This is a genomic window from Ectorhizobium quercum (assembly GCF_026552795.1).
Classification (GTDB): Bacteria; Pseudomonadota; Alphaproteobacteria; order Rhizobiales; family Rhizobiaceae; genus Ectorhizobium; species Ectorhizobium quercum.
This window is the reverse complement of record NZ_JANFPI010000006.1, coordinates 223,390-335,103: the sequence shown is the minus strand read 5'-3', so window position 1 is coordinate 335,103 and position 111,714 is coordinate 223,390. Positions and strand designations below refer to the sequence as shown.

Annotated in this window: 111 protein-coding genes, 1 tRNA gene and 5 pseudogenes (2 of these 117 cut by a window edge); 65 read left to right on the top strand and 52 right to left on the bottom strand. The window is 62.6% G+C overall.

Annotated features, from left to right (window positions below):
* The 3 genes from NOF55_RS18850 to NOF55_RS18840 form a co-directional block, all read right to left on the bottom strand.
* Positions 1–223: the 5' portion of a pyridoxal phosphate-dependent aminotransferase gene (locus NOF55_RS18850; RefSeq protein ID WP_306412655.1), read on the bottom strand. 887 nt of this gene lie to the left of the window's left edge; the window shows 223 of its 1,110 coding nt (coding positions 1–223); its start codon is at positions 221–223; its stop codon lies beyond the left edge, outside the window.
* 111 nt (positions 224–334) lie between these two features.
* On the bottom strand, positions 335–682 hold the full coding sequence (locus tag NOF55_RS18845) for a hypothetical protein (protein ID WP_306412654.1): 348 nt from the start codon (positions 680–682) through the stop codon (positions 335–337).
* Positions 683–865: 183 nt separating this feature from the next.
* Positions 866–1,360 (bottom strand): SRPBCC domain-containing protein, encoded by a 495-nt coding sequence (locus tag NOF55_RS18840; RefSeq protein WP_306412653.1) that lies wholly within the window; start codon positions 1,358–1,360, stop codon positions 866–868.
* Positions 1,361–1,486: 126 nt separating this feature from the next.
* On the opposite strand from NOF55_RS18840, the gene NOF55_RS18835 reads away from it, so the two are divergent.
* The 5 genes from NOF55_RS18835 to NOF55_RS18815 all read left to right on the top strand — a co-directional run bounded on the left by NOF55_RS18835 (position 1,487) and on the right by NOF55_RS18815 (position 6,186).
* Complete coding sequence (locus tag NOF55_RS18835; RefSeq protein WP_306412652.1) at positions 1,487–2,752, top strand: NAD(P)/FAD-dependent oxidoreductase; 1,266 nt, start codon at positions 1,487–1,489, stop codon at positions 2,750–2,752.
* Positions 2,753–2,926: 174 nt separating this feature from the next.
* Positions 2,927–3,017: transfer RNA gene (locus NOF55_RS18830), tRNA-Ser, on the top strand.
* Positions 3,018–3,391: 374 nt separating this feature from the next.
* Positions 3,392–4,159, top strand: coding sequence for a DUF5131 family protein (locus NOF55_RS18825; RefSeq protein ID WP_306412651.1), 768 nt, complete (start codon positions 3,392–3,394; stop codon positions 4,157–4,159).
* On the top strand, positions 4,159–5,343 hold the full coding sequence (gene tcmP / locus NOF55_RS18820; protein WP_306412650.1) for a three-Cys-motif partner protein TcmP: 1,185 nt from the start codon (positions 4,159–4,161) through the stop codon (positions 5,341–5,343). The genes NOF55_RS18825 and tcmP overlap by 1 nt, the downstream gene beginning before the upstream one ends.
* 9 nt (positions 5,344–5,352) lie before the next feature.
* Complete coding sequence (locus NOF55_RS18815; protein ID WP_306412649.1) at positions 5,353–6,186, top strand: protein NO VEIN domain-containing protein; 834 nt, start codon at positions 5,353–5,355, stop codon at positions 6,184–6,186.
* 3 nt (positions 6,187–6,189) lie between these two features.
* On the opposite strand, the gene NOF55_RS18810 is transcribed toward NOF55_RS18815, so the two are convergent.
* From NOF55_RS18810 to NOF55_RS18790, 5 genes are all read right to left on the bottom strand, one after another.
* A complete protein-coding gene (locus NOF55_RS18810; protein ID WP_306412648.1) occupies positions 6,190–6,573 on the bottom strand; it encodes a ParB/RepB/Spo0J family partition protein in 384 nt (127 codons plus the stop codon).
* Positions 6,573–7,898: a recombinase family protein gene (locus tag NOF55_RS18805; protein ID WP_306412647.1), complete on the bottom strand. Its 1,326-nt coding sequence runs from the start codon at positions 7,896–7,898 to the stop codon at positions 6,573–6,575. The genes NOF55_RS18810 and NOF55_RS18805 overlap by 1 nt, the downstream gene beginning before the upstream one ends.
* Entirely contained in the window at positions 7,898–8,431 is a 534-nt protein-coding gene (locus NOF55_RS18800) for a DUF2924 domain-containing protein (protein ID WP_306412646.1), read from the bottom strand. The genes NOF55_RS18805 and NOF55_RS18800 overlap by 1 nt, the downstream gene beginning before the upstream one ends.
* A gap of 367 nt (positions 8,432–8,798) precedes the next feature.
* Positions 8,799–9,716, bottom strand: a complete 918-nt coding sequence (locus NOF55_RS18795) for an ImmA/IrrE family metallo-endopeptidase (protein ID WP_306412645.1) — start codon at positions 9,714–9,716, stop codon at positions 8,799–8,801.
* Positions 9,713–10,033 (bottom strand): helix-turn-helix domain-containing protein, encoded by a 321-nt coding sequence (locus NOF55_RS18790; RefSeq protein ID WP_306412644.1) that lies wholly within the window; start codon positions 10,031–10,033, stop codon positions 9,713–9,715. The genes NOF55_RS18795 and NOF55_RS18790 overlap by 4 nt, the downstream gene beginning before the upstream one ends.
* 161 nt (positions 10,034–10,194) lie before the next feature.
* On the opposite strand from NOF55_RS18790, the gene NOF55_RS18785 reads away from it, so the two are divergent.
* The 14 genes from NOF55_RS18785 (at position 10,195) to NOF55_RS18720 (ending at position 21,322) form a co-directional block, all read left to right on the top strand.
* On the top strand, positions 10,195–11,427 hold the full coding sequence (locus NOF55_RS18785) for a hypothetical protein (protein ID WP_306412643.1): 1,233 nt from the start codon (positions 10,195–10,197) through the stop codon (positions 11,425–11,427).
* Complete coding sequence (locus tag NOF55_RS18780; RefSeq protein ID WP_306412642.1) at positions 11,405–12,349, top strand: hypothetical protein; 945 nt, start codon at positions 11,405–11,407, stop codon at positions 12,347–12,349. Before NOF55_RS18785 ends, NOF55_RS18780 begins: the two co-directional genes overlap by 23 nt.
* A gap of 162 nt (positions 12,350–12,511) precedes the next feature.
* The gene (locus NOF55_RS18775; RefSeq protein WP_306412641.1) at positions 12,512–12,721 is read left to right on the top strand and encodes a helix-turn-helix transcriptional regulator; all 210 of its coding nucleotides are present in this window, start codon (positions 12,512–12,514) and stop codon (positions 12,719–12,721) included.
* Positions 12,722–12,735: 14 nt separating this feature from the next.
* Positions 12,736–13,221, top strand: coding sequence for a hypothetical protein (locus tag NOF55_RS18770; RefSeq protein WP_306412640.1), 486 nt, complete (start codon positions 12,736–12,738; stop codon positions 13,219–13,221).
* Positions 13,218–13,514, top strand: a complete 297-nt coding sequence (locus NOF55_RS18765) for a hypothetical protein (RefSeq protein WP_306412639.1) — start codon at positions 13,218–13,220, stop codon at positions 13,512–13,514. The genes NOF55_RS18770 and NOF55_RS18765 overlap by 4 nt, the downstream gene beginning before the upstream one ends.
* Positions 13,514–14,197 (top strand): ATP-binding protein, encoded by a 684-nt coding sequence (locus NOF55_RS18760; protein ID WP_306412638.1) that lies wholly within the window; start codon positions 13,514–13,516, stop codon positions 14,195–14,197. Before NOF55_RS18765 ends, NOF55_RS18760 begins: the two co-directional genes overlap by 1 nt.
* Positions 14,198–14,210: 13 nt before the next feature.
* Positions 14,211–14,834 (top strand): hypothetical protein, encoded by a 624-nt coding sequence (locus NOF55_RS18755; RefSeq protein ID WP_306412637.1) that lies wholly within the window; start codon positions 14,211–14,213, stop codon positions 14,832–14,834.
* Positions 14,835–14,846: 12 nt separating this feature from the next.
* Positions 14,847–16,214, top strand: coding sequence for a terminase gpA endonuclease subunit (locus tag NOF55_RS18750; RefSeq protein ID WP_306412636.1), 1,368 nt, complete (start codon positions 14,847–14,849; stop codon positions 16,212–16,214).
* Positions 16,215–16,216: 2 nt separating this feature from the next.
* Entirely contained in the window at positions 16,217–16,426 is a 210-nt protein-coding gene (locus NOF55_RS18745; RefSeq protein WP_036706675.1) for a phage head-tail joining protein, read from the top strand.
* Positions 16,426–17,910, top strand: coding sequence for a phage portal protein (locus NOF55_RS18740; RefSeq protein WP_306412635.1), 1,485 nt, complete (start codon positions 16,426–16,428; stop codon positions 17,908–17,910). Before NOF55_RS18745 ends, NOF55_RS18740 begins: the two co-directional genes overlap by 1 nt.
* Before the next feature lie 10 nt (positions 17,911–17,920).
* Positions 17,921–19,975 (top strand): prohead protease/major capsid protein fusion protein, encoded by a 2,055-nt coding sequence (locus NOF55_RS18735; RefSeq protein ID WP_306412634.1) that lies wholly within the window; start codon positions 17,921–17,923, stop codon positions 19,973–19,975.
* A gap of 77 nt (positions 19,976–20,052) precedes the next feature.
* Positions 20,053–20,388, top strand: coding sequence for a DUF2190 family protein (locus tag NOF55_RS18730; protein ID WP_306412633.1), 336 nt, complete (start codon positions 20,053–20,055; stop codon positions 20,386–20,388).
* Positions 20,388–20,699: a head-tail joining protein gene (locus NOF55_RS18725; RefSeq protein WP_306412632.1), complete on the top strand. Its 312-nt coding sequence runs from the start codon at positions 20,388–20,390 to the stop codon at positions 20,697–20,699. The genes NOF55_RS18730 and NOF55_RS18725 overlap by 1 nt, the downstream gene beginning before the upstream one ends.
* The gene (locus tag NOF55_RS18720; protein WP_306412631.1) at positions 20,696–21,322 is read left to right on the top strand and encodes a DUF6441 family protein; all 627 of its coding nucleotides are present in this window, start codon (positions 20,696–20,698) and stop codon (positions 21,320–21,322) included. The genes NOF55_RS18725 and NOF55_RS18720 overlap by 4 nt, the downstream gene beginning before the upstream one ends.
* Positions 21,323–21,325: 3 nt before the next feature.
* Here NOF55_RS18720 and NOF55_RS18715 read toward each other — a convergent pair whose 3' ends face one another.
* Entirely contained in the window at positions 21,326–21,697 is a 372-nt protein-coding gene (locus NOF55_RS18715) for a helix-turn-helix domain-containing protein (RefSeq protein WP_306412630.1), read from the bottom strand.
* Positions 21,698–21,702: 5 nt separating this feature from the next.
* Entirely contained in the window at positions 21,703–22,056 is a 354-nt protein-coding gene (locus tag NOF55_RS18710) for a type II toxin-antitoxin system RelE/ParE family toxin (RefSeq protein WP_306412629.1), read from the bottom strand.
* A gap of 73 nt (positions 22,057–22,129) precedes the next feature.
* Here NOF55_RS18710 and NOF55_RS18705 point away from each other — a divergent pair, with 73 nt between their 5' ends.
* The 4 genes from NOF55_RS18705 to NOF55_RS18690 all read left to right on the top strand — a co-directional run bounded on the left by NOF55_RS18705 (position 22,130) and on the right by NOF55_RS18690 (position 24,330).
* Positions 22,130–22,549, top strand: a complete 420-nt coding sequence (locus tag NOF55_RS18705) for a hypothetical protein (protein ID WP_306412628.1) — start codon at positions 22,130–22,132, stop codon at positions 22,547–22,549.
* Positions 22,550–22,667: 118 nt separating this feature from the next.
* Entirely contained in the window at positions 22,668–23,612 is a 945-nt protein-coding gene (locus tag NOF55_RS18700; protein WP_306412627.1) for a phage tail tube protein, read from the top strand.
* A gap of 2 nt (positions 23,613–23,614) precedes the next feature.
* Positions 23,615–24,052: a phage-derived protein YdaY family protein gene (locus NOF55_RS18695; protein ID WP_306412626.1), complete on the top strand. Its 438-nt coding sequence runs from the start codon at positions 23,615–23,617 to the stop codon at positions 24,050–24,052.
* Complete coding sequence (locus NOF55_RS18690) at positions 24,049–24,330, top strand: DUF7697 family protein (RefSeq protein WP_306412625.1); 282 nt, start codon at positions 24,049–24,051, stop codon at positions 24,328–24,330. Before NOF55_RS18695 ends, NOF55_RS18690 begins: the two co-directional genes overlap by 4 nt.
* On the opposite strand, the gene NOF55_RS18685 is transcribed toward NOF55_RS18690, so the two are convergent.
* A complete protein-coding gene (locus NOF55_RS18685) occupies positions 24,303–24,515 on the bottom strand; it encodes an AbrB/MazE/SpoVT family DNA-binding domain-containing protein (protein ID WP_306412624.1) in 213 nt (70 codons plus the stop codon). The genes NOF55_RS18690 and NOF55_RS18685 overlap by 28 nt on opposite strands.
* A 70-nt stretch (positions 24,516–24,585) precedes the next feature.
* Here NOF55_RS18685 and NOF55_RS18680 point away from each other — a divergent pair, with 70 nt between their 5' ends.
* From NOF55_RS18680 to NOF55_RS18655, 6 genes and pseudogenes are all read left to right on the top strand, one after another.
* Positions 24,586–25,578 (top strand): tape measure protein, encoded by a 993-nt coding sequence (locus NOF55_RS18680; protein ID WP_306412623.1) that lies wholly within the window; start codon positions 24,586–24,588, stop codon positions 25,576–25,578.
* Position 25,579: 1 nt separating this feature from the next.
* Positions 25,580–25,768, top strand: coding sequence for a hypothetical protein (locus NOF55_RS18675; RefSeq protein ID WP_306412622.1), 189 nt, complete (start codon positions 25,580–25,582; stop codon positions 25,766–25,768).
* A 9-nt stretch (positions 25,769–25,777) separates the two neighbouring features.
* Positions 25,778–26,107 (top strand): annotated as a pseudogene (locus NOF55_RS18670) (phage distal tail protein, Rcc01695 family); the annotation flags it as partial.
* A 59-nt stretch (positions 26,108–26,166) separates the two neighbouring features.
* On the top strand, positions 26,167–28,662 hold the full coding sequence (locus NOF55_RS18665; RefSeq protein ID WP_306412621.1) for a baseplate multidomain protein megatron: 2,496 nt from the start codon (positions 26,167–26,169) through the stop codon (positions 28,660–28,662).
* Between the two features lie 8 nt (positions 28,663–28,670).
* The gene (locus NOF55_RS18660) at positions 28,671–29,942 is read left to right on the top strand and encodes a DUF2793 domain-containing protein (protein WP_306412620.1); all 1,272 of its coding nucleotides are present in this window, start codon (positions 28,671–28,673) and stop codon (positions 29,940–29,942) included.
* Positions 29,943–30,171: 229 nt separating this feature from the next.
* The gene (locus NOF55_RS18655) at positions 30,172–31,296 is read left to right on the top strand and encodes a class I SAM-dependent methyltransferase (protein WP_306412619.1); all 1,125 of its coding nucleotides are present in this window, start codon (positions 30,172–30,174) and stop codon (positions 31,294–31,296) included.
* A gap of 12 nt (positions 31,297–31,308) precedes the next feature.
* On the opposite strand, the gene NOF55_RS18650 is transcribed toward NOF55_RS18655, so the two are convergent.
* Genes NOF55_RS18650 through NOF55_RS18630 form a run of 5 tightly spaced genes read right to left on the bottom strand, consistent with a single transcriptional unit; the run spans position 31,309 to position 43,262 of the window.
* The gene (locus NOF55_RS18650; protein ID WP_306412618.1) at positions 31,309–35,571 is read right to left on the bottom strand and encodes a DEAD/DEAH box helicase; all 4,263 of its coding nucleotides are present in this window, start codon (positions 35,569–35,571) and stop codon (positions 31,309–31,311) included.
* A 33-nt stretch (positions 35,572–35,604) separates the two neighbouring features.
* On the bottom strand, positions 35,605–38,277 hold the full coding sequence (locus NOF55_RS18645) for a TnsA endonuclease N-terminal domain-containing protein (RefSeq protein ID WP_306412617.1): 2,673 nt from the start codon (positions 38,275–38,277) through the stop codon (positions 35,605–35,607).
* Positions 38,270–40,129 (bottom strand): site-specific DNA-methyltransferase, encoded by a 1,860-nt coding sequence (locus tag NOF55_RS18640; protein WP_306412616.1) that lies wholly within the window; start codon positions 40,127–40,129, stop codon positions 38,270–38,272. Before NOF55_RS18640 ends, NOF55_RS18645 begins: the two co-directional genes overlap by 8 nt.
* Positions 40,129–43,047 carry an ATP-dependent helicase gene (locus NOF55_RS18635; RefSeq protein ID WP_306412615.1) on the bottom strand — a complete coding sequence of 973 codons (2,919 nt, stop codon included), beginning with the start codon at positions 43,045–43,047 and terminating at the stop codon, positions 40,129–40,131. Before NOF55_RS18635 ends, NOF55_RS18640 begins: the two co-directional genes overlap by 1 nt.
* On the bottom strand, positions 43,044–43,262 hold the full coding sequence (locus NOF55_RS18630) for a helix-turn-helix domain-containing protein (RefSeq protein ID WP_306412614.1): 219 nt from the start codon (positions 43,260–43,262) through the stop codon (positions 43,044–43,046). The genes NOF55_RS18635 and NOF55_RS18630 overlap by 4 nt, the downstream gene beginning before the upstream one ends.
* A gap of 135 nt (positions 43,263–43,397) precedes the next feature.
* Between NOF55_RS18630 and NOF55_RS18625 the strand changes: the two genes are divergently transcribed.
* Positions 43,398–46,721: a protein NO VEIN domain-containing protein gene (locus NOF55_RS18625; RefSeq protein WP_306412613.1), complete on the top strand. Its 3,324-nt coding sequence runs from the start codon at positions 43,398–43,400 to the stop codon at positions 46,719–46,721.
* A 236-nt stretch (positions 46,722–46,957) separates the two neighbouring features.
* Here NOF55_RS18625 and NOF55_RS18620 read toward each other — a convergent pair whose 3' ends face one another.
* From NOF55_RS18620 to NOF55_RS18610, 3 genes are read right to left on the bottom strand one after another with little or no spacing between them, the layout of a single operon-like run.
* Positions 46,958–47,875, bottom strand: coding sequence for a plasmid partitioning protein RepB C-terminal domain-containing protein (locus NOF55_RS18620; protein WP_306412612.1), 918 nt, complete (start codon positions 47,873–47,875; stop codon positions 46,958–46,960).
* Entirely contained in the window at positions 47,872–48,312 is a 441-nt protein-coding gene (locus NOF55_RS18615) for a plasmid partitioning protein RepB C-terminal domain-containing protein (protein WP_306412611.1), read from the bottom strand. The genes NOF55_RS18620 and NOF55_RS18615 overlap by 4 nt, the downstream gene beginning before the upstream one ends.
* 29 nt (positions 48,313–48,341) lie before the next feature.
* Positions 48,342–48,755, bottom strand: coding sequence for a TetR/AcrR family transcriptional regulator (locus NOF55_RS18610; RefSeq protein WP_306412610.1), 414 nt, complete (start codon positions 48,753–48,755; stop codon positions 48,342–48,344).
* 361 nt (positions 48,756–49,116) lie between these two features.
* Between NOF55_RS18610 and NOF55_RS18605 the strand changes: the two genes are divergently transcribed.
* The 3 genes from NOF55_RS18605 (at position 49,117) to NOF55_RS18595 (ending at position 51,023) form a co-directional block, all read left to right on the top strand.
* On the top strand, positions 49,117–49,479 hold the full coding sequence (locus tag NOF55_RS18605; protein ID WP_306412609.1) for an SDR family NAD(P)-dependent oxidoreductase: 363 nt from the start codon (positions 49,117–49,119) through the stop codon (positions 49,477–49,479).
* A complete protein-coding gene (locus tag NOF55_RS18600) occupies positions 49,385–49,759 on the top strand; it encodes an SDR family NAD(P)-dependent oxidoreductase (protein WP_306412608.1) in 375 nt (124 codons plus the stop codon). The genes NOF55_RS18605 and NOF55_RS18600 overlap by 95 nt, the downstream gene beginning before the upstream one ends.
* A gap of 592 nt (positions 49,760–50,351) precedes the next feature.
* Positions 50,352–51,023 (top strand): hypothetical protein, encoded by a 672-nt coding sequence (locus NOF55_RS18595; RefSeq protein WP_306412607.1) that lies wholly within the window; start codon positions 50,352–50,354, stop codon positions 51,021–51,023.
* A 222-nt stretch (positions 51,024–51,245) separates the two neighbouring features.
* Here NOF55_RS18595 and NOF55_RS18590 read toward each other — a convergent pair whose 3' ends face one another.
* Positions 51,246–51,743: a DUF2285 domain-containing protein gene (locus NOF55_RS18590; RefSeq protein WP_306412606.1), complete on the bottom strand. Its 498-nt coding sequence runs from the start codon at positions 51,741–51,743 to the stop codon at positions 51,246–51,248.
* A 14-nt stretch (positions 51,744–51,757) separates the two neighbouring features.
* A complete protein-coding gene (locus tag NOF55_RS18585; RefSeq protein ID WP_306412605.1) occupies positions 51,758–51,973 on the bottom strand; it encodes a transcriptional regulator domain-containing protein in 216 nt (71 codons plus the stop codon).
* A 364-nt stretch (positions 51,974–52,337) separates the two neighbouring features.
* On the opposite strand from NOF55_RS18585, the gene NOF55_RS18580 reads away from it, so the two are divergent.
* Positions 52,338–52,913: an MFS transporter gene (locus tag NOF55_RS18580; protein WP_306412677.1), complete on the top strand. Its 576-nt coding sequence runs from the start codon at positions 52,338–52,340 to the stop codon at positions 52,911–52,913.
* 44 nt (positions 52,914–52,957) lie between these two features.
* Positions 52,958–53,212 (top strand): DUF1272 domain-containing protein, encoded by a 255-nt coding sequence (locus NOF55_RS18575; RefSeq protein WP_306412676.1) that lies wholly within the window; start codon positions 52,958–52,960, stop codon positions 53,210–53,212.
* 237 nt (positions 53,213–53,449) lie between these two features.
* Here NOF55_RS18575 and NOF55_RS18570 read toward each other — a convergent pair.
* The 4 genes and pseudogenes from NOF55_RS18570 to NOF55_RS18555 all read right to left on the bottom strand — a co-directional run.
* Positions 53,450–53,761: pseudogene (locus tag NOF55_RS18570) on the bottom strand (DUF736 domain-containing protein); the annotation flags it as partial.
* Positions 53,762–54,659: 898 nt separating this feature from the next.
* Entirely contained in the window at positions 54,660–55,349 is a 690-nt protein-coding gene (locus tag NOF55_RS18565) for an NAD-dependent epimerase/dehydratase family protein (RefSeq protein ID WP_306412604.1), read from the bottom strand.
* Between the two features lie 59 nt (positions 55,350–55,408).
* Positions 55,409–55,831 (bottom strand): type II toxin-antitoxin system VapC family toxin, encoded by a 423-nt coding sequence (locus tag NOF55_RS18560; RefSeq protein WP_306412603.1) that lies wholly within the window; start codon positions 55,829–55,831, stop codon positions 55,409–55,411.
* Positions 55,828–56,082: a FitA-like ribbon-helix-helix domain-containing protein gene (locus NOF55_RS18555; protein WP_306412602.1), complete on the bottom strand. Its 255-nt coding sequence runs from the start codon at positions 56,080–56,082 to the stop codon at positions 55,828–55,830. Before NOF55_RS18555 ends, NOF55_RS18560 begins: the two co-directional genes overlap by 4 nt.
* A 164-nt stretch (positions 56,083–56,246) precedes the next feature.
* Between NOF55_RS18555 and NOF55_RS18550 the strand changes: the two genes are divergently transcribed.
* Positions 56,247–56,582: a type II toxin-antitoxin system TacA family antitoxin gene (locus tag NOF55_RS18550; protein WP_306412601.1), complete on the top strand. Its 336-nt coding sequence runs from the start codon at positions 56,247–56,249 to the stop codon at positions 56,580–56,582.
* Positions 56,570–57,100: a GNAT family N-acetyltransferase gene (locus NOF55_RS18545; RefSeq protein WP_306412600.1), complete on the top strand. Its 531-nt coding sequence runs from the start codon at positions 56,570–56,572 to the stop codon at positions 57,098–57,100. Before NOF55_RS18550 ends, NOF55_RS18545 begins: the two co-directional genes overlap by 13 nt.
* Here NOF55_RS18545 and NOF55_RS18540 read toward each other — a convergent pair.
* Positions 57,069–57,629 carry a GatB/YqeY domain-containing protein gene (locus tag NOF55_RS18540; protein WP_306412599.1) on the bottom strand — a complete coding sequence of 187 codons (561 nt, stop codon included), beginning with the start codon at positions 57,627–57,629 and terminating at the stop codon, positions 57,069–57,071. The two genes, NOF55_RS18545 and NOF55_RS18540, sit on opposite strands and share 32 nt — an antisense overlap.
* Before the next feature lie 82 nt (positions 57,630–57,711).
* Here NOF55_RS18540 and NOF55_RS18535 point away from each other — a divergent pair, with 82 nt between their 5' ends.
* Both NOF55_RS18535 and NOF55_RS18530 read left to right on the top strand, forming a co-directional pair.
* On the top strand, positions 57,712–58,134 hold the full coding sequence (locus NOF55_RS18535) for a helix-turn-helix domain-containing protein (protein WP_306412598.1): 423 nt from the start codon (positions 57,712–57,714) through the stop codon (positions 58,132–58,134).
* Positions 58,131–58,742 (top strand): annotated as a pseudogene (locus tag NOF55_RS18530) (alpha/beta fold hydrolase); the annotation flags it as partial. The gene NOF55_RS18535 and the pseudogene NOF55_RS18530, both read left to right, overlap by 4 nt.
* A gap of 116 nt (positions 58,743–58,858) precedes the next feature.
* Here NOF55_RS18530 and NOF55_RS18525 read toward each other — a convergent pair.
* Positions 58,859–59,246: pseudogene (locus tag NOF55_RS18525) on the bottom strand (IS5 family transposase); the annotation flags it as partial.
* A gap of 121 nt (positions 59,247–59,367) precedes the next feature.
* Here NOF55_RS18525 and NOF55_RS18520 point away from each other — a divergent pair.
* From NOF55_RS18520 to NOF55_RS18495, 6 genes are all read left to right on the top strand, one after another.
* Positions 59,368–61,662 carry an AAA family ATPase gene (locus NOF55_RS18520; protein WP_306412597.1) on the top strand — a complete coding sequence of 765 codons (2,295 nt, stop codon included), beginning with the start codon at positions 59,368–59,370 and terminating at the stop codon, positions 61,660–61,662.
* Complete coding sequence (locus NOF55_RS18515) at positions 61,659–63,749, top strand: nSTAND3 domain-containing NTPase (RefSeq protein WP_306412596.1); 2,091 nt, start codon at positions 61,659–61,661, stop codon at positions 63,747–63,749. The genes NOF55_RS18520 and NOF55_RS18515 overlap by 4 nt, the downstream gene beginning before the upstream one ends.
* Entirely contained in the window at positions 63,734–63,967 is a 234-nt protein-coding gene (locus NOF55_RS18510) for a hypothetical protein (RefSeq protein WP_306412595.1), read from the top strand. Before NOF55_RS18515 ends, NOF55_RS18510 begins: the two co-directional genes overlap by 16 nt.
* A 771-nt stretch (positions 63,968–64,738) precedes the next feature.
* The gene (locus NOF55_RS18505; protein WP_306412594.1) at positions 64,739–65,047 is read left to right on the top strand and encodes a hypothetical protein; all 309 of its coding nucleotides are present in this window, start codon (positions 64,739–64,741) and stop codon (positions 65,045–65,047) included.
* Positions 65,048–65,467: 420 nt separating this feature from the next.
* A complete protein-coding gene (locus NOF55_RS18500; protein ID WP_306412593.1) occupies positions 65,468–66,514 on the top strand; it encodes a porin in 1,047 nt (348 codons plus the stop codon).
* 465 nt (positions 66,515–66,979) lie between these two features.
* The gene (locus NOF55_RS18495; RefSeq protein ID WP_306412592.1) at positions 66,980–67,993 is read left to right on the top strand and encodes a porin; all 1,014 of its coding nucleotides are present in this window, start codon (positions 66,980–66,982) and stop codon (positions 67,991–67,993) included.
* Positions 67,994–68,550: 557 nt separating this feature from the next.
* Here the strand turns inward: NOF55_RS18495 and NOF55_RS18490 are convergent.
* A complete protein-coding gene (locus tag NOF55_RS18490; RefSeq protein WP_306412591.1) occupies positions 68,551–70,605 on the bottom strand; it encodes a lytic transglycosylase domain-containing protein in 2,055 nt (684 codons plus the stop codon).
* 213 nt (positions 70,606–70,818) lie between these two features.
* On the opposite strand from NOF55_RS18490, the gene dapA reads away from it, so the two are divergent.
* The 3 genes from dapA (at position 70,819) to NOF55_RS18475 (ending at position 72,948) form a co-directional block, all read left to right on the top strand.
* The gene (gene dapA, locus NOF55_RS18485) at positions 70,819–71,706 is read left to right on the top strand and encodes a 4-hydroxy-tetrahydrodipicolinate synthase (protein WP_306412590.1); all 888 of its coding nucleotides are present in this window, start codon (positions 70,819–70,821) and stop codon (positions 71,704–71,706) included.
* A 102-nt stretch (positions 71,707–71,808) separates the two neighbouring features.
* Positions 71,809–72,288, top strand: a complete 480-nt coding sequence (gene smpB / locus NOF55_RS18480) for an SsrA-binding protein SmpB (RefSeq protein ID WP_306412589.1) — start codon at positions 71,809–71,811, stop codon at positions 72,286–72,288.
* Between the two features lie 159 nt (positions 72,289–72,447).
* A complete protein-coding gene (locus NOF55_RS18475) occupies positions 72,448–72,948 on the top strand; it encodes a ferritin-like domain-containing protein (protein WP_306412588.1) in 501 nt (166 codons plus the stop codon).
* Positions 72,949–73,080: 132 nt separating this feature from the next.
* Here the strand turns inward: NOF55_RS18475 and NOF55_RS18470 are convergent, their stop codons facing one another.
* Complete coding sequence (locus NOF55_RS18470; RefSeq protein WP_306412587.1) at positions 73,081–73,653, bottom strand: LabA-like NYN domain-containing protein; 573 nt, start codon at positions 73,651–73,653, stop codon at positions 73,081–73,083.
* Positions 73,654–73,934: 281 nt separating this feature from the next.
* Here NOF55_RS18470 and rpoZ point away from each other — a divergent pair, with 281 nt between their 5' ends.
* The 7 genes from rpoZ to recO all read left to right on the top strand — a co-directional run bounded on the left by rpoZ (position 73,935) and on the right by recO (position 80,744).
* A complete protein-coding gene (rpoZ, locus tag NOF55_RS18465; RefSeq protein WP_306412586.1) occupies positions 73,935–74,339 on the top strand; it encodes a DNA-directed RNA polymerase subunit omega in 405 nt (134 codons plus the stop codon).
* Between the two features lie 230 nt (positions 74,340–74,569).
* Positions 74,570–76,822, top strand: a complete 2,253-nt coding sequence (locus NOF55_RS18460) for a RelA/SpoT family protein (protein WP_306412585.1) — start codon at positions 74,570–74,572, stop codon at positions 76,820–76,822.
* Positions 76,823–76,851: 29 nt separating this feature from the next.
* On the top strand, positions 76,852–77,271 hold the full coding sequence (gene acpS / locus NOF55_RS18455; RefSeq protein ID WP_306412584.1) for a holo-ACP synthase: 420 nt from the start codon (positions 76,852–76,854) through the stop codon (positions 77,269–77,271).
* Between the two features lie 158 nt (positions 77,272–77,429).
* Positions 77,430–78,173, top strand: coding sequence for a signal peptidase I (lepB, locus tag NOF55_RS18450; RefSeq protein ID WP_306412583.1), 744 nt, complete (start codon positions 77,430–77,432; stop codon positions 78,171–78,173).
* Complete coding sequence (gene rnc / locus NOF55_RS18445) at positions 78,170–78,895, top strand: ribonuclease III (protein WP_306412582.1); 726 nt, start codon at positions 78,170–78,172, stop codon at positions 78,893–78,895. Before lepB ends, rnc begins: the two co-directional genes overlap by 4 nt.
* Before the next feature lie 4 nt (positions 78,896–78,899).
* The gene (gene era / locus NOF55_RS18440; protein WP_306412581.1) at positions 78,900–79,847 is read left to right on the top strand and encodes a GTPase Era; all 948 of its coding nucleotides are present in this window, start codon (positions 78,900–78,902) and stop codon (positions 79,845–79,847) included.
* Between the two features lie 132 nt (positions 79,848–79,979).
* Entirely contained in the window at positions 79,980–80,744 is a 765-nt protein-coding gene (recO, locus tag NOF55_RS18435) for a DNA repair protein RecO (protein WP_306412580.1), read from the top strand.
* Here the strand turns inward: recO and NOF55_RS18430 are convergent, their stop codons facing one another.
* The 3 genes from NOF55_RS18430 to NOF55_RS18420 all read right to left on the bottom strand — a co-directional run bounded on the left by NOF55_RS18430 (position 80,745) and on the right by NOF55_RS18420 (position 83,623).
* Positions 80,745–81,965 (bottom strand): MFS transporter, encoded by a 1,221-nt coding sequence (locus NOF55_RS18430; RefSeq protein ID WP_306412579.1) that lies wholly within the window; start codon positions 81,963–81,965, stop codon positions 80,745–80,747.
* 146 nt (positions 81,966–82,111) lie between these two features.
* A complete protein-coding gene (locus tag NOF55_RS18425; RefSeq protein ID WP_306412578.1) occupies positions 82,112–82,957 on the bottom strand; it encodes an MOSC domain-containing protein in 846 nt (281 codons plus the stop codon).
* A gap of 12 nt (positions 82,958–82,969) precedes the next feature.
* Positions 82,970–83,623, bottom strand: coding sequence for an HD domain-containing protein (locus tag NOF55_RS18420; protein WP_306412577.1), 654 nt, complete (start codon positions 83,621–83,623; stop codon positions 82,970–82,972).
* Between the two features lie 303 nt (positions 83,624–83,926).
* On the opposite strand from NOF55_RS18420, the gene nadA reads away from it, so the two are divergent.
* From nadA to NOF55_RS18385, 7 genes are all read left to right on the top strand, one after another.
* Complete coding sequence (gene nadA / locus NOF55_RS18415; RefSeq protein WP_306412576.1) at positions 83,927–85,000, top strand: quinolinate synthase NadA; 1,074 nt, start codon at positions 83,927–83,929, stop codon at positions 84,998–85,000.
* Positions 85,001–85,032: 32 nt separating this feature from the next.
* Positions 85,033–86,628: an L-aspartate oxidase gene (locus tag NOF55_RS18410; protein ID WP_306412575.1), complete on the top strand. Its 1,596-nt coding sequence runs from the start codon at positions 85,033–85,035 to the stop codon at positions 86,626–86,628.
* A 21-nt stretch (positions 86,629–86,649) separates the two neighbouring features.
* Positions 86,650–87,558 carry a carboxylating nicotinate-nucleotide diphosphorylase gene (nadC, locus tag NOF55_RS18405; protein ID WP_306412574.1) on the top strand — a complete coding sequence of 303 codons (909 nt, stop codon included), beginning with the start codon at positions 86,650–86,652 and terminating at the stop codon, positions 87,556–87,558.
* Positions 87,559–87,722: 164 nt separating this feature from the next.
* A complete protein-coding gene (locus tag NOF55_RS18400; protein WP_306412573.1) occupies positions 87,723–88,757 on the top strand; it encodes an ABC transporter substrate-binding protein in 1,035 nt (344 codons plus the stop codon).
* Positions 88,758–88,979: 222 nt separating this feature from the next.
* Entirely contained in the window at positions 88,980–89,768 is a 789-nt protein-coding gene (locus NOF55_RS18395) for an ABC transporter ATP-binding protein (protein WP_306412572.1), read from the top strand.
* Positions 89,765–90,634 carry an ABC transporter permease gene (locus tag NOF55_RS18390; protein ID WP_306412571.1) on the top strand — a complete coding sequence of 290 codons (870 nt, stop codon included), beginning with the start codon at positions 89,765–89,767 and terminating at the stop codon, positions 90,632–90,634. Before NOF55_RS18395 ends, NOF55_RS18390 begins: the two co-directional genes overlap by 4 nt.
* Positions 90,635–91,022: 388 nt before the next feature.
* On the top strand, positions 91,023–91,658 hold the full coding sequence (locus tag NOF55_RS18385) for an EF-hand domain-containing protein (RefSeq protein ID WP_306412570.1): 636 nt from the start codon (positions 91,023–91,025) through the stop codon (positions 91,656–91,658).
* Between the two features lie 231 nt (positions 91,659–91,889).
* Here NOF55_RS18385 and NOF55_RS18380 read toward each other — a convergent pair whose 3' ends face one another.
* The 9 genes from NOF55_RS18380 to NOF55_RS18340 all read right to left on the bottom strand — a co-directional run bounded on the left by NOF55_RS18380 (position 91,890) and on the right by NOF55_RS18340 (position 97,685).
* Positions 91,890–92,696, bottom strand: coding sequence for a mechanosensitive ion channel family protein (locus NOF55_RS18380; RefSeq protein ID WP_306412569.1), 807 nt, complete (start codon positions 92,694–92,696; stop codon positions 91,890–91,892).
* Between the two features lie 70 nt (positions 92,697–92,766).
* Positions 92,767–93,768 (bottom strand): NUDIX hydrolase, encoded by a 1,002-nt coding sequence (locus NOF55_RS18375; protein WP_370869000.1) that lies wholly within the window; start codon positions 93,766–93,768, stop codon positions 92,767–92,769.
* Positions 93,719–94,255, bottom strand: coding sequence for a tyrosine phosphatase family protein (locus NOF55_RS18370; RefSeq protein ID WP_306412567.1), 537 nt, complete (start codon positions 94,253–94,255; stop codon positions 93,719–93,721). Before NOF55_RS18370 ends, NOF55_RS18375 begins: the two co-directional genes overlap by 50 nt.
* Positions 94,252–94,860, bottom strand: a complete 609-nt coding sequence (locus NOF55_RS18365) for an HD domain-containing protein (RefSeq protein ID WP_306412566.1) — start codon at positions 94,858–94,860, stop codon at positions 94,252–94,254. The genes NOF55_RS18370 and NOF55_RS18365 overlap by 4 nt, the downstream gene beginning before the upstream one ends.
* A gap of 4 nt (positions 94,861–94,864) precedes the next feature.
* Positions 94,865–95,707 (bottom strand): CAF17-like 4Fe-4S cluster assembly/insertion protein YgfZ, encoded by an 843-nt coding sequence (gene ygfZ / locus NOF55_RS18360; protein ID WP_306412565.1) that lies wholly within the window; start codon positions 95,705–95,707, stop codon positions 94,865–94,867.
* A gap of 36 nt (positions 95,708–95,743) precedes the next feature.
* Complete coding sequence (locus NOF55_RS18355) at positions 95,744–96,466, bottom strand: hypothetical protein (protein ID WP_306412564.1); 723 nt, start codon at positions 96,464–96,466, stop codon at positions 95,744–95,746.
* A gap of 16 nt (positions 96,467–96,482) precedes the next feature.
* Complete coding sequence (locus NOF55_RS18350) at positions 96,483–96,740, bottom strand: hypothetical protein (RefSeq protein WP_306412563.1); 258 nt, start codon at positions 96,738–96,740, stop codon at positions 96,483–96,485.
* Positions 96,741–96,846: 106 nt separating this feature from the next.
* Complete coding sequence (locus NOF55_RS18345) at positions 96,847–97,260, bottom strand: TIGR02301 family protein (RefSeq protein ID WP_306412562.1); 414 nt, start codon at positions 97,258–97,260, stop codon at positions 96,847–96,849.
* Positions 97,257–97,685, bottom strand: a complete 429-nt coding sequence (locus tag NOF55_RS18340; RefSeq protein WP_306412561.1) for an NUDIX hydrolase — start codon at positions 97,683–97,685, stop codon at positions 97,257–97,259. Before NOF55_RS18340 ends, NOF55_RS18345 begins: the two co-directional genes overlap by 4 nt.
* A 171-nt stretch (positions 97,686–97,856) precedes the next feature.
* Between NOF55_RS18340 and NOF55_RS18335 the strand changes: the two genes are divergently transcribed.
* Positions 97,857–98,609 (top strand): SOS response-associated peptidase, encoded by a 753-nt coding sequence (locus tag NOF55_RS18335; RefSeq protein WP_306412675.1) that lies wholly within the window; start codon positions 97,857–97,859, stop codon positions 98,607–98,609.
* Positions 98,610–98,637: 28 nt separating this feature from the next.
* Positions 98,638–99,258 carry a LysE/ArgO family amino acid transporter gene (locus tag NOF55_RS18330; RefSeq protein WP_306412560.1) on the top strand — a complete coding sequence of 207 codons (621 nt, stop codon included), beginning with the start codon at positions 98,638–98,640 and terminating at the stop codon, positions 99,256–99,258.
* Between the two features lie 102 nt (positions 99,259–99,360).
* On the opposite strand, the gene NOF55_RS18325 is transcribed toward NOF55_RS18330, so the two are convergent.
* The 5 genes and pseudogenes from NOF55_RS18325 to NOF55_RS18305 form a co-directional block, all read right to left on the bottom strand.
* Positions 99,361–99,507, bottom strand: coding sequence for a hypothetical protein (locus tag NOF55_RS18325; protein ID WP_306412559.1), 147 nt, complete (start codon positions 99,505–99,507; stop codon positions 99,361–99,363).
* A 180-nt stretch (positions 99,508–99,687) separates the two neighbouring features.
* Entirely contained in the window at positions 99,688–100,542 is an 855-nt protein-coding gene (pssA, locus tag NOF55_RS18320; RefSeq protein WP_306412558.1) for a CDP-diacylglycerol--serine O-phosphatidyltransferase, read from the bottom strand.
* A 4-nt stretch (positions 100,543–100,546) separates the two neighbouring features.
* Positions 100,547–101,254 (bottom strand): annotated as a pseudogene (locus NOF55_RS18315) (phosphatidylserine decarboxylase); the annotation flags it as partial.
* A gap of 168 nt (positions 101,255–101,422) precedes the next feature.
* On the bottom strand, positions 101,423–103,309 hold the full coding sequence (locus NOF55_RS18310; protein ID WP_306412557.1) for an ABCB family ABC transporter ATP-binding protein/permease: 1,887 nt from the start codon (positions 103,307–103,309) through the stop codon (positions 101,423–101,425).
* A gap of 165 nt (positions 103,310–103,474) precedes the next feature.
* Positions 103,475–105,415, bottom strand: coding sequence for a LysM peptidoglycan-binding domain-containing protein (locus tag NOF55_RS18305; protein WP_306412556.1), 1,941 nt, complete (start codon positions 105,413–105,415; stop codon positions 103,475–103,477).
* 145 nt (positions 105,416–105,560) lie between these two features.
* Between NOF55_RS18305 and NOF55_RS18300 the strand changes: the two genes are divergently transcribed.
* Complete coding sequence (locus NOF55_RS18300; protein WP_306412674.1) at positions 105,561–106,184, top strand: LOG family protein; 624 nt, start codon at positions 105,561–105,563, stop codon at positions 106,182–106,184.
* A gap of 9 nt (positions 106,185–106,193) precedes the next feature.
* On the opposite strand, the gene rarD is transcribed toward NOF55_RS18300, so the two are convergent.
* From rarD to NOF55_RS18270, 6 genes are all read right to left on the bottom strand, one after another.
* Positions 106,194–107,087: an EamA family transporter RarD gene (gene rarD, locus NOF55_RS18295; protein WP_306412555.1), complete on the bottom strand. Its 894-nt coding sequence runs from the start codon at positions 107,085–107,087 to the stop codon at positions 106,194–106,196.
* Positions 107,088–107,293: 206 nt separating this feature from the next.
* Complete coding sequence (cimA, locus tag NOF55_RS18290; RefSeq protein ID WP_306412554.1) at positions 107,294–108,904, bottom strand: citramalate synthase; 1,611 nt, start codon at positions 108,902–108,904, stop codon at positions 107,294–107,296.
* Between the two features lie 75 nt (positions 108,905–108,979).
* Positions 108,980–109,441 (bottom strand): GFA family protein, encoded by a 462-nt coding sequence (locus tag NOF55_RS18285; protein WP_306412553.1) that lies wholly within the window; start codon positions 109,439–109,441, stop codon positions 108,980–108,982.
* Positions 109,438–109,914, bottom strand: a complete 477-nt coding sequence (locus NOF55_RS18280) for a GFA family protein (RefSeq protein ID WP_306412552.1) — start codon at positions 109,912–109,914, stop codon at positions 109,438–109,440. The genes NOF55_RS18285 and NOF55_RS18280 overlap by 4 nt, the downstream gene beginning before the upstream one ends.
* Before the next feature lie 58 nt (positions 109,915–109,972).
* Entirely contained in the window at positions 109,973–111,364 is a 1,392-nt protein-coding gene (cysS, locus tag NOF55_RS18275) for a cysteine--tRNA ligase (RefSeq protein ID WP_306412551.1), read from the bottom strand.
* A gap of 296 nt (positions 111,365–111,660) precedes the next feature.
* Positions 111,661–111,714, bottom strand: the end of a protein-coding gene (locus NOF55_RS18270; protein WP_306412550.1) for an SDR family NAD(P)-dependent oxidoreductase. Its footprint extends 693 nt past the window's final position; the window shows 54 of its 747 coding nt (coding positions 694–747); its start codon lies off the right edge, out of view; its stop codon occupies positions 111,661–111,663.

The following is a 111,714-nucleotide window of genomic DNA, read 5'->3' as shown; positions in this document are numbered from 1 at the left end:
GCTTCAGCTCGAAATTTTCCGGGTCGGCATATTTCCAGGTCTCGAGCGCTGCCCGGCCGATGGTCTCGATCACCGAAGGCGCCGGGCCGAAACCGTTCTCGTTCGCGCCGATCCGCGCCTTGAGGGCGATGCCGGTCTGCCGTTCGATGGCTTCGGGGCCGACGAAGGGCACGGTCGAGGGAAGGGAGGCGACAAGCGGCGTGAATCGGGAAAAGGCGGGCATTTCAGGGCTTTCGGGTGCGGCGTTGAACGGCCGACACCATAGGCATTCATGCGATGCAGGCAAGAACGAAATTTCCCCGGACGCCGGGCGATTGGCGAAAAATTTCTCGACTCAGCTTTCGAAGCTCAGGCGCCGCACATGGTGCAGAAACTCGGGGTCGATCAGCATGTTGAAGCCGACGGTGACGATCTCGCCCTCGCGGCGGGTGACGGTGCAGCCGATCTCGTCGCGGATGCCGAGAATTTCCAGAAAGAAGTGCGACGGCAGCTCCACCTTCGGACTGACTTCCAGCTGCGCTCCGTATTGCGAGAGCTTGCGGATCACGCACCGCACGGAGTTCGATACGCTCAGCCGGCGGCCGACGAAGACGATCTTGCCGGGGCGGTCGACCGCGAAATTCTCGTACAGGTCCTCCGGTGTGGCCGCAGGATCCTCGGGCACTCTTATCTGTAGCGGCATGGCACCCTCCCGTGCCTTGTCTTGATCGGTTCCAGAATAGCGCAACTTCCTTCTCTGGAGGTGAACAGGACCGTTAAAATATGACTGGCGTGCGTAAATTGGCCGCAACTGCCGAAAGAATAAGCGCCTATCCTTGTGCCGGACTGACGCGCGAAATCTGCCGCCGGCATTTCCCTCAAAGTCTTATCGCGGGCCTGTCGCCACGACCTTCAAATCCGGCCGCCTGATTTCAAGGCCAAGGCGGTGCAGAGCCGAGCGGTGCTGTTCGCGGCAGGCTTCGATGAAGCCCGGTCCGCAGAAGGAGGCGATCTGCAATGTCAGCGTCAGGACGCAGAAGCCGCCGCTGCCGCGAATCGCAATGGTCGCCAGCGCCGCGCCGAGCGGCGTTTCGCCGTCCCGCACCGTTTCGAAGAAGGCGATCCGCTCGCCCGCGCGGATGTCTATATAATGGCGCTCGATGCTGATATGGGCATCGACGCTGGATGCGCCGCCGATCACGTCCGTGCCGCCGGGGCAGAACTCCATCCTGTCCATGCGCGCCGGCCCGCCGTCGGAAAGGCCGCACCAGCGCGCCCGGCTGTCGTCATCCGCCCAGGCAGCGAAAATCCGCTCCGGATGCACGCTGTAATGGTGCTCGAAGCTCAGTGTTTCGTGGATGGTTTCTGCACCGCTCGGCATAGGTTCCCGCATTCCTGTTTTGGCTGATGATTGCGCGTTTTGACGCTGTCTGTCCAGTTGACGCTGGCACATCGTGGCGTTACCCCTGCCACGCTTGAATTTCAGGGATCGGAAGCGGAGACGGATATGACGGACAGGCTGGTCATCGTTGGTGCGGGGCAGGCGGCGTTCGCCCTGGCCGCCAGGCTGAGGGCCCTGAAGGACGAGCGCCCGATCGTCATCGTCGGCGACGAACCCGTGCCGCCCTACCAGCGTCCGCCGCTCTCCAAGAAATACCTGCTCGGCGAGATGAGCTTCGAGCGCCTGACCTATCGCCCCGATGCTTGGTATGGAGAGAACGGCGTGGAACTGCGGCTTTCCACCCGCGCGGTCGGGATCGAGCGCGCCGGAAAGCGGCTGATTCTGGAACAGGCCGGGGAAGGCCACGATGCGGTTTCGGGTGGAAAGGCGCCCGAGGGCGGTTCTTCGCTCGACTATGGAACGCTGGTGCTGGCGACTGGCGCCACGCCGCGCCGGCTGCCGGCTGTGATCGGCGGCGATCTGCAAGGCGTGTTCGAGGTGCGCAACAAGGCGGATGCCGACCGTCTGGCCGTCGAAATGCAGCCGGGCCGCCGTCTTCTCGTGGTGGGTGGCGGTTATATCGGGCTGGAGGCGGCGGCGGTGGCGCGAAAGCTCGGCCTCGACGTCGTGCTGATCGAGGCGGCGGAGCGGATTCTGCGCCGCGTCGCCGCGCCCGAGACGGCCGATGCCATGCGCGCCATTCACGAAGCGCATGGGGTCTCCATTCTGGAAAGCACCGGTCTGGTGCGCCTGATCGGCGAACGCGGCCGGGTCGTCGCGGCCGAACTGAGCGACGGCACGCGCGTCGACGCCGACTTCGTCGTCGTCGGCATCGGTGTCGATGCCAATGATGCGCTGGCCCGGGAGGCGGGGCTGGAGGCCGGCGGCGGCATCGTCGTCGATGCGTTCGGCCGCACCTCCGATCCGCATATCTATGCGGCGGGCGATTGCGCCGTCTTTCCCTTTCACGGCCAGGCGACGCGGCTCGAATCGGTGCAGAACGCCGTCGACCAGGCCGAGGCCATTGCCGCCGTGCTCGCCGGCGAGCCGAAGCCCTATGTGCCGCAGCCGTGGTTCTGGTCCGATCAGTACGACGTGAAGCTTCAGATCGCTGGCTATAATGCCGGCTACAGCGAAACGCTGGTGCGTCCCGGCGCAAGGGCCGGAAGTCTTTCCGTCTGGTACTTCCGCGCCGGCGCGCTGATCGCCGTCGATGCGATCAACGACGCCAAGGCCTATGTCGCGGGCAAGAAGATGATGGAAAGTGGCATCACGCCGCCGAAGGAGGCGCTGACCGACCCCGCCTTCGACCTGAAGCAGCTTCTCGGCTGAGGGTGCCCGCACGATGCCTGCGCCTTTCCGTCGGCGCGAGGCGGCCGGTGCGCGACCGGAATGTGATTCCCTTGCGGCCGGCGACGACCCGCCATTGCCGAAATGCTGGAAAAGCGAGACGCGCCGGAATTTGCACTTGATCGGCAACACAAAACCACATAATCAGGCCGCACCGGAGAGGTGGCCGAGTGGTCGAAGGCGCTCCCCTGCTAAGGGAGTATACGTCAAAAGCGTATCGTGGGTTCGAATCCCATCCTCTCCGCCACTTTCAAGTCGCGAACCTGCCACGAGGCCCCAGTGCGGGGCTTTTTTCTTTTTATCTCAAAGGAGTTTGGCGGCTGAGTCCGCCCTGCGGAGACTGGCGCTGCGGCTGATATTGGTCTCTGAACGGCCAGCGTCTCTCTTCGAGCGCCCTGCCCGCACAGTAGGTCGGGTTCAGAAAATGGCGCCATACCAGTATCTTAACAAAACCAGCCTCGGCGAAGTTGAAGTGGAGACATCCGGTAGGCGGCGGATCGGAGACACCGGCAGGCGGCGTGGTCTCGCGCAGCAGCGCGGGCAAGTATGCAGAAGGCGGCCGAAATAGGATTCCCTCATTTGCCACAATCGCTTAGAGTTATCCACAAAAGGGTATGAGGCATGGCACAGAAATCTGAGATCGAGTGGACGGACGCGACATGGAATCCGGTCACCGGCTGTACCAAGGTCGGTCCGGGTTGCGACAACTGCTACGCAGAGCGCTTTGCGGAACGCTGGCGTGGCATTGCCGGCCATCCCTACGAACAGGGCTTTGACCTGAAGCTCTGGCCCTCGCGGCTGGAGCAGCCCTTCCTGTGGAAGAAGCCTCGCATGATCTTCGTCAATTCGATGAGTGATCTCTTCCATAAAAACATCGACCGCATCTTCATCGACCAAGTGTTCGACGCCATGGAGCGTGCGGACTGGCACGTCTATCAGGTGCTGACCAAGCGCAGCTCGCTCATGCGCAACTATGTCCGAGCGCGCTATTCAGGTGGTCCGGTACCACGTCATATCTGGCTTGGTGTCTCGGTGGAGGATGCTGCACATACCAGCCGTGTCGAGCATCTGAAGGGAGTCAACTCAGAGGCGCGCTTCATTTCGTTCGAGCCTCTGTTGGGGCGGATTGAGGAGGTAGACCTGCGCGGCGTCGCTTGGGCAATCGTCGGTGGCGAAAGCGGTCCTGGTGCCCGACCGATGCAGGCCGACTGGGCACGACGGCTCCGTGACATCTGCGATCGCGACGACGTGGCCTTCTTCTTCAAGCAATGGGGCGGTGCCCGGCCGAAGTCAGGCGGCAGACTGCTCGATGGCGAGGAATGGAACGGGTTCCCATGGCAGATAGTCCCCAAACCGATTCTTGATGCGCTTCAACCCGAGGGCGTTTGATGCGGCTTAACATCAACCATTACCAGGGCCGCGAACAGTCGTTTATCAAACACCTATTTTTGCAGAAATATCTGGAAAACGCGGCTTACAAGCTTTTCCAGGGGCGCTCGCCCGTCTTCAATTTTGTCGATGCTTTCGCTGGTCCTTGGCGGAATTCAGACTCCGAATCCCTGTCAGACACATCGTTTGCTCTCGCGTTGACAACACTCGAGAATGTCCGACGTATTCTCGCGAACCTCGGTCACTCGAACCTTAGGGTGCGCTTCCGGTTTTGCGAGAAGAACCCCGAGTCTCTCGCCAAGCTCCAAGCATTTGCAACAAGCAAAACTGATTTCGATATCAAGGTGTTCTCAGGCGCGTTCGAGGATAACCTTGCAGGTATTCAGGCAGCTTGCAGCGACGTTCGAGACAGCTTCACGTTCACATTCATCGACCCAACCGGATGGAATGTCGATAGCCGCCCGATCTTCTCGTTTTTGAAGGATCTGCGCGGTGAGGTTCTGTTCAACTTCATGTCGGAGCATGTGAACCGTCATGCGGGATGGGATGGTGTTGCGACATCGGTCGGGCGCTTCCTAGCCGACCCAGCCTGGCGGCCGGCCTTCGAGGCTCTTCCTGACATTTCCAACGAGGAGAAGGTTCTCAGGCTCTTCAAGGCCAAGATGAAGGAAGCGGGTGCCGCCACGCATCTGCCCGACATCGTGATCCGTAAGCCTCGGGAAGACCGCATCAAGATGCGGCTGATCCTTGGCACGCACAATTCGCACGGAGTTTCGGTTTTTCGTGATGTGCAGGCACTCGTCGAAAAGGAAGCCATTCGTACAAGGCAGAACATCAAGATAACCGAGAGCGGCCAACCGTCATTGTTCTCAGAGGAACAGATTATTGAGTTCGAAGCTCAACGCGACGGTGTCGGTTGCGCCGCAAACATGGGTTGGGCGACCGAAACGCTGCTCGGGCTGGTGCGATCACAACCAGGAATCGCGTTCGAAAGCGCTGCGCCTCTCGTCATGGAGCAAGTTCCTGTGCGCGGGACCCACGTCAAGGACATCGCTGTGGGCCAGCACAAGGCGGGCTTTTTGCGTTTCGATTTGCCGCCGGGGAAGCGCAAACCCCAAGCCGACACAAAGCTCTATCCCGCTACATCAGAAGCTGCTGATGACAGGCCGACTTCTTCCCTCTAGCCTAGCGCAATGTCGAACGGGCCCTGGACGGATGAAGAGAACGACCTGATCGTCGCGGATTACTTCGCGATGCTGGCCGACGACATCGCCGGGCGTCCCTACAATAAGGCCGAGCACAACCGGCAGCTTCAGGAACGGATCGACCGCACACGCACGTCGATCGAGTTCAAGCACCAGAACATCAGTGCGGTGCTGAAGGGGCTCGGCGAGGACTGGATCCCCGGCTACAAGCCAGCGTTTAATTTCCAGATGACGCTGGTCGATGCGGTGGCGCGCTGGCTCGCGTTCCATCCCGACTGGCTCGGCCGGATGCCCGGCATGCGTCCGGTCACCGGCCTACAGGAGGCCGCGCAGCTCTGGATCGGCCCACCTCCCACGCTGTCCAACCAGCCACCGCCGCAAGAGCTGGAGCAGATGCTGCACATCGCCCGCAAATTCGATGTCGCGGGCCGGGACGAGCGAAACCGCGCTCTCGGTCGCGCGGGCGAGAAACGTGTTCTGGCGCATGAGCGGGCGTCGCTTCAGGCCGTGGGGCGGGAGGATCTGGCGCGCAAGGTGCGCTGGGTGTCGGAAGAGGATGGCGATGGCGCGGGCTACGACATCGAGAGCTTTGCGCCGGATGGGCGGTCGCGCCTGATCGAGGTGAAGACGACGAACGGATGGGAGCGCACGCCGTTCCTGATCACCCGCAACGAACTGGTCGTGGCCGAGGAACGCCGGTCGGAATGGTGCCTGTTCCGGCTCTGGAACTTCTCGCGCGAGCCGAAGGCGTTCGAACTCCACCCGCCGCTCGATGCCCATGTCGCTCTGACCGCGACGACGTTTCAGGCGAGTTTTCAGTGACGATCAGCCGAATACCTTCTTTGCCTGCTCCGGCCACGGTGCGGCAGTTGCTTCCACGAGGGACATGAGGCTGACCGCCGGAGACACCCGGCCGCAGGTCAGGCGTTTGAGGACGGCGGGCGACAGATAGGCCAATCGCAACTGGCGACTGACATGCCGCTCTGCCAGACCGACAGCCTTGGCGAGATCATGGACGGTGGCGAACTCTCCGGCTTCCATGCGGCGGCGCCAGCTCCACGCCCGGCCGATGGCGCGCAGGACGTGAGGATCGGGAGCGCGGTCTTCGCTCGGATGATAATCCACCGGTGGCAGGAGCTTCGGCCGCCCGTTCTTCTTTCGCACCTTCAGCGGGATCAGCACCCTGATCGTGTCATTGGCTTGTGTCATTACTCAGCAGCCTCCATGCGAACGGGTGCGATCATCTCGCGGATGACCCCACCGATTCCCTCGGCCCGAACATCGACCGCAAGCCCGTCAGCGGTCACGATGACGCGCCGGACGAGCAACTGGATGATCCGCGCCTGTTCCGCAGGAAAAAGCTGGTTCCAGACCGCGTCGAAATCGTTCAACGCAGCGATGGCCTCGGCTTCTCGAACCTGCGGGCCGTCCTGCTGCAAGGCGTCGAGAACCTTCGTCACCACCTCGGGCGTCTGCACGATACGACGGACTTCCGTCACCACTGCGTCCTCGACCATGCCTGCCGGAAGCCGCGACGGCACATCGGATTCGCTATCCTCGCGGTTCCGGATCACATCCATCGAGACATAATAGCGGTAGAGCTTGGTTCCCTTGCGCGTGGCCGTCGGCGTCATGGCTGCGCCAGTTTCGCTGAAGATCAAGCCCTTGAGCAGTGCGGGCATCTGCATCCGGCTGTTGTTTGCGCGCTCGCGCGGACTCTCCTGCAAAATGGCGTGGACGCGGTTCCAGAGCTCGGCATCGATGATGGCTTCATGCTCGCCGGGATATGCTTTCCCCTTGTGGACGGCTTCACCTCGATACACGCGGTTATTCAGCAAACGGTAGAGATAGCCCTTGTCGACCAGCGTCCCCTGCTTGTTTCGGAACCCCTGCGCACGCAGTTCACGGGCCAGCGTCGTCGCCGAGCCGAGTTCGACGAAGCGTTCGAAGATGCGGCGCACCGCGGCAGCCTCGGCCGCGTTGACCACCAGCTTGCGATCCTGAACATCGTAGCCGAAAGGCACATAGCCGCCCATCCAGATCCCGCGCTTCCGCGACGCCGCCACCTTGTCGCGGATCCGCTCGCCGATCACCTCGCGCTCGAACTGGGCGAAGCTGAGCAGGATGTTCAGCGTGAGCCGCCCCATGGATGTGGTGGTGTTGAATGACTGCGTGACGCTCACGAACGTCACTTCGTTCCGGTCGAACACCTCGACCAACTTCGAGAAATCCATCAGCGAGCGCGAGAGCCGGTCGATCTTGTAGACGACCACGACGTCGACAAGCCCGTCTTCGATGTCGGCGAGCAGCCGTTTCAGCGCCGGGCGGTCGAGGGTGCCACCGGAGAAGCCGCCGTCGTCATATCGCTCCCGGATCGTGGCCCAGCCCTCCGACCTCTGGCTGGCGACATAGGCCTCGCAGGATTCGCGCTGGGCATCGAGGCTGTTGAATTCCATGTCGAGCCCTTCCTCGCTCGACTTCCTGGTGTAGATTGCGCAACGCAGGCGGCGTTTCGGGTTGACCATCACGTCCATCAGGCGCCCTCCCGCTCACGCAGGCCGAAGAAGCGGTAACCATTCCAGCGGGTGCCGGTGATCTCCCGAGCCACGGCAGAAAGAGAGCGGAACCTTCGGCCCTGCCATTCGAACCGGTCGTTCATGACCGTCACGGTGTGCTCGATCCCGTTCCATTCACGAACGAGGCGGGTTCCCACGACCGGATTGCGCGGATCGACGATCTGGTTCTTGCCGCGTCCGATGCCTTCGATCTCGTCCGCCAGCAGGTCGAGCATTCGCCTGGTGTCACGGTCGGGGCCGCCGTAGGCCAGCTCCTGGATGCGATGTCCGATGCGCAGCTCGAGAAAGGCACGGCTGTTGTTCGGCGCGCGCCCGCCGAACAGAGCCTGCCAATCGGCCTTCAGCTCCTTCACCGATTTGGCCTTCAGCGCCGTCAGTCTGGCGAGCACCGTTCGGTCGACCTCGGCATTCATGCCGGGGGCCTGCGCCATCATCCTCTTGTCATGCTTCATGAATTCCTCCGATGCGGATGCGTTTTCCGCGACGAGCACCGCTCTTTCGGGGGCGGAAGTCCACAAAACAGTCTCCGGGTTCGGCAGATAAAGAACTTGCCTTCCCTGTCTCGAGCCGAACCACGCCAGCGGCCAGAATCCGGCCGATCTCGGCGAGTCGGTCCCCGCGCGACATGCGCTCCGGACTCAGAGGATTGGCGCCCGCGAGCGGGCCGTCGAAATGGCTGGACATGGTGGTGGTTCGCGATCTGGATGCTGCCCAAACCGTATAATGAAATCAGAAAAACACAAGTATTTCAATGCATTGTGGACATTGAGCCCTGCTTCGCACGCCCGCGAAAATCTGCGCGACGTGGATCGTGCGAGAACCATCCCAACGAGCAGGGCAATCAGCGAGCCCGGCGAATCAGTCTGCGCGCCCGCCCATGAACCTGTCGTAGGTGTCGGGCGATGCCTCCTCATCGAGATCGGCCATTTCCCATCTCGATGGCGCATGGTCGGGATAGAGCAGCAGGGAGATCGCCATCTCGTTGCTCGGAGAAAACACCGTCATCTCCCGGACCGGCTCGGTGCCGAGCCATACGCCTGGCGCGTGCAGAACACCGTGCCGCCCGGTATCCGCATCGACTTCCCGCGCCGCCAGCGACCCGGCCGGCAATGCGATCACGGTCTGGCGGGCAGCGTAGTAGATCCGAGACCGGATGAGCGGGCCGCTGGACCACGCCCAGTCGATGAAGCCGTCCTTGCTGACGACGATCATGGCGCGCTTGTCGGTGATGGTGAGCCATTTGAGGATCGCGGCGGTGAGCGATACCGCATAGCGATCGGCAAGCTCGGTCATGGTATCGATGTCGACGTCCCGCCCCCTGATCTGTGCGCGGAAATCGTCGAGCGGCATCAGAAGGTAGGACGCGAAGGTGTTGGCCTCCGCCTCGATGGTACCGCGCTCGGCGCTCCAGTCAGCCATGTTGCGGCTCGAGCACTGAAGTCCGCGGGGATGAGCGTGGCGGTGCAGCAGATAGTGGCCGAGCTCATGGGCCAGCGTGAAATTCCGCCGGCCGGGCGACCTGATCGCGTCATTGTAGACGATCCCCCATTCGCCCGAGCCGTTCGGATGTGGCAGCAACATGCCCTCGACGCCCTTCGACAGCGCGGTTCCCTCCACCATGGTGATCGGTGCGTCCGGGAAAACCTGCCGCGAAAAGTCCTTGGCGACCGTTGCCACGTCGATCGGGAAGCGCGGCAGGCCATGGGCCTGATGGACGGCCGAGATCAATTGCGTGAGGCGGATCGCCCAGCCTTGCGGGGTCGTCGGGAAGCTCAATCCTTCTTCCCCCAGAGATCGATCATCTGACTGATCTTCTCCTGATCCTCGGTGGTCAGCTTGCTGAACCTGCGAAAGAAGGCTTCCTTCAGCACTTCGTCACCCGGTTCGGCGCTGTCATCGAGGAGATAGTCGGTGGTGACGGACAGGGCCTGCGCGATGCGGGTCAGCTTTTCCGCCGATGGTTTTCGTGTGTCGCGGTTTTCGAGCTCCCATATGTAGCTCTTGCTGGAGTCCGTCAGGTCGGCGAGCTTGTCGAGGGAGTAGCCCTTTTCCTGCCGATGGCGCTTGATCTTGGCGCCGAGGGACGTGGTCATCTGATCTTCCTTGCATGCCTTCATGGATGGAATGGCGTGTTCGGTATGCCGAACAAAAACGGTTCGCGCAAGTAGACAGCCGGTGATGTTCGATATATATCGAACGATAGCGTATCGCTGCGCGCCGATTCTCTCCTCCTCTGGCCAGGAAAGGGCCTCCCATGACGTCGATCGCCTCCTTCTTCCGCAAGACCCCGGTAACTCGCCTGCAGGACTACTTCACCGCATGCGCATTCACCTCGCTGCCGCCCGTCGATTGGACGAAGCCCGAGGCGGAGGTTGTCGAGCCTTTGATTAAGGCGGTGGATGCCATGAACGAGGATGAGCGCCAGCGCGTCATCCTCGACGCGGGCCGCGTCGCGGCATTGGCCGATGAGCCCGGTCAGACCGCGCTCCAGAACGTGGTGGTCGACCGGGCGACGTTCGACACGCTCGAGGGAGCGAACAACCGTTCGCTCTGGGTGTTCCTGAATGAGAATGATCGGTTTCGTCTTGCCGAGGAGGTTCGTTACAACGATGAGCGCCGCCGCGGGCGCTCGTGGAACGGCTTCGAAGTCGAAAAGGACCGCTCGGTCCGGAAGGATCCCATCTCGGTGGCGGCTTTCACCGCGGCGATCCGGGAACGGTTCGAGACTCCCAATGTCCATGTGGACATCTTCGACCGGCACCGTGTCATCCTCGATGACCAGGAGTGCGAACTCGTTCAGGTGGCGATCTATCGGGAGGGCCGCCCCGAGGACATGCTGGGCTTCGACACCAACAGCAAGCTCGCCCGGCGCATCGTGAGGCCGGTCTTCGAAGCAGCGCTGACCTACGAAGCGGCCACGGGCGTGATCGAGGTCGTTGCCAACACGCGCGAGGATCGGGTGGACCTGACCCGGTTCATGGCGCGGGACCTGCTCGGTATCGAGTTCGCCGAGAAGCACATCCCTCTTCGCGAGTACGATCTGGGCGTCCTGTTGAAGCCGTTCGATTTCCCGACTGACGTGGCGGACGGGATCGAGGGTGTCACGGTGAAGGAGCTGCGCTTCATGGATCTGGGCGATCCCAAGGAGCGTGTCACGCTGGAATCGATGTCGGGCGCCGAACGCACGATCTGGGAGATGGCCAACCACCGGATCGGGCTGGATCTCGGTGGCGGGCCCGGGAGCTTGCACGCACCGGGGCTCTTCGGCGAGGCTCCGGAGTGGCTGATCACCCGTGCACGTTTCACCATCAAGTTTCGGCCCGGACCCGACGGTGGGCGCGGCAAATCCCTGACGCTCACCGTCATCATGCCGCATGGCTGCAACCTCAAGGACATGACGCCGCAGGAGCGCCTGATCGGCGAGAAGTACCTGCGGCGGTGGGGTATCCTGAAGGATGACAGCGATGTCGGCGACCTCGTTGAATAAGGCCTCCATCGACCTGCTGTTCAAAGTACTGGAAGCTCGCGGCACACAGATCGCGGGCGCCACGCTCACCGAATATTTTCCACGGGCGGCGGAAACACTGCTCGCTTCCGGTCTGCTGGCGGCACGCGGACAGGTCCCCGTCGTCGCGGCGATGGATGCCCACGAGGATGAACCGATCCCCGCAGTCTGGTCGTCCGAGCGCAAGGCGTTCGGATATCTCAACAGCGTCGGGCGCTGGATCGAAATCGAGGAAGGTGCGATCTCTGCATATCAGGTCGATCACGCTCGCATGTTCGCTGCAATGCTCATGCCGTTCGAGCGGCAAGGATCCGCGAAGATGACCCCGCTGATCCCCGACCATCTCTGGGACATCGGTTCGATCAGGATGGCCGGGGCCAGGACGCCGGTGCCCGTCTGGTTCGGCCGCCGCCTTGGCGATCCTCACGTCTGGTCCCAGGTCGGCGTCCTTGTGGGTCGTCGGCCGGCAACCGAGAGGCGCATCATTCTCACCTCGACCCGCGGTGACCGTCTGCCTGCGGCACCGGACCGACGGCATGCCCTGGTGGCGGCCGAGGACGTGTTGGAGACCCCGGATCGGTTGGCGATATCTCCGAGGGTTCTTGCCGCGCGGGTTTATCCAGAACAGGCGCAACGGCGATACCCGATCGACTATTCCGACGACTTCGGTACCGTCTGGCTCAGAGACGAGACGTTCGAATTTCGCGGCGACAAGCATCGCAAGCTCCTCGAGCAGCTGTTCGACGCCTACTGGGCGGGGAAACCCGTGCTGCGTGTCACCGTGACACTCGCGGAGGCCGGGTTCTCGGACAAGACGAACAGCCTGTCGAAAGCGTTCAGCGGGCGAGACGACTGGCAGAAGTTCATCCGACAATCGGAAGGGAACTGCTGGATCGAGGTCTGATCCAAGCCATTGGATTTCATGAGTAAGGCCGTCCGGAAGGGCGGCCTTTTCGCATTTCCGGGGCACCTACCGTTTCCCCTACCGCTGCCCTTCCGAAGCCCTACCAGCCCCTCTGCGATCTTCACTCCCGCAGGTTTTCGAACAAACCCGAAGGAGGTTCAGATGGCGCTCAGGCACCTGTCGCAGATCGAGCTGGCAGCTCGCTGGAACATTTCCCACCGCACGCTGGAGCGTTGGCGGTGGACGGGCGAAGGCCCGAAATTCATCAAACTCGGTGGACGGGTCATCTACCGCCTCGAAGACGTCGAGGCCTTCGAGGCCGAACAGGTCCGCGGGTCGGAAGCCGAGCCCCAGCGCCCGATGTCGGCGTGAGGGAGGCGGACACGATGATCCCCAACCGCATCTCCCTCGACGAGCTTCGTCGCATGGCCGTCGGCGACATCGCCGCTCTGCCCGCCGAGCAGCTCGCCCTCCTGCAGGATGAGGCCAGCGAGGCCCTCCGCCGCGCCAAGATGGCCAGCGACTGGCTCGATGGCGCTATCGCGCTCAAATACACTGACCGCGCCGTCATGGCGCGCCTGGAGGCGGCGAAGGACACCGGAACCGTCCGTTTCGATGATGGCACGGTCACCGTGATCGCTGATCTGCCGAAGCGCGTCGACTGGGACCAGGAGAAGCTCGCCGCCCTCGTCGAGCGCATCCGGACCGAAGGCGACGACCCCGCCGAGTACGTCGACGTTGCGATCAAGGTGCCCGAACGCAAGTTCGCGGCCTGGCCCGCGCATATCCGCTCCGCCTTCGAGGACGCGCGCACGGTCCGGACTGGCAAGCCGCGCTTCCGCTTCTCCCTGAACGACGAGGTGACGAAATGACCGCCCCGAACAAGCTGGGCCGGCTGCGCGAGCGCCACTACGGCCTCGACAAGCTGCCCGAGACCGTCCGGATCCCCGCCCTTGGCAACCGCCGCGATGAAACCGTCAAGCCGTTCGAGACCGCGACGGTCGACGATCTGGCCTTCGCTCTCCTCGGCCTGAACGAGCGGGCATCCGCGCTCTATCGCGAGATCGATGCGCTGCGCACCGTTCACGACGAGGCGCGCAAGGCCGGTGCGCTCGGCTCGGACATCGCGATCGACGCGCTGATCGCCGAGACGGGAGGCAAGTGATGGCCCTTCCCATCATCGGTGCCGACGAGCGCCTCGCGCAGCGCAAGGGGATCAAGGGTGTCATCTTCGGCCGGTCGGGCATCGGCAAGACGTCGCTGCTCTGGACGCTGAATGCCTCGACCACGCTCTTCATCGATCTTGAGGCCGGCGATCTGGCGGTCGAGGGGCTGGAGATCGACACGCTGCGGCCCCGCACCTGGAAGGAATGCCGCGATTTCGCGGTGTTCATCGGCGGTCCGAACCCGGCGTTGCGCGAGGATCAGCCCTACAGCCAGGCGCATTTCGACGAGGTCTGCGGCCGCTACGGCGATCAAGCGGTGATCGGGAAATACGAGACCGTCTTCATCGACTCGATCACCGTGGCGGGGCGGCTCTGCTTCCAATGGTGCCGCGGGCAGCCCGAGGCCACGTCGGAAAAGACCGGCAAGCCCGACATCCGCGGCGCCTACGGGCTGCACGGCCGCGAGATGATCGCCTGCCAGACGCTGAACCTCTGGCTCTATCCGGCCAAGGATCGCTCGGGTCGCCTCGATCTTGTCGAACCCCCGCATCTCGGCCGCCTCATGGAGAAGATCCAGCGCCCCGCGCGCCCGGCGTCCGAGCGCCTGTCCTGGCCGCCGGTGATCCCGGCCGATCCCGCGGCCGAGACGGCATCTCCCACTCAATCCACCCTCCAGAACTGAAAGGAGCCGCGCCATGTCCGGACCCTGGAACGACTTCAACTCCGCGCAATCGAACACCAGCGTCATCCCGAAGGGCACGCTCGCCAAGGTGCGCCTGACGCTGCGTCCCGGCGGCTTCGACGACCCCTCGCAGGGCTGGACCGGCGGCTGGGCGCGTCGTGCCACCACCGGCGCCATCTATCTCGACGCCGAATACACCGTTCTCGAAGGACCCTATGCCCGGCGCAAGATCTGGTCGCTGATCGGCCTCTACAGCCCGAAGGGTCCGGACTGGGTCAACATGGGTCGCGGGCTGATCCGCGGTATCCTCAACTCGGCGCGCGGCGTGTCGGACAAGGACAACTCGCCCGAGGCGCAGGCCCGCCGCCGCATCAACGGCTTCGGCGATCTCGACGGGATCGAGTTTGTCGCCCGCATCGACATCGGTCAGGACACCAACGGCGAGGACAAGAACGAGATCCGCGCCGCGGTCACGCCCGATCACCGCGACTATGCCGCATTGATAGGCGCGGTCGCGCCGCAGTTCGCCGCCGCCCCGGCGCAGGGCCACGCTCCGCAGCAGTCCACCACGGCGTCCCAGTCCGGCCAGCCCGCTTCCGCCCCCGGCGTCGCCGGCCGGCCGAGCTGGGCGCAGTAAGGGGAGCCGGTCATGCGCCTGCGCCCCCGCCAGAAGACCTTCGTCGAGCGCAGCGTGGCTGCGCTCGCCTCGACGCCCACGATCCGGGGGCTGTCACGCATCGAGCGCGAGTTCGAGGCGTCGGATCAGCGACGCTACTTCGTGCCGTGCCCGCATTGCGGCGCGATGCAGTGGCTCAAGTTCGAGCGGCTGCGCTGGCAGAAGGGGCGGCCGGAGACGGCGGAGTATCACTGCGAAGGCTGCGACCGGCCCATCGCCGAGCATCACAAGACGGCCATGCTCGAGCGCGGCGAGTGGCGCGCGACGGCGGTAGCAAGCGATCCGACGACGGTCGGCTACCACCTCTCGGCCCTCTATTCGCCGGTGGGCTGGCTGAGCTGGCCCCGGATCGCACGCGGCTGGGAGGCGGCCCAAGGGTCGGACGAGGCGATCAAGGCGTTCCGCAACACAATCCTTGGCGAGACATGGGTCGAGAGTGGCGAAGCGCCGGACTGGCAACGGCTCTATGACCGGCGCGAGGCGTGGAAGCCCGGCATCGTGCCCGCGGGCGGGCTGTTCCTGACCGCCGGGGCCGACGTGCAGAAGGACCGGATCGAGGTCGATGTCTGGGCCTGGGGTCGCGGGCTCGAAAGCTGGCTCGTCGACCACGTCGTGATCGAGGGCGGGCCGGATCGGCACGACGCATGGTCGGAACTGACGGCGCTGCTGGACAGGTCCTGGCCGCACGAACGCGGCGCGCATCTGCGGATCGCGCGGCTCGCCATCGACACCGGCTACGAGGCCCCGGCAGTCTATGCCTGGTCGCGCAAGGTCGGCTTCGCGCAGGTGGCGCCGGTAAAGGGCGTCGAAGGCTTCAACCGTTCGAGCCCGGTCTCGGGTCCGACCTTCGTCGACGCGACCGAGGGCGGCCGCCGCCTGCGTCGCGGCGCCCGGCTCTGGACGGTAGCGGTCTCCACCTTCAAGGCCGAGACCTACCGCTTCCTGCGGCTTGATCGACCGACGGCAGAGGAACGCGCCGAGGGAGCGGCCTTTCCGCCCGGCACGATCCACCTGCCGACATGGGTCGAAAGCGAGTGGCTGAAGCAGGTCGTGGCCGAGCAGCTGGTGACGGTTCGCACGAAGCGCGGCTTCGCCCGGCTCGAATGGCAGAAGCTGCGCGAGCGCAACGAGGCGCTGGATTGCCGGGTCTATGCCCGCGCCGCCGCCTGGATCGCGGGCGCGGACCGCTGGCCGGATGAGAAATGGCGCGACCTCGAGGATCAGCTCGGGGCCGTGCCTTCAGGCGACACCGACCCGGCCGGGCAGATCAACCGATTCGGGCACGCCCCACAGGGAAAGCGCCGCTCTGACTGGCTCGGGCGGCGCGAAGGATGGTTTTGAACATGACCGACTGGACGGAAACCGAGCTTTCGGCGCTGCGCCGGGCCTATGCCAGCGGCACGACCCGCGTCAGCTATGACGGCAAGTCGGTGGACTATGGTTCGGCGGAGGATCTGCTCGCCCGCATCCGTACAATCGAGCGCGCCATCGCGGGTGTCGGCCGGCCGCTGCCGGTGGCCGGTCTCGCGGGCTTCTCGCGCGGGGATCGCTGATGGCCGTGAACTGGTTCGACCGTGCCATCGCGTCGGTCGCCCCGCGGGCCGCTGCACGTCGGGTGCTGGCGCGGCAGGCCTTCGAGACGCTCACGCGGGGCTATGACGGCGCTGCGCGAGGGCGTCGCACCGATGGCTGGCGCGCGCCCGGATCCTCGGCCGATACCGAGATCGGCATGGCCGGGGCGCTCCTGCGCGACCGGATGCGCGATCTCGTGCGCAACAACCCGCATGCGGCCAAGGCCGTGGCGGTGCTGGTGAACAATATCGTCGGCGCGGGGATCATGCCGCGCGCCGCCAGTGGCGACGAGGCGCTGGACCGCCGCGTCGACGATCTCTTCGAACGCTGGGCCGAGGCCTGCGATGCGGACGGCCAGCTCGATTTCTACGGGCTGCAGACCTTGATCTGCCGGGAGATGATCGAAGCGGGCGAAGTGCTGGTGCGTCGTCGCCTGCGGCGATCCTCGGACGGTCTCCCAGTCCCGTTGCAGCTTCAGGTGCTGGAGGCCGATTTCCTCGATGCCACGAAATCCGGCGCCATCGGCGCTGGTCGTCTCGTCCAGGGGATCGAGTTCGACCCTGTCGGCAAACGCCGGGCCTACTGGCTGTACAGCGAACACCCCGGCGATGCCTGGGGCATGCTTCAGGGCGGGCTCGGGTCTCGCCCGGTTCCGGCGACCGAGATCGCTCATGTCTACGAGAAGCAGCGCACGCAGGCGCGCGGCGTTCCATGGGGCGCGCCGGTGATCCGCAGCTTGCGTGATCTTGACGATTACGAGGTCGCCGAACTGGTCCGCAAGAAGACCGAGGCCTGCGTCACCGCCATCGTCTTCGGCGACGACGAGGCGCAGCAGAGCATCGCGCCCGCCGTGGTCGATGCCGACGGCAACCGGGTGGAGCAGTTCGAGCCGGGGCTGATCGCCTATGCCCGCGGCGGCAAGGACATCCGCTTCAATCAGCCCGAAGCCACCGGCGGCTATGGCGAATACAAGCGCGCCAGCCTGCACACAATCTCGGCCGGGTTCCGCGTGCCCTACGAGCTGCTGACCGGCGATCTGAGCCAGGTGAACTATTCCTCGATCCGGGCGGGGCTGGTGGAGTTCCGCCGGGTGATCGATGCGGTGCAGTGGCAGCTCTTCATCCCGATGCTCTGCGCCCCCGTCTGGCGCTGGTTCACCGAGGCCGCATGGGCGGCGGGCCAGATCCCAACACCGGAAGTGCCGGTGGAATGGTCGCCGCCGAAGTTCGAGGCGGTCGATCCGCAGAAAGATGCGATGGCGAACCTGCTGGCGATCCGCTCGGGCACCATGACTCTGGCCGAGGTGATCGCGCAGCAAGGCCGCAATCCCGACGCCGTGCTGGCTGAGATCGCCGCGACCAACGCCAAGCTCGACGCGCTCGGGCTGGTGCTCGACAGCGATCCCCGCCGCGTCACCAAGACCGGCAGCGCGCAGGCAGCCGATCCTGCGCAGGCCGACCAATAGGACTGACCCCATGGATACGATGATCGAACTGCCGGCCATGCGCCGGACGGCAGAGCTTGCGCCTAACAGCGTCGATACCGACGCCCGCACCGTCGAGGTGATCTGGTCGGCGGGCGCCCGCGTCCGCCGCGCCAGTTTCTTCGGCGAGTCCTATGACGAGGAGCTGAGCCTCGACCCCGCCCATGTGCGGCTCGAACGGCTGAACGCGGGCGCACCCTTCCTGAAGGTGCACGAGATCGACACGCTCGACGCCGTCATCGGTTCGGTCGTGCCGGGATCGGCGCGGATTGAGAACGGTCGCGGCATCGCGCAGGTGCGGATCAGCGAGCGCGCCGACGTCGAGCCGATCTGGCGCGACATCCAGGCCGGGCACATCCGCGCGGTGTCGATCGGCTACCAGGTCCATCGCTTCGACATCTCGAAACCCGATGGCGGGCGCGAGCTCTGGCGGGCGGTCGACTGGACGCCCTTCGAGATCTCGGCCGTGCCGGTCGGCGCCGATCCCGCTGCTGGCTTCCGCGCCAGGGGCGAACATCACGATTGCGTCCTCCATCGCTGGGACGCCCCCACAGAGCAAGGAGCATCCCCGATGACCGACAAGACCCCGGCCGCTCCGGCCGACCAGACCAACGAGACGGCAGCGACCGAGGAGACCACCATGACCGACGACAAGACCGGCGCGGCCGAGGCGCAGGCCCATGCCACCGACGCGCGCAGCCAGCCCGGGCCCTCGAACCAAAAGACCGCATCAGCGAAACCGGAAGCGCCCGACACCGAGGCTGTCGCCACCCGCGCCCGCGAGGCCGAACGCGATCGGGTCTCGACCATCTACGATCTCGCGGGCCGTCTGAACCTCGAGCGCAGCTTCGCCGAGGATCTGGTGAAGCGTGGCGTCAGTATCGACGAGGCCCGCCGTCTGATCCTCGATCAGGTCGCCGCGAAGTCGGACGAAACCCGGACCTTCGGCCAGGTGTCGATCCCGCTCGGCGGACGCGACGAGCGTATCACCCGTCGCGACGCGGTGGCTTCGGCGCTTCTGCACCGCTACAGCCCGACGCTGTTCCCGCTCGAGGATGCCGCGCGCCAGTATCGGGGCATGACGCTGCTGGAGCTCGCCCGCGAAAGCCTCGGCAATGCCGGGGTGAACACGCGGGGCCTGTCGCGCGACGAGGTGGCGACGCGGGCGCTGCATTCGACGTCCGACTTCCCCGAGATCCTCGCCGCCGTCACCAACAAGACGTTGCGCCAGGCCTACGAGGCCTATCCCCGCACCTTCATGCTGTTCTGCCGCCAGGTACTCGCCACCGACTTCAAGGCGATGCACCGGGTGCAGCTCGGCGAGGCGCCGCAGCTTCTGGAGGTCGGCGAGAGCGGCGAGTTCAAGCGCGGCACGCTCGGCGAGTCGAAGGAGAGCTACAAGGTCAAGACCTACGGCCGGGTGGTCGCAATCACCCGCCAGGTGCTCATCAACGACGATCTCGACGCCTTCACCCGGATTCCGGCGATGTACGGCAACTCCATCGCGCAACTGGAATCCGACGTGGTCTGGGGGATCGTCACCTCCAACCCGGCGATGGCCGACGGCACGGCGCTGTTCCATGCCAACCACAGGAACCTCGCGGGCACCGGCGCGGCGCTGGACGTCACCAGCGTCGGTGCTGCCCGTGCCGCGATGGCGAAACAGACCGGGCTCGACAAGAAGACGGTGCTGAACATCCGCCCCGCCTTCCTGATCGTGCCCGCCGCGCTGGAACTGAAGGCCGAGCGACTGGTCGCCCAGAACCTCGTGCCGGCGCAGAGCGGGAACGTGGTGCCGCAGTCGATTCGCACGCTGGCGCCGATCAGCGAGCCCCGGCTCGATGCCGCCAGCGAAACCGCCTGGTATCTGGCGGCGAGCCCGAACCAGATCGACACCATCGAATACGCCTATCTCGAGGGTCAGCAGGGCGCCTATATCGAGACGCGCAACGGCTTCGACGTCGACGGCGTCGAGATCAAGTGCCGCCTCGACTTCGGGGCCAAGGCCATCGACTGGCGCGGCCTCTACAAGAACCCGGGCGCGTAACGCGCACCCCATCCCGAACCCTGACATCCGGGTGGTCCTGGCGGGCCGCCCTTCGCTTTTCCGAAAGGACTCTCGCGATGAAAAACTACGTTCAGCCCGGCAACACCATCACCCTGACCGCGCCCTACGCCGTGACCTCCGGCGAGGGCCTGCTCGTCGGCTCCATCTTCGGCGTGGCCGCAGGCACCGCCGCCAGCGGCGAACCCGTCGAGACCGCGCTCGTCGGCGTCTTCGACCTGACGAAGGTCGGCAGCCAGGCATGGACCGTCGGCGCAAAGGTCTATTGGGACGATACCAACAAGCGCACCACGACCGTTTCGACCGACAACACGGCTATAGGTGTGGCCGTCGAGGCCGTGGCGAGCGGCGCGAGCGACACCATCGGCAGGGTGCGCCTGAACGCGAGCTTCTGATGAGAGCTTTCGCCGCCGCCATTGGCGCGCTCTTCGCCGATCCGAACATCGGGCGGGACGCGGTCTACATCGCCGATGGCGGCGTGTCCGTTCCGGTGCGCGTCGTCGCCCGACGGGCCGATGCGATCACTGACTTCGGTGATGCGCGGCTCTGGTCGGAAACAACGCGGATCGACCTGCGCGTGACCGAGGTTCCGAACCCGCATCCCGGTGATCGCATCGAGATCGGCAGCGGCGCCTTCCTCATCCAGGGCGAACCCGTCCGCGATCGCGAACGGCTCGTCTGGACCGTGGACCTGAGGCCCGCATGAAACTCGGCGTCAGCATCGTCGGCGATATCGTCCGCCTGATGGAAGCGGAGGTGGAGGCCGGGGAGAAGGCCGTCACCACGGCGATGCGCGATGCCGGGACCGGCCTCAAGACCGCCTGGCGCGCGCAGATCACCGGCGCAGGTCTCGGGGCGCGGCTTGCCCGCACCATCCGGTCGGAGCAGTTCCCAAAAGGTAGGACCAGCCTCAATGCGACGGCACTGGTCTGGTCGAAGGCCCCGGTGATCGTCGGCGCTCACGATACTGGCCCGCTGATCCGCTCGAGGAACGGGTTCTGGCTGGCGATCCCGACCCCTGCGGCGGGCAAGTCCCTGCGCGGCGGGCGGATCACTCCCGGTGAATGGGAACGTCGCACCGGCTTGCGCCTGCGCTTCGTCTATCGCCGGATGGGTCCGAGCCTGCTGGTCGCCGAGGGACGGCTGAACAAGAAGGGCCGTGCCGTCGCATCACGGTCGAAGACCGGCCGGGGACTGACCACCGTGCCGATCTTCCTGCTGGTCCCGCAGGTCAGGTTGACGAAGCGACTGGACCTCGCGCGGGATGCCGAACGGGCGCGCGATGCGGTGCCGGGGCTGATCGTGGCGAACTGGGTGGATGCCGGATGAAGATCACGGACGTGCAGCAGCAGCGTCGGCGCGCTCTCCACGCCGCCGACCGCGGGATCCCTCGATATCGCCCAGCCATTCGAGTGCGACTGGCTCCTTGCCCGGAAACTCGACCGTCAGCTTCAGGGAGCCGCCCATGGCGCGGACATAGCTCGCGAGCGTCGAGAGAAGGAGATCGCTCTGGCGCTCGTATTTCGCGACGGTTGCCTGCTGGACCCCCAAGGCTTCGGCAAGCTGCACCTGCGTCAACTCCCGCGCCTTGCGCAGTTCCTGCAAGGTCAGGTACTCGGTGTGCAGACGATCGGCCTCGGCCTCGATCCTTGCACGGCGTGCCGGGTCGAGGCTTGCGAGCTTGTCCTGAAGGCTGCGTGCCATGATCGTCATCCTTTCCGTCTGGCTAGGTGGCGGTCGAACCGCTCATCGGCCCGCGCGATCAGTTGCTTGTAGAAGCGCTTCTCGCTGCCACCCGACTTGTCTCCGCCGACGAGCAGGATCGCCTGCCGGTCGGGATCGAATGCGAAGGCGATGCGCCAGACGCCGCCGGCGGCACTGCAACGCAACTCCTTCATGTTCGCGTGCTTCGACCCGGTCAGAGTGTCGGCATGCGGACGTCCGAGCGACGGTCCCTCACGTTCGAGGAGCAGCACTCGGGCGAAGATCGCGTCTTGAACCTCCTCGTCGAGTTCATCGAACTCCGGCTCGAACTCGTCGGCGAAGGAAACGGTCCAGGGCATGCGATCCTCATGTCTTGGAAGCTATATAGCCTTGAAGCACTAATCTTGCAAGAACTGGCCTGAGCAGGCGCCGATGCCCTCCACTCGTGAAACCATCCTCGCCGCGCTGCATGCGCGGCTGTCGGCGCTGCCCGCTACCGCCCTGCGCGGCGAGGTGCTGCCCGAGCGCGTCCCCGCTGCTGGCCTGCTGATCCTCCGGGACGGCGGGCCCGGCGAGCCCGAGGTGACGCTCTCGCCCTTGCACTATCACTACCAGCACCGGGCCGAGATCGAAGCCGTGGTGCAGGGCGCGAACCGGGACACGGGTTTCGACACGCTCTGCGCCGGCGTCGGCGCGGCGCTTGCCGCCGACCGCACGCTCGGCGGTCTCTGCGACTGGGTCGAGGCAGAGGCTCCGCAGCCCGTCGATCTGCCGGTGGACGGCGCGGCCAGCCTGAAGGCGGCCGTCATTCCGGTCATTTTACACTACTCCGTTCCGGACCCGCTTGGCTGACCCCACAGTCAGTGCAGGTGCTGCGTTTGGCGGGCCGACAGTCCACTGGACTGTCGGCTGATCCGCCTCACTCCACGGCCGACCCGCTCGGCTGAACCCCTTCGACAAGGAGACCGACATGGCACGCGCCCAAGGGGCGCGGGCGCGGATGGCGCTCGCGTTCGAGACGACCTATGGCACGCCGCCCGGCAGCGGCTACACGAGGATGCCCTTTGCCAGCGCCACGCTCGGGGCGGAACAGCCGCTCCTGAACTCGGAGCTTCTGGGCTACGGCCGCGATCCTCTTGCGCCCATCAAGGACGCGGTGACCGCCGATGGCGATGTGGTGCTGCCGATCGACGCCGAGGCCTTCGGCTTCTGGTTGAAGGCGGCCTTCGGCGCGCCAACGACGACCGGCAGTTCCCCCGGTCCCTGGACCCACACCTTTCAATCGGGCGGATGGACCCTGCCCAGCATGGCGATCGAAACCGCCATGCCCGAGGTGCCGCGCTATGCGATGTATGCCGGCGTGGTGCTGGACCAGCTCAGCTGGCAGATGCAGCGCTCGGGCCTGCTCACCGCCACCGCGCGGCTGGTGGCGCAGGGCGAGACGGTGGCCACGAGCAGCAGCGCAGGAACATCGGCGGAGCTCGACCTGATCCGTTTCGGGCATTTCAACGGCGCGATCAAACGCAATGGCACCGCACTGGGCAACGTGATCTCGACCGAGATCACCTATGCCAACAATCTCGACCGGATCGAGACCATTCGCGCCGACGGCATGATTGACGGTGCCGATCCTTCCATCGCCGCGCTCACCGGCCGGACGGAAGTCCGCTTCGCCGACAGCACGCTAGTCACGCAGGCGATCAACGGCACGCCCTGCGAGCTGGAGTTTTCCTACACGCTCATCTCGGGCGAAAGCCTGACCGTCACCGTCCATGCCGTCTATCTGCCGCGCCCGCGCATCGAGATCGGCGGGCCCCAAGGCATCCAGGCCAGCTTCGACTGGCAGGCCGCGCGCGACGCCGCACTGGGGCGGATGTGCACCGCCGTTCTCGTCAACGACATCGAAAGCTACTAACCATGATCCGTCTCGACCTTTCCAGCAAGCCGAAATGGCTCGATCTCGGCCACGACCTGCGCCTGCACGTCCTGCCCGTCACCACCGCGATCATGGTCGCCGCACGCAACGATCCAGCGGTCGAGGCGCTGCCCGAGGAGGCGAGCAAAGAAGAACAGGCACTGGTCATGGCCAAGGCGGTCGCCCGCCGCGTGGTCACCGGCTGGGAAGGTGTCGGCGATGCCGACGGCAATCCCGTTCCCGTCACACCGGAAGGCATCGACGCGCTTTTGGACATCTGGCCGGTGTTCGAGTCTTTCCAGACCCGCTGCCTCGCGCCGCATCTGATGCTGGATGCGGAAAAAAACGGCTCCGCGCCCTCGCCGAATGGCACTTCGGCGGGGGCGAAAGCTACTGCGCGGCCTGCGAAGGCTCGTGCCCGGACTGCCCGGCGCGGGTGAACCATCCGGAAACTCCGGAAGGTTGGCAGGTCTGGGATCTGGCACAACGCCTGACCGGGCAGCTTCGCGTCACGGCCGGCATGGGCGGGACCATGGTGCTCGGCTGGGACATGACGGCGGCGCTCGCCATGGCGCGGGCGCTCGGGCTCGATCCGCTGATCGCCGCCGAATGCCTGCCCGAGATCGAGGCGGTGATGGTGCGCAAGCTCAACGAGCAGATGGCGTCTGGTGACCGGTCAGGGCCTGAAGATCAGATGCGATCCGTCCGGTCCCGGTAACCGCCCGCCGACGCGGTCTTCGCAATGCCGGCCAGATCGCCCCGTTCCGGCACCGGCATCAGCAGGATGCCGGTCCCCTTCGGGATGAGAGCAAAGACCTGACCGGCCTTCGATCCCCGGGCCGCCCGGACCGTTGCGGGGATCGTGATCTGGAATTTCGAGGACAGGATGGCGGTCTTGGACATGGCCCGAGTCTCCCTCGTTCGATGCCTCAGCGCAAGGCGAACGCCGCCACCCTTTCGGGAACAATGACCCATGGCCCAGAAACGAGTCTCCGTCCGCCTCGTCTCCGAGGGTGGCCGGCAGGTGAAGGCCGAGTTTCAGGGGATCGGCGACGCGGGCGAGAACAGTTTCAGGCGGATTGAGCGGCAGGCCGACATCACCGGCGCGGTGGTGCGCCGGGTCATGGGCGTTCTCGGCGCGGCGATCAGCACGCGCCAGCTCATCGCCTATGCCGACCAGTGGACCGACCTGCGCTCGCGTGTCGATCTCGCCACCGGTTCGCAGGAAGCGGGCGCGGCCGTCATGGACCGGCTCGCGGCCATGGCGCGCCGGACCTATTCGAGCCTCGGACAGACCACGGAGTCCTGGCTCGCCAATGCCACGGCGCTGCGCGAACTGGGGCTGACGACGGCGGAATCGCTGGATTTCACCGAGGCGCTGAACAACGCCATGGTCGTCTCCGGTGCGCGGGCCGAGCGCGCGGCCTCGGTGCAGAATGCGCTCTCGAAGGCCATGGCCCTCGGCACGCTCAGCGGAGACAACCTCAATACCGTGATCCAGAGCGGCGGACGGCTCGCGGAGCTGCTGGCGTCCGAGCTCGGCACCACCATCTCGGGCCTGCGCAACCTCGGTCAGCAGGGCGCGATCACCGGCGATGTCATCCGCACGGCGCTGATCGGCAATCTCGAACTGCTGCGCGAGGAAGCCGACAGCATGCCGGCGACCATCGGCGATGCCTTCACGCTGATCGGCAATGCCGCGCTGCAACTGATCGGGACCTGGGACCAGATGGCGGGCGCTTCCTCGGCGGTGGCCGAGGGGCTGATCCTTCTTGCCGACAATCTGGAAAGGCTCGCCGCCATCGGCATCGCCTTCGCCGGCTTCATGGCCGGACGCTGGGTCGCAGCCTTCGTCGCCGCCCGTGTCGCGACCTTCTGCGGGACCGGGCCGCATGGTGCCCGCGCTCGCATTCGCCAATGCCCCGCGCATGCATTCCGGGGGCTGGGCGGGGCTCAGGCCCGATGAAGTGCCTGCGATCCTGCAACGTGGCGAGCAGGTGCTCTCGCGGCGAGAGGCAGCGGGTTACGGCGCCACCGCCGCGCAGACTGTCAACGTCACGATCAATGCCCGCGATGCCGAGAGCTTCCGGCAGTCCCGCACGCAGATCGCGGCCGATATCGCCCGCGCGGTCTCGCTCGGCCGAAGGGGCATGTGAGGCATCGTCATGGCTTTTCACGAGGTCCGGTTCCCGGACGACATCAGCCGTGGTGCGCGCGGCGGACCGGAGCGGCGCACCCAGATCGTGGAGCTGGCCTCGGGCGACGAGGAACGCAACGCCAGCTGGGCGAACTCGCGCCGCCGCTATGACGTGGCCTATGGCATCCGTCGTGCCGACGATCTCGCGGCAGTGGTCGCCTTCTTCGAGGCAAGAAACGGTCGTCTTCACGGCTTCCGCTTCAAGGACTGGGCCGACTTCAAGTCCTGCCTGCCATCGCAGACGCCGGGCTCAACCGACCAGCAGGTCGGCATCGGCGACGGCACGACGACGCAGTTCCAGCTGGTGAAGCGCTACACCTCACCACCATCCGCTCGGGCGCATCCACCTATCCGGCCGTGCAGGTCTATCGGGATCTGGCCGCCGATGTCCGGTCCATTCTCGGGGCTGGCACGAAGATCGGCTACGCCGCCGACTGGTCGGAATATTTCGGCCACCAGCCGGCCGACGGAAGCGGCGACGTGTTCTTTCACCTCGATCCGCTCTGGGCCGATCCGGAGATCGATTTCGTCGGCATCGACAACTACATGCCGCTCTCCGACTGGCGGGACGGGTTCGACCATCTCGATGCCGCCGAGGGCTGGCCCGCGATCTACGACCGGGCCTATCTGCAGGCGAACATCGCGGGTGGCGAAGGTTTCGACTGGTTCTACGCCAGCGCCGCCGATCGATCGGCGCAGATCCGCACCCCGATCACCGATGGTGCCGCCGGCAAGCCATGGCTCTTCCGCTACAAGGATTTGCGTGCCTGGTGGTCGAATCAGCATTTCAATCGCCCCGGCGGGGTGGAGAGCGCGACGCCGACGGCATGGGCGCCGCAGTCGAAGCCGATCCGGTTCACCGAACTCGGCTGTCCCGCCATCGACCGGGGTACCAACCAGCCGAACGTCTTCTTCGATCCGAAGTCCTCCGAGAGCTTCACGCCGTATTTCTCGCGGGGCTGGCGTGACGATGCGATCCAGCGCGCCTATCTCGAGGCAAGCTATCTCTGGTGGGGCGAGGCTGCGAACAATCCGGTGTCCGCCGTCTATGGCGGCCGGATGGTTCATGTCCCGGAATGCGCCGCCTGGACCTGGGACGCACGCCCCTATCCGTTCTTCCCGGAACTGACCGACGTCTGGACCGACGGTCCGAACTGGCGGCTCGGCCACTGGCTGACCGGCCGCCTCGGCGCGGTATCGCTGGCGGCCCTCGTGCGGCACCTCTGCCTGCGCGCCGGTATGCCCGAGGACCGGATCGATGTCACCGGGCTCTGGGGCGCGGTCGAGGGATATGCGATCGGCGCGCTGGAAAGCCCACGCGCCTCCATCACCACGCTGTCGCGGCATTTCGGGTTCGATGCCGTCGAGACCGAGGGCGTCATTCGTTTCGTCATGCGCGGCCGAGCGTCCGTCACCACCATCGCGCCCGACGATCTGGTCTCCACCCATGAGGGCGATGTGCTGGAACTGACGCGGGGCCAGGAGACCGAACTGCCGCAGGCGCTGAAGTGGCAGGTCGCCCGTGCCGACGAGGATTACGACGCCGCGCTCGTCGAGGCGCGGCGCATCACCGTGGACACCACGCGGATCGCATCCGAAAGCTTCCCGATGGCGGTTCCGCCGGAAGAGGCGGAACGCCGCTGCCGCCGCGCGCTGCTCGAAGCCTGGACCGGACGCGAGAGCGCAGCCTTCCGCCTTCCGCCCTCGCGGCTGGCGCTCGATCCCGCCGACGTGATCCGGCTCGCCCATGACGGGCGGGAGATCGAGTTCCGTCTCGTCTCCGTCGCTGATGCCGAGGCGCGCGGAGTGGAAGCGATCCACCAGGACCGCGCGAGTTACGATCTGCCGCCCGGCGATCCGCGTGCCGCCTCGCTGACGCGCCCGGTCGTGTTCGGTGCGCCCGACGCGATATTGATGGACCTGCCGCAACTGACCGAGGATCAGCCGGCGCATCGTCCCTTCGTCGCAGCCCATGCCATTCCATGGCCCGGCGAGATGGCGGTGTTCCGCAGCGGCTCGTCCGATGGTTTCGAACTGCTGACCACCTTCGGCAGTCGGGCCCGGATCGGCGTCCTGGTTTCGGATTTCTGGCCCGGACCGACCGCGCGCTTCGACCTCGGCAACGTGCTGGTGGTCGATCTGCTTTCGGGCACGCTGGAGAGCGTCACGGATCTGGCGCTGCTCGGCGGCGCCAATGCGCTCGCCATCGAGAGCGCACCAGGCATCTGGGAAATTGTGCAGGCGGGGGCGGCCGAACTGATCGCGCCGGGGCGCTATCGTCTGACCCGGCTCTTGCGCGGGCAGCGCGGAACGGAAGGCGCCATGGGCAATCCGGTGCCCGCTGGCGCGCGGGTTGTGGTGCTGGACGAGAGCATCGCATCGCTGCCGATCGCCGAAGCCGATCTCGGGCTTCCCTGGAACTGGCGCATCGGCCCGGCGAGCCGTCCGGTCAGCGACGAGACCTATGTTGCCACGAGCTTCACGCCCGAGGGCGTGGGGCTCCGGCCGTTCTCGGTCGCTCATGTCGAACAGCCATGGCGAAGGCCCCGAACGCCGGGCGATCTGACGATCCGCTGGGCACGACGATCCCGCGCGCTCGCGGCCGACAACTGGGGCACCGGCGAGGTGCCGCTCGCCGAGGAGGTCGAAGCCTATGAGGTCGAGATCCTCGACGGTCCAGCCGTCAAGCGAACCTTGGCAGCCGCCAGCACCAGCGTGGTCTACACCGCCACCCAGCAGACCGCCGACTGGGGCGCGCCGCTCGGACCCGTCGACCCGCTGACCGTCCGCATCTTCCAGCTCTCCGCCCTGATCGGGCGGGGTGCGCCGAAGACCGTTACACTGACATTCTGAGAACGCCCATGTCCGACATCACGACCCATCTTCTGCTGCCCTACATCCTGGCGGCGCAGGCCCAGAAGCATGTCACTCACAACGAGGCGCTTCGGCTGCTCGACGGGCTCGTGCAGCTCTCCGTCCTCGACCGGGATCTGACCGCGCCGCCCGGCAGCCCCGCCGACGGTGACCGCTACATCGTGGCGTCAGGCGCAACCGGGGCCTGGACAGGGTGGGATTTGAACGTCGCGCTCTGGACCGACGGCACCTGGCTTCGCCTTCCGCCGCGGACCGGCTGGCGGGCATGGGTGGAGGACGAGGGGGTGCTGCTGGTCTATGACGGCTCCGTCTGGATCGTCACGACGCCCGTCGAGCTACAGAACATGGTGCTGCTCGGTCTCGGAACGACTGCCGATGCGGCCAATCCGTTCTCGGCCAAGCTCAATGCCGCGCTTTGGACCGCTAGGACCGTCGTCGAAGGGGGCACCGGCGATCTGTTCTACACCATGAACAAGGAGGCCGCCGGTCGTGACCTCGGGCTCACCCTCCAGACCGGCTATGTCACCAAGGCGCTGATGGGCCTGTTCGGTTCGGACAGGTTCCGGCTGGCGGTCTCCGCCGACGGCAGCGCCTTCTTCGACGGGCTGATCGTCGACAACGCCACCGGCATCGTCGACCAGCCCCGGCTGCCGCGCTTCAAGGGCTATACCAACTACGACAACTATGTTGCCGTCGACACCTGGACGAAGATCGCGATCAACAACACCGACTACAACGACCAGAGCGCCTTCGACGCCGGCAACAACCGGTTCATTGCGCCGGTCGCCGGCACGTATCTGTTCGGCGCCACGCTGCTCTACAAGGTCAATTCCAGCACCACGGCGCGCATGCGCGGGCGGCTCGTGCTGAACGGCTCGACCGAAATCCGAGGATCGTTCGGCGAGATATCCGGCGCCCATGCTTCCGAGGCGACAGCGCTCTGGCTGCAGACCATGGTGTCGCTCGCCACGGGTGACACGGTGGAACTTCAGGGCACCTTTCGCGTGGCCGACGGGTATTTCGCCGCCGATCGCACGTCCTTCTGGGGGGGGGCAAGGTCGGTTGAGCAGCCTAAGGTTGAACCTATGCCCCCACCCCGATCCGATCAGAGTTTTGTGCGCATGCCCGACGCTGAGTTCGAGGCGATCCTGACGCGCGCGGCAGACGAACTGGGATTGCTGCCAGAGAACTCAGCGGTCGCGAGGATGATGGGCGACTACGCAGCTATACGGGAGCAGGCGCGGGCGCGCCAGCCGTGAGAAGAGACGTTGTACGACCACGTTGTACGACCAGCTTGGCATTGCTTGCCGACCAGTACCACGTAGACGTCGGTAAGGAGCATAGACGCCGCGTTGGACAACTCCATTCGGGGATTCGAGCGTATGAAGTGCTTTGAATCTCACTACAAACCGTCTATCTGACGTTGTTGTCGCCGGCGTCGGTCAGTTAGATGTCTGAAGATCTACCAAAAGAGTAAGAGCAAAATAGATGGTACTCGCATACAGTAAAAATAATGCGCTAAATGCCATTTGCCCTTATTTTACGATGTTCCCGCTCGAATATCCTCTCAGGGTGCTGAAAAGACATGTAAAGAGTGCCCCAATCGTTCTTGACCCATTTTGTGGTCGAGGCACCACTTTGTTTGCCGCTCGCACCCTTGGGGTCGCGGCGTGGGGTATTGATTCATCGCCCGTTGCTGTCGCCATCGCAAAGGCCAAGCTGGCGACGTGCAATGTGGAAGAACCGCTCCAGCTTGCAGCAGATCTTCTTGAGGCAACTGAACCAGTTGATGTCCCTGCGACGCCATTCTTTCAGGCCGCGTATCACCCTGATACCCTTAAGGATATCTGCGCCCTGCGAGAGGGGCTGCCGAGCCTTGGGTCCGAAACTGATGCGTCTACTATCCTGCGCGCCGCTGTCTTAGGCTGCCTTCACGGCCCCCTTCCCAAGCACATGGAAAACGCCGGCTATCTCTCCAACCAGATGCCTAGGACCTATGCATCAAAGCCGGACTACGCCGTCCGTTTCTGGAAGGAGAGAAACCTCAAAGCGCCGAAGATCGACGTTCTACGCGTACTACGTCGCAAGATAGAGCGTTTGGTAGGCCTGGAGCGAACTGCTCCATCTCCGATATCTCAAGTTCTGTGTGGTGACGCCCAGTCGATCGACGTGTTCCAGTTGGTTAGCGCCGCTCCATCAGTCGTGATCACTTCCCCACCCTACTACGGTATGCGGACCTACGTTCAGGATCAGTGGCTGAGAAACTGGTTCCTCGGCGGTCCCGCTGCTATTGACTATTCGGCTGGCCCCCAGCTTGACCACGGAGGAAAAAGCGCCTTCGCTACGTCGCTCGGCAAAGTGTGGCGCAATATTGCCAATACCACAGTCCCTACCGAAACATTGCACATGTATGTCCGCTTTGGGATCATTCCCTCTGCCGCGGTCGACGCCAAGGCAATTTTCAAGCGCTCACTAGAGGAATCCGGTGTCGCGTGGCGCCTAATGTCGACCAGGCCGGCAAAGGCCGCGGATGCCGGTAAGCGGCAAGCAGATCAGATGAAAGCAGTATCTTCTGCCGCAGTTGAGTTCGATTTCCACGTCGAGCGCGTTTAACATCAGAGGTGGTTATTGGTGGTAGCGTAGCTTTCCTTGTCGTGATGTCGAACCACATACGATCTGATCTGCAATCTCTTGACTACAAAATTCATCGACATAATCTTTGATTGCGTGAGCTGTCTCTAAGGCCCTCTTGTCGTGAGGAACGTGGCCCGCAAGCGTTATTGGCATGATCACTAGGCACTTGGCCATTGCACGCGAGATGGCAACGTTTGTCCTCTCGAGCTGCATGAGAAAGGCTTCCTCTCCCATGATTACGTCAGCATCGCCGACACCGAATGTGACAATAATCGTATGCCGTTGTCCGCCTTGGAATTTTTCTACGGTATCGACCGCTGAGTCGATCAGTTCCGGCGGATCGGATGGGAATAATGATCTCAGCTCGCGAACCACCAACGCGCGTTGAGCCCGATGCGGCGTCACAATGCCGATGCACCGCCCCCAAAACTGATCGGGAGTAGGCGCTACATGCGTTGCGGCACCTCGCCCGTCAAGCTCTGCACTCACTGTTTGCCTCAGGCACCAAGTCAATGCCGCGACAATCTTGGCTTCAAAGGAATTGCTTTGCGACGACAGGTCATCGTCATGGAGCAGCGTCAGCACCTTCTTGTTGACGTCCAGAATCTGCAGCCACAGTGGCGACCAAGGTAGCCCCCCAGGAAAGCCCGATGCGGGGGTTGGCAGTGCAGCCAAGTGATGGAGCGTTGTCGCAGCATTTACTGCCTTCAAGGTCGCTCGATAGCCAATCGTTCGGGCATAGGCAACGATGTCTTCTGCCGAGCGGTAATTCTCTTCAAGGGGACACGGCGTGATTTTGCTACCGAAGGGACGGTCGAGCAAGTATTTCTGGATGCTGCCCACCAAGTATTCGGCCCCTCTAGGTGGCTCAAGCGCCATGATCGGCGGCATCTGAAGATGGTCGCCGGCAATGATCAATCGCGCATCATCTTTCAGTGTGGCCAATGGTGAAATCGCCGTGGTGACCTGCGCCTGAGAGCTTTCGTCAACGATCACCACATCAAACACTGGTCCAACACTGTTACCAGACGTCCACTCTGCGAGCTTGTATGCCTGCATCGTCGACGTGGCAACTATGGTCACAGAATTGGTGTTCGCCAAGCTTGCAAGACAATCCTGAGTTTCTTGATTGGATTGGTTCAAATGAAATGAATAGACACCTAGATGTGAGTTGGCTGCAGTGAGAGACTTGGGAACTTGCGAGGAGGAATATCCAACGTATACCTCGGCTGGACAGGTCACATCGTTATCCAATGCCTCAACAACGCGACCGATAATCTCTTCCACAGCCTTATACGTTGGCCCCGCGATCAATAGCTTCAGCGGCTGACTCCTACCTACGGCATCATGGACAAGACCATGAATGCAACCGGCAAGTGTCTGCGTTTTCCCCGTCCCAGGAGGTCCCCAAATGATGGTCAGCCCTTTTTCCGCCGCGTGTGCGACGGCATCGGTCTGGCTGCTGTTCAGATTGTGCTTAGCCTTAGCGTAGGCGGCAACCGATGCAGCTTGAGCCGGGGCGACGACGGATGTTGCGTGGATCGCATCTGCCGCCCAGAGTATGCGGGCCAGAGGGGTAATGGGGTCGGAACCGGGGCTCGGTGGGCTTGCCCCCATCGCGGTGGCCGCATTACTATCTGCTACAGCAATCGGAGGATTTCCTACAGCCATCAGAAGCTTTTTGACTGTTTCGTACCATTTGAATGAACTCTGGCCTTTTGTAACAAAGATGTCGTTCAGAAGATCTACATTCGAATTCGCAACAAGATACGGGGCGAACGCAGGATCACGCCAGTTGGTCAGCTTCAGGACCGCTTTTCGAGTGCCTCGATCGAAGGACACAAGTGTCACGGAAAGTGCCGACCACAGCGGCGTGAGCAGAGTATCGTTCTGACCTGAGTACGCAGGGGCGCCAACGGGGATTAGGTCCCTCCCGCGTTGCAAGGGAAGTCCGGGATACCCTTCCTTGCCAAGGGCAAGATAGCCCTCGTTGTCGTCGAGTTTGGCTTCGGTTGAACCTGGGAGAACATCAAAAATGTACTCTTCCGGTATCCCTGTCGACTGGCCGTTGGTGAGCCGAATAGCTTCATAACTGGCCTCCAATGACTCAGCATCGAGCGCCAGCCGCTGGTGGGACTCCAGCTTCCTAGTGTGATACTGTAACTCTTCCCACCAAACCCAAAGCTTGCTGTCAAACGCAACGTTCCGAGCCCCCTGCGGAATCGATAATGCCAGCTTGGGAGCATTTGCTTTGAGCTGTCCTTTGAAATCCGTCCGAAGCCGCTCAACTATGCTGTTCAATGCCCGGCACTGCTTGTCCAATGCATTGGCGAATTCTTGAATAACGGTGTTTCGGGGGACGGTAACGGAACCGCGCTTAATCGTGGTGACGTTACTCCAGATCTCGTAAATTCGTTCCCTCGGTATGCCGTTGGTCAGGAACTCTCTATAGAATGCATCCCCAAGCCGAACTGGTCCAGGCCCGGAAAAGTAGGTTTCGACCGTATCGAACAGGGTGATGACGTGAGGTGTCGGGGCAAAAACAACTCGCCGGACAATCTCATCAATGAAAACAATGCAAGGGCTGACTGCGCCATCGGGCTTCTCGATCAACTCATCGGCTGGAAATAGCCACGCTAGCGCCTTGGTCTTCCGGTTGGTCAGGCTCAGCACCCTCGGCAAATGCCGTCCCATTGCCGCACAAAGTTCTTCAAACTGGCGTTGCTCCCAAAACGCTACTTGTGCAGTGAGTGGGGTTCTTCCGGCGGTGCGAATAAATGCCTCGGCCTGATCAACAATATCCGATAGCGTCGACAAGAGCCCTTCCAGAGCGACCCATTCGTCATCAAGGGTCTTCTGGTCCACGACAAAGCATTTGGATGAAAATTGTCGCGGGGATTGACCTTTTACATACGCAGTTGCTCTACCAAGTATCGATAGCCCAGTAAGCAGGCCAGCACTTGGGTCAAAATTGACCGTAATAGCTACGTGGAGTTGTGGCGCAGGCGCTAAGCTTGCCAGCACAGCCGCATTGTCCACGCTCGTCGTTGAGGAAATCAGCGCCTGTGCCCTAGCGGGAATACGGCTCCGTTCCTTCTTGAGGTGACTGTGTTGTTGGAAGGCGGGATGCGCCGACGGCGCGCTCGCTGCACCTGCAGTGTCCTGAATAGCATTGATCTGCAGCGTTTTTCTCGCGCCTCGAGTCATACCGGCAATCTGACTTAGGTGCCCGGTCTGCTTCGCTGCAGGATAGCAGTAGTGCGTTGGCTGCGCCGCGATACGCGCTTTATCCTTCGAATTTGCCCACTTCTCGTGCCCAAGCCAATCACAAGCGTTGCAGCGGCCATCGACGTGCCATTCGAGATCCTCCCATCCGTTGACTGACCCATCTCCAGTGGCGATCACCCGGAGCAAATCCCCCCGGAAGAAATGCAGTACGGTGGGGAGGTAGAAGCGAAGGTTGGCGTCCTCGCTGTCGGCAATCAGCGCATCGAGATATTGGCTGGGTGTTGCTGGAGGGGTACCAGAAATCAGACCATCGAGCGCTGATTGGCCCTGTTTGAAGCGGGTCCACAAGTAACTACGGATCGTTACAAAATAATCGTTCTGGAGTCCCTGATCGACGACCCAGTTGGCCAGAAAAAGCGCATAAAGCGCAACTTCAGCGGAGTAACTCGGATTTGCCTCACTGGTATGCTTAACATCAATGATGCTCAGCGCCCGACGCATCTCTGTTGTCGAGTCAATTGGTCTTCGGCATCCGTCTGGGCCCACTTCTTCATCGTCCGACGTGGCCTGGCGCACAACAATGATGTCAGGTATGAGGCCCGCGATTGGTGGCACCTGGGTGACTTGCCCAGGTTGAAGCCCGATGTTTGCCATGACCGCATTTTGGAAAGATGAAGGCTCGAACTTCCCTTGCAGGATGATCGATGGCAAAGCCGTAACCTTGCCGAGCAACGACGCGAGCGGTGCCTTGACCGGCTTGTCTGCGCTGCCTTTTTCGGGCTGATAAATGACCAGGTTACCGAAGGATTGGATCAACTGATCATTTCGTTCATCCTCGAAATCTCGGCCCGCTGTCTGGAGGACTCCGATTCCCGGACGAGCCTGGAGAGGCACAGGCATGCTATTTGCCTCAAGTACAGAATCCTCGTGCAACGACAAGTAAAGTTCACGATCACACTTCGTGCGCAGGAACATCGAAAGAGTGCTTTTTGAGATTCTCTTTTTCGCCATCGCTATCTGCTTCATTTGTTCCTAGAACTGATTTTCCCCTTAAGAGAACTACATTAGCAGCCGATAGCGCCGCTCATTAGCGTCCGTTGCTTTCAAGAGACGGTATTCCATCCCACTGGCGACGGCCAATTGCTCTGCGAATTCCATTTTTGCTTGAACGACGGCGTCATCTACTTGGTTGTCGGCCTTGACTTCCACAATGACATACTTCTCGCCGCCGCCCGGTTCTTCACGCAAGAACACAAAGTCTGGGTAGTAGCTGCGCACGGTGTGGGAGTCTGGATCGATGTACTGGATGAAAAAATCGGATTGGCCGTGCGTGAGCATACCGGTGAAATAGACCTTCTTTACTCGCTGTTCCCTCAGCAAGTCCCAGAACAGTGTTCGTTCCGGGTTGGAGTCGAAGCAGTATGTGTCGAGGTGAAAACTTTTATCGATCTCCTCGGCCTTTACGTCGGTACTGCGCACGATCTTGTCTTTGGCGGCCGTTACCTCGTAGTAGCCGTTCGGCGGTAGCTTGATGAGCTCGACCTCATGTTCTTCTGTCTGCTGGGATTCATCGAGATCGAAAATGAGCTGGAAGAGGCGCGGAATGATTTCGTCATAGAGCAACTCGTTGAACTCATTTACGATTTCCACGAGCTCATCTGTGCCTTCTCTGGTCGTATCCAACAAGTCTTCGATCTGCGATGGCCGCAAGTTAAGATAGCGAGCGATCTCGGCCACGAGGGTAAGGCGTGAGAACTGCCGTTTGTCACGGCGCAAGGTGAGGTCGATGGAGCGGCTGGCGACGGCCCGCGCAGCGTCGGTGGCTGTTAAGCCCTCCTGTTGCGTTTCAATCAGGCGGTACCTTTCGATAAGCTCGTTCCACGCCTCCTGGTCGGAGCGGTCGAGCCCCAACGAAGTGCCAGGGGAGAGCACTTTTTCTCGGACTGTGTACTGCTTGCGCACACGGACCAGTTTGATCTTGACCGGAGGCTCTACGACGCGAACCTGAACACGTTCCTTGTCGCTTGAAACCTTCTGGAGCTCGTCGGCGCTTATGCGGAAATTCTGCTGCAGCTCGTCGTTGAGGATCTCAAGGTTGTCGTTTGACAGGAAGACATGACCTGTGTGCTGGGCCTCGCCAACTGCTCTCAGGCAGCGCATCGTGGCCTGGAGAACGAACACCTTGGACTTTGGCTCGCGGAAAAGGCCCACACCGAATAGCGAGCGACAGTTCCAGCCTTCGCGGCCCTTGTTCACCAACAGGATGAATTGCTTCTCGGAATCTGGTGTGTCCAGCCTGTTGAATTCGCGGATATCGTCGTTCAACGTGAGCTTTTCGTCGCCGACGTTCACCAGGATGCGGGATGTCGGAATCCCGTGTTTCCCCAGGGCGCGCTCGACGGCCGGACGCAGATCGCCGGTGAGCTCGTCGATGGTGGCGGCGAAGAAGGCGAGCTTCGGTAGCATTCCTTCGGGACGCAGGCCGTTCGTCGCATCGAGGAAGCGCTCGATGGCGATGTCTACAAATTCGTCACTACGTGTGTTGCGATAGCTGCGAAGGTCGACCTTCTTGAGGAAGCCTTTGTCGATCGCCTCCTTGAGGCCGTAGGCGTAAACCACCTCGGGCAGAACCTCTTTCCCGACGTAGGGGGTGCCGGTGTAATTGTAGCAAGCCACGACACGGGTCCCGGCTTTGTTCAGGTTTGCGGCGAGGAAATCGATTGTGGTGCGCAGGCTCGTGTCGGTTGCCTTCGTGCCGATACCCATGTCCTTAGCCAGCGCCTTGCCAAAGGCATGGTGAGCCTCGTCTACGTAGATGCCGAGCTGCTCGAGGCGGCAGAGCTTTTCAAAGCGTTGGTTGGTCGTCAGCTCGGCTTCTTCCTCAGGCTGGTCCCAATCGTAGAGGTCCGAGGCCTCGGCATAGACCCCACCGTTAGCACCCAGCGTGTTGCCGGTCGCGCCGAAGAGCTGGTCGACAGGGGTCTTCTCCTTCCGCTGGCGCTTTAGGATGATCTTCTGAGTGTTGGACACCACGATGTTGAAGCGCGACCGATCCAGCGTGCTCAGCGAGGTGCCCGCTTCCTCGAGGTAGTGGAATCGCAAATGGGTGGTCAGGAAGTTCACGTACTCAGGCGGCACTACCTGTGCGAGATCAAAAGACTCGATCTCCTTCAGCGATTGCAGGACAGTCTTATCGGGTGCGAACACGAGCGCGTTGTGGCAGTAGCGTGAGTCCTTCTCGAATTTGTTCCCCAATAGGAATTCGTAGAAAATGCAGGTTGCCATGAGGATCGTTTTTCCTGTCCCCATGGTCAGCGCGAAGATGTAGTTTGGATAGACGCGGGAGTTTTTCCGCATAGCCGCGAACACGGCTTTGTACTGGTCCTGTGTCATGCGGTCGAGAAGGTCACCCTGGCGGTTCTCGCCAAGAATGCCGCCCTCCTTCCGGCCAGCGAAGCGGCCCGACTTTTCGAACCACGCCTTGAAGATCTCTTCGACCTTCGCGTTATCCATGAACTCTTTCAGGAAGATGTAGATCTCCAGCGCCTCGAACTGCGGCTGGCGCAGGAAGGCCTTGGGGTTCTTCTCCGGGTTGTTGAAGTCCAGGAACTTGCGGGTCAGCTCCTTGTAGTGCGAGCGGATGGTGCCGCGGTTGCCGCGATAGAACTCCCAGAGGAAGTTGAAGAAGGCGAAGTCGAGCGACGCACTGACCGCTTTGGGGGCCTTAGCCATTAGGCACGCTCCCTTCCCAAGACTCGGAGAGGAGGTCGGTGATCTTCACTCGGATAGTCCCGGCGTCGGCGGGCACCTTGTAGCGGCCGGTCACGAGGTCAGTCTTGCCAGGGATGTCGACCACGGTTGGCTGGAGGACGGCGCCGTCGTAATTCCAGTCAATGAGGATGCTCTCGACCAGCTCGCGCCAGTCCTCGACCGTCTCCTTCTGTATGGACAGCTTCTGGAGCAGGTTCATAGGGTAGAAGCGTTCCACCACCAGATCACCATCGTTGATGACGACCCTCGCCTCGGAATCGCGCCGGAACTCAAGATTGGCCTTGTCGCGCAGGATGTCGACCACCTCCACATCGATCTTGTAAGGTGCCGCCGCCAGCTTGAGCTGGGCCGCAAGGTCCGGCTCATGCCCCATGCAGACGAGCATGATCTTCTCCACCGGCCGGTTCGGATGCTCGGACTGGCGCCGCTCCCATGCCTTGTAGTCGAACCCCGCGATCAGCTCGTTCAGATCGGCGCGCGTGGCGATCCGATTAACCGGCATGATCTTGACCATGCGGCCGTCCTTTTCGCCATCGAAGATGGTGCTCAGTTCGAGAGGCTGAACCTCGAGAGCTTCGAGCAGGAGGTCCTTGGCTTGGGTCGGATTCCTGAAAACGTCATAATGGTTGACGTTCAGTATCTCAAAGCCGCAGTACTTCGGTAGGTCCGGCTCGGGGAGCTCCTGGCTCATACGATCCGAGACTTTTGTTAACCGTTGTGTCGTCGTTTGAATGGAGCCGAGATTGATATCCGCCCCCAAAAAGCGTCGGCCGAGCTTCATGGCAACAGCTTGAGCTGTGCCAGACCCCATGAAGCAATCGAACACGATGTCGCCTGGTCGCGTTGAAGCGGAGATCAGCTTGTACAAAAGCTCTTCCGGCTTTTGTGTGGGGTAATCTGTTCGATTGTCGGACGACTGATTCTCGATATCAATAAAGAAATAGTCATTCGCCACTTTCCCATCCCGTATATAATCCCGAACTACAAGTTCTGGGTGTGATTTCTCCCACTTCGGATCGACGTCTTTCGCGCCCTTAATTGGACTACCCTTGATGAAGCGTCCGTTCAGCCTGTATCGCCCATTCTCATCTTCGAGGCGGTACTTTTTGATTGTCGCCTCCGACAAGGGCTCGATCACCATCTCATCGTTCCAGTTATAAATTGGATTCTGGCTCTTCTTGTAGAAGTGGATATCATGATGGCTGCGCTTCCAAGAAGTCTTGATAGAGCTTCTTGTTCCAAACATCCAAACAAGCGAATTTAGGAAGTTGTCCTTTCCAAAAACCTCATCGAGCAAACAACGCAATTCGTGCGATTTTCTGTAGTCACAATGTAGGTAAATGGCCCCACGCTCGCTCAGCAGCTCCCTCATCAGAATCAGTCTTTCGAACATAAACTGGAGATATTCATCATTACTCCAGATGTCAGAATATTGCTTCTCTTCAAAGCTTGTATTGTCGGTCTCGGTTTCTTTTCCCCTTATGGATATTTTTTTCTTGTAGTCAGCTTTCGAGTCAAAAGGCGGGTCTATGTAAATAAGATCAACTTTGCCGCGAAATTCTTTTAGAAGATGGCTCATAACCTGAAGGTTGTCGCCCCAGTATATCTTGTTGCGCCAGCCATCGACCTCTGGCCCATGAATCTCTTTTAGTTGGGCCGGATAAAACTGCGTGGATGTGAACGGCCGCTTTCCGCGCCAGTTCAGCATCGGATAGCCCTTGATCGGCGCGAACTCGTACTTCTCCACGCTGGCAATGCCGCCTGCGGCTTCGCCCAGATCCATCTTCTCCTGCCCGATCTTCTCGTCGTCCATCACTCGTCTTTCCTGAAATTCCAGTTCTTCGTGTCGCAATAGGCACGCATGTCACAGTTCTCGCACAACCTATCGGGGCGTGCGGCGATCCGGTAGTCCCCGGATTCGATGCGGCCGACGATCTCATCGAAGCGCGCCACCGTCTTGCCGATGGCGCGGTCGTCCTTGGGGAAGGTGACATACGGGTTACCGCTTTCCTCGCCGGTATAGTAGAGGTGCATGCGGCTGACCTTCTGGCCCGTTCGCTCCTCGATCAGGTGAGCGTAAACCTCGAGCTGGCGCTGGTACTGGCGCAGGCGGTCGCGATCCTTCTCCATGTCCGGCTTTTTCTCGGACTTGAAGTCAACAACCTCCACCGTGTTGTTTTCGCCGCGGATCAGGTCCACATTGCCCTTGAGGATGTAGCTATCCTTGACCAGCGAAATCTCGACCTCGGTCTCCTTGATCCGGTCCCAATTGCCCTTCTCGCGGTCGTAGTACCCCATGACTTGTCGAAGCGCGGCCGCCTGGGTGATGGGGGCGAGGTAAACGCGCTCCTTCTTCGACAGCATGGCGTAATTGGTGGAGAACCAGGTCTCAATCGCGTCCGGCGTGACGGTGTGTTCCTCGCCGCGCAGGACAGCCTTGTGGATGTCCTCAATGGTCTGGTGAACGAGCGTGCCAAAGAGCATCGGACTGACGCGGATAGCGGCGAACTCAAGCTCCTTGAAGAAGCGGTACTGCTCTGCGCAGTTCTCGAACAGGGTGATGTGCGAGGTGAAGGAATACTCGCGCTTGAGGTTTATTTCTTTCACCGGCTCGAACGTCAGCCGGCTGAGATCCACGTCGCGCCAACTTGGCAGCGCGTTGAAGAGCGGCTCGAAGTATTTGGATGGAGACTTGCCCAAGCCCTTCCCCTCACGCCGCTGCGCGGCCAGCACCAGTAGGTTCTGCGCTCGTGAAAAGGCTGTGTAGTAAAGCCGACGAAAATCGAAGTGCTTGATTCGATCCAACGGCTCGAATCGCGGCTTGGACAGATAGCCGCCGTCTTCGAGGAGTTCGTCCAGGGCCGTGTGCTGCTTTCGCGGTACGGCTTCAAGCGAGTCGCAGACGACAATCGGAAACTCGAGCCCCTTGGACTGGTGAATGGTGAGGAAAGACACGCAACCCTTGGGCGCATACTCTGTCTCATCCTCATACTCGCCGATGCCGCCGTCCTGCAGGAAGCGGAAGAACTGGTTGAAGAGGTTGCGTAGATCTCGTTCCAAATACTCGGGATTCAAGACCGTCACATAGTGCAGATATTCGAACTTGGTGAGGAGCTTGGAGAAGGTGGCCAGGTTGCGCGCGGCGCGCCCTTTGTCCACGCCATGCATCGCGTCCTCATCGAGGAACCGTGAGAACAGCGGAAACTGAAGGAGCTGGTAGAAGATGCCTGAGAAAGCGTAGTCAGCCGGCTGCGTCAGTACCGCATGACGCTTGGCCAGAGGCCTTGCCCAATCCAGCATGCGAGCGTTCTCTGGTTTCCGCAGCTCGTCAGTGAAGAGCTTGAAGCAGACGTGATCGTAATAGTTCCATATTGGGAGATGAACGCCCTCAGCCCACTGGCGCACCTTGGGAAACTGAGGGAACAGGAAGATCAGCGCGCCGATCATCAGTCGAATCTCTTCGCGCTCGAAGAACATATTGGAACGCGGCGAATAGACCGGCACCCCTTGGCCTTCCAGAAAGCGAGCCAGCGCCACGACGCGGTCGTTTTTCACGGATCGGAAGAGGAAGGCGATTTGGTTCCAATCGGAGAGTTTGCCCGAGTCCCGAAGTGCGTGAAGAAAGGCCAGGACCGCGGCATGCCAGTTCCCGGTCTCGTTGGCGGCGTCTCTGGCATCCAGCCGCACTGCCGTGGGTACTGTGGGGAACGTAGCCTCGCGTGGAACTATCGCTTTATCAAAGCGGAAGCTCTGGTCGCCATCCGACCAGTCCTGTCCTTCCATCCATTCATTGTAGAACCGGATGATATCCGGGTGTGATCGGTAATTGATGGTGAGGGAAACCTGTTTGCATTCCCCGTCGTTGAAGAGTTTCGGGAACTCAAGAATGTTGCGGATGGTGGCGCCACGAAAACGGTAGAGACCTTGGTCGTCGTCCCCCACAACGCAGAGGTTGCGCCGCTCGCCAGCGAGCAACACGAGGATCTTCTCCTGGATCGTGTTCGTATCCTGGTACTCATCGACCATGAGGTGGGTGAGTTTCGCTCGTAAGGCAGCCAGAACCTCAGGATGGCCTTCAAGAAGCGCCAAGGCCTCGTATTGAATGCCCGAGAAATCGAGGCAGTTGTTCTCGTGAAGCAGCTCCTGGTATTTCCGGAAGCAGTTGGCGAGCGCACGAACCGCCAAGTCTGGTGCCGTCTCGAGATTTGCGGGGTCCAGCGCCTCTTCGCTTACCTTGTTGAGCCACTTGAGCAGTTGCTCTGACTGCGCCCAGCGACCGGTTTGCTCGTCACCCATGACCAACTGGGAATCTGCAAGCTCACGGAAATCCTTGATCCGTTGATAGAGAAAATACTGCTGATCGAACTGGTCGAGGAGCGTGAAGCTTCGCTTGAGACGGGTATACTCACGGAAATCCTCCAACAGCTGAAGGCAAATGGAGTGGAACGTCCCCAAGTACATCTCATTGAGGTTGAACTGTATGTCCAGCTCGGCAAGCCTGTTCGAGATGCGCGTGGTCAGCTCGCGGGCGGCCTTGTCGGTAAAGGTGACGACCAAGAGCGATTCTGGGGCAACCCCCTCATTCTGGATCAGGAAGACAATGCGCTCCACGAGCGTGAAAGTCTTCCCGGAACCCGGACCGGCGATGATCAGAACGGGCCCTTGCGTCGCCTTGATCGCCTCAAGTTGCTGCGGATTCGCTTGCGAGGACAACGACATGGGCGCGTTCATGATTCAGGCACCCGTTTGTTCCGATGCCTCGCGCCTGCCACGGTCTTTCTCTCGATCCAGTCCTCCAGGTCTGCCCGACGAAAACGCCACGTTCCACCGAGCTTAAAGGCCGGCATCATCCCGCTGGCAGCCAGCCTGTAGACCGTCCGCTTCCCTGCCTTCAGGTACGCGGCAACCTCATCAACCGTCAGGATCTCGTCATCCCGGTCGCTCATCCGCCGCCCTTCATTGAATCACCCCATTGCACTAGGTTGCGCAGGATTACGCGGGAGCGCAAGGTTGAGCAAGCTTGGCAACCAAGATTGAATGGGTCAGCTTGCTTTTGGGGCAGTTCTACGTGAGGGGCAGCGGTGGCATCGAACTACGACTTCATATGTGCTGAGAATAGAGAACGGTATGGCACGGACATCGCCCGTATCGGACCGATGCTACTTGCTGACCGGTATGATGATCGCACGCACTTCATCTTCGAATTGCTGCAAAATGCCGAAGATGCGCTGGGTAAACGTGACATGTGGAGCGGCCCTCGAAGCGTTTCATTCTCGCTGACAAAAGAGGCCCTGTCTCTTTCCCATTTTGGCAAGCCATTCGACGAAGCGGACGTTCGGGGTGTTTGCGGCATCGCTGAGAGCACGAAGGACGAGTATTCGATTGGCCGTTTCGGAATTGGCTTCAAATCGGTCTACACCTTCACCGATCGCCCCGAGATCCATTCGGGCAGCGATGACTTTGTGATACGGAACTACGTTCAGCCAGCGTCTGCAAATCGGGTTGAACGTGAGCCCGACGAGACCTTAATCATCCTGCCTCTGAAAGCAGAGGACCGAACAGCTCAGGACGAAATCATCGATGGATTCAAGCGACTGGGACCGAGCGCATTGCTGTTCCTACGCTCCATCGAGGAGATCAAATGGGGCGTGCACGACGGGCCCTCCGGTGTTTACTTGCGTAGCAGGCCGGGGCCCCTCGGTGAGAATGTCCACCAGATCAATCTGATCGGCGAAGAGAGCGGACAACAGGAAGTCGACCAGGACTGGTTGGTATTCCAAAGAGAGGTGTTCTCGGCAGAAGGCGAAAGGGTCGGGCGCGTAGAATTGGCCTTCGCTTTGAGGGCAGCGAAAGATCGGCCATGGCAATGGGCAGTCGTGCCCGTGACCGCGTCGCCACTTGTGGTCTTCTTTCCCACCGCATTTGAAACCAATTTGGGCTTTCTGGTGCAGGGCCCTTACCGCACCACGCCAAGTCGCGATAACATCCTCCGTCATGATCCGTGGAACAAGCACCTCATCGAGGAGACAGCAGCTCTATTGGTCGAAGCTTTGCGGTGGATGCGCGATAAGTCAGTTCTGGATACGTCGGCGCTGAATTGCTTGCCATTGGACCGGGAGAAATTCCCTGACGGCTCAATGTTTGCGCCTCTCTTTGACGCTGTGCGCAAGGCACTTGCTGAGGAGCCGTTGATGCCCCGATTCGGCGATGGCTACGTGGCGGCATCGAGAGCCAAGCTGGCCAGAACACAGGATCTCAGGGAGCTCTTCAGCCCGGAACAAGTCGCGCAACTCTTCGGCGGCGAAGTCACCGCGTGGCTGACATCCGAGATAACGCAGGACCGCACGCCTGAGCTTCGTCAATATGTCATGCGGGAACTCGGGGTGACGGAGGTAACTCCAGCGACCATCGTTCCGCGCCTTGCGCGCGAGTTTCTCGAAGCACAGTCGGACGAGTGGATCCTGAAGCTGTACGAATTCCTCAATGGTCAGGAAGCGGCGGTGCGGCGCCGACTCGATGCGGTACCGCTGATCAGACTTGTCGACGGCACTCATGTCCCGGCGCGCGAGCATGGCAAGCCAAAGGCCTTCTTGCCGAGTGCCATCGAAACAGGCTTCCCGACGATGCGGCCCTCGGTGTGCTCAACAGATGAGGCCCGGGGGTTTCTCATCGCTCTAGGAGTTACCGAGCCAGATCCAGTTGACGACGTGATCTGGAACGTGCTGCCCAAGTACCAGGGGGATGAAGTCGATGTGGATGACGAGCAATACGCTCGAGATATCGATCGAATCCGCATGGCCTTCAACACAGACTCAAAGGCGCAGCGAGAGAAACTTCTCTCGGCCTTGCGCGAAACCATGTTTGTGATGGTTATCGATGCCGGAGACGGCAAGGGCTATGTGGACAAGCCTGGCAATATCTACCTGGCGACGGACCGCCTCAAGCAGCTCTTTGACGGCGTCCCGAATGTCATGATCGTAGACGACGCGTATGACTGTCTCCGTGGCGAGGCCATGCGCGAACTGCTGGAAGCCTGCGGTGCCCTTCGCTATCCGCGTCCGGTGGCAGCGCCTAATGCTCTCAGCTACGATGAACGCACGGAGGTTCGGCGTGAAGCTGGCCATGAACAGACGTCCGGCATAAACGACAAGATAGATGATTGGGTTCTTCAGGGATTCGAGGAACTCGTCGAGGTCCTGCCAAAACTCGAACCTGAAGGACGTGCAGAGCGAACTCGTCTTATCTGGGAAAGCCTGGGCGACTTGGAAGAACGGCGCGGCCGCGGAATATTCGATGGTCTCTATAGGTGGTCCCACTATGGGAGCTACAAGAAAGACTTTCCTTCGGCGTTCGTGCGGCGTCTCAACGATACCGTGTGGGTGCCCGACGAAAATGGTGATCTTCAGCTGCCAAGCCAAGTGATCTTCGACACCCTCGGCTGGAAGGCCAATCCCTTCTTGCTTACCAAGATCGCATTCAAACCGCCCATCATCGATCAATTGGCGAAGGAAGCCGGCATTGACCGGGCCGCTCTCGATCTGCTGCGCAAGCTCGGCATCACTAGCGTTGCAGATCTGACCTCTCGTCTTGGCATCACGGAGCAGCCGTCGGAACAGGAAAGCGGATTCCAGCTGGAGCCCGAAGGTCAGACCACCTCGGCCGACGAAGCCGACATCTATCAAGATGCCAAAGATCTTTATGGCGATGATATGCCGGACATCCCTGCCGGCACCTACGATCCAGACGGCGGAGATGCAATCGGGAAGCGAGGCACAAGTTCAGGCAGGAGCCGAGGGAATGGCAATGCGGATAGCCATTCTGGCGGCGGTGTTGGGAGAAAAGGAGCCGCTGCAGCGGATAGTGCTGGAGGCCGCGGAGACACCACAAAGGTGTCCGGCGGTCCGGGCAAGCGCACCCCTGGCAGCGAAGGTAGACGCCCATTCATTTCCTACGTCGGCTCTCACCCGAGCGAGGAAGAGTCTGATCCGGACGGCCTCGATCATGGCATGCGAATGGAGATAGAGGGCAAAGCCATCAACGCGATCCTCCTGCTGGAGCCATCTCTCAGGAAAACCGCTGAAGGCAATAAGGGCTTCGATCTGTACGAGCTTGATGCCACCGGGAAACCGTCGCGCTGGGTTGAGGTGAAATCGATGACCGGCTCTTTGGAAGATCGGCCTGTAGGTATGTCCCGGGCACAATTCGATTTTGCCAGGGAGAAAGGGGACGCCTATTGGCTCTATGTGGTCGAATACGTATCGGATGTCGAAAGAGAGCGAATCCTGAGGATTCAAGATCCCGTCGGACATGCGCGAACCTTTACTTTTGACCACGGATGGGTCGCCGTGGCTCAACTCCACTCCGATTATCAGAGTTCCGTTTCCAATTCACCTGCGAACCCATGAAGTATCTGGCCATGTGAAGAATTGGCGTGCCGAGTTGCGCCATCCCTCGGCACGCCTAAGTAAAATCGCGACCGCGATGGCGATCACGCGGCCGACGAAAACTCGAGCCGGCCTGGTGGGCTCCGAGCGGGTTCGCCGCCATCCCCACCACCGCGCTCGATCCGCCCCACAGTGCGGCGTCTCCCGCGGTCCCCGCGCTTATCGGGTCCGGGTCCCCATCGGTCGTCGTGATCCTGTCAGGCTGCCTCTGGCGGCAGCGTGGATGTCATGTCCGCGATCGCCTGGAACTCGGTCAGGAACTCGGGACGATGCTGCATGAGGTAGCGGACCACCCGGCCGTTCCCGAGCAACTTCGCCAGGTAACCCTTGACGACGGTCAGATGTAGATGGTCCTGACCGTAGGTCTCCTGGATGGAGGTGATGGACTCCTGAAGGCGCGCCAGTTCGCTCTCCATCCGGGCCATGGCTTCGGGCGTGATGCCCTTGATGCGCTTGGGTTCTGAGCCTTCCGCCAGCTGCGTCTGCGGGGTACCGGCCAGGATCGCCGAGGCATAGGCGACCGAGTAATTGTTGGCGTTGACCAGCAGTTCGGCTGCCTCGAGCTGGCGCAGCGGCTTCATTTTCCGGAGGATCTCGAACACGGCCATCGGACAGGGCTTGTCCTTGAGGATGGCGACCGTCTCATCGCAGATCCCGTTCAGCATGCGGACCTTGCGACGGACGCTCTGGGGATTGATGTCCAACGCCTTGGCGATCTTTTCTTCCGGAACGCCACGCTCGATGGCGCGCCGGATCATCTTGTGCTCCTGGACCGGCGACAACGGGCTGATCCGCTTGTTGTAGGTGAAGGCTTCGTCGTCGGTGGAGACCAGGCACTCGACCTGTTCGATGCCGAGATCCTTCAGCACCTCGATGCGAACATGGCCATCCAGCAGCAGGAAGGTGCCCGGATTCGCGGGATCGCGGGCGACCACGGGCGGTTCGACCAGGCCGACCTCGCGGATCGAGGCGGTGATCTGCTGGTATTTCTTGCTGGATTTCGTGGCCGTCCGAAGCACCCGCACCGGCAGAAGGGCGTCCACCGACAGGGTCACACAGTCGTCTTCAAAGGCATGGGCGACGACATCGGAAAGGCGGCGATCTTTCCGTGTCATGGATCCGTCCTCGCGTGTTCCTCCAGATAGGTGGGCATCACCTCGAGGCTTTCGGCACGCAGCAGCGTCAGGAAGTGCTCGTCGCTCCGCAGCGAGCGGAACGCCTCCGTGACGAACAGAAGCCGGCCCTGGGTCAGCTCCGCCTTCTTGATCATCAGCTTCTGGCGATCGGCTTCCTGACGATAGGCGCGCACGAGCGCATCGCTGGTGAGGGGGCGCCCGGAGCGGTTCACCTTGCGACCGAAGGGCGTTTCATCGACGCGCCGCCCATGGCGCTGGCGTCGTTCGAGCAGGCGCCGCACGGCCGCGAACTTCTTCCCGCGCAGCTTCTTCTCCGTATAGGCATCCATGAGCGCCCGCTGGGCACCTTCGTCGTCCGCTCTGGAGATTTCGATCGCGCGATGCTGGCGCCTGGCGCAGTTCTCGACGAGGCTCATGACCAGGCAATCGCTCTCATCGGCATCGATCACGATGGCGGGGATGGCGGCGCGGTTTCCATGGAGAAGAGATCGGTCAGGCAGGCGACGCGACCGCTCGCATACAGATGATCGAGACCTTCAACCATCTTGGCGATGCGGTCGAGCAACGGACCAGAGCCTTCGAGAGGTTCCAGCACCCTTGTCTCCATGATGCAGTCCACCCCTTTAAGGGCAGCGGCGGCCATCGCATCCTCGCCGCCGGGGAAACGATGATACAGCGCCGCCTTGGTCAGCCCGGCGGCCTGAGTCAGATCGCTGAGCGATGTCCCCGCAAAACCCTGCGCGCGAAACGCCGCTACGATCCGGGCGGCGTCGGAGACAGTTTCAGGGCGGGCCATGGTAATCCTGTTAGTTACCGGACGTTCAGTAATTAACAGGATCGACGGCGTTGTCAACCTCATGCGTCTATCAGTCGTGTCTCAGTTCGAATTTTCGCTATCGGGTGGCATGCCGCTCCCCTGATCGCGCCCCACGGGAACGCTCGATCTGGATGGCTTTCAGCCAGCCCGCTCTTGGCTAAGGTCAAGGTATGGCGGACGCTCCATTTGTCCGCCGGCCGGCATATAGGCGGAGGTTAGCCCGGTTCAGATCACCATGGAACGACGATCGAGCAGGCAAGAGCGACGTTCGACTCGAAAAATCAGGCAAGCTAGGTCCGCCTGCTGCGCAGACCGCAGACTGCGCCGGGCACAAGGCGCCCCGGATTGACAAATGACCATCGGTCATTCAATAGTATGACCAATGGTCATTTTCGGGGATGATATGGAAGTCAGAGGAAAATGGGCCCTGGTCACGGGGGCGTCCGGCGGGCTGGGTGCAGAGTTCGCGATCCTGCTTGCCGAGCGGGGCGTCAATCTGGTGCTGGCTGCCCGTAATCACGAAAGGCTCGATGCGCTGGCCACGGATTTTCGATCACGCCACGGCGTCGAGGTGGTGACCCACCCCGTGGATATGATGCTGCCCGGAGCCGCTCTGGACCTATATCACGCGATCACAAAGCGAGGGATCGCGCTGGATATCCTTGTCAACAATGCCGGACAGGGGTTGCAGGGCGCGTTTCTGGAGCGCCCGATCGAGACGACGGACCGCAGCTGCAACTCAACATTCTTGCCCTCACCGATCTGACCCATGCCGTAGCGACGGATATGGCCATGCGAGGCGGAGGCCATATCCTGATGGTGGGCAGCAGACGGCCTTCATGCCCGCGCCGACCTACGCGGCCTACGCTGCCAGCAAAAGCTATGTCCGCATGTTCGGCGAGGCGCTCCATGCCGAACTTCGCCCCAGGAATGTTACGGTCCGCGTTACGTTTTGCCATGGGATCACCTCGGGTTCGTCAAACAGGCGGCTGTCGGTGGCGACAGCGGGCTGTGGCGAACCATGGCGAGGGATCGGCGGCCTGTAGCGTGCCGTATTTGCGCATACGCGCTGGCGGCACCCCTGAGCGGGCCGCGTCTAGCGGCGGGGTGGCCTGACGGGATAGTGGATCGGAGGTGAATAGCGGCCGGCCATCATGGGCGGGCGCCGTGCGTTACGGCGGCTATGCGGGACCAAGCTGCCGTTTGCCGGTGCAGCGACAGAATCAGTCCCGCTTCGGACTGATCGATCAAAGGGCAGGAAGCAGGCGTTCGCTGCGTCCAGGACTAACGGCGGCTGAGTTTTTGATCGAAACCACGCCCTCTTGACTACACAGACAGAGAAATTGTTCAAAATTTGGCGGGTATGTGCTACTTTCTTCGGGTGTGATGGTTGGGGGGATAGCGATGGCGTTCAAAGCCACATTTTTTTGTCCTGAACACGCTGATTACTGCGACTTCACCGTGTTTTCTTCCGCTGGAACTCGATCTTTCAGATTGGCTGGCGGCGAGAGATACGTCGAGAATGCGGGAAGAAATGACCGATATGTAGGAGTGGTAGAAGGCGATTCTCGATCTAAAGAGCATCTCAGCCAGCCCATCTCTTCAGATACCAATGTAGCATTTTTGTAGGAAAAAACGATGACAAAAAGCTCTGAGTTTGAGATGGAAAATTTGGACGTTCCTGTCAATGGGGTCGTCGAGATTTACTACACTGACTACATCAGACTTATTTCCGATAAATCAAACCTGTCCCATAGATCAACGATTTTTGTCCCGGAAGGTTTCGAGATTTTAAAAGCGGAGTTTGTCGTATCGCAACAGAAGCATGGCGTCGATAGAAGCATTGATATCGTCCAGCCTGGTACTGTTGCTGTGTCATGGGATGCACTTGTATCTTTGGACAACTCGCTCGATGAGCTTGCCGGAGAGGCTAAGAAAAGCGGGAAAGGCGTTGAAGGGTTTTTAAAACTAAAAACAGCAGCATCCACTTTAAAGTTTATGACTTCTGTCGTCGGCAGCAATCGTGGAAAAGTATCCGTTCGAGCTTGGGCTGATGGAAAAAAATTCAGTTCGAAGGATGGAGTTTTGATTTCAGATCTTAGGATCAAGATTTGGAGGCGTGTTTCTGCATCTGATATTACAGCACTTGTTGCAGAAATCGCAATGGCAGCTATTGAAAACACTGATGATTCAGTATCGGCAACCATTGGAAAGATCAAGGACGCAGCGGATGCATCTGCAGGCAAGAACCCAAAGCCTGCAGTGAAGCTCGAAGGCGAAAAAGCTCCGGCCTTGGCACGCAAGAGCTGATCTGTTCGATGAGAATCTGATTCGGCTTTCTTAGCCAGAATTCCTATCATTATGCACTGGATTTCGTTGCGGCTCGGATCGAACGACGGCTTCCGAGAATGCTGCCACGCAGCATGGGCGGATTCGACCGGCAACTAAGGGCAGCGCCTTCCACTGCACCGCCCAAGAGCCACGCCATGCTGCAGCCTGCCTGAGCGTCGTCGATGGGCTCTTCGCGTCATGCTATTTGTCGTCCTTCTTCGATCCAGCCTTGACCGGATAGTGCAACAGAAGCCGATAACCGCCCTTCATCATGCGCAGGCCGTGGGCGACGAGGCGGCGAACCTGATTCTTGCGGGGATCGACTTCCCAATCCTCCTTGGTGCCGCGAAAGCCGAGCAGGACTTCGGCGATGACGCGGTAGCTCTCGCCGCGCTGGCGGGCATCGAGCGCGCGCAGGGACAGGATATGAAACTGGCGAAGCTGGGCCGGCAGGTTGCGGAAGTCCGGCCCCGGCGCGCGACCGTTGAGCGAGCGCCAGAGCCGCCGCGCGGCGTGGGTGCGCAGCTCCAGAAGGTCATCCATCGGCAGGGTGACGGCATAGAAGGCGGCGGCGTCTGGAACTGCCTCGGGCAACCAGAACTGATGGGTTACGCCGTCAACCCGCCAGACGCCATGCCAGCCATCCGCCGCTTGCCGCAGGTCGAGGCCATCCAGATGCGCCAATGCCAGCGTCGGCACGTCTCCATTGCCTGTCAGGCGGGGTGTCGGGATCGCTCGGGAAATCGCAACCCCCAGCGTGCGGAAAACTGGTCCAGCTTCCGCGCGCCGGGGTTCCGAATCCGCGTCATGGTCTGGAAGTCGCGGTGATACTCATCGTCACGGCGAAGATATTCCCAGGCGAAACCGGCGACAGGAATTGTATTCGTGTGCCGATAGGCTGCCGAGGAACGCCAATTTATACTCAGCATGGCGTAATCTCCTGATTACCAGGCAGGAACAACTGGAACAAGAATGAAGATTTTCAGACACAACCAGCGAGGTGAAAAGGCTCTATAGCCTTGAATGTCGAGCACATAACGCGATCATTTTATTGGTTATTTTTGTCTTAACATTGCTTCTGTCGAAACGCGAGCCGGGCAGCGCCCGGCGAGCGGCGGCCGTGCCCCAGGCATGGCCGCGCCGCCGATCCGCAACGGCGGATCGGCGGAAAATCCCCATAACCGGAGAGCCTGAAAAGCGGAAAACCGTAGAGCCGGTTTCCAGGCTCTACGGATTGGCGGTCATCGCGCCTTGAGGCGCTGCATGCCTTCGGCCAGCGTCCAGAGTGCGCGATTGAGGGTCACATTCTGGTCGATGCCGTTGATGGGGCGGGTCTGCGGCTTCACCACGACCGGCGTGATCGAGACGCATTTCCTGCCCTATGCGTCCTTCTGCGGTTTCCCGCCGCTGCCGAGCGCCACCGCCTATGGCGTGCTGTCGGCCGTCAATCTCGGCGGAATGATCCTCGCCGGACATCTTGGCGACCGGGTGCATCGCCCGACCCTGCTCGGCAGCATCTACCTGATCCGGGCCGCGAGCTTCATTCTGCCGCTCTATGTCGCCCCCGACATCCGGCTTCTCTACCTGTTCGTCGTCCTGTTCGGGCTGCTCGATTACTCGACGGTCGGGCTGGCCGCCAGCCATCTCGGCATCGAACGGATCGGCCTCGCCATGGGCCTGATCTCGGGCGGCCATGCGCTTGGCGGCGCGTTCCTCGGCGGGCTGCTCTACGACATGACCGGCGCTTACGGCTGGCTCTGGATCGGATCGCTCGCACTTTCCGTGTTGGCCGGGCTGCTGGTCTTCACCCTTCGCGACAAACCCGACGATGCCGGCGCATTGGCGCTGGCGGAAGGACCGGCACGATGATCGACCTCTACACGACTTCATCCCCCAATGGCTTCAAGGCGACGATAGCCCTCGAAGAATTGGCGCTCGACCGCGATTTGCCGCCATCGAGCGTCGAGGCTCGCATATGCAGCTTTGAATGCACGTTCTGCGCAACTTGCGCCGAGACGTTTCCCGGTGGGAATTGCCCCAATTGCGGCGGCAATCTCGTATCGAGACCGATCCGACCAGATGCCTTGCTCGCACGGCATCCGGCATCGACGGCGCGCATCTTCAACGCAAGATGCCATGAACAGCCGGAGAACCGGCCCGATAGTTGAGGAAGGTCGCTCGCCTCGCATCTGTTGAGGCGCTATGCCGCGCCAGGGGGCAGCGCCCCCAAGCCACCAGCCCGGCCAGAGCGAAGCGGAAGCCGGGAACGGGATCTGATCGGGATGTTCAGAACCTGAAAACCGGAAAGCCGTGCATCCCGATTTCCTTGTTTCCTGAAAGGCGGCGGGCATGAACATGCCAAAGCCCCGCTCGGGTGAGCGGGGCTTCGTGGGGTTCCCGCCGTAGTCGCCGTTGCGGCGGGACCAGATGAGGTTATGGCTTTCGCCGTCCTCGGCCGCGACCAGGCTGGCGTAGATGGGAGCCGCGAAACTCGGATCGTCCAGCTTGACGGAGAGGTATTCGCGCTGCGTCTCGCGGGCGGTCTTCTTCCAGGCCGCGCCGAACTCGGTGGCCCCTGCGAAGATGCGGAAGTCGGGGCCGCGCTCGCTGTCGCCCTCGGCCGGGACGAACTTCACGGTCTTGACGTTGAGGGTGAGGGTCTTGACCGTGCCGGAAAAGCCGTTGTCGGTGCTGGTGAAGGTGCCGATGGTCGCCATTGTCGTGTTCCTTTTTCCTGTCGGGCCGCGCCTATCGCGTCCTCGATGGCGGTCGTTCGACCGGGGACGATCGGCCCCGCACCCCTTGGGGCTGGAACATCGTGGAAGGCGGCCGGCGACGGCTTTTTTGCTTCGCGCTGCAAAGCCGAAGGCGGCGGAAAAAAGCTGGCGACGGACGTTGCGGGAAGACGAGCGAGGTGACGCACAGCGGCGGCGGTCTTCGGTCAGACCCATCCATCCGAGGACGCAGATGGGGGCAGCCAGCATGGAAATCGTCAGGAATACGGTGGCGCACCCGGCCTCTGCCAGTGCCGGTGATGGCGGTCTATCACGGTCGAACAAAGACCCTTGCCCTCGCTGGCAGGACATGAGTGGTTTCCCGGCTGGCGAAAGCCTTGCGGCTCCGTGCCGCTTCTCTTCGCGGGGCCAACCGTGACCCGCGTGGCCGGGACCGCCTGCGTGATGATACATTGCGTGGCACCTCTCACGCGGACGATCCAGCTTCTCCCTGCGCCCCATTGCCGGGATGTGTCACGCCGGGGATGGCGATTCCAACTCATGATCCCGTTGTGGCGACCGAGGCCGAAGCTCCAGGCAGCCCGCGCGCCGACGGGGCTTGTCTTGCGGAATGGCCGCTGCCGCCCTTGCGTTATGGGATTGAAGCCGAATGGCGGAAACGCGCCGCAGGCGCGGTTCCGGCGCAGCCGAAAGCCCGGCCCGAAGGGCAACGCCTCGAAATAGAAATCATCGCTGCAAATGATGCAGCGAGATTTCTCGTGACTTACAATAATGGCAATGCGGCAAGCATCCAACTTGATATGGACAGGGCCGATCGGTTAACAATTCTCGGACTTTTCAGACGAAGCGACAGCAAGCTCTCTCATCGCCGCCTTTTCATTTACGACATCGACGCAACCAAGCTCCACCCGGATTTTCCCGGTGTCGAGGACAAGGGGGTGGCTGCCGCCACGTTCTCAACATGGCCGTGGGTCCAACGCCATTCGGGCACGGCAGCGAAGCCATAGACGGTGGAAAGGTCGTCGTTGTCTTCCGGGCCATAGACTTTCGGGAGGCGCAGGATCGTCCATTCGAGACCAGGCGTGTCCCGCACCGCGCGCTCGGCCAGAATCTTGTCGTAGTCATGGGCATAGGCGCCAAGCTGCGCTTCCATGCCGCGATAAGGATAGAGAACCGAGCGCAGCGGGGCGTCCTCGCGCAAGGGCGCTGCATCCGGCGGCCCCGGTTCGGTTTTCATCAAGCGCCCATAGGTCCGATAGACGTCGCAACTCGATATGAGAACCAGGCGCTTGGTTCGCCCCGCGAAAGTGAGGGCGGCTGCTTCGGCATCGGCCGCGCCCATCGCCACCATGTGGATGACAATATCCCAGTCGCGCCGAAGTTCAGCCGGAAATGCCGTTATCGGATATTGCGCCGCCGGGTCCAGAACATGGTCGATCTTTGGCAAGATCGGGTTGGCGCTTGCCCCCCGGTGAAAAGCCGTGATCTGCGCGCCGGTATCATGGAGACGTTTCACGACATGCGCGCCGATGAATCGCGTGCCGCCGACTATCAAGACCTTCATCGCCATTCCTTTGCGCCGCCAAGAACCCACAACATTTTGTCCCGGATCGGGCGTTGTGCTGACGTTCACTGTCCGGCCGCCCAAGGGTCGATGATCGCGACACCGGCCGCGTTGAAGGCGCTGGCATCTCGCGTGGCGACGGCAAAGCCATGGGCCGTCGCGATCGCCGCGATATAGCCGTCCGGCGTCGGAAAGCCCTTGCCCGCATTGCGCGCCGCGACGGCCAGGTCGGCATAGCGGCGGGCGGCATCGGTATCGAAGGGCAGGATTCTGCCGTCGAACAGGCCAAGAAGCCCGTCGAGGGTCGCGGCCAGCTTCTGCTTGCGCCGCCCGTCCGGCAGCGCGCCGATGCCGAACAGCAGTTCCGCGACGGTGACGCTGGAGAGATAGAGGGTTTCGGCGGCCTGCTCATCCAGCCAGTCGCGCACGGCGGGAGCCGGTTCGGGTTTCATCGCCGCGGAAACGACGTTGGTGTCGAGGACGATCATTCAAAGCTCATGGGCGTGGCGGGCGTCCGGTCGCGGCCCTGTTCCAGCGCCTCGAAATCGGCGTTGGTCAGTCCGGCGTTCCGGCTCAAGGCCGACAGGGCGGAGCCGATGCGAAGCCGGTTGGCGGGGCGAACCGCCGCTTCCAGAATATCGCGCATTTCAGCCTCGGCGCTGCGGCCATGATGGGCCGCGCGCACCTTGAGGGCGCGGTGCGTTTCTTCGGACAGGTTGCGAATGGTGACGGCGGGCATTTGATAGCACCTCCTGAACTCTGACGACGATGCTATCAATATAGAGAAAGTGACATCATCGGACAAGGCGTAGTGTTCGCAATCGAGCGGTTGGCCGCATGATGGTGGGGCCGGCGTCATCGCGGCGTATTGACACTGTGGATACAACGGCCCATATTCCGGCCATGGCAAAAACTCGCGTAGCCCCTTCCGAACCCGCCCGTTCCGCTGCTGTCGCGGCGCGCGCCTCTGCGTCCGACGCCAAGGGCAGCATCAATTTGCGGATCGAGACCGGCACCCGCCAGCTCATCGACGACGCGGCGGCGGTGCTTGGCAAGACGCGCACCGAATTCATGATCGAAAGCGCGCGTCGGCAGGCGGTCGATGTGCTGCTCGACCAGCGCCTGTTCACGCTCGATCCCGAGCGCTACGACGCCTTCATGCACGCGCTCGACAATCCGCCCGCGCCGGGACCGAAGCTCAAGGCCCTGCTGCGCCGGACCCCTGCATGGCAGAAATAGACGACGCGCCGGACCCTTCCGCATCTCGACTGTCAGCTCCCGCTCCCCTGACGGTCGAGCATGATCTGTCGGCATTCGACTGCGGCGAGCCGGTGCTGAACGACTGGCTGCGGCATCGGGCCTTGAAGAACGAAAGCCGGTTCTCGCGCACCTATGTCGTGTGCGCAGGCAATCGGGTGGTCGGCTATTTCTGCATTTCGGCCGGATCGGTTGACCGCGCAGCCGCGCCGGGCAAGGTGCGGCGCAATGCGCCCGACACGATTCCGGTGTCGATTCTCGGGCGGCTGGCGGTCAGCCGCGACCATGCGGGCAAGGGCCTCGGCGCGGACCTGCTGTCGGACGCGCTGCGCCGGATCGCGCTGGCCTCGCAGAGCATCGGCATCGGCGCGGTTCTGGTGCAGGCCAAGAACGAAGCGGCCAAGCGCTTCTATCTACGCTGCGCGGAGTTCATCGAATATCCCGAGGACAGCCGGACGCTGTTCCTGCCTATCGAAACAGTGGTTGCGGGATTCGGCTAGGGGCGGCTGGTAGCCGACGCTGCCGAAACCGCCGCCAATGATGTCCATTGTTGTATATCATGTCGTAGGCTGTTCTCGCCTTGCGACAAAGACGTGCGACACAAAAGTCTCGAATTTTTTGGGGTGCTGTCGATCTGTCGCGGGTTGTAGGATTCCCGCGACAGATGGTGCGGTACTCGATGTAGCTTCTTACAAGCAGCGTTTCGTTGTGCAGGGTGTCAGCGCGATCCGGCCGGCCAAGCCGGCTCATCTCCGCTGCTGCACGCTCACGTTCCTGCATTTCCGCCACAAGGACCGCGCGCACCTGCGCCGAGGTCAAGGAAAGCCGCTCGACTTCCGCCGATCCATCATGGAACCGATGTCGATCCGTGGCCCGCTGACCGGCCCGGAGCGGCGGCGCTTCGGCATTGTCGATCGCTGCGACAAGCGCCCGGATCAGCTTGGCCTCACTGGTGCGCCCGTCTTTCATGGCGGCGCGTAGATCGGCCCGCAAACGGGTTTTCATAGCGTGTACGGCATCGTCCATCATCGTCACATCCCCTGATTATTCCCTATTGAGGTGTATTCCTCCATATAATAACATTTTATGGGAATAATAAGGAATATATAGGATGTCGAAACCGCTTTTCACCGTCGAACAGGCGGCGCAGCAGCTCAACCTGCACCCCAAGACCGTCCTGCGATACATTCGCGACGGACGGCTGACCGCAACCCGCATGGGGAAGTCTTATCGTATACCCCGCGCCGAGTTGGACGCTTTCGCCGGCCTTGCGAGCGGTGGCGCCCAAACAGGCCCAGAGGCGCGAACGACCTGCATCACCGACATGCCCGGCGTCACGGTCGAAGCAGCGGAACGGATCTCGACATTCCTCCAGTCCGCAGCGATGACCGGTGATGCCAGCACGCCTCCGCTGCATCTACAGACCGCATTCGACCCTCTCGCCCAAACACTGAAAATCGTGGTGATCGGCACCCCGGCAGACGTGGGCCGCCTGCTGGAAATGCTGCATCTGCATATGAGGGCGCGGGCATGACCGACCCCGTTTATCGCAGCGCGGAAGCAGCGGAATCAATCGCGGCGCAATACAAGGCCGTGCTGGACCATTGGCCGGGAGCAAGGACCGAACTGCATGTGCCGACCCGACAAGGCTCTACCTTCGTGATCGCCTGCGGGCCGGAAACTGCACCTCCTGTCGTGCTGCTCCACGGCTCACAAGCCAATTCGGCGGCCTGGATGCCCGACATTCCGCTCTGGTCTGAAAAGTTCCGGTTGCATGCGGTCGATATGATCGGTGAGCCGGGGTTGAGCGCCACGGTCAGGCCCGAACTGGACTCGGACGCCCATGCCCTTTGGCTGGACGACGTTCTCGCCCGTTTGGGCCTCTCGCGGGCGATCTTTGTCGGCACCTCGCTCGGGAGATGGCTGGCGCTCGACTACGCGCGCAGACGACCGGGCGCGGTTCAGGCGCTGGCGCTGATCTGCCCATCCGGGATCGGGCGGCAGAAGAACTTTATTGTGAAGGCCCTACCGCTCCTGCTGCTAGGACCGTGGGGCCGGCGCAAGATGTGGGAGCTGGTGCTAGGCCCCAAGCCCGAGGTCTTGCCGGAAGCCATGCAGCACTTTGCACCGCTCATGGACAGCATAGGAAAGGCCACCAAACCGCGTTTTCTTGCGGTGCCAGCGCTGACAGACACCCAGTTGAAGGCACTCGATATGCCAATACTGGCGATCGTCGGCGGGCGGGACGTGCTGCTGGACTCAGCCGATAGCCCACCGCGTGAGCGGCCAAGACCCTGGGCGTCCGTTCCCCCCTTTTTCGCCGTGCTCCAGCGGCTTGGGGTTGAGCGCGGATAGAGGTGGAGTCGATCGAAACCCAATCCAGATCGGCGTCTCGCGCCAACGCCTCAAACAGCTTTTCGAGCATATCCATCTCGATCCAGCGATAATAGCGGCGCTTTACCGTCTGATAGTCACCATAGCGCTCGGGCAGATCGCGCCAGCGCCCACCCGAGCGCGCCATCCAGATCAAGGCTTCGACAAACCCCGCCGGTTGTTCGTGCGCGGGCCCCGACGCCCTTTCCGTCCGCCGGGGACAAAAGGTTCGACCCGGGACCACTGCTCGTCACTCAGCACATCAACATCCATCTCAGACCTCCAAAAGCCAGCATGGAATCTGATTTGCGGCCCTCTGAAAATCCAAAACCTTAAATCGTCACTACAGCCTAAGGGTTGAAGTAGTTCACAATAATATTGCCAGGGGGGCATTGTGATTGAAGAAATCCAAATTGCAAAAGTCGCAACCTATGGCGTTGCTCCGCAACTTCTGCATGGCTTGCGGCCTGTCAAATTTCTGTTTGGAACCAATGGTTCCGGTAAAACAACGATTTCACGGATCATCGCCGATCCTACTACATATCCAACCTGTGCCGTAGTTTGGCGTGGCGGCCGTGTTCTGGAAACCCTTGTCTATATCCGAGATTTCGTTGCCCATAATTTTTCGCAGCAATTGCGCGGTATTTTCACTCTTGGTGAAGTCGCGGCCGAGAAGCTGGCCGAAATCGAAACGGCCCGAGCGAAGGTAGAGGAAATTGAAAGGCAGATCAGCACGCTGAAAGGTACGCTGGGCGATCCTACCGGCACCAGCGGTAAGCATGGGGAGCTTCGCGCCCTACGTGAGAATTTCGAGGCAGAATGCTGGAAGATTAAAACCGCGCATGATGGAAATTTTCAGGCGGCATTTTCTGGGGTGCGAAACTCTCGCGCCCGATTCTGTGACAAGATTCTGGAAGAGACTGGAGCAAATCAGGCTACTGTACATCCAGTCGATGACCTGAAGGCGCGCGCCAATACCGTTTTTGCAGAAGGCGTAGGTAAGTTGCCGACGCTATCGAGCATCAACGGCGCTGACGTTCTCGCCCTCGAACAGAGTCCGGTCCTCGCAAAGAAGGTGGTCGGCAAAGAAGATATAGACATCGCTGGTCTTATTAGACGCCTGGGTAATAGCGACTGGGTTCGCGAAGGTCTTAATTACGCCGACGGGGCTGGATCACTGTGTCCCTTCTGCCAGAAAGCGCTTGATGCGGAACTTCTCGAAAAGCTGAACGCCTTCTTTGACGAAGCCTATCTTGCCGACATTGGTGAAATAGCCCGGATAGAGGAGAGCTATGGCACGCTTTCGGATGTGCTCCTGAAGGGAGCTGACGCCGCATTTACTTCTGGCAGCTCGCACATCGACGTTGAAGTCATGCGCTCGATGGTGGAGCGACTCCGGTCTCTCGTTGCTCTTAACCAGCGTCACATCGAGCGTAAACGGAAGGAACCCAGCCTGCCAATAACGCTGGAACCGCTCCGTGAAGCAATCAAGGAAATCATCGAACTCATTGAAAAAGCGAATGCCGCAATCGCAAAGCACAATAGTTTGGTCGATAATCTAGCCGCAGAACGTCAGGCGCTCACCTCCGAAATATGGAAGTGCCTGATAAACGAAAAAAAGGATATTATTGACTCATACGTCTCCAGGAAGACCGGGCTCGACAAGGCAATTGCGGGCCTGTCCAGTGACCTGGAAGCCAAAGCGAAAGAATTAGCTGCTGCACGAGGCGTTCTTACTGAGTTGGAAAAGGGCGTTACTAGCATCCAACCTACCGTTACAGAGATAAACAATACGCTTTCTTCATTCGGATTTACGAGCTTCAAGCTGGCAACCGCTGGCGAGAAAGCACAGCTTTACCGAATTGTACGAAGTGACGGCAGCGATGCCCAAGAAACCCTGAGTGAAGGAGAGAGAAGCTTCATTACCTTTCTGTATTTTTATCATTTGATCCGAGGTAGCACTACAGCAAGCGGGATAAACAGAGACCGCATCGTTGTTTTCGACGATCCGGTATCGAGCCTGGACAGCGATGTCCTCTTTATCGTCAGCTCTCTCATCAAACGGATACTGATCGAAGCCGTAGAAGGCAACGGCCGTGTAAAACAGATATTCATGCTGACCCACAATATCTATTTCCATAAGGAGGTGTCGTTCGACCCCAAGCGGCAGGACACACGGCGCACACATGAGACGTTTTGGGTCGTGCGCAAAGTTGATGGCGTCACCGTCCTTGACAGCCACGAAACCAATCCAATCAGAACCTCTTATGAACTGCTCTGGGGTGAGGTAAAAAATCCAAATCGTTCGAAACTAACGATTCAGAACGTTCTACGACGCATCCTAGAACACTATTTCACCATCCTCGGGAACATGGACAAGGACGCCGTCATCGCGAAGTTCGAGGGGCATGACCAGCAAGTTTGTGCATCATTGTTTTCGTGGATCAATGACGGCTCTCACAATTTCGCGGACGATTTATATATCGCAGCAGATGATACGACGGTCGCCCGCTACCTCAATGTGTTCAAAAAGATATTCGAAGTAACAAATCATGGCGCACATTACGCGATGATGATTGGGGGAGAGGCGGCAACCGAAGAACTTGATCCCGATGATTCACCCGAAATTGTGGGTTCAGAGACATTGGCTGAACTGACCCCGTCCTCCTATGGAGTTACCGCTGAATGACGGCCAGCGACGATCAGTCCATATTTACGCCGCGTGACCGTCATGCTCACGGCCCATGGAGCGATTTGGCGCTACATACGATCGGCTGGCGTGCTTTTCAGGATCTCTGCTCCCAAGTGTGCGAGGTGGTGCTGGGTCGTCCAGTCGAAATCTTCCGGGAAGCGCAGGATGGTGGCCAAGATGCGGTATTCCTGATCCCCTCGGAACCCGGCACGCCACAGATTGGAACTGTCCAATGCAAACACACGTCTGAATCTAACAAGGCATTGAAGGTCAGCGATCTCACCGCCGAGATCGAGCACGTTGAGGAATTGGTCAAAGGTGGCCAAGCGGACACCTATGCCTTCATGACCAACATGAGCGTGGATGCACCTGTTGCAGCCGCCATGCGCGCTAAACTGCGTTCCCTCGGCGTACGCAAACCGCATATTCTCGGCCGCCAATATATCATTCGGGTCATTAGGAGCAGTGCGAAATTGCGCGCCCTTGTCCCCCAAGTTTACGGTTTGGGGGATCTCACATCAATCGTTGATGAGCGGCTGAGTGAGCAAAGCCGTGCGCTGCTCGATAGCTGGATTCCGAAGCTACGGACCTATGTGCCAACGACGGCGCATCGTGATGCTGTCAACGCGATCTCGAAAAATGGTGTAGTTCTCCTGCTCGGAAATCCATCAAGCGGCCAGTCCGCGATCGGCGCGATCGTATCGACAATTGCCTCCGAAAATCCCAACAATACAGTTCTAGCGCTCACGAGTCCGCGTGATTTCGAGGCTGGTTGGAACCCAAACGATCCAGGTCGTTTCTTTTGGATTGATGACGCTTTCGGGTCGAACGTATTGCGTGACGATTACGTCCAGGACTGGGCATCGGCCTTTTCGAAGTTACGGGCGGCGATCAAGCACGGCAACCGCTTTCTGCTGACTTCACGCAAACATATCTACGAAGCAGCGCGGCGGCGGCTCGGGCAACGCAATCTTGCACAATTCGCCGACGGTAGCGCTGTAGTTGATGTTGGTGATCTGACCTTCGAAGAAAAAGCGCAAATCCTCTATAATCATGTCAATTTCGGTGAGCAGAGCCAGAGCTGGCGTTCGAGTGTCAAACCACACCTTGCAGCCGTGGCGGCCGTCCCCGATTTTTTGCCCGGCATCGCCGAACGCCTTGGAGACCCGAACTTCACAAAGGGCCTGATACCGCGCGAAAGCTCGCTTGTCCGTTTTATGAAGGAGCCGCGTGAGCATCTCATCGATACCGTCAATGCCTTGGACGATCAGTTGCAAGCCGCGCTTATCCTCGTTTATGTGCATCAGGCCGGCTTCGATCCGAACGATCATGATCCTTCGGCTGCGCAGGCAGTCGCGGAGCTTACCGGCTATACCTTGACCAAGATTCAGGATTGTTTCGCCGAGTTAGCTGGGTCTTTCCTCAAGCTCTCAGGGTCCAAATGGACCTTTGCACATCCTACGATCTCCGATGCACTGACTGAGATCCTGCGGCAAAAACCGCATATGATGGCGGCGCTAATCAGAGGCGCGACAATTGATACTATCCTCAATAGCTTCGTATGCGAGGGCTCTCCGCATATTCGAGATGCGCTCGTTGTCCCGACCACACTTGACGACGCCCTAGTCAATCGGCTTGGCCGTACGCCCGACGAAATGCAAAGAAACTGGCTGCTGTTTCACTTCCTATCTTACCGCGCCAGCGAAGTCGTGTTCATTAATACGATCCAACAATTTCCAGATCTGCTCTATCGCCTGTGCTGGAGAACAGAAGTCGTTGACAACGATCCTAAAATCTCTGCCCATGCACGATCGTATCGCCTTGGTCTCTTGCAAGATGACCTGCGCTTAGAGGCAGCAGACCGTCTCGTATCCGCTGCGCTCACCGACCTTGATCTTTCTTTGACGAAGAAGACATGCTCGCGCTTATACCACCGCTACGGCTCGTTGGCTTGGGCTTGGAGCTACGGACAACCGTCTTGCCGTCGCTCGAAGACCGTATTGATGAGATCGCCGCTGACGCCGACTTGGACGAAGAGCCTGAAAGCCATTTCGAGAAACTACTCGGTATGCTTGATCGTGTAGAAACGATCAGCGTCGATACCGACATCGCCGACTTGATCGACGACGCCCGGAATCAAGTCAAGCGATCCGTGGAAGCACTGGAGGAGCGCAAGCGGGAACGCGATGAAGAAGCCGAAGATGATACGGACTGGACTCACATAGTGACACAGAAGAAGGAGGAGGCTCCTCCTTCCGCTGCCACCACGAACCGCTCTGTTTTCGAGGACGTCGACAAGTGAATCTGACCGTCGGCTTACCGCTAACTGCTGCTTATATTGACAGCGCCAACTTCACGAGAGGTAGCCTCACCAATAACCTAGAGGCGATGGTAGCACTGACTGGAACGATGAAAACCGGACCGTTTTCTTCCTATCCAAAGCAGAAACCTATCCGCAGCGGAATCGCCGCGCCGAGCGCTAGCTGTTGGATTTGCACTTGCCAAGCATCCGTGCCTCTCTGCCGAGAGATGCCCTCAGAAACTCAAAATTCCCTGCGGTTTCAAAACTTTAGAAATCATCCTCAAGGTTCAGTTAGGAGGGCTATAGAGTAAAAGTCGTGCCCATCGGGTTCCCGCACGGCCCGCCACCTCCAGCAAAAACATACCTGTCAATGGCAGCTTGCCGTGTAGTTCCGGAATTTCGACGGCCGGAACAGGTGTCAAAGTCCCCTCCGATCAACTCTCCTTTGTCGGGCGGCCTCGTCCTTGGCTTCGGCGATCGCCATATCGATGAGGTAGATCAGCATTTGGCTCGTCGGTCTCGCTGCGAGGAGCGCGCGAGAGACAATTAGTTGGTCAAGAACTCTCTCTATATCTTTCATGGATCAGCCCCCCTCTATCCGGGAGAAATAGGGCGGTGCGGTCGCCGCGGACATGCGTCTTTCAGCGTATGGAAAAAATGATTTTCTGCACCTCGATGAAAAAGAGGGGCGGGTGTGGAAATGTCTTCTAAAATTTGCCGCTGACGCCCGTCAGATGACGGAAGTGTCTGAACGGTCGCTTCAGTAACCTCATGATCTCGAAGCTGTCGGCCTGTCCCGATATGGCGAACCGCCTTCATGTGGACAGCTCCGAGAGGATGCCAAGACACCGCAACCAGACTGGCCGCGCCGTCGCCGGCTGCATCGGTGCGCCGGCCGGTCTTTTCCGAATCGATATGGAACGCCGGTATCCGGTCGGTTTCGGCGTGCGAATCACTTTTTCGACAACGGTTTCCGCTGACCGCAACGGCGGCCTTCCGTTTACGCCGCCGCCGGCGCCCGGTGAAGCGCTCGTATTGCACTCTTATAAGCAGTTGGCTGCGCTCCCTTTCGACGCGTGAAGGAGAGGTTCATGGCGTGCCGGTGCGAAGCGTTGGAAAAAATGGCCTGCTTTGCCGCATATACGGCGAAACCTGTTGCGCGTTTGCCTCGAATCGACCCGCCATCCGGCCTTGCCCGTCGCGTGGTAGTGGTTTTCGCCTTTCACAACTCATTGGCATAAAAAGACTTTTAAGGGTTCGTTAACGGAAGCCCGTGCGGTTGGTCGATTTGTGTTGAATCTGCAACAGTGCGGATTGAAGCTGGGCGAGATCATGGCAAAGGCCGGTGTTTTGGATTGCATGGCCGAGGCGCTTTTGTATCTTCCCTCACCAGAAGCGGGGCGGTGGAACGTCCGTCTTCTGAATAGATGGGGATGGGGCAGGGAATGCTGTCCTTCAGCTAAGAACCCAACCCTTTGTGAAACTTGACTGGAGGTCAACATGAACATCAAGAGCCTTCTCATTGGCTCCGCAGCTGCTCTGGCGGCTGTTTCCGGCGCTCAGGCTGCCGATGCCATCATCGCTGCCGAGCCGGAACCCGTTGAATACGTTCGCGTTTGCGACGCTTTCGGCACCGGCTACTTCTACATCCCGGGCACGGAAACCTGCCTCAAGCTCAGCGGTTACGTTCGCGTTCAGTTGAACGTCGGCACCGCTGATGGCGAGCGCGCCGTCAACACGTCCACCCGTTCCGACTACGACGTCTTCGCTCGCGGCCGCCTGAACATCGAAGCCAAGAACGACACCGAGTACGGCACGCTGACGAGCTACGTCCGCTTCTTCGGCCGCGCTTCGGAAGGCGTTGGTGACGGCACCAACGGCACCGAGCTCGAGCTGGCTTACATCGACCTCGCCGGCTTCCGCGTCGGTAAGTTCTACAGCGTCTGGGACGACATCCTGCTCGGCGAGACGGATACGCTCGCCAGCAACTCGCTGTTCGCTTCGGCTCGTTACGAATACGCTGGCGAAGCCTTCACGGCTGGCCTGTCGCTCGACGAAATCACGTATTCTTCGGCAAACTTTGGGGGATACGCTAACGTTCTGCCGGGTTCGAACGATGCCAACCTCGGTATCGCTCCGTACCTCTCCGCTTCGTTCGGCGGCGTGAAGCTCAACGTCAACGGTGGTTACGACACCGACCGCGAAGAAGGCGCTGTCCAGGCCAAGCTGACGGCCGACCTCGGCCCGGGCACCTTCCAGCTCGCTGGTGTCTACGCTTCCGGCGCGAACGCCTACTACTACCGTTCGGAATGGACCGTTGCCGCTGCCTACGCATTCAAGGCTACGGAAAAGCTGACGATCACCCCGGCGTTCCAGTACTTCAGCGACGTCGCATTCGTTGACGGCGTTGACGCTTACCGCGTCGGCCTGACGGCTGCTTACAAGGTCACGGATGGCCTGAACCTTCTCGCCACGGTCAACTACTATGACCAGGACCGTACCGACGACGAAACCTGGGGCTTCCTGCGCCTTCAGCGCGACTTCTAATAAGCCGCACTGCATTTCAGGAAAAGCCCGGTCGAAAGGCCGGGCTTTTTTGTTGCGCGGTGATCCGGCGTCGCGTCAGATTTCGGGGCCGGAAAGGCCCGGTGGCCGCACGCGTTTCCGCTGGGGAATCGGGCGTGATTCCAGGCAGCGAATCGCGGGGGAAATTGCGCCTCACCCGGGTGGCGTGTCCCGTATCGAGAACATTCTAGCGCGGAACACGTTGAATTTCTTAACAAAAAGTAAAAATTTGCCTGTTTTGGTGACAAAAATGTGTCTGTTTGGCAACAGACGCGTGTGATGACGCCAATTGCAAGCGAAGTGACGATTTAAGTCGTTGCGTACTGATGTCGCGCCTGTATCATGGCGGCATGAAGCGAGGCGGTGGATCGTCCGTCTTCAGTGTGGCAGGCTCGAAGCAGATCCCACGGGGTGCATCAGCCTTTCTTAAATTGACTGGAGGTCAACATGAACATCAAGAGCCTTCTCATTGGCTCCGCAGCTGCTCTGGCTGCTGTTTCCGGCGCTCAGGCCGCTGACGCCATCATCGCAGCCGAGCCGGAACCCGTCGAATACGTTCGCGTTTGCGACGCTTTCGGCACCGGCTACTTCTACATCCCGGGCACGGAAACCTGCCTGAAGGTCGGCGGTTACGTCCGTGTTCAGCTCGGCTTCGGTGAAGGCACCTCCGAGCGTTCGGACTACGATATCTTCGCTCGTGGCCGTCTCGAAGTGACTGCCAAGAACGACACCGAATACGGCACGCTGACCAGCGTTGTTCGCCTCCGCGGTCATGCCAGCGAAAACAATGCTGGCTATGACGACAACTGGACGGAACTCGAAGAAGGTTATATCGACCTCGCCGGTTTCCGCGTCGGTAAGATCTACAGCTGGTGGGATGACGACCTCTTCAGCGAAGGCGACTACCTGAGCAACAACACGCTCTTCGCCAGTGCTCGCTATGTCTTCACGGGTGAAGCGTTCTCTGCCGGTCTTTCGGTCGACGAACTGACCTGGGACAATGGCACGGGTGCCTATGACGACGCCAACATCGGCCTGACCGGTATGCTCTCCGGCGCTTTCGGCCCGGTTTCGGCAACGTTGCTCGGTTCGTATGACTTCGACTACGAAGAGTTCGCCATCCGTGGTATCGGCTCTGCCGAACTCGGCCCGGGCACGCTCTCCGTGGCTGTCGCCTACGCTTCCGGCGAAAACACCTATTTCAACGCTGCTGAGTGGACTGTTGCTGCCGACTACGCATTCAAGGTCACGGACAAGCTGACCATCGCGCCTTTCGGTCAGTACTTCTGGGACTACCAGCTTGACAGCCGCATCGGCGACGCCTGGACGGTTGGTCTGACGGCTGAATATGCCGTTACCGAAGGCCTGACGGCGCTTGCTACGGTCAACTACTTCGACGCTGACGACAACAATCTCAACGATTCTGTCACCGGCTTCCTCCGTCTGCAGCGCGACTTCTAAGTCTCGATCCATACGGATTTGAGGAAGAGCCCGGCCTTGGCCGGGCTCTTTCGCGTTGTGGAGCGTTTTCAGCACGAGCGTGAAACGATTTTGCGTCCGGAAATGCGTAAAACCCGGAAATGCATGAAAACAATGAGTGAGAGCCTTTCCGCGATTCGGTGAGAAGCGGAAGTGCTTCCCATCTCCGGTGAGGACCTCTGTTCAACTGGTATGTTCTGTTCGGTCACGTAGGATTGGATGGAAGCGGGGGGCGGTTGTTCATGATCCGCTGGTCCAAGAGGCCGAACCCGGAGGGCGTTGCCGATTTGACGTCCGGGTGTCATGGGACCGACTTGAAAATCTTCGGCATTTCCTCGCGTCTTCCCTCCCGTCCGGACGCGAAATCCGCAACGCAGAATCCGCCAATCGAATAAATCCTGACCCTCGACGGCGTTTCGGCCAATTCCCGTGTCGTATGGTTTTACGCGCCGAGGTCCGACGTGTCGGCAGGGCAGGGAAGCCCGGCTTATGGCGGGAGGGACTGAGCGAAGAAAACGGCTGGAAAGAAGACGAACGGCTCAGCGACCGAAGCGCAGGTCGTGTTCGATATCGGCGCTCTGCCCCAGGCGGGTCTTGTAGACCTGATAGTTTTCCATCACCCGCTGGACATAGTTGCGCGTTTCCTGGAAGGGGATTCGCTCGATCCAGTCGATGACATCGTCGATGGGTTTGCCGCGCGGATCGCCGTAGCGCGACAGCCATTCCGGCACGCGGCCGGGGCCGGCATTATAGGCGATGAAGGTCAGGATGTAGGAGCCGGAGAAGGCGTCGATCTGTTCGCCGAGATAATGTGCGCCGATCGTGGCATTGTAGCCGGGATCGGTGGTCAGTTTGCGCGGCTCGTAGGCGATGCCGTGCCGTCCCGCCACGAGCCTGGCGGTGGTCGGCAGGATCTGCAACAGGCCCTGGGCGTTGGCGGAAGAGATGGCGGCGGGGTCGAAGGCGCTTTCCTGCCGGGCGATGGCGTAGGCAAGCGCCTTGCCGGAACCTGCGATATTGGCGGACGCCGGAATGACGCCCAGCGGAAAGGCGAGGGCGGGCACGTCGATTCCGCGGCCATAGGCGATTCTGCCGATCTGGAGCGAAAGCTGGTGGTTTCCGCCGCGTTCCGCCTGTGCGGCGAGAATGGCAAGCTCGCCGGGGCTGGTCAGTTCCGCCGCGAGGCTGTGATAGAGCAGAACGGCGCGATTCGCGTGGCCGGCGGCCGTCAGGCGCTCGATGGTGCGGACGGCTTCGCGCGCGGCAATGCGGCTGCGGTCCTCCGGCGTGACCGTCGGATAAGCGATGCTCAGGCGCTTCTGTTTCAATGCGGCGCTCGCAAGCTGGCCGTAGAAGGTGCTCGAATGCCGGGCGGCCTTTGCATAGAAGGCTGCCGCATCGCCCTTGCCGCCGGCTTCCGCCGTCCGGCCGAGCCAGTACCAGGCGCGCGAGGCGGAGAGCGGCCGCGACGACGCGTCGAGAATCCGCTGGAAATGCACGGCGGCGAGATCCGGCTTCTGAAGCGCGCGCAATGCGTACCAGCCGGCGTGGAATTCCGCCTCGGTCACGTCGGTCGCGCTTTCGGCGGAATGATTCGCGGCCAGATCGTAGGCGTCCCGGAACTTGCCGGCATCGAGAAGCCCGCGGCTGACGATTCGCTGCTCGATCCACCATTCGCCCGGATTGACGAGCGCCGCCTTGTCGCGCGGCGCCTGTTTCAGCAGCGCGGCGGCCGCCTCGAACCTGTCCTGCTGCTGGAGGCGCTTGATCCGGGCGAAGAGAAAGCCCGGATCGTTCTTCCAGCGCGGATCGACGGCGGCCAGAAGCGCGTCGGCCCTCGGCGAGCGCTGGATGACGGCGGCGCGGGCGGCGTAGAGCGATTGGGCCTTGCCGAGCGTGGCGAAGCGTTTTGCCTGCTCCGCCTGCCCGAGATAAAGAAGATAATCCATCCGTGCCTTGTGGGCCTCGACGGAGAGCAGCGACGGGAAGGCATCGAGGATCAGGTCTTCGCCTGCTGCGTTCAGGCGGTTGGCGGTCCAGAACCGGGTCAGCATGCGGCCGGCTTCGGCCTGCCGGCCGCTTTGCGAAAGCGCGCGGGCGAGGATGACGGCGCCTTCCGCCGTTTCCGGCGACGCGCCTTCCAACTGCGCGAGCACGAGCGGCGCCGGGGCGTTCTCGCGGTGGAGCGCCCGCTCCAGATAACGGCGCAGATTGGAAAGGCCCGGCCAGCCCTGCAATTCCGTCCGCGCCTTGATGATCTCGCCGGAGGGAACCTGCGACTGGCCGGAAACGGCGATGGCCCAGGTCAGCACGTGCCTGTCCAGCGCATTGGCGGGCATCGTGTCGCGGATGGCGAGCGCCTCGCCCGCCCGCCGCGCCGCCAGTGCGTCGAGCGCGCTCTTGAGCTTCGGGTCGACCGCTCCAGGCAAGGCCACGGGGCGGGGGATGGCGCCGGTGATGCTGCTGCGGTCCGGTCCCGCCTGGGCCAGTTGGACGGGCGCGCGGGCGCCGTCCGCCGCCGGATCGGCGGAAGCGGTGGCGGCGCCTGCGAGAAGCGCGCCGGAAACGATGATGCCGGTAAGGCGATCGCGCATGTCGGAAACCCGTATCAGACCCTCAGCACTCCATTAAACGAAGGTTGTTCTTAACGAAATGCTACCAGAAGGCGGAAGAATCGGGCCTTTCTGTGATTTCGCCTCATGGCTGCCGCTGCTCGTCGCTTGAAGCGGAAGGCGACGCGATTTATGGTGCGCCAGTTTTAACGCCGAATACGGTCGGAACGCTCAGTCCCGGCCAAGGAGTCTTGCATGTTCAAGGGATCCATTCCCGCCCTTATCACCGCGTTTACGCAGACGGGCGAGGTCGATGAGGATGCTTTCGTCAGTCATGTCGAATGGCAGATCGCCGAAGGCAGCCACGGCCTCGTTCCCGTCGGCACCACGGGGGAGTCCCCGACGCTTTCGCATGACGAGCACAAGCGCGTCATCGAACTGTGCATCGAGGCGGCGGCGAAACGGGTTCCGGTCATCGCCGGGGCAGGCTCCAACAACACGCATGAAGCCATCGAATTGGCCCGCCATGCCGAAAAGGCCGGCGCGGACGCCCTTCTGGTCGTGACGCCCTATTACAACCGCCCGACGCAGAAGGGGCTTTATGCCCACTTCTCGGCGGTTGCCGAAAGCGTTTCCCTCCCGATCATCATCTACAACATTCCGCCGCGCTCGGTGGTGGACATGCTGCCGGAAACGATGGGAGCGCTTGCCAAGGCGCATGGAAACATCGTCGGCGTCAAGGATGCGACCGGCAAGATCGAGCGGGTGTCCGATCAGCGCATTGCCTGCGGCAAGGATTTCATCCAGCTTTCGGGCGAGGACGGCACGGCACTCGGTCATTATGCGCATGGAGGCGTCGGCTGCATCTCGGTGACGGCGAATGTCGCCCCGCGCCTGTGCGCCGAGTTCCAGGCGGCGCTGGCGGCGGGCGATTACGCCAGGGCGCTGGACTATCAGGATCGGCTGATGCCGCTGCACAAGGCGCTGTTCATCGAACCGGGCGTCTGTGGCGCGAAATACGGGCTCTGGCGCATCGGCCGCAAGGTCACGCGCACCGTGCGCTCGCCCCTGACCTCGGACCTGGAAGCGCCTACCGAAAATGCGATCGATGTCGCGTTGCGCCATGCGGGCCTGCTGAACTGAGTATTCTCCCGCTGCCGGCGCGCACTATATAGACGGCAGACAACGTAAGAAACCGCGCCTTCCCGATCCACGGGAGGGCGCTTTCATGAAGCGGAATGGATCATGGCCCCCAAAGGCAGCCAGCGTGTCGTCAAGAAGATCGTTGCGGAAAACCGCAAGGCACGCTTCAATTATGAAATCATCGACACCTATGAAGCCGGCCTCGTCCTCAAGGGCACGGAGGTGAAATCCCTGCGCGAAGGCAAGGCGAACATTGCCGAATCCTACGCCTCGGACGAGGATGGCGAGATGTGGCTGATCAACTCCTACCTGCCGGAATATCTCCAGGCCAACCGCTTCAACCACGAGCCCCGCCGCCGCCGGAAGCTCTTGATGAGCAAGCGCGAGATCAACCGCCTGCGCGCCGCCATCAACCGCGAGGGCATGACGCTGATCCCGCTGAAGATCTATTTCAACGACCAGGGGCGCGCCAAGCTCGAACTGGCGCTCGGCAAGGGCAAGAAGCTGCACGACAAGCGCGAGACCGAGAAAGCACGCGACTGGAACCGGGAAAAGTCGCGCCTGCTCAAGGATCGGAGCTGAATTTTCCCGCGGCGGGCATCGGCCCGCCCTCTGTTGTCTTGTCGCCAGAAGGCGGAAGGGGCGGAGCCGCAGGAGGCCGGAATATCGCCTGGCCGTCTGGAACCATATTCCTGCCGTTCCGTTGTCCGCGAGGGTATGAAGCCCAAGGAGGACAACGTAATGCACACGCTTCAAGATATTTTCGAGCATACGCTCAAGGACGTCTACTACGCCGAGAACGCGATTCTAAAGGCGCTTCCGAAAGTGGCGAAGGCATCGAAGGATGCCGAGCTGACCAAGGCGGTCGAGAGCCACCGGGCCGAAACCAAGACCCAGATCGACAAGCTGAAGCAGGTCTTCGAATCCCTCGACCTGAAGGTCGAAGGCGAAAAATGCGACGCCATCGAAGGGCTTCTCAAGGAAGCAGACGGGCTGATGGAGGAAGCGGACGGCACGGCTCTCAGCGCCGGTCTTCTCGCCGCCTGTCAGGCCGTGGAACACTACGAGATCGCCCGTTACGGCGCGCTGCGGGAATGGGCGAAAGTGCTCGGCCACGAGCAGGCACACATGATCCTGTCGCAGATCCTCGACGAGGAGAAGGCGGCAAACAGCAAGCTCACCAACATCGCCGTGCTGAACGTCAACAAGGCCGGCCGCTCGGCCATGCGCAAGGCGTCCTGAGGCCAAAAGCATGCCGGCGTTTCATGGACACGCCGACATGCTCCATTCGGGACGGAAAACCGATTCACTCGTTTTCCGAAATTGCTTTATAGGCACGGGGAAGGCGGATAACTCCGTCTTCCCCGTTGCCGTTCAGCTTTCGTCGCTTGCCGGTTCCACCGTCCGGGCCGGGCGTTCGCTGGCCTCGCGGCCGATTTCGGCCCTGAGCGTCGAAAGGTCGATGAAGTGGTCTGCCTGGCGGCGCAGGTCGTCAGCGATCATCGGCGGCTGGGTCGACATGGTGGACACCACCGAGACCTTGCGGCCCTTGCGCTGGAGCGCCTCGACCAGCGTCGTGAAATCGCCGTCGCCGGAAAACAGCACCAGATGATCGACGGTTCCGGACTGTTCCATCGCGTCGATGGCAAGCTCGATGTCCATGTTTCCCTTGATCTTGCGGCGGCCCATGCTGTCGGTGAATTCCTTGGCCGGCTTGGTCACGACCTTGTAGCCGTTATAGTCCAGCCAGTCGATCAGCGGGCGGATCGAGGAATATTCCTGGTCCTCGATGAGGGCGGTGTAGTAATAGGCGCGCAACAGATAGCCGCGCTTCTGGAAGGCCTTGAGAAGCTTGCGGTAATCGATGTCGAAGCCGAGGCTCTTCGACGCGGCGTAGAGGTTGGCGCCATCGATGAACAGGGCGATTTTTTCACGGGGGTCGAACACGGGTTTATCCTTTGTCGAAAAACAGCTTTCGCCTTCAAAGTGTGCGTCATGAAAACGAGTCCACGAGGTGTGTTTCTTTTTCAAACACACCCTATGCAGGCGGATTTAGGGCAGCTTTTTCCCATTTCCAAGCATCTGGCGGTTGAGACAGGAAATATTCCCGTTTCGAGGGTTTGTTGTGCCGCCTTCGCGCCGATGAGGAGGAAAAACTTGAATTCGCCGCGTTTTGAATGTATCGCCCTGTGTCAATTACACGACATTCAGACCGCAAAGGACTGGCTATGGCCCGCGTCACCGTTGAAGATTGCATCGACAAAGTCGATAACCGTTTCGAGCTTGTGCTGCTCGCCGGTCATCGCGCCCGCCAGATTTCGCAGGGCGCGCCCATCACCGTCGACCGCGACAACGACAAGAACCCGGTGGTCGCCCTTCGCGAGATTGCCGACGAGACGCTCTCGCCCGACGACCTGAAGGAAGACCTGATCCATTCGCTCCAGAAGCATGTCGAAGTGGACGAGCCGGAGCCCGATCCGTCGACCCTCATCGCGGCGGGCGGCGTTGCCGTCGCCGGCGAGAGCGAGGAAGAGGATCTTCCCGAAACCATCAATTTCGACCAGATGTCCGAAGAGGAACTGCTGGCCGGTATCGAGGGTCTCGTTCCGCCGGAAAAGAGCGACGACTACTGAGAGCGGATTTCCGCCCCCGGCCGTACCGATCGGGGGCAATTTTCCGTTTTTCGCTCCGAGACGTATCCGAAGACGCCAGTTCCTCTCCGTTTTCCTGCCGATTTCTGCCCGAGGGTGTTATTTTCGGCTTGCCAAGCAGGGTTGGGTGGCGGCACTTTGCCCAAGAGACATGATTGGATGCGCGTCAGCTCTTCGGCTGGCGCTCTTTTGCTTTGTGGAGAGCCTGCGCAATGATGCGGCAATACGAACTCGTCGAACGGGTTCAGAAATACAAGCCAGACGCCAATGAAGCACTCCTGAACAAAGCCTATGTCTATGCCATGCAGAAGCATGGTCAGCAGAAGCGAGCCAGCGGCGACCCATATATCTCGCATCCGCTCGAAGTCGCCGCCATCCTGACCGAACTGCGCATGGATGAATCGACCATCGCGGTCGCCCTCCTGCACGACACCATCGAGGACACGACGGCGACCCGCGCCGAGATCGACGAGCTTTTCGGCGAGGAAATCGGCCGGCTGGTGGAAGGGCTCACCAAGATCAAGAAGCTCGACCTCGTCTCGCGCAAGGCCAAGCAGGCGGAAAACCTGCGCAAGCTGCTTCTCGCCATTTCCGACGACGTGCGCGTGCTTCTGGTCAAGCTCGCCGACCGGCTGCACAACATGCGCACGATGGAGCACATGCCGGCGGACAAGCGCGCCCGCATTTCCGAGGAGACGATGGACATCTATGCGCCGCTCGCCGGGCGCATGGGCATGCAGGACATGCGCGAGGAGCTGGAGCAGCTTTCCTTCAAATACCTCAATCCGGAGGCCTACGAGACCGTGACCAATCGTCTGCGCGAGCTTTCCGAGCGCAACGAGGGGCTGATCCACAAGATCGAGGACGAGTTGCGCGACCTGCTGGTCGCCAACGGCCTGCTGGAAGCCGAGGTCACGGGTCGCCAGAAGAAGGCCTATTCGGTCTTTCGCAAGATGCAGTCGAAATCGCTCTCCTTCGAGCAGCTTTCGGACGTCTACGGTTTCCGCATCCTCGTCGGCTCGGTGGCGGACTGTTACCGGGCGCTCGGCATCGTCCACACCCGCTGGCGCGTGGTCCCGGGCCGTTTCAAGGATTATATCTCCACGCCCAAGCAGAACGACTATCGCTCGCTGCACACCACCATCGTCGGCCCCTCCCGCCAGCGCATCGAATTGCAGATCCGCACCTTCCATATGCACGAGATCGCCGAATACGGCATCGCCGCCCACACGCTCTACAAGGACGGCACGAACACCAATGCCGGCGGCGGCGAGGCGGATCTTCTGTCGCGCGAAAGCAGCGCCTATTCGTGGCTGCGCCACACCATCGAGGCGCTGGCCGAGGGCGACAATGCCGAGGAATTTCTGGAACATACCAAGCTCGAGCTGTTCCAGGACCAGGTCTTCTGTTTCACCCCCAAGGGCAAGCTGATCGCCCTGCCGCGCGGCGCGACCCCCATCGATTTCGCCTATGCCGTCCACACCAATGTCGGCGATACCTGCGTCGGCGCCAAGATCAACGGCCGCATGATGCCGCTCGTCACCCGTCTGGCCAATGGCGACGAGGTGGAGATCATCCGCTCGGGCGTGCAGGTGCCGCCCGCCGCCTGGGAGGAAATCGTCGTGACCGGCAAGGCGCGCGCCGCCATCCGCCGCGCGACGCGCCTGGCGATCCGCAAGCAGTATTCCGGCCTCGGCCATCGCATTCTGGAACGCACCTTCGAGCGGGCCGGCAAGGCCTTCTCGCGCGATGCGATGAAGCCGGTGCTGCACCGGCTCGGTCACAAGGACGTCGAGGATGCCGTCGCCGCCGTCGGGCGCGGCGAGCTGTCCTCGCTCGACGTGCTGAAGGCCGTCTACCCGGATTTCAAGGACGAGCGCGTCACGGTCAAGCAGTCCAGCGACGACGGCTGGTTCAACGTCCGCTCCGCCTCCGGCATGGTGTTCCGCATTCCAGACAAGGGGCCGCAGGCCGGCGCGCTTGCCGTGCCGACCGAGGAGGGGCCGGACGGACCGGAGCCGGTGCCGATCCGCGGGCTTTCCGCCAATGTGCAGGTGCGGTTCGCCCCTTCGGGCGCCGTGCCGGGCGACCGGATCGTCGGCATCGTTGAAAAGGGAAACGGAATCACCATCTATCCCATTCAGGCGCCGGCGTTGCAGAAGTTCGACAACGAGCCGGACCGCTGGATCGATGTGCGCTGGGATCTGGATGAGGAGAACAAGTCCCGTTTTTCCGCGCGCATCCTGGTCAACGTCATCAACGAGCCCGGCGCGCTGGCCACCATCTCGCGGGTCATCGCCGATCTCGACGTCAACATCCGCACGCTGTCGATGGTGCGGGTTGCCACGGATTTCACGGAAATCTCGGTGGATGTCGAGGTCTGGGATCTGCGGCAGTTCGGCCAGCTCCTGTCGCGCCTCAAGGAGCAGGACTGCGTGTCGACGGTCAGGCGCGTCTATGATTGACGGCTCTGCGTCGAGGGAAGGAAATCGTCATGATCATCGGCATCGGCAGCGACCTCATCGATATCCGCCGGGTCGAGCAATCGCTGGAACGGTTCGGCGAGCGGTTCGTCCATCGCTGCTTCACCGGCGTCGAGCAGGCCAAGTCCGAGCGGCGCAAGAACCGGGCGGCGTCCTACGCCAAGCGCTTCGCCGCCAAGGAGGCCTGTTCGAAGGCGCTCGGCACCGGCCTTGCGAATGGCGTATTCTGGAAGGATATGGGTGTCGTCAACCTGCCCGGCGGCAAGCCCACCATGAAGCTGACCGGCGGCGCGGCGGAAAAGCTGGCGGAACTTCTGCCGGACGGCCATGAGGCTTTCATCCACCTGACGATCACGGACGAGCACCCCTATGCTCAGGCTTTCGTGATCATCGAGGCGCGTCCGCTTGCCGCCGCCGCCCCGAACGGCTAGAGAAGTGCCTGGCCTGAAGCATGTCGCGCAGAAGCGTGCAGCGGTTTTGCGATCACGGCATGCGGAAAACGAAAGACCCGAAGCGCTGACGGCTGATCCGAAGGATCGCGAAACGTTTCGGGCCGATGCGAATACGAATTGAGGAATGGAAGCGCCCCGTGTCCGATAAAACCGAACCCAAGCCGAACGCGTTGTGGGAGAACATCAAGGTCATCATCCAGGCGCTTCTGCTCGCCATGATCATCCGCACGGTCTTCTTCCAGCCTTTCACCATCCCGTCCGGCTCGATGATGCCGACGCTGCTGGTGGGCGACTACCTGTTCGTCAACAAGTTCTCCTACGGCTATTCGAAATATTCGCTGCCGTTCTCGCCGGACCTGTTCTCCGGGCGCATCCTCGCCTCCGAGCCGGAGCGCGGCGATATTGTCGTCTTCCGCCTGCCGTCGAACACCGACATCGACTATATCAAGCGCGTCGTCGGCCTGCCCGGCGATCGCGTGCAGATGATCAACGGCGTGCTGAACATCAACGGCCAGCCGGTGCCGAAGGTCGAGGACGGCCGCTTCACCTCCGATTACGGCATGGAGCCCGGCGACAACATTCCGGTCTATCGCGAAACGCTGGACAACGACGTGGCCTACGACACGCTCGACCAGTCGCCGGTGTCGCGCGGCGACAACACCCGCGAGTTCGTCGTGCCGGCGGATCATTATTTCATGATGGGCGACAACCGTGACAATTCGCTCGACAGCCGCTTCGACGTCGGCTTCGTGCCCTCGGAAAACCTGATCGGCCGCGCCAGCGTCATCTTCTTCTCGCTGGGCAACGACACGTCCTTCCGCGAAATCTGGAAATGGCCGACCAACATGCGTTGGGATCGCCTGTTCAAGGGCGTCCAATGAACCGGAAGAAGTCCTTCCTGACGGAAAATCGCGACCGTCTCGAAGCGGCGATGGGGCATCGGTTCAGCGACTGGACGCGCGTGGAGCGTGCGCTCACCCATTCCAGCGCGCTGAACGGCCGCGAGGGCAGCTACGAGCGCCTGGAGTTCCTCGGCGACCGCGTGCTCGGCCTCTGCGTTGCCGAGCTTCTGTTCCGCTCCTTTCGCGCCGCGACCGAGGGCGAGCTTTCGGTGCGCCTCAACCAGTTGGTGAGCGCCCAGACCTGCGCTGCCGTTTCCGACGAGTTGGAGCTTCACCTCTTCATCCGCACCGGCGCCGATGTGCAGAAGCTGACCGGCAAGCGCATGATGAACGTGCGCGCCGACGTGGTGGAAAGCCTGATCGCCGCGATCTATCTCGATGGCGGCCTGGAGGCGGCCCGTACCTTCATCCAGCGCTACTGGGAGAAGCGGGCGATGGGTACGGCGGAGTTCCGCCGCGACGCCAAGACCGAATTGCAGGAATGGGCGCATGCGAAATTCGCGGCCACGCCCAGTTACCGCATTGACGACCGCTCCGGCCCGGATCACGATCCCCGTTTCACGGTGACGGTGGAAGTGCCGGGCGTGGCGCCCGAAACGGGCGTGGAACGGTCGCGCCGCGCCGCCGAGCAGGTCGCGGCCACCCGCATGCTGGAACGCGAGGGCGTCTGGCAGAAGCAGAATTCCGACGAGCGAGAGTAAAGCCATGACCGGACAGGATGACGATTTCGCCGCCGAGGGCGGTGCCGAGGACGTATTGCCGACCCGCTCCGGCTTCGTGGCGCTGATCGGGCCGACGAATGCCGGCAAATCGACGCTGCTCAACCGCCTCGTCGGCGCCAAGGTGTCGATCGTCAGCCACAAGGTGCAGACGACGCGCGCCGTGGTGCGCGGCATCGCCATCCACGACAACGCCCAGATCGTCTTCATGGATACGCCCGGCATCTTCAAGCCGCGCCGCCGGCTGGACCGCGCGATGGTCACGTCCGCCTGGGGCGGGGCGAGGGACGCCGACATCATCATGCTGCTGATCGACAGCGAGCGTGGCCTGCGCGGCGACGCCGAAGCGATCCTCGAGGGCCTGAAGGAGGTTCGGCAGCCGAAGATCCTGGTGCTGAACAAGATCGACCGGGTGCAGCCGGAGGCGCTGCTGAAGCTCGCCGCCGACGCCAATCAGGCCGTCGCCTTCGAGCACACCTTCATGGTCTCGGCGACGACCGGCTCGGGCTGCGAGGATTTGCTGGGCCATCTCGCCAGGGCGCTGCCGGAGGGGCCTTGGTATTATCCGGAAGACCAGATTTCCGACCTTCCGATGCGCCAGCTCGCGGCGGAGATCACCCGCGAAAAGCTTTTCCTGCGGCTGCATCAGGAGCTTCCCTATTCCTCCCATGTCGAGACGGAAAAATGGGAGGAGCGCGAGGACGGATCGGTGCGCATCGAGCAGGTCATCTATGTCGAGCGCGACAGCCAGAAGAAGATCGTGCTCGGCAAGGGCGGCGATGCCATCAAGGCGATCTCGACGGCCTCGCGCAAGGAGCTGTCGGAAATCCTCGAGCAGCCGGTCCACCTGTTCCTGTTCGTCAAGGTGCGCGAGAACTGGGGTGACGACCCCGCACGCTTCCGTGAAATGGGCCTCGATTTCCCGAAGGAATGACAGCATTCCGCCGATGGGGTAGAGTGAGTCGGCTTTCGAAGGCAGCGCATTGCCCCACGCACTTCCGTCTTCCTCGGGCTTGACGAAGGCAAGGGCGGCGGCCCGCCTTCTCTTGAGGAGCGTTTCGCAAGCATGGAATGGCAGGATGAGGCAATCGTGCTCGGTGTGCGCCGACATGGCGAGACGAGCGTCATCGCGGAGGTGATGACGCGCCGGCATGGCCGCCACATGGGGCTCGTCCGGTCCGGTCGCTCGCGGTCCATGCAGCCCGTTCTCCAGCCGGGCAACGGGGTGGAGGTCACGTGGCGCGCGCGCCTGTCCGAGCATCTCGGCGAGTTCCGCCTCGAACCGGTCCGGCTGAGAGCGGCGGCGCTGATGGAAAGGGCGCTGTCCGTCTATGGTGTCCAGGCCGTTGCGGCCCTGCTGCGGCTCCTGCCGGAGCGTGATCCCCATCCCCATCTTTACGAGGCGCTCGGCGTCGTGCTCGATCATTTGCAGGACCCTGCCGTGGCCGGCGAACTGTTCGTGCGCTTCGAGCTGGCCGTTCTGGACGATCTCGGCTTCGGCCTCGATCTCAGCGAATGCGCGGCGACGGGCGGGCGCGACGATCTCGTCTATGTGTCGCCGAAATCGGGCAGGGCGGTTTGCCGGGCGGCGGGCGAGCCCTATGCGCCGCGCCTGCTGGCCCTGCCGGATTTCCTGAACGGCGGCCAGGCCGAGCTGCGTCCGGCCACGGGGGCGGCGCTGGCCGAGGCCTTCCGGTTGACGGCGTTCTTCATGAGCCGCAACGTCTACGAGCCGCGCGGCATTGCCGGCGGCTCGGTCAGGGACGGTTTCGTTCAGGCCGTGCTGAAGGGCTGCGAGGACCGCGGCGCGGCGAGCGAGGCCGCCGAATAGTCAGGCGGCCTTTGCCCGCAGCCGGGCGACACCCGTCTCGTGGATCGGCAGATGCACCAGCGCGGCGAGAAGGCCGAGACCCACCCCGAACCACCAGACCGGATCATAGGAGCCGAGCCGGTCGTAAAGAACGCCGCCCATCCAGACGCCGAGGAACGAGCCGACCTGGTGCGACAGGAAGACCAGTCCGCCGAGCAGGCCGAGATGGCGCGTGCCGAACATGATGGCGACCAGCGCATTGGTCGGCGGCACGGTGGAAAGCCACAGAATGCCCATGACGGCAGAGAAGATCACGACAGAGGCCGGGGTCTGCGGCAGAAGGAGGAAGGCCGTCACGGCGACGGACCGGGTCAGATAGATGAAGGCGAGGATATAGCGCTTCGAGTAGAGCTGGCCGAGATAGCCGGCGCCGAGCGAGCCGATGATGTTGAAGAAGCCGATCAGCGCCATCGCCACCACCGGCCAGGGGGCGAGAATGCCGCGGTCGTTGAGATAGGCCGGAAAATGCGCGGTGATGAAGGCAACCTGGAAGCCGCAGACGAAGAAGCCGAGCGTCAGCAGCACATAGCTGCGGTGGCCGAAGGCCTCGGCCAGCGCTTGCGATGCCGTCTGGCTGCTGTCGGACGCCTTCTGGCTTCCGGACTGGGCGTTACCCCTCAGTGGCCATGCCAGCACCGGGATCAGCAGCGTCATGGCGCCGATCCAGACGAGGCCGTCCGCCCAGCCGACATTGGCGATCAGCGCCTGCGAGATCGGCGCGAACAGGAACATGCCGGCCGAACCTGCGGCAGTGCCGATGCCGAATGCGAAGGAGCGCTGTTCCGGCGTCACGTTGCGGGCGAAGGCCGAAAGAATGATGCCGAAGGAGCCGGCGGCGACGCCGAGGCCGACCAGCACGCCGCCGCCGATATGCAGCAGCACCGGCGACTGGCCGAGCGACATCAGGAAAAGCCCCGCGGCATAGAACAGACCGGACATGACGAGCACGCGGCCGGTGCCGTATTTGTCGGCCACGGCGCCGAACAGCGGCTGGCCGAGACCCCAGGCGAGGTTCTGTATGGCCATCGCCAGACCGAATGTGGTGCGGTCCCAGCCTGTCTCCGACAGGAGCGGCATCTGGAAGAAGCCCATCGCCGAGCGGGGCCCGACCGAAAGGATGGCGATCAGCGAGCCGCTGACGATGATCAGCCAGGGCAGGGACTGGCGCGGGTGGGCGGACATGGGCTTCCTCCGGATATGGAAAATGCAATACTGCCGCGGCCCTGTCGCGAAAAGCGATTTTTACTGATGGTATTGTTCACGTCCGTTGATGACGGGCGCCGTGTCGCGCCTGCGGACGGGACCTGGACGCTGCCGGACCGGTGTCGTCAGCGGCGCTTGAAGGCCCAGCCGTCGGCCCGCGTTTCCAGCACCGTCACCGTGTCGCCGAGCGCCAGCGATCCGGCGCCGCGCGGCACCGCGTTCCAGCCGAAGAGCGGCCCGGGCACGCGGCGGTCGGCGGACATGCGGATGCGGCCCATCGCCTTCATGGGGCTCGCCCCCTCGCGCGAACCGGTCTGCTGGTCCTGCGTCGTCATGATGCAGCGGGCGCAGGGCTTCACCAGGTCGAACCGGGTGCCACCGATCTCGATCGCCGCCCAATGATCCTCTGCGAAGGCCTCGCTGCCGTCGATGACGATGTTCGGGCGGAACCGGTCCATGCCGACCGACGCCTCACCATGCGCGGCCATGTTAGCGTTCAGGGCGTCGAGCGAGGCGGTGGTGGTGACGAGGATCTGGTAGCCGTCGGCGAAGGTCACGGGCGAATCGTCGCCAGCCCAGTCCGGGCTCGCCGCCCGGTATGCGTTTTTGTCGAAGTGGACGAGAACCGCATCGCGGCCGAGCCAGCGGGAAAGGGTGGCGTTGGTCGCCTCGTCCGCCAGCGCCGCATTGACGATGGATTTCCAGATGGCGACGTCCTTGCGCGCGGTGAAGCCGGTAAGCGGCGCGGCGTGGCGTTCCGCGCCCATGCCGAGATGAAGCGTTCCGCCGACGACCGCCGCCTCGACCTGCGCCAGTTCCGGCAACTCGCGCTGGGTGATGAAGTGGCCGGACGGATCGGCCAGCATGAAGCGCCGGTCCCCGGAAAGGCCGAAGGCGTCGACGGGGCTGGTTTCGAGCGCGATGCCGCGGCCGCTTTTCAGGGGATAGATGGAGAGGTCCGAAACCCGCATGCCGTTGACCTTTCAGATTTCGTCGAGAAACTGCCCGTATATGGCGACGAGCCGCGCGTGTCGTTCCCTAGCCATAGCCTGTCCGGTCGCGGTCTTGAACCCCTCTGCGAGCCGGAAGAGCTTGGCCGGAAAATGGTCGAGGGCATAGGCGCGGTCGTCGAGCGGGCGGTTTTCGGCCAGCGGGTCGGCCGGATCGTAGAGCGCCGAGCCCATCCGCGCCGCCGTATAGAAGCAGCGTGCGGCGCCGACCGCGCCGATGGCGTCCAGCCGGTCGGCATCCTGAAGGATTTCCGCTTCCCGGGTTTCGGGCACGAGGCCGGCGGAAAAACTGTGCGTCAGGACGGCGTGATGAACGGCGGCGCGGTCGGTGTCGCTCCAGCCGAGCCCTTCGAGGATGGCGGCGGCCCTGTCGGCGGCAAGGCGCGATGCCTGCGTCCGGAGCGGCGAGTTCTTCTCGACCGCCACGCAATCGTGCAGCAGGGCGGCAGCGGCGAGAATGCGCCCGTTGCCGCCTTCCCGTTCGTGGATGCGCATGGCGTTGCGGAAGACGCGGGCGATGTGGGAAAGATCGTGCGATCCGTCGCCGGTGTCGTCGAGGTGGGGAAGGAGCGCGGCCGCCAATGTCTCGTGGGGTGCGAAGCGTGCGGGCAGGCAAACGGTGTTCATCGGCATCTCCATTGCCGCCGGGTTTAGAGCGATTCCAGGAAAAGCATGAAGCGGTTTTCCGTCCGGAATTGCGCAGGACCAATGAACTGGAGCATGTCAGCATTTCCATGAAAAGATGAAATGCTCCAGCGGCGCAGCCCGATCCGGGCAAGCGACCAATTATCCGAATTCATCCTTGCAAACCGTCACAAAAGTTTTTAAATCGAATCCACCGGCTCGTGCCGGTTTTCTTTGGCTCCACTTATGCTCAATTTGAGTATAAATGGCCGAGGCCGCGGGGAGCGGCTTGAGAGGAGACGGACTATGGCTGGGCAGGCAGCGTTGCGCGCCACGGGAGGAGTGGCGCTTTCGGCGGCGGAGCGGTTCGGCGTGCTGGAGCGCCCGGATCTGGCGTTCACGCCGGCGGTGGCGAAGGAAACGGCGCATCTTTACGAACGCGTCCGCCATTTCATCCCGGAAATCGAATGGCCCGTCTATGCGCCCTATGCCCACGCCATCAACCGCCTGAAGCAGGAGCGCAACGCGGTCATTCTGGCGCACAACTACCAGACGCCCGACATCTTCCATTGCGTTGCTGATATCGTCGGGGATTCGCTCCAGCTTGCCCGCGATGCGACGAAGGTCGAGGCCGGCATCATCGTCCAGTGCGGTGTTCACTTCATGGCGGAGACCTCCAAGCTGCTCAACCCGGACAAGACGGTGCTGATTCCCGACGGCCGCGCCGGCTGTTCCCTGTCGGAATCGATCACGGGCGCGGATGTGCGCGAGCTGAAGCGCCGCTATCCGGGCGTGCCGGTCGTCACCTATGTGAATACCTCCGCCGAGGTGAAGGCCGAAACGGATATCTGCTGCACCTCGGCCAATGCCGTGGAGGTGGTGGAAAGCCTCGAGTCCGACACCGTACTCTGTATCCCGGACGAATATCTGGCGATGAACGTCGCCCGGCGCACCAACAAGAAGATCCTGACCTGGGCCGGCCATTGCGAGGTTCACGAGCGCTTTACGGCGGATGAACTGCTGGCCTTCAGGGAGGCCGACCCGACGATCGAGATCGTCGCGCATCCCGAATGCCATCCGAGCGTGCTCGACGTGTCGGATTATTCCGGCTCGACCTCCGGCATGATCGACTATGTCAGGAAGCGGAAGCCGGAGCGCGTGCTGCTGGTCACGGAATGCTCTATGGCCTCCAACATCCAGGCGGAAGTGGAGGGGGTTGATTTCGTCAAACCGTGCAATCTCTGTCCGCACATGAAGCGCATTACCCTGCCGAAAATTCTCGACAGCCTGCTTTTCATGACGGAGGAGGTGACGGTCGATCCGGCGATTGCCGCGCCCGCCCGCCTCGCCGTCGAGCGGATGATCAATCTCAAGGCCTGACGGCAAATGCCCGCGGCTGCGGGGAGGGGCACATGGCAATTGCAGGTGAAGTCGCGGTGCCGCTGAGTTTCGGCGGTGTGGACGATGTGGTGATCGTGGGCGGCGGTCTGGCCGGGCTGTTCTGCGCGCTGAAGCTTGCGCCCCGTCCGGTGACGGTGCTGGCGGCGGCGCCCATCGGGCAGGGCGCCTCCTCCGCCTGGGCGCAGGGCGGCATCGCCGCCGCGATGAGCCCGGGCGACACGTTCGAAAGGCATCTTGCCGACACGCTTGCGGCCGGCGCGGGCATCGTCGATGCGAAGATCGCCATGCTGACCGTGTCCGAAGGCCCCGAGCGCATCCGCGACCTCTTGTCCTACGGCGTTCCGTTCGACCGAGACCTGGAAGGCCGGCTCCTGCTTTCGCGCGAGGCGGCGCATTCCGAACGGCGCATCGTGCGTGTCAGGGGCGACATGGCCGGCAGGGCCATCATGGAAGCCCTGATCGCCGCCGTGCGGAAAACGCCGACCATCCGCGTGCTGGAAGGCTATGTGGTCGAGGATCTGGTGCGCGAGGGCAGGTCGGTGACGGGCGTGATCGCCCGGCCGGATGCCGGCCAGTCGAAGAGGCGCATCGTCTTTCCGGCCCGTTCCGTCGTGCTCTGCTCGGGCGGCATCGGCCATCTCTACGCCGTCACCACCAATCCCGCCGAGGCGCGGGGGCAGGGGCTCGGCATGGCCGCCCGCGCCGGCGCGGTCGTCGCCGATCCGGAATTCGTCCAGTTCCACCCGACCGCCATCGATATCGGCCGCGATCCTGCGCCGCTGGCCACCGAGGCGCTGCGCGGCGATGGCGCGCTGCTGGTCAACGGCGCCGGCGAGCGCTTCATGGCGGCGATCCATCCCGATGCCGAGCTTGCGCCCCGCGATATCGTGGCGCGGGGCGTCTTTGCCGAGGTCCGGGCTGGGCGCGGCGCGTTTCTCGATTGCCGCAAGGCCGTGGGAAAGCATTTTCCGGATGCCTTCCCCACGGTTTACGCCTCCTGCATGGCCGCCGGCATCGATCCCGTCACCCGGCCGATCCCGGTCGTGCCGGCCGTTCATTATCACATGGGCGGCCTGATGGTGGATGCCGACGGACGCACCTCGCTCGACGGCTTGTGGGCGGCGGGCGAGGTGGCGTCCACCGGCCTGCACGGTGCGAACAGGCTCGCTTCCAATTCCCTGCTGGAAGCCGTGGTCTTCGGCGCGCGCATTGCCGAAAGCATCAAGGGGCTCATTCTCCAGAACGGCATTCGCAACTGGCCGAAGAACGCCGGCGAGAACGACGAGCTGGTGACGCTGGAAGACAGCGCGGAACTCAAGCAGTTGCGCCGGATCATGGCGAACGATGTCGGCGTGATCCGCGACGCGAAGGGGCTGAAGCACGCGCTTCGCGAGATCCACCGGCTCGAACACGAAAATCCGCGCCTGCGCTTTGCGAATATCGTTGCCGCCGCCAGGCTGGTCGCCGTCGCCGCCCATGACCGCCCGGAAAGCCGCGGCGGCCATTTCCGCGCGGACCACGCCGAACCGCAGGATGCCCTGCGCCGCCGCACCTTCCTGACATTGAAACAGGCCGAGGCGCGCGCGGCGGAGATTGCCGCTCTTTGACGATTGGGGAAGGATGATCCAATGACCGTTACACCGCTACGCCCCGCGCTTCCCGCCATTCTGCTGGAGGATCAGGTTCGTGCAGCCCTTCTCGAGGATCTCGGCAGGGCCGGCGACATCACCACCTATGCGACCATCGCGCCGTCGCTGGCGGCGGAGGCCCGCGTCAACACGCGCCAGGACGGCGTGGTCGCCGGTCTGGAACTGGCCCGCACCGCCTTCCGGCTGGTCGATCCGGCCATCGTCTTCACGGCGCATGTGGAGGACGGCGACCGGGTGCAGCCGGGCGATTCGCTGGTCACGGTCGCCGGCCCGGCACGCCCGGTGCTGTCGGCGGAACGCGTGGCGCTCAATTTCCTCATGCACCTGAGCGGCATCGCCACGCTGACGGCGCGCTATGCGACGGAAATCGCCCACACCCGGGCAAAGATCACCTGCACGCGCAAGACGCTGCCGGGTCTGCGCTCGCTGGCGAAATACGCCGTACGGCTGGGCGGCGGCTCGAATCACCGCTACGGCCTCGACGATGCCGTGCTCATCAAGGATAACCATATCGCCGTTGCCGGTGGTGTCGCCGGCGCCGTCGCCGCGGCCCGCGCCTATTGCGGCCATCTGGTGAAGATCGAGATCGAGGTGGACGGGCTGGAGCAGATGCGCGACGCGCTGGCGGCGGCGCCCGATGCCATCCTGCTCGACAATATGGCCCCCGACCTGCTGCGCGAGGCGGTGGAGATCAACCGCCGGCATGCCGGCCTGTCGCCGGAAGCCTATGGCCGCGCGCCGGGCCGCGTGACGCTGGAGGCGTCCGGCAATGTCGATCTGACCACGGTCAGATCCATCGCGGAAAGCGGCGTCGACTATATCTCGACATCCAAAATCACCATGACGGCGCCGACACTGGATGTCGGTCTGGATGTCGTGACGCACTGATGCAATTTTCGGCGGTGTGTGCCTAAAAAATGGCTTACATGCCTACTGAATGCGCGTAAAAAGAAATTGACTAGTTTATATGCAATTTTGTCTTGCGCGCGCAGTCGAACCTGTTTTGAATAGCCCCGATCAGATCACACAATCCGACAGGGGGATTTCACACAATGTTGATGCGCAGAACGTTTACCGGCCTCGTTGCCGCCGCCGCCCTGCTGGGCATGGCCGGCGGCCTTGCCGTGCCGGCGCGCGCCGACACGGCCATCAAGTTCACGCTCGACTGGAAGTTCGAAGGTCCGGCTGCCGGCTTCCTGCTGGCGGCGGACAAGGGTTACTTCAAGGATGAAGGCCTCGATGTGACCATCGATAGCGGCAACGGCTCCGTCGAGGCCATTCCGCGTGTTGCCACCGGCGCCTACCAGATGGGCTTCGGCGACATCAACTCGGTCATCCAGTTCCTCGACAAGGACCCGACCCAGAAGGTCAAGGCCGTCATGATGATCTACGAGCGCCCGACCTTCGCGGTCGTCGGCCGCAAGGCGCTCGGCATCACCGAAGACCCGAAGTCGCTGGAAGGCAAGAAGCTCGGCGCGCCGCCGCCGGACGGCGCCTTCGCGCAATGGCCGGCCTTCAAGCAGGTGGCGGGTATCGATGATTCGAACATCACCATCGAATCCATCGGCTTTCCGGTGCGCGAGCCGATGCTGGCCAAGGGCGACGTCGACGCTGTCTTCGGCTTTGCCTTCTCGGTCATCCTCAACCTGAAGGCCCAGGGCACGCCCGCCGAGGATATCGCGACCATCCTGATGGCCGAGCACGGCCTCAACCTTTACGGCAACGCCATCCTGGTCAACACCGATTTCGCCGAAGCCAACCCGGAGGCCGTCAAGGGTTTCCTGAGGGCGCTCGCCAAGGGCTTCGCCGATGCCGTCGCTGATCCGAAGGCCGGTGCCGAAGCGGTGCTGAAGCGCAACGAGACGCTGAATGTCGACATCGAGCAGGAACGCCTGCAAATGGCCAACGACATGAACATCAAGACGCCCTACGTCATCGAAAACGGCTTCGGCGGCGTCGATCCCGAGCGTCTGGCCGCCTCGCTGGAAACGCTGAAGATCTCGATGGGGCTCGAGGGCAAGGTCACGGCCGAACAGATCTTCGACGCCAGCTACCTGCCGCCGAAGGAAGAGCGCCTGCTTCCCTGATTGCGACGGTTGTCCACTCCGGCCCCCGGGCCGGGGCTGGGCCACTGAAGCCTTTCGTCCGTCATCGAAGCCTCTCTTCCGTCATCCTCGGGCTTGACCCGAGGATCCATGTCGTGGGTGCGGCGTGGATGGTCGGATCAAGCCCGACCATGACGGAGGGAAGGGGACCGGGCTTTCAGAAGGGAAGCCGCTTTCCGCCCGAAAACAGGAGAACCACCACCGATGCCGCCTCTGGTATCCATCGAAAACGTCGACATGCGATATGGCGGCCCGGAAGGGACGCTTGCCGTCTCCAACCTCAACCTGACCGTGGCCAAGGGCGAATTCGCCGCTGTCGTCGGCCCTTCCGGCTGTGGCAAGTCCACGCTGATGAAGCTCGTCACCGGCCTGCACATTCCGCAAAAGGGGAATGTGATCGTCGCGGAAAAACAGGTGACGGAGCCGGTTTCCATCGTCGGCATGGCTTTCCAGAACCCGACCATGCTGCCTTGGCGCACGACGCTGGAAAACATCCTGCTGCCGCTGGAGATCGTCGAGCGGCACCGCAAGCGACTGCGCGCCCACAAGAAGGAATACATCGGACAGGCCGAGCGCCTGCTGGAGATCGTCGGCCTGAAGGGCTTCGGCTCGAAATATCCCTGGCAGCTTTCCGGCGGCATGCAGCAGCGCGCCAATCTCTGCCGCGCGCTGATCCACGAGCCGGAACTGCTGATGCTCGACGAGCCCTTCGGCGCACTCGACGCCTTCACCCGCGAGGAGTTGTGGTGCGTCATCCGCGATCTGCACGCCGCGCAGGGCGTGACGATCGTTCTCGTGACCCACGACCTGCGCGAGGCGGTGTTTCTCGCCGACAAGATTTTCGTCATGAGCGCCCGCCCGGGGCGGGTTCTGGCCGAGCACCGGGTTCCCTTCGAGCGCCCGCGCCAGATCGACCTGACCTACGACACCGCCTTCAACGACATGGTGCATGGACTGCATGCCGAGATCGCCAATGCGAGGGTCGCGGCATGAGCGGTTATGTCGAACCCAACGATCCCGTGCTTCTCGCCCGCGTCGAGGCCGCCGACAAGGCCATCGCCGAGCGGCTTGCCAACCGGTCCGCGCCGCTTTTCGAGCGCATCGACTGGGTGAAGGCCGCGCCCTGGCTCTATACGCTGGCGCTGTTCGCGATATGGGAACTGCTGGTGCTGGCGCTGAACATGCCGCCCACCATCCTGCCGTCGCCGCTCCGGGTGTTCGAGGCCATCGTGCAATACTGGTCGCCGATCTGGAAGAACTCGCTCCAGACGCTTTACACGACCACCTTCGGCTTCATCATCGCCGTTATCGCGGGGCTGCTGCTCGGCCTGTTCATCGGCTGGTCGAAGACGATATATGCTGGCCTCTATCCGCTGATGATCGGCTTCAACGCCATTCCGAAGGTCGCGCTCGTGCCGATCCTCGTCATCTGGTTCGGCATCGGCACCGTGCCGGCCGTGCTCACCGCCTTCCTGATTTCCTTCTTCCCCATCGTCGTCAACGTCGCCACGGGGCTCGCCACCATCGAGCCGGAGACGGAGGACGTGCTGCGCGCGCTCGGCGCGAAGAAGATGGACATCATGCTGAAGGTCGGCATTCCGCGTTCCATGCCCTACTTCTTCGGCTCGCTGAAGATCGCCATCACGCTGGCCTTCGTCGGCTCGGTGGTCTCGGAAACGGTTGCCTCGAACTACGGCCTCGGCAACATGATGAGCTCGGCCCAGAGCCAGTTCAACGTGCCGCTGGTCTTCGCCGGCCTGTTGATGCTCGCCGTCGAGGGCATCGCCATGTATGCGCTCATGGCCTGGCTCGAGCGGCGCATGACGGGCTGGGCGCACCGCTCCACGATGGGGCAGTAAGCGGCTCCGATGGCATGAGACGGGCGGCGCTTCCGGGGCGCCGCCCTTTTTGTTTTCCCGGGGCGGGGCGGCGAATGATGGCGATCCTCGGGGAAAATCACGGGCAATTCTTACCCCTGATTAATGCGTTTTGACGCTTGCCGGCAAGCGGCCTAGTGTCCTGCCGCCGTGATTGATAGCGGTGCGACGCGCGATCGTCTGCGCGTCACTTCCAGGTCGCGTCGTCCTGTCCTCGGCGCACCCGGATGTCGGCGCCTCCCGGACGATATCCAGCGCATGGTTTTCCGCCCGCAACCGCGCCGAAAGTGATGATTCCACCCGGTCTACGGGTGCCCTCCACCATCGTACTGCGTTTCCCGAAAACACCTTGAATCACAGGGAGTCCTGTATGACCAGCGTCACATCGCTTTCCGCATACAGTTACAGCACAGGTTACAAATCCAGCCTCGACAAGAATGGCGACGGCGTCGTTTCCGCCGACGAACTCGCCGCCGCCCAACAGTCGGGCGCGTCCTCCTCGACCGCTTCCTCCTCGCTGACGTCCGGTACGGCCGCCGGGCAGGAGGAAGAGACCGCCGCAAGCTCGGCGCTCGCGAAGCTGTCTTCCCTCATCAGCTCGTTTCTGATGCAGTCGGCGAGCGGCGAGAGCCAGTCCGGCGGGAGCGAAAGCGGCACCGGAGACTTCTTCACCACTCTGGACGCCGATGGCGACGGTGTGCTGACGCAAGCCGAGTTCCTGACCGGCAAGCCGGAGGATGTCAGCGATGAACAGTCCGCCGCGCTCTTCGCCACGCTGGACGCCGATGGCAACGGCGCGGTGAGCGCCGAGGAGTTCGCGGCGATGCGCCCGGAAGGTCCGCCTCCGCCGCCGCCGTTGGCTGCGGCTGAGACCGAAGACGGCGCAACCGTCGACAGCGAGACCAGCCTGGCCGAATTTCTGGAGCAGATACAGAGCGTGATCGACAGCTATCTGGAAAATCTCGAAGAAGAGGCCGCTGAACAATCGGTCCTGCTGACGGCCTGAGGCACCCGGAAACCGGATGCGGCGGACGACCTTCGTCGCTAGAGCATTTCCAGCAAAACCGGGAACCGGTTTTGCGTCAGGAATTGCGTAAAAACAGAGAGTTGGAGTATTTCGGCGTTTCCGTGAGAAGACGGAATGCTCCAGGCTTCGCAGAGCGCCGCATCCACGACGGGTGCGGCGCTCCTTTCGATTCCGGATGCGGTTCGGAATGGCGACGAATGAAGGAGGGTTTCAGTCCTCCTTGCCCGTCTCGTCGAGGGCAAGCTTCGCGGCGCGGGTCAGGTCCCGCGTCGTCCGCCACCACAGAGATCGCTGCACCCAGTAACGCAGGGTGATCAGCGCCCCTGTTTCGGTCAGATCGGCCACGAAGACTTCCGGCGCGGGCGAGTCGAGCACCCGCTTGTCCTGCCGCGCAAGCCCCATCAGCAGCGCTTCCGCCTTGTCGATGTCGGCATCCAGTCCGACCGTCACCGTCAGGTCGTGGCGGCGGGTGTCCTCGCGGCTGAAATTGGTGATCGGCACGTTCCACAGCGTCGAGTTGGGGGCCAGCCGGTAGAGCCCGTCCGGCGTCTTCATCTCGGTGGCGAACAGCCCGATTTCGGTGATCGTGCCGGAAATGCTGGCGGTCTCGATATATTCGCCCACCCGGAAGGGCCTCAGCACCAGGAGCATGATGCCCGCCGCGATGTTTTGCAGCGTGCCCTGAAGCGCCAGGCCGATGGCGAGGCCGGCGGCACCCAGCGCGGCGATAATCGACGCCGTCTGCACGCCGAACTGGCCGAGCACCATCACCACCACCAGAATGAGGATGGCGTAGCGCAGCGCATTGGAGAAGAAGCGCGCCAGCGTCTCGTCGAAGCCCCGGATGCGGGAAAGGGCGCGGAAGGCCCATCCCCTGAGCAGCCCGGCGGCGAGCCAGCCGAGGATCAGCAGGATCAACGCGCCGATAATGGAGAAGGAATATTGCACCGCAAGCGTGCTGGCCTGAATGGCTGCCGCCTGTGTCGCCTGAAGAATTTCCGTCGTTTGCTGTTCCATGCCGTTCCGTCCGTTTCCGTTCGGAAAGACATGGAGCGGGCGCGCAACGGTTCAACCGCAGGGCGGGTATTTATCCGCGTCCGCCGAGCTTCAGGCCGGGGGCGGGGCGTTCCCCGACGATCCGGCGGCGGAAGCGGAAAAGGGCGGCCGGCCGGCCGCCGGTTGCCGTGGCGGTGCCGCCGGTCGGCTCCACCAGTTCCGCCCCTTCCACCAGCCGGCGGAAATTCTGCTTGTGCAGGTGCCGGCCCGAAATCGCCTCGACGGTGGCCTGCAATTCGGTCAGCGTGAACTCCGGAGGCATGAGTTCGAAGATGACGGGCCGGTACTTGATCTTGGCGCGCAGCCGGGCAAGCGCGGTGGCGGCGATGCGGCGGTGGTCGAACCGCATGGCGATGCCGAGCGCGGCGGCGGGACCGGCCGCATGTCCGTCCGCGACTGCCTCCTCGACCAGACCGGCCTCGTAGAGCAGTTCGTAGCGCTCCAGCGCGCGTTCCTCGTCGAAGGGGAAATCCTCGTTGCCGAAGGCGAGCTTCAGCCGCAGCCTGCGCGCCGCCGCCTCGCTGCCGGGGCCTGCTTCCGCCCAGCCGGTCAGCGCCGGCATCAGCACGCGGTCGATCAGCGCCGGTCGCCCGCCGCGCCAGTCCTCCCAGGGCAGGAAGCCGTACCAGTCGCGCCAGTGCGCGCCGGTGGCCTCCAGCCGGGCGGCGCAGTCCGGGTCCATGCGCGTCAGCGCCAGATAGCCGACCGACACCAGATGCGGCCCCTTTTCGCCGGGAATGTGCTGTCGGCCGCGGTCGCCGAAGGTGTAAAGCTGCTCGATATAGCCGAGCCCCAGCGCTGTCTGGCGCTCGACCGTATCACGCAGCGACATTTCCATCGTGCGGTGAACGGTCGGGTCGAACGGCCCGTAGGGCAGGCCCTCCGGCTCGCCTGCCGTTTCGCGGGTCACGAGAATGCGCGGCGTGTTGTCGGAGACAGCGACGATCGCCGCGTTGAGGCCGATCTCGACGGAGGTGGGGCGCTCAGCCATCGGCGGCCTCGCCGGCGTCGAGCGGCAGGACGAAGGGCGCATTGCCGTCGGCATCCGCGCCGCGGCCGATGTGCTTGACGGCCGCCGTGAGGCGTTCTTCGCGGCCCAGCAGGGCGTCGCCGAGCGCAACGAGGCGGGCATTGGGCGTCGCAAAGGGCGAGGCCTTGCGCAGCCTGAGCGCCAAGTCCCGCTCGTCGGTTTCGGGCATGACGGCCAGCGCGGCGACGAGGGCGGCGGCCGGAGAACGGGAAATGCCCATCCAGCAATGGATGAGCAGCGGCGCGGCGCGATCCCACGCGCGGGCGAACGCGATCAGCTGCGCGACCTGCGCGTCCTGCGGGCCGGTCATCCGGCCAGCCGACGCGCAGCCGATATCGTGCATGCGCAGGACCAGATGCCGCTCGGGCGCAATGAGGCCCGGCCGGTGGAAATCATGACCGTCGGACAGCAGCGACACCATGTCCCGCACGCGGTGGCGGACGGCCATTTCGGCGATGCGCCCAAGCGGCGAGACGACGATGAGGCTCATGAATCACCTTCTGCACGTTCTTTTTCAAGCGCATGAAAACGTTCGAGAAAGCGTTCCTCGGCTTCCTTGGCGGGCAAGGGCGTCATCGCCATTGTATCGCGGCTGAAGCCGCGCGGCACGCCGAAGAACCGGTGGGCTTCGGAGGCGGTGAAGCCGGCCAGTTCCGTCGCCTCGAAAAAGGCCGACACCGTGTCCGCCTTCTTGATGCGTGCCTTCAGCACCCGGTCGGGATGGGGCGGCAGGCCGAAGCGCAGATGGATGGCCGCTTCCAGCTTCTTCTCGATGATCTTGTAGCCGCCGCCGACCACCGCCTTGAAGGGCGAGATCATATCGCCGATCACATATTCCGGCGCGTCGTGCAGCAGCGCCATCTGGCATTCCAGCGCATTGGCCTTGCCGAGACGGCGGAAGATGTCCTCGACGACGAGGCTGTGCTGGGCGACGGAAAAGGGATGGTCGCCGAAGGTCTGGCCGTTCCACCGCGAAACCCGCGCCAGACCGTGGGCGATGTCCGAGATTTCCACATCGAGCGGCGAGGGATCGAGCAGGTCGAGACGCCTGCCCGAGATCATCCTTTGCCAGGCGCGGATTACTTTCTCGGCCATGCGCTCAGGCTCCGGCGTCTGTCGCGCCGTCCGGGAAGGTGAGGCCGCTCCAGGCGGGAAGGGTGAGCGAAACCGGCACGTCGCCGGCCAGAATGAGAGTGCCGGCGGCGATGGCTTCGCCGGCGCGGTCGATGCGGACGATGGCGAGCGCCTGTGCGCCGATGACCGTGCCGAGCGTGCCGATCGGCTTGCCGTTCGCGGTGATTTCGGTTCCCCCCGGCGGCAGCGGCGCGGAGGCCGAGACGATCACCGTCCGCCGCCGCGCGGTGCCGCGATGCTTCATTCGCGAGACGACCTCCTGGCCGACGAAGCAGCCCTTGCGGAAGGCGACGCCCTCGTTCAGGTCCATCAGGACGTCGTGCGGGAAGGCGTCCTGCAAGGCGAAATCGAAGCCGGACATGGCTATGCCGTGGGCGATGCGCAGGGCGCGGTAGGCGCTTTCGGGTCCTTCGCCGTGCCGGCCGGGCTTGCGCAGCACGCGCACGCCGGCCACCTTGAAGCGGCCGTCCTCGATGGCTCCGTCCATTTCGCCTTCGTCCCAGAACACGGTGATTCCCTCGTCGGGAAGAAGCGCGATGTCGACGGCGGCGCGGAGCCGGTAAAGCATCAGCCGCTTGATGAACGCCTCGCTGCTGCCGGTGTCGATGTCGATGACGAATCCGTCGCCGTCGCGCCAGAACAGGAAGTCGAACAGGATCTTGCCCTGCGGCGTCAGCAGCGCTGCCGGGCGGGCGAAGCCGGGCGCCAGATCCTCCGCATCGGCGGTGATGAGGCCTTGCAGGAAATCGGCGCACTCCTTGCCTGAAACGCGAATCAGTCGGCGATGGCCGAGAAAGGTTGCTGGCATGTCGATTTCCTCAAAACGTCCCGGCCGGGGCCGGGGTCAGTCGCCCGCAGTCAGGAATTTCCAGCGCCCGTCCGGCGTCAGGCCCATCTGGAAGAAATTGTATCCTCCGTATTCCTGCATGCCCATCAGGTCGCCGGCCGTGACGATGCGCAGCAGTTCTACCTTTTCGGGAGGGCTGAGCGTCTGAATATCCTTTTCCGCGAAATACGGCCAGATGAAAATCTCGTCGGCGGTACCGGGATTGACGCGCGCATAGCCCGACGAGATGAGATCGAGGATGATGGCGAGGACTTCAACGCCGTCCTCGTCGCCGGAGATGGCCTTCAGGGCGTTGATGGGATCGTCGCCATCGTCGGCCGAGGGGATTTGCGTGCGCTCGTCGCCGGTGCCGATCAGCGGACGCAGGCGCTCCGGATCGCCGGATACGGCCGCCTCGATGATCTTTTCGCGCAGCCTGCGCACCGGCTCGGGCAGCCTGGCCGCGTCATGGGAATATTCGACGACGGCCGGCGTTTCGCTTTCCGTCTGCGCGCTGCCGTCCGCGCCGTTGCCCGGCTGCGGCGTGGTCGAGCCTTCGAGATCGAGGGCAGGGGCGTTGCCGGCGGCCTGACCGGGCGTTGCCGGTTCGCCGTCCACCGATCTCAATTGGGAAAGCGCGAATGCCTGGCCGGAGCCGAGGGAAAGGCAGAGGGTCAGGGCGAGGATCGTCGAAAGACGGTACACAATGCTGTGCGATGCGGCGGCACGCGCGTTGGGCATGCGAAGGTTCGGGCTCCTACTGAACGATGCGCTGCGGGGAAAATTCGCCGGCCAGCATGCGCTCGCGCAACTGGTCCAGAATCGCTTCGACGCCATCCTCGCCATGAAGGCGAATGCTTTCGCGCATGGCCAGCGCGAATGCTGCATCTGCGATGATTTCCGGTTCGATACCGTCTGCCATGCCATCGGCCCACGCCTCGTTCTGGTATTCAAGCGCAGCCTGCATCTTCTCATGAACAATCATGTCGTCAATGTCGTTGCGGCGTGGTTCCATTACAAGGCCCTCAGGTAACTCATTCATCTCTTACCCATCCGTTAACAACTTTACCAGCCTTTTCCGGAAACGGCACGCGCGCTCGGAAAAAGAGGTTAACAAACGGCTAATTTCCGAAGCGGCTCGTTATTTCTGCAACAAGTGTTGCGCCTTCGGCACGGTAGCGGCCTTCCGCTGCCAGCGCTGCGGGAGAACAGGCGGTGTGGATCGCGGCGAACGCGCGGTATCCGCGGTTGAAGGCCGCCGTCATGCGCGCACGGCGTGTCGGCTCGCTCGCCGTGTCGGCGTCGAGGATCGCCTGCATGTCCGCCCGCCAGCTTTCGTCGGCGATTCCGCACAGCGGTCGCAGGTAGGAAAGCGCGCCGAGAATCTCGGCCAGCCGGGCGAGCCGCGCGTCATAGGGGGCTTCCGCATCGTGCTGCACCGCTGGCGGCGGCGGCGCGGGAGCCGGCCGGTTCTGGGCGAGCGCCGGTGCCGCCGTCAGGCACGCGAGAAGGAGCGCCGGGACGCGCCGTCTCATGACAACTCATCCAGAAAGATCCTCAGCCGCTCGGCGCATTCCACGACGCTTTCCGGCGCGGGAAGGCCGCGGATTTCCTCCGGCGTGAACCAGCCTGCGTCGCTGGCATCGTCGGCGGCCACGGCCTCCGCGTCGCTCGCCGCCTCGACCAGAAACACCGAAAGGAAGAAATGCGTGCGCCGCGCCGGCGCGTCGTGCTCGCCCCTCAGGTCGTAGGTTGCGAAAAGGCGCGGATTTTCCGCCCGGATGCCGGTTTCCTCGTGAAATTCGCGCAGCGCCGTTTCGGCCGGGGTCTCGCCCGGTTCGGCGCGCCCGCCCGGAAAGGCGTAGAGATCGGCGGCCGGCGGATTGCGCCTGCGGATGAGGAGCAGGCGTCCGTCGCGGACGAGAATGGCGGAAGAGGCGGCTTGCGGCTGGGAAGACATGGGATCCGATTTCCTGACTGGCAGGCAAATTGCCCTTGCAAGGCCGCTCCTGTCCAGTATGAACAGAAGGAACGGCGGAAAAACATGGCGAGGGCCTGTGCCGTCGCCGCTTTCGTGGAAAGTCCCGGCCCGGCGGCCATCGTCCTTTCGCCAGAGGAGGAAGCGGAACAGATGTGCGGACGCTATGCCTTGATCGAAAAACCGGAATCGGTTGCCGAAACCTTCGGGCTCGCGGCGCTGGAGGGATTTCCGCCGCGCTACAACATCGCCCCGTCGCAGCCGATTCTCGTCGTTGCGAGCGGCGATGCGCCGCCGCGTGGCGGCAATGAAACGGGACGTCGCGCGCTGCTGGTGCGCTGGGGCTTCGTGCCGGGATGGGTGAAGGACCCCTCCACCTTTCCGATGCTGATCAACGCCCGCGCCGAAACGGCGGCTGAAAAGCCCTCCTTCCGCGCCGCCATGCGCCACCGCCGCGTTCTGGTGCCGGCGAGCGGCTTTTACGAATGGCGCCGTCCGCAAGGCAAGGGCGCGAAGGGCGAGCCCTTCTGGCTGCGGCCGCGTCGCGGCGGCGTGATCGCCTTCGCCGGCCTGATGGAAAACTGGTCTTCCCCCGAGGGTTCGGAATTCGATTCCGCCGCCATCGTCACGACGGCGGCCAATGCGGCGCTGAAGCCGATCCACGATCGCATGCCGGTGGTCATCGCGCCGGAGGATTTCTCCCGCTGGCTCGACTGCCGCGGGCAGGAACCGCGCGACGTCGCGGACCTGATGCGGGCCGCGCCCGACGATTTTTTCGAGGCGATTCCGGTGTCCGAAAAGGTCAACCGAGTGGCCAACAGCAGCCCCGACCTTCAGGAGCCCGTGTCGCGCGCCGCCCCCGAAAAGCCGAAGCCGGATGGCGGCGGCCAGATGTCCTTCCTCTGATTCCTCCCTGCATTATCGAGAATTCTCCATGCCCGTCACCTATGCCGCCCTGTCCGGCTTCGCGCTCGGCGCTTCGCTCATCATCGCCATCGGCGCGCAGAACGCCTTCATCCTGAGGCAGGGCCTCATCCGCTCGCATGTCTTTGTCCTCTGCCTGATCTGCGCCCTGTCGGATGCGCTTCTGATCGCCGCGGGCGTCGCCGGGCTCGGCAGCCTCATCGCGTCGGCGCCGGCGCTGATCTCGGCCGTCACGCTGGGCGGTGCGATTTTCCTCGCCGCCTACGCCTTCCTCGCCTTCCGGCGGGCGTCGAACCCGGGCGCGATGGCAGCGGGCAGGCCGGAGGCCATGCCGCTCGGCGCGGCCATCTCCACCTGCCTCGCCTTCACCTTCCTCAACCCGCATGTCTATCTCGATACGGTCGTTCTGCTCGGCGGACTTTCGGCGCGATACGAGGGGACGGCGCGGCTGGCCTACGGTCTCGGCGCGGTGCTGGCGTCCTTCGTCTGGTTCTTCGCGCTCGGATACGGGGCACGGCTGCTGGTGCCGCTCTTTTCCCGCCCCTCGGCATGGCGGGTTCTCGATGCGCTGATCGGTGTAGTCATGAGCCTGCTCGCGCTGAGCCTGACGGTCAGGTTTTTCGCCGGGTAGGGCAAGGCCGGACGGGAAGATGCGCGGCCAGCGGGCAGCCAAAAGAAAACCCCGCTGCGGATATCCGTCGCGGGGCTTCGGGAGGATTGCCTTGCCGGCCGGTCATGCGGCCTTCTTGGCCTTTGCGGCGGCCGGGCGCTTCAGCATCATCGCTGCCGCGATCACGGCCTTCAGGCCGAGCGGCGGGTAGCTCGGGGCCGTATCCCGCTTTTCGCCGTCCCTGCTGGCGGCTTCGTTGTTCTGGTCCATCGTCTCTTTCCTTGCAACACGTTGCGTTCTTCTGTTGGCGGTGCGTATTGCCGCCAAACATGACGAAAGAGAGGCGGATTTATACCGACGTTTGAAAATGGTATTATTTGCCGTGCGGCAATATCCCGCAGGCATGACTTGCGGCTCGGGAAGAATCCTCTCGGGAGATACCCGTGTCGTTCAGACCGAACGGTCCATGTCGTTCTCTCCGGCCGCGCCGGGGCCGTCGTCGTCCAGCTCGACGGTCAGCGTGCCGTATTTCCTGTGCCACGAACGGGCGGAAAACGGCAGGAAGACGAGATAGGCCAGCACGGTTACGGACAGGACCTGCCAGGTGTAGCTCATCAGCAGCGCGACATAGAGCACGACCAGCAGCAGGCCGGGCAGGACGAGGTCGCGGCGGATGCGGCTGCCGGACTTGCCGGACCAGACGGGCAGGCGGCTGATCAGCAGGAAGCCGATGAGAACCGTATAGGCCGCTGAGGCATAGGCGAAGGGCTGCGTCTGCGGAACGCCGAGAAAGCCGAGATAGACGGGCAGCAGCACGAGCATGGCGCCCATCGGCGCCGGCACGCCGACGAAATAGGCCGACTGCCACGGCGCCTTGACGTCGCGCTCGGCCATCACGTTGAAACGGGCAAGCCGCAGCGAGGCGGCGATCGCGTAAAGCAGCGCGGCGATCCAGCCGAGCGAGTGGCTCTGGTCGAGCATGTAGACGTAGACGACTAGCGCCGGAGCGACGCCGAAATTGATGATGTCGGCAAGCGAATCCATCTGCACGCCGAATTTCGACGTGGCCTTGAGCAGCCGCGCGATGCGGCCGTCGATCCCGTCGAGGAAGGCGGCGAGCAGAACCATGCCGACCGCCAGCTCGTAACGGTTCTCGAAGGCCAGCCGGATGCCGGTGAGGCCGGCGCAGATCGCCAGCACGGTGATCATGTTGGGAATGATCAGCCGGAGCGGAATCTCGCGCAGGCGCGGGCCGCGTGCGCTGTCGTCCTTGCCGTTCTCCCGGGCCGTCACCGCATTGTCCATCGCCTCAGCTCCGGCGGCTGATGACCGGCCCCTTGGCCGAGCCGAACTCGGCGATCACCGTTTCGCCGGCAATGGCCGTCTGGCCGACGGAGACGCGCGGCTGCGCGCCGGCGGGCAGGTAGACGTCGAGGCGTGATCCGAAGCGGATGAGGCCGAAGCGCTCGCCGGCGTCGAGCGGTTCGCTCGGATGCACCCAGCAGACGATGCGGCGCGCGACAAGGCCGGCGATCTGCACCACCGCGACCTTGCCGTGGCGGCTGTCGATCACCACGCTGTTGCGCTCGTTGTCGGTGCTGGCCTTGTCCAGTTCGGCGTTGAGGAACAGACCGTCCCTGTGCTGCACGGACACGACGCTGCCGCGGACGGGCGCGCGGTTCACATGGCAGTTGAAGACGTTCATGAAAACGGAAACGCGCAGCAGCGGCTCGGTTCCGAGGTCGAGTTCGGCCGGCGGCACCATCATCTGCACGGCGGAGACCTTGCCGTCGGCGGGCGATATGACCAGATCGTCGTCCTGCGGCGTCGCGCGCTGCGGATCGCGGAAGAAGTAGGCGCACCAGATCGTCAGCACGATACCGATCCAGAACAGCGGCTCGGCGATCCAGCCGATCAGGAAGGAGCCGACGAAGAACGCCGCGATGAACGGATAGCCCTCCTTGTGTACCGGCACCAGCGTATTGCGTACACTGTCGATCAAGCTCATCGGTTTCTCCCTCGGTTCGTCCGTCGGACTGTCTGACTATAGAAAAAGCAGCCCGCGGGCAATGGATCATCCCGTCGCGTCCCCAGAAGGGCATATAGGGCCGGGCGTGCGGGCGGGAAACCCCGCGCCCCGGCTCCGGCGATGACGGGAACGCGGCGCGGCGAACCTCCGTCCGGCTCAGGTGGCGGGCGGCAGGCGCATGATGATGCCCATGTCGTCGCTTTCCTGCACCTGGCGCAGATGTTCGGCGGCGAGCGTCGCCTCACGCTGGCGGTTCCACATCGAGGCATAGAGCCCGTCGGTCGCCAGCAGCGCCTGATGCGTGCCGCGCTCGGCAATCGTGCCGTCCTTCACCACGATGATCTCGTCGGCATTGATGACCGTCGACAGCCGGTGGGCGATGACCAGTGTCGTGCGGTTCTTCGAAACGACGTCGAGCGCGGCCTGGATCTCGCGCTCCGTCGTGGTGTCGAGCGCCGACGTCGCCTCGTCGAGGATCAGGATGGGCGGCGCCTTGAGGATGGTCCGGGCAATCGCCACGCGCTGCTTTTCCCCGCCCGAAAGCTTCAGGCCGCGCTCGCCGACCATCGTCCTGAACCCGTCCGGCAGGTTGCGGATGAAGGTGCCGATCTGCGCGATCTCGGCGGCGGCCTCCACGTCGCGATCCGTCGCGTCGAGGCGCCCGTAGCGCAGGTTGTAGGCGATCGTGTCGTTGAAGAGCACGGTGTCCTGCGGCACCATGCCGATGGCGTTGCGCAGCGATTTCTGCGTCACCTGGCGGATGTCCTGCCCGTCGATCAGGATTTCGCCCTGCTGGATGTCGTAGAAGCGGTAGAGCAGACGGGAAATGGTCGATTTTCCCGCGCCCGAGGGGCCGACGATGGCGACCGTCTTGCCTGCGGGCACCTCGAAGGACAGTCCCTTGAGGATCGGCCGGTTCGCATCGTAGGCGAAATGCACGTCGCGAAAGGCGATGGCGCCGGCGGAAACCGAGAGTTCCTTCGCCCCCGGCGCGTCGGTCACTTCCGCCTCCACTTCGAGAAGGTCGAACATCTGTTCGATGTCGGTGAGGCCCTGGCGGATTTCGCGATAGACGAAGCCGATGAAGCTGAGCGGAATCGAAAGCTGCATCAGCATCGCATTGACGAAGACGAAATCGCCGATGGTCTGCTCGCCGCGCTGCACGGCCAGCGCCGACATGACCATCATAGCCGCCATGCCGGCGCCGAAGATGACCGCCTGGCCGAAGTTCAGCCAGCCGAGCGAGGTCCAGATGCGGGTGGCCGCGTTCTCGTAGCGCGCCATCGCGTCGTCGAAGCGGTGGGCCTCCATCTCCTCGTTGCCGAAATACTTGACGGTCTCGTAGTTGAGCAGCGAGTCGATGGCCTTGGTGTTGGCTTCGGTGTCGCTGGAGTTCATGTCGCGGCGGATGGAGATGCGCCAGTCGCTGGCCTTGACGGTGAACCACAGATAGGCCGCGACCGTCACCGCGGTCACGGCGAGATAGGAGAAGCCGTAGCCCCACCAGAAGATCACCGCCGTCAGCGCGAATTCGATGAGTGTCGGAAACGAGTTGAGGATGGTGAAGCGGACGATGGTTTCGATGCCCTTCGTGCCGCGCTCGATGATGCGCGAAAGGCCGCCGGTCTTGCGCTCCAGATGGAAGCGCAGCGACAGCCGGTGCAGATGCACGAAGGTCTTGTAGGCGAGCTGGCGAACGGCATGCTGCCCGACGCTGGCGAACAGCGCGTCGCGCAGCTGGTTGAGGCCGGCCTGGAGAATGCGCACCAGATTATAGGCGATGACCAGCGCGATCGCACCGAGCAGGAACGCCGGCAGCAGCCCGGCGGCATCCATCTCGCCGTTCAGCGCGTCCGTGCTCCACTTGAAGAAATAGGGCACGGCCAGCAGCACGAACTTGGCGAGAACCAGATAGAAGGTCGCCCAGACAACCCGCAGCTTCAGGTCCGGCCGGTCGGCGGGCCACATATAGGGCCACAGATTGACGAGCGTGCCGAGCGGATTGCCCGCTTCGGCCGATACGGTCTTCTTCTTGTCGGTCATGGATACTCCGGCGCCACTGGAAGAATGTCGGTTTTTCAAAGGTACGGACTACTCGACGGAGCATTTCCGGACCGGGGGAATGGTTCAGGCTGGGGAAATGCAAACGAAGAGGGCGGCGATCCGTCCGGAACCGCCGCCCTGCCGTGAAATAGGGATTCGGACGTCCTATTGCAACGCTTCGCCGGACAAACGTCTGCGATGCAGTTCCTCGGCGTTCGGAAGCGCCTCGCGCGGAACCGTGAAGACCTGCCCCGGCTCGATCAGGTCCGGGTTGAGGATCTCGTTGCGGTTGGCGAGATAAATCGTCGTATAGCGGACGCCCTGGCCGTAGACGCGCCGGGAAATCTGCCACAGCGTGTCGCCGCGGCGGATGATGACGGCATTGTCGGACGGCGTCAGCGGCGCCTGCGACAGGGCGGTGGCCGTCGAGCCTGCGGCAGGTGCCGTCACGGTATCGATCAGGCCGGAGAGTTCGCCGAGCGCCCTGTCGATACCGGCGGGGTCCCGCGGCAGTCGGTCGAGGGCGGCCTGAGCTCGGGCCGCGTCGGCGGAGGCGGCGGCACTGAGCGCTTTCACGGATGCCGGCGCCGCCGGATCGGGAACGTATTCACTGAGCGCCTTGAGCGCGAATTCGGTGGCGGAGCGGGCGGCGGCGAGTTCTTCCTGGCTGGGCACCTTGCCGTCGGCGAACAGCGACCTGAGCAGCGTAAACGCCTTGGCGACATTCTCCCGCAACCCGGCGAGCGCCTTCGTGTCCGCCGTCTCGAGGGGAGCGGCGGCGCCCGGCACGGGCGTGTCGCCGGCGATGGCCGAGACCTGGCTGCCGGCGGGCCGGTTGAAGGGCACGGAAACCCGCGCGACGACATTGCCGGCCGCGTCGAGCGTTTCGACCACGATGACGTGATCGCCGGGGGCCAGCGTCACCGCCCCGTCGACCACGAAATGGCCGGAGGGATCGGCGGTTCCCTCGCCAATGAGCGTGTCGCTGGCGAAGGCGCGGATCCGGCTGCCCGCCGCCGCCGAGCCGGCGACGTAGATGCGGTTGCTTTCGATCTCGACGGCGCTGACGCGCACCGGTGCGGTGCCGGCGGCATCCGCATCGGGGGCAAGGGCGGCGGTGTCGCCCGGTGCCGCCGTGTCAGGCGTCTGCGCGCCGGACGTTTCGTCGTCCTGTGCGGACGGAATGGCCAGCAGGCGGCTCGCCTGGCCGGGCGTGGAGATCATCGCCAGAAGCTGGCCGTCCTTGTCCTTCGGAACGGATATGGTCGCCACCTCGCCGGACAGCGCCACGGCGCCGTTGTCGCCGGTCGCGCGCAGGGCAAGCTGATGGTCGCCGGGCGGAAGCGGGTCGTCGAGAATGGCCGCGAATTCGCCGCCCGCGCCGGTTTCCGCCTTGGTCAGAACGTTCTCGCCGCTGACGATCTCGATGGTCACGCCGGGCGTCGCGCGCCCTGCGATGAGGGTCGAGCCGTCCGGCTCGACGCGCAGCACATCGAAGGTGGGCAGGGCGGTGACGGGCGCCGGCGGCGATTCCGCCTCGGTCTCCACCGGCGTTTCAGCCGGTTCCGGCGCGTTCTCGGCGGTGAAGGCGAGGGGGAAAAGCTCCCTGATCCTGTCGATCACGGGCGCCGCAGCGGCGGGATTTTCGGGCAGGGTCTTCACCCATTCCGCCGAGGCCACGGCCTCGTCGCGCAGTCTCTGGGCATTGGCGAGTACGTCGCCGCCGATGCCTTCCGGCAGTTCGACGGCGGCAAGGTCGGCAAGAACGTTTTCGGCCTTCGCGCGCGCGGCAGCGTAGTCCTCGGCCGCCGGCAGGCGGTTGCCATCGAACAGCGCCGCCAGCGCGCCGACCGCTTCCGTCGCGCCGGCCGACAGGCGTTCCATCTTCTCGAGCGTGGCGGTCGCCTTTTCCTTGAGCTGCGCAACGGCCTGCTGCGGTGCTTCCTCGGTCGTCTCGGCAGCCTCCGTCGTGGTCTGCGCCGCCTCGTCGGCAACCTCCTGCAATGTCTTCTGGTCTCCGGAAAGCCGTGGAAGAATGACGAAAATCATCAGAAGCGTCGCGATGGCGAGCACGATCAGAGCCAAAAGGGCGGCACGGTTCTTCATTTACATCAATCTCCGGCAATGCTCCCGAATTGCTATCGATTTTACGCCCCTTTCACAAGCGAAAGCGCGTAAATCGGCATTATGGAGGGCGAGTTTTTTCACGCATTTCCTTGACGCGCCTCCGGAGCCGTTGTTCCTTGCAGGCATGAGTGAAAACAGTTCTTCGATTCGATCCATCTGCGTCTATTGCGGCTCCCAGCCGGGACGTTCACCCGTTTTCGTCGAGGCCGGGCGCAAGCTCGGCACAGCGATAGCCGCCCACGGCCTGCGTCTCGTCTATGGCGGCGGAACCAAGGGTATCATGGGCGCGGTCGCGAGCGGCGTCATGGCGGCGGGCGGCAAGGTGACGGGCATCATTCCCGAATTTCTCGTGGACATGGAGGCGACTCGCCATTCCCTCGGCCAGCTCGATGAACTGATCGTGACGGAGAACATGCATGAACGCAAGCATGCAATGTTCGAGCGAGCCGACGCTTTCGTCACACTTCCGGGAGGAATCGGAACCCTGGAGGAAATTGTCGAGATCATGACCTGGGGCCAGCTCGGGCGTCACGAAAAGCCGATGGTCTTCGCCAATATCGAGGGTTTCTGGGATCCGATGTTGGATCTGGTCAGCCATATGCGCGAGCAGGGCTTCATCCACCGTGCCCATCTCGTCCAGCCGATGGTGATCGCCGAGGTCGAGGACATCGTGCCGGCGATCCTCGACCGGATCGACGAACTCAACAACGGCAAGGAAGGCGAAGAGGCGATCATTTCCCGCCTCTGAAGATCGCCTCTAGCGCCGGCTGCGCCAGATAATCGACCAGCTATAGACGAAAAGCGCCGCCCAGATGAAGCAGAAGGCGGTAAGCTTCAGGGAGTTCATCGGTTCCTTGAAGACGAACACCGCGACGAGGAACAGCAGGCTCGGCGTGATGTACTGCATGATGGCGATGGTGGAGAGGCGCAGCAGCTTCGCGCCGTTGGCATAGAGCATGAGCGGAATGGCGGTGGCGACGCCCGCGAACGACAGGAGCAGCGTGTCCGAGGTCGTGCCGTTGAGGAAATGGCCCTGGCCGGTCGACGTCAGCCAGAGGATATAGCCGAGCGCAAACGGGCTGATCAGCGCGACTTCAAGAAAGAAGCCCTGGTTCGCGCCGATCGGCAGCGCCTTTCTCAGGAATGCATAGGCACCCCACGAAAAGGTCAGGATGAGGCCGATCCACGGCAGGGCCCCGGCCTCGTAGGTCATCAGCGCAACGCCCGTGGCGGCAAGACCGAGAGCCGCGACCTGCGCCGGCGCCAGCCTTTCCTTCAGCAGAACGGCGCCGAGAAAGATCGAGAACAGCGGGTTGATGAAATAGCCGAGCGCCGCATCCAGCGTGCGGTCGATGCTGATCGCCCAGACATAGACGCCCCAGTTGATGCTGACGAGCGAGGCGGTCAGCAGCGCCATCGCCAGCATGCGCGGCGAGCGGAAGGCCGCGCGGAGTTCCGCAAGCTGGCCCATCGCCAGAAGGATGAGCCCGGCGATGGGCACGGACCATACGATGCGGTGGGAAATGACCTCGGTCGCGGGAATGTGGCCCAGCGCCTTCAGGTAGAAGGGCAGGGCGCCCCAGATCAGATAGGCCGAGGCGGCCAGCGCGAAGCCCTTGGGCGTATCCTCGTTCTTGATGGGGGAGGGCATCGGTTTCTCCGCTGGCTGGAGCCGGTTCAGCGATCTTTGTGGAGGTGTCGTGACATCCGCCAACGGGAAAAGGAGGCAGGGGAACGGTTCCGTTCCGGGAGAAAACGGCAGCACCCGGAACATGGCTTATCGCAAGCCGTCCTGCCGCGCCAATTCATTTCTGTGAATGACCCATAAAGCGAAATGAACATGCTGCGGCCGCAGCCTCAGGCTCCCACTCCGGCGAGGCCGCGGTTCTTCATCACCTTGTAGAGAATGGAATCGGAGAGCGCCTGGAACGAGGCGTCGATGATGTTTTCCGAAACGCCCACGGTGGTCCAGCGCCGCCCGCCGCTGTCGCCGGATTCGATCAGCACGCGGGTGACGGCCCCGGTGCCGCCGTTGAGGATGCGCACCTTGTAGTCCGTCAGTTCCAGATCGGCGATCTCCTGCTGGAAAACGCCGAAATCCTTGCGCAGCGCCAGGTCGAGTGCGTTCACCGGCCCGTCGCCCTCCGCCACCGAAAGGATGGTCTTTCCCTCGATTTCGAGCTTCACCACGGCCTCCGAGACGGTTTTCGGCCGTCCGAGCGCATCGAAACGGCGCTCCACCATGACGCGGAAGCCCTCGACCCGGAAGAAATCCGGGATCGTGCCGAAGGTGCGGCGGGCGAGAAGCTCGAAGCTCGCATCGGCGCCCTCATAGGCATAGCCCTCCGCCTCGCGCTCCTTGACGGTGGCGATCAGCCGGTCGAGGCGCGGATCGTCCTTCGCGACGGCGATACCCCGGCGCTTCAGCGCGTTGAGGAAATTCGACCGGCCACCCTGGTCCGACACCATGACGCTGCGGAAATTGCCGACCGATTCCGGCGGAACGTGTTCGTAGGTGCGCGGGTCCTTCAGCAGCGCCGAGGCGTGGATGCCGGCCTTGGTCGCAAAGGCCGAGGCGCCGACATAGGGCGACTGGTGATAAGGCGCGCGGTTCAGGATCTCGTCGAAGGCGCGGGAGAGTTCGGTGAGGCCGGCAAGCTTCTCCTCCGTCACGCCGGTTTCGAAGCGCGTCCTGTAGTAGTCCTTCAGCACCAGCGTCGGCACGATGGTGACGAGATTGGCGTTGCCGCAGCGCTCGCCGATGCCGTTCAGCGTGCCTTGGATTTGCCGCGCGCCCGCGTCGATGGCGGCGAGCGAGTTGGCGACCGCCTGGCCCGTGTCGTTATGGGCGTGGATGCCGAGGCAAGTGCCGGGCACGCCGGCGGCGATGACGTCGGAAACGATGCGCGCGATTTCCGCCGGCTGCGAACCGCCATTGGTGTCGCACAGCACCACCCAGCGCGCACCCGCCTCATGGGCCGTCTTCACGCAGGCCAGCGCATAGTCCGGGTTTGCCTTGTAGCCGTCGAAGAAATGCTCGCAGTCGATCATCGCCTGCTTTCCGCTTTTCAGAACGGCCTCCACGCTGTCGCGGATGCCGGCCAGGTTCTCCTCCGGCGTCGTGCCGAGCGCGACGGTCACATGGTAATCCCAGCTTTTCGCCACAAGACAGAGGGCATCGGCCTGCGACTGGACGAGGCTTGCCAGTCCCGGATCGTTGGCGGCCGAAACGCCGGGGCGGCGCGTCATGCCGAAGGCGACGAAGGCCGCCTTCCGCGTGCGCTTTTTCGAGAAGAAGGCCGTGTCCGTCGGGTTCGCGCCGGGGTAGCCGCCCTCGACGTAATCGATGCCGAAATCGTCCAGCAGGCTGGCGATGGCGATCTTGTCGTCCACCGAGAAATCGACGCCGGGCGTCTGTTGCCCGTCCCGCAATGTCGTATCGAACAGATAGATGCGTTCGCGTGTCATCGTGTCCTCCCCGGACAGTCTTGGCCGTCTTCACGGTCGTGTCGAATTTTCGGGCCGACGAAACGGCCGGCGGCTTCAGGACGCCGTGTCCGGCGGCCAGCGGTCCGTGTCGTGGTCGGGATGCTGGAAGGAGACGATCCGTGCCTCGTCGGCGCTCTGGGCAACGGGCCGCTTCTCGAACAGCCGCTCGATCCAGGGCAGACGTTGGTGGTGGTTGACCTGCACTTCCGGTTCCAGTTCCTCCGGCCGGTCGAAGGCGCCGATGGTGATTTCCAGCCCGTGCGGATGCTCGTAGGCGAGGGGCGTGCCGCAGGCGGCGCAGAAACCGCGCCGGATATCGGCCGATGAGCGGAACCATTGCGGCGCGCCGCGGGTCCATTCGAGGCTTTCGTCCTGAATGGAGATGAACGGTGCGAAGAAATTGCCGGTCGCCTTCTGGCACATGCGGCAATGGCAGATGCTGCCGCGCCCGAGTTTCGTCGCCCGGAAGCGCACCGCGCCGCACTGGCAACCGCCGGTGAAGGGGCCTTCTCTCATCCGCGTTCCCCCGGCGGCCATGCTTCGGTGTCGTGGTCGGGATGCTGGTAGGAAACGAGGTCGCTCAGGAAGGGAGCGGCGTCGATGTCGTCCAGCGTATGATGCGCGGGCAGGGTGGGCAGCGTTTCCGTGAAGGGCAGCCTGCCCTCGATGCCGTATTGCACCACCGGCGGCAGGGCGGCCGGATCGTCGAACGCGCCGGCGGCGAGGGCAATGCCGTCGGGCGCCTCGTAGGTCAGCGGCGTGCCGCAATCCCCGCAAAAGCCGCGTTCCACGTAATTGGAGGAGCGGAAACGTTTCGGTTCGCCGCGAGTCCATTCGAGCGTCGCTCCGCGCGTCGAGACGAGAGGCGCGTAATAGGCCCCGAAGGCCTTCTGGCACATGCGGCAATGACAGATGGAACTGTCCTTCAGCGCCCCCGTGACGCGGAACCGCACTGCCCCGCACTGGCATCCGCCGGCATATGTGGTCATGACATGCTCTCCCCGTCCGTGGACAAGAAACGCGTGCGACAGCCGGCGACGAAGCCCTTCATCGCTTCAGCTCCCATGTCGTGACGCGCTCGCCGGTTTCCCTGTCCTTGCCGTCCTTGAGCTGAACGCCCTCCGCCGTCAGTTCGTCGCGGATGCGGTCGGCTTCGGCGAAGTTCTTCGCCTTGAGGAGAGCGAGGCGCTCGGCCACCTTCGCCTCGATCCGCGCGCTCAGGCCGGCGTCGATCTCGGCCTTCTCCGGCAGCAGGCCGAGCAGGGCGGCGCTGGCGGAAAAGACCGGCAGTTTCGTCGCATCCGCATTGGCGGCGGCGGCAAGCTGGTGCAGGGCCTGCACGGCGGCGACCGTGTTGAGATCGTCGCTCAGCGCGTCGAGCACGCTTTCGTCCGGCGCGGCGTCGGAAGGATCGGCGGCGGGCCACTTGGCGATGAGCCGTTCGGCTTCCTCCAGCCGCTTCACGGAAAAGTCGATCGGCTCGCGGTAATGCGTCATCAGCATGGCAAGCCGCAGAACCGGCCCCGGCCACGTGCGGCCGCCGAATTTTTCCTCGGCCAGAAGCTCGTGGATGGTGATGAAGTTGCCTTCCGATTTCGACATCTTTCGGCCTTCCACCTGCACGAAGCCGTTGTGCAGCCAGTAATTGGCCATCACGGAGGTGCCGTGGGCGCAGCGTGACTGGGCGATTTCGTTCTCGTGGTGCGGGAAGATGAGATCCAGCCCGCCGCCGTGGATGTCGAACACCTCGCCGAGATAGCGGCCGCTCATGGCCGAGCATTCGATGTGCCAGCCCGGACGGCCGCGCCCCCAGGGGCTTTCCCAGCCCGGCTCGTTCTCCCCGGAGAGTTTCCACAGGACGAAATCGGCCGGATGCTTCTTGTGGCCTTCGACGGCGATGCGCGCCCCGGCCTGCTGCTCGTCCAGCGGGCGCTTGGAAAGCTGGCCGTAATCGGCCATCGATTTCGTGTCGAACAGCACTTCGCCGCCGGCCGCATAGGCGTGGCCGTTGGTGATCAGCTTGCCGATGATCGCGATCATCGGCTCTATGTTGTCGGTGGCGCGCGGCTCCACGGTCGGCGGCAGGCAGCCCAGCGCGGCGACGTCGGCATGGAACTGCGCCGCCGTCTTCTCCGTCACCCGGGCGATCGCCTCGTTCAGCGGCAGGTCGGGATAGTCGCGCAGCGCGCGGGCGTTGATCTTGTCGTCCACGTCCGTGATGTTGCGGGCATAGGTGACGTGGGCCGCGCCGTAGAGCTGGTTCAGCAGGCGGAACAGCACGTCGAACACGATGACGGGGCGAGCATTGCCAATATGGGCGAAGTCATAGACCGTGGGGCCGCAGACATACATGCGCACATTGGCCGGATCGATCGGCTGAAATTCGCTCTTCTCACGCGTCAGTGTGTTGTAAAGCTTGAGCTTTCCGCCCATTCCCATCTCCGTTCATGCCTCCGGCTCCGGCCGGGGCGTCGTCATCCGGATTGTGGAAATGGGACGAGAACGGCCAGGCCAGCGAACCGCTAGCGAATAATGATCCCGCAAATAATGCAGAGTGCCGTTTTCATGCCGTTTCTTATGGCGTGCGGACAGGATTTGGTCAAGGGCGCTCGCCACGCAAGATGGTCGTGCCGATCCTGCTTTGGTCATCTCGGGCCTGACCCGGGCATCCACAGGACATGGCGATGGATCCTCGGCTCAGGGCCGAGGATGACCGGAGGGGAGTGAAGCGCTTGCTACTCTGGTGCGCGGAAATCCTTGAACGCCTTCTCGCGCACCACGTAGAGCCT

Coding starts and splice junctions, on each gene's coding strand:
- NOF55_RS18280 (WP_306412552.1), bottom strand. CDS start 109,914: ATGACCACATATGCCGGCGGATGCCAGTGCGGGGCAGTGCGGTTCCGC.
- NOF55_RS18475 (WP_306412588.1), top strand. CDS start 72,448: ATGCACACGCTTCAAGATATTTTCGAGCATACGCTCAAGGACGTCTAC.
- ygfZ (WP_306412565.1), bottom strand. CDS start 95,707: ATGCCAGCAACCTTTCTCGGCCATCGCCGACTGATTCGCGTTTCAGGC.
- pssA (WP_306412558.1), bottom strand. CDS start 100,542: ATGGACAATGCGGTGACGGCCCGGGAGAACGGCAAGGACGACAGCGCA.
- NOF55_RS18540 (WP_306412599.1), bottom strand. CDS start 57,629: ATGATGGACGATGCCGTACACGCTATGAAAACCCGTTTGCGGGCCGAT.
- NOF55_RS18845 (WP_306412654.1), bottom strand. CDS start 682: ATGCCGCTACAGATAAGAGTGCCCGAGGATCCTGCGGCCACACCGGAG.
- NOF55_RS18555 (WP_306412602.1), bottom strand. CDS start 56,082: ATGCCCGCCGTCACCATTCGCAACCTGTCCGAAGAAACGCACCGCGCC.
- NOF55_RS18720 (WP_306412631.1), top strand. CDS start 20,696: ATGAAACTCGGCGTCAGCATCGTCGGCGATATCGTCCGCCTGATGGAA.
- NOF55_RS18430 (WP_306412579.1), bottom strand. CDS start 81,965: ATGTCCGCCCACCCGCGCCAGTCCCTGCCCTGGCTGATCATCGTCAGC.
- NOF55_RS18385 (WP_306412570.1), top strand. CDS start 91,023: ATGACCAGCGTCACATCGCTTTCCGCATACAGTTACAGCACAGGTTAC.
- NOF55_RS18645 (WP_306412617.1), bottom strand. CDS start 38,277: ATGGCTAAGGCCCCCAAAGCGGTCAGTGCGTCGCTCGACTTCGCCTTC.
- NOF55_RS18495 (WP_306412592.1), top strand. CDS start 66,980: ATGAACATCAAGAGCCTTCTCATTGGCTCCGCAGCTGCTCTGGCTGCT.
- NOF55_RS18370 (WP_306412567.1), bottom strand. CDS start 94,255: ATGAGCCTCATCGTCGTCTCGCCGCTTGGGCGCATCGCCGAAATGGCC.
- rpoZ (WP_306412586.1), top strand. CDS start 73,935: ATGGCCCGCGTCACCGTTGAAGATTGCATCGACAAAGTCGATAACCGT.
- NOF55_RS18695 (WP_306412626.1), top strand. CDS start 23,615: ATGATCCGTCTCGACCTTTCCAGCAAGCCGAAATGGCTCGATCTCGGC.
- recO (WP_306412580.1), top strand. CDS start 79,980: ATGGAATGGCAGGATGAGGCAATCGTGCTCGGTGTGCGCCGACATGGC.
- acpS (WP_306412584.1), top strand. CDS start 76,852: ATGATCATCGGCATCGGCAGCGACCTCATCGATATCCGCCGGGTCGAG.
- NOF55_RS18535 (WP_306412598.1), top strand. CDS start 57,712: ATGTCGAAACCGCTTTTCACCGTCGAACAGGCGGCGCAGCAGCTCAAC.
- NOF55_RS18285 (WP_306412553.1), bottom strand. CDS start 109,441: ATGAGAGAAGGCCCCTTCACCGGCGGTTGCCAGTGCGGCGCGGTGCGC.
- NOF55_RS18610 (WP_306412610.1), bottom strand. CDS start 48,755: ATGAGGTTGACAACGCCGTCGATCCTGTTAATTACTGAACGTCCGGTA.
- NOF55_RS18420 (WP_306412577.1), bottom strand. CDS start 83,623: ATGAACACCGTTTGCCTGCCCGCACGCTTCGCACCCCACGAGACATTG.
- NOF55_RS18655 (WP_306412619.1), top strand. CDS start 30,172: ATGGTACTCGCATACAGTAAAAATAATGCGCTAAATGCCATTTGCCCT.
- NOF55_RS18685 (WP_306412624.1), bottom strand. CDS start 24,515: ATGTCCAAGACCGCCATCCTGTCCTCGAAATTCCAGATCACGATCCCC.
- NOF55_RS18305 (WP_306412556.1), bottom strand. CDS start 105,415: ATGAAGAACCGTGCCGCCCTTTTGGCTCTGATCGTGCTCGCCATCGCG.
- NOF55_RS18710 (WP_306412629.1), bottom strand. CDS start 22,056: ATGCCCTGGACCGTTTCCTTCGCCGACGAGTTCGAGCCGGAGTTCGAT.
- NOF55_RS18505 (WP_306412594.1), top strand. CDS start 64,739: ATGATCTCGAAGCTGTCGGCCTGTCCCGATATGGCGAACCGCCTTCAT.
- NOF55_RS18550 (WP_306412601.1), top strand. CDS start 56,247: ATGGCAAAAACTCGCGTAGCCCCTTCCGAACCCGCCCGTTCCGCTGCT.
- NOF55_RS18755 (WP_306412637.1), top strand. CDS start 14,211: ATGTCCGGACCCTGGAACGACTTCAACTCCGCGCAATCGAACACCAGC.
- NOF55_RS18490 (WP_306412591.1), bottom strand. CDS start 70,605: ATGCGCGATCGCCTTACCGGCATCATCGTTTCCGGCGCGCTTCTCGCA.
- NOF55_RS18840 (WP_306412653.1), bottom strand. CDS start 1,360: ATGCCGAGCGGTGCAGAAACCATCCACGAAACACTGAGCTTCGAGCAC.
- NOF55_RS18740 (WP_306412635.1), top strand. CDS start 16,426: ATGGCCGTGAACTGGTTCGACCGTGCCATCGCGTCGGTCGCCCCGCGG.
- rnc (WP_306412582.1), top strand. CDS start 78,170: ATGAACCGGAAGAAGTCCTTCCTGACGGAAAATCGCGACCGTCTCGAA.
- NOF55_RS18750 (WP_306412636.1), top strand. CDS start 14,847: ATGCGCCTGCGCCCCCGCCAGAAGACCTTCGTCGAGCGCAGCGTGGCT.
- NOF55_RS18785 (WP_306412643.1), top strand. CDS start 10,195: ATGACGTCGATCGCCTCCTTCTTCCGCAAGACCCCGGTAACTCGCCTG.
- NOF55_RS18810 (WP_306412648.1), bottom strand. CDS start 6,573: ATGACACAAGCCAATGACACGATCAGGGTGCTGATCCCGCTGAAGGTG.
- rarD (WP_306412555.1), bottom strand. CDS start 107,087: ATGCCCTCCCCCATCAAGAACGAGGATACGCCCAAGGGCTTCGCGCTG.
- NOF55_RS18805 (WP_306412647.1), bottom strand. CDS start 7,898: ATGGACGTGATGGTCAACCCGAAACGCCGCCTGCGTTGCGCAATCTAC.
- NOF55_RS18310 (WP_306412557.1), bottom strand. CDS start 103,309: ATGACCGACAAGAAGAAGACCGTATCGGCCGAAGCGGGCAATCCGCTC.
- NOF55_RS18585 (WP_306412605.1), bottom strand. CDS start 51,973: ATGCTGAGTATAAATTGGCGTTCCTCGGCAGCCTATCGGCACACGAAT.
- NOF55_RS18835 (WP_306412652.1), top strand. CDS start 1,487: ATGACGGACAGGCTGGTCATCGTTGGTGCGGGGCAGGCGGCGTTCGCC.
- NOF55_RS18330 (WP_306412560.1), top strand. CDS start 98,638: ATGCCCGTCACCTATGCCGCCCTGTCCGGCTTCGCGCTCGGCGCTTCG.
- NOF55_RS18595 (WP_306412607.1), top strand. CDS start 50,352: ATGACAAAAAGCTCTGAGTTTGAGATGGAAAATTTGGACGTTCCTGTC.
- NOF55_RS18345 (WP_306412562.1), bottom strand. CDS start 97,260: ATGAGACGGCGCGTCCCGGCGCTCCTTCTCGCGTGCCTGACGGCGGCA.
- NOF55_RS18630 (WP_306412614.1), bottom strand. CDS start 43,262: ATGAGCGACCGGGATGACGAGATCCTGACGGTTGATGAGGTTGCCGCG.
- nadA (WP_306412576.1), top strand. CDS start 83,927: ATGGCTGGGCAGGCAGCGTTGCGCGCCACGGGAGGAGTGGCGCTTTCG.
- NOF55_RS18715 (WP_306412630.1), bottom strand. CDS start 21,697: ATGGCACGCAGCCTTCAGGACAAGCTCGCAAGCCTCGACCCGGCACGC.
- NOF55_RS18600 (WP_306412608.1), top strand. CDS start 49,385: ATGCCGGACAGGGGTTGCAGGGCGCGTTTCTGGAGCGCCCGATCGAGA.
- NOF55_RS18700 (WP_306412627.1), top strand. CDS start 22,668: ATGGCACGCGCCCAAGGGGCGCGGGCGCGGATGGCGCTCGCGTTCGAG.
- NOF55_RS18615 (WP_306412611.1), bottom strand. CDS start 48,312: ATGAGCCTCGTCGAGAACTGCGCCAGGCGCCAGCATCGCGCGATCGAA.
- NOF55_RS18460 (WP_306412585.1), top strand. CDS start 74,570: ATGATGCGGCAATACGAACTCGTCGAACGGGTTCAGAAATACAAGCCA.
- dapA (WP_306412590.1), top strand. CDS start 70,819: ATGTTCAAGGGATCCATTCCCGCCCTTATCACCGCGTTTACGCAGACG.
- NOF55_RS18705 (WP_306412628.1), top strand. CDS start 22,130: ATGCCCTCCACTCGTGAAACCATCCTCGCCGCGCTGCATGCGCGGCTG.
- NOF55_RS18335 (WP_306412675.1), top strand. CDS start 97,857: ATGTGCGGACGCTATGCCTTGATCGAAAAACCGGAATCGGTTGCCGAA.
- NOF55_RS18780 (WP_306412642.1), top strand. CDS start 11,405: ATGTCGGCGACCTCGTTGAATAAGGCCTCCATCGACCTGCTGTTCAAA.
- NOF55_RS18500 (WP_306412593.1), top strand. CDS start 65,468: ATGAACATCAAGAGCCTTCTCATTGGCTCCGCAGCTGCTCTGGCGGCT.
- nadC (WP_306412574.1), top strand. CDS start 86,650: ATGACCGTTACACCGCTACGCCCCGCGCTTCCCGCCATTCTGCTGGAG.
- smpB (WP_306412589.1), top strand. CDS start 71,809: ATGGCCCCCAAAGGCAGCCAGCGTGTCGTCAAGAAGATCGTTGCGGAA.
- NOF55_RS18635 (WP_306412615.1), bottom strand. CDS start 43,047: ATGAACGCGCCCATGTCGTTGTCCTCGCAAGCGAATCCGCAGCAACTT.
- NOF55_RS18325 (WP_306412559.1), bottom strand. CDS start 99,507: ATGGACCAGAACAACGAAGCCGCCAGCAGGGACGGCGAAAAGCGGGAT.
- NOF55_RS18565 (WP_306412604.1), bottom strand. CDS start 55,349: ATGGCGATGAAGGTCTTGATAGTCGGCGGCACGCGATTCATCGGCGCG.
- NOF55_RS18395 (WP_306412572.1), top strand. CDS start 88,980: ATGCCGCCTCTGGTATCCATCGAAAACGTCGACATGCGATATGGCGGC.
- NOF55_RS18760 (WP_306412638.1), top strand. CDS start 13,514: ATGGCCCTTCCCATCATCGGTGCCGACGAGCGCCTCGCGCAGCGCAAG.
- NOF55_RS18375 (WP_370869000.1), bottom strand. CDS start 93,768: ATGCGCCCTTCGTCCTGCCGCTCGACGCCGGCGAGGCCGCCGATGGCT.
- NOF55_RS18355 (WP_306412564.1), bottom strand. CDS start 96,466: ATGCCCAACGCGCGTGCCGCCGCATCGCACAGCATTGTGTACCGTCTT.
- NOF55_RS18300 (WP_306412674.1), top strand. CDS start 105,561: ATGAGTGAAAACAGTTCTTCGATTCGATCCATCTGCGTCTATTGCGGC.
- NOF55_RS18545 (WP_306412600.1), top strand. CDS start 56,570: ATGGCAGAAATAGACGACGCGCCGGACCCTTCCGCATCTCGACTGTCA.
- NOF55_RS18660 (WP_306412620.1), top strand. CDS start 28,671: ATGTCCGACATCACGACCCATCTTCTGCTGCCCTACATCCTGGCGGCG.
- NOF55_RS18620 (WP_306412612.1), bottom strand. CDS start 47,875: ATGACACGGAAAGATCGCCGCCTTTCCGATGTCGTCGCCCATGCCTTT.
- NOF55_RS18640 (WP_306412616.1), bottom strand. CDS start 40,129: ATGGACGACGAGAAGATCGGGCAGGAGAAGATGGATCTGGGCGAAGCC.
- NOF55_RS18730 (WP_306412633.1), top strand. CDS start 20,053: ATGAAAAACTACGTTCAGCCCGGCAACACCATCACCCTGACCGCGCCC.
- NOF55_RS18515 (WP_306412596.1), top strand. CDS start 61,659: ATGACGGCCAGCGACGATCAGTCCATATTTACGCCGCGTGACCGTCAT.
- NOF55_RS18425 (WP_306412578.1), bottom strand. CDS start 82,957: ATGCGGGTTTCGGACCTCTCCATCTATCCCCTGAAAAGCGGCCGCGGC.
- NOF55_RS18680 (WP_306412623.1), top strand. CDS start 24,586: ATGGCCCAGAAACGAGTCTCCGTCCGCCTCGTCTCCGAGGGTGGCCGG.
- NOF55_RS18365 (WP_306412566.1), bottom strand. CDS start 94,860: ATGGCCGAGAAAGTAATCCGCGCCTGGCAAAGGATGATCTCGGGCAGG.
- NOF55_RS18815 (WP_306412649.1), top strand. CDS start 5,353: ATGTCGAACGGGCCCTGGACGGATGAAGAGAACGACCTGATCGTCGCG.
- NOF55_RS18400 (WP_306412573.1), top strand. CDS start 87,723: ATGTTGATGCGCAGAACGTTTACCGGCCTCGTTGCCGCCGCCGCCCTG.
- NOF55_RS18650 (WP_306412618.1), bottom strand. CDS start 35,571: ATGAAGCAGATAGCGATGGCGAAAAAGAGAATCTCAAAAAGCACTCTT.
- tcmP (WP_306412650.1), top strand. CDS start 4,159: ATGCGGCTTAACATCAACCATTACCAGGGCCGCGAACAGTCGTTTATC.
- era (WP_306412581.1), top strand. CDS start 78,900: ATGACCGGACAGGATGACGATTTCGCCGCCGAGGGCGGTGCCGAGGAC.
- NOF55_RS18725 (WP_306412632.1), top strand. CDS start 20,388: ATGAGAGCTTTCGCCGCCGCCATTGGCGCGCTCTTCGCCGATCCGAAC.
- NOF55_RS18775 (WP_306412641.1), top strand. CDS start 12,512: ATGGCGCTCAGGCACCTGTCGCAGATCGAGCTGGCAGCTCGCTGGAAC.
- NOF55_RS18790 (WP_306412644.1), bottom strand. CDS start 10,033: ATGACCACGTCCCTCGGCGCCAAGATCAAGCGCCATCGGCAGGAAAAG.
- NOF55_RS18825 (WP_306412651.1), top strand. CDS start 3,392: ATGGCACAGAAATCTGAGATCGAGTGGACGGACGCGACATGGAATCCG.
- NOF55_RS18770 (WP_306412640.1), top strand. CDS start 12,736: ATGATCCCCAACCGCATCTCCCTCGACGAGCTTCGTCGCATGGCCGTC.
- cysS (WP_306412551.1), bottom strand. CDS start 111,364: ATGGGAATGGGCGGAAAGCTCAAGCTTTACAACACACTGACGCGTGAG.
- NOF55_RS18390 (WP_306412571.1), top strand. CDS start 89,765: ATGAGCGGTTATGTCGAACCCAACGATCCCGTGCTTCTCGCCCGCGTC.
- NOF55_RS18765 (WP_306412639.1), top strand. CDS start 13,218: ATGACCGCCCCGAACAAGCTGGGCCGGCTGCGCGAGCGCCACTACGGC.
- NOF55_RS18340 (WP_306412561.1), bottom strand. CDS start 97,685: ATGTCTTCCCAGCCGCAAGCCGCCTCTTCCGCCATTCTCGTCCGCGAC.
- NOF55_RS18745 (WP_036706675.1), top strand. CDS start 16,217: ATGACCGACTGGACGGAAACCGAGCTTTCGGCGCTGCGCCGGGCCTAT.
- NOF55_RS18510 (WP_306412595.1), top strand. CDS start 63,734: ATGCTTGATCGTGTAGAAACGATCAGCGTCGATACCGACATCGCCGAC.
- NOF55_RS18350 (WP_306412563.1), bottom strand. CDS start 96,740: ATGGAACCACGCCGCAACGACATTGACGACATGATTGTTCATGAGAAG.
- NOF55_RS18410 (WP_306412575.1), top strand. CDS start 85,033: ATGGCAATTGCAGGTGAAGTCGCGGTGCCGCTGAGTTTCGGCGGTGTG.
- cimA (WP_306412554.1), bottom strand. CDS start 108,904: ATGACACGCGAACGCATCTATCTGTTCGATACGACATTGCGGGACGGG.
- NOF55_RS18380 (WP_306412569.1), bottom strand. CDS start 92,696: ATGGAACAGCAAACGACGGAAATTCTTCAGGCGACACAGGCGGCAGCC.
- NOF55_RS18735 (WP_306412634.1), top strand. CDS start 17,921: ATGGATACGATGATCGAACTGCCGGCCATGCGCCGGACGGCAGAGCTT.
- NOF55_RS18605 (WP_306412609.1), top strand. CDS start 49,117: ATGGAAGTCAGAGGAAAATGGGCCCTGGTCACGGGGGCGTCCGGCGGG.
- NOF55_RS18560 (WP_306412603.1), bottom strand. CDS start 55,831: ATGATCGTCCTCGACACCAACGTCGTTTCCGCGGCGATGAAACCCGAA.